The 109105-nt window shown below is 58.7% G+C and carries 91 protein-coding genes, 1 other RNA gene and 2 pseudogenes (1 of these 94 cut by a window edge); 30 read left to right on the top strand and 64 right to left on the bottom strand.

Features of this window, described 5'->3' with window-relative positions; genetic code table 11:
- The 4 genes and pseudogenes from V7756_RS02805 to rluD form a co-directional block, all read right to left on the bottom strand.
- Nucleotides 1-200, bottom strand: a pseudogene (locus V7756_RS02805) (IS5/IS1182 family transposase); the annotation flags it as partial.
- Nucleotides 201-388: 188 nt separating this feature from the next.
- On the bottom strand, nucleotides 389-2956 hold the full coding sequence (clpB, locus tag V7756_RS02800) for an ATP-dependent chaperone ClpB (protein WP_335608629.1): 2568 nt from the start codon (nucleotides 2954-2956) through the stop codon (nucleotides 389-391).
- A 218-nt stretch (nucleotides 2957-3174) separates the two neighbouring features.
- Complete coding sequence (gene pgeF / locus V7756_RS02795; protein ID WP_335608628.1) at nucleotides 3175-3906, bottom strand: peptidoglycan editing factor PgeF; 732 nt, start codon at nucleotides 3904-3906, stop codon at nucleotides 3175-3177.
- Nucleotides 3903-4862, bottom strand: a complete 960-nt coding sequence (gene rluD, locus V7756_RS02790; protein ID WP_335608627.1) for a 23S rRNA pseudouridine(1911/1915/1917) synthase RluD — start codon at nucleotides 4860-4862, stop codon at nucleotides 3903-3905. Before rluD ends, pgeF begins: the two co-directional genes overlap by 4 nt.
- A 177-nt stretch (nucleotides 4863-5039) precedes the next feature.
- Here rluD and V7756_RS02785 point away from each other — a divergent pair, with 177 nt between their 5' ends.
- The 4 genes from V7756_RS02785 to V7756_RS02770 all read left to right on the top strand — a co-directional run bounded on the left by V7756_RS02785 (nucleotide 5040) and on the right by V7756_RS02770 (nucleotide 9380).
- On the top strand, nucleotides 5040-6029 hold the full coding sequence (locus V7756_RS02785; protein WP_335608626.1) for an outer membrane protein assembly factor BamD: 990 nt from the start codon (nucleotides 5040-5042) through the stop codon (nucleotides 6027-6029).
- A gap of 88 nt (nucleotides 6030-6117) precedes the next feature.
- Nucleotides 6118-6420 carry a PP0621 family protein gene (locus V7756_RS02780; protein ID WP_335608625.1) on the top strand — a complete coding sequence of 101 codons (303 nt, stop codon included), beginning with the start codon at nucleotides 6118-6120 and terminating at the stop codon, nucleotides 6418-6420.
- Nucleotides 6404-7993, top strand: a complete 1590-nt coding sequence (locus tag V7756_RS02775; RefSeq protein WP_335608624.1) for a sensor histidine kinase — start codon at nucleotides 6404-6406, stop codon at nucleotides 7991-7993. Before V7756_RS02780 ends, V7756_RS02775 begins: the two co-directional genes overlap by 17 nt.
- Nucleotides 7994-8033: 40 nt before the next feature.
- Nucleotides 8034-9380: a sigma-54-dependent transcriptional regulator gene (locus V7756_RS02770; protein WP_335608623.1), complete on the top strand. Its 1347-nt coding sequence runs from the start codon at nucleotides 8034-8036 to the stop codon at nucleotides 9378-9380.
- 103 nt (nucleotides 9381-9483) lie between these two features.
- Here V7756_RS02770 and thiO read toward each other — a convergent pair whose 3' ends face one another.
- On the bottom strand, nucleotides 9484-10587 hold the full coding sequence (thiO, locus tag V7756_RS02765; protein WP_335608622.1) for a glycine oxidase ThiO: 1104 nt from the start codon (nucleotides 10585-10587) through the stop codon (nucleotides 9484-9486).
- Between the two features lie 577 nt (nucleotides 10588-11164).
- On the opposite strand from thiO, the gene mqo reads away from it, so the two are divergent.
- A complete protein-coding gene (mqo, locus tag V7756_RS02760) occupies nucleotides 11165-12664 on the top strand; it encodes a malate dehydrogenase (quinone) (protein WP_335608621.1) in 1500 nt (499 codons plus the stop codon).
- Here mqo and V7756_RS02755 read toward each other — a convergent pair.
- From V7756_RS02755 to V7756_RS02735, 5 genes are all read right to left on the bottom strand, one after another.
- A complete protein-coding gene (locus V7756_RS02755; RefSeq protein ID WP_335608620.1) occupies nucleotides 12649-13758 on the bottom strand; it encodes a M48 family metallopeptidase in 1110 nt (369 codons plus the stop codon). The genes mqo and V7756_RS02755 overlap by 16 nt on opposite strands.
- Complete coding sequence (locus V7756_RS02750; protein ID WP_335608619.1) at nucleotides 13736-15064, bottom strand: YjgN family protein; 1329 nt, start codon at nucleotides 15062-15064, stop codon at nucleotides 13736-13738. Before V7756_RS02750 ends, V7756_RS02755 begins: the two co-directional genes overlap by 23 nt.
- A gap of 129 nt (nucleotides 15065-15193) precedes the next feature.
- Nucleotides 15194-15961 carry a substrate-binding periplasmic protein gene (locus V7756_RS02745; RefSeq protein ID WP_335608618.1) on the bottom strand — a complete coding sequence of 256 codons (768 nt, stop codon included), beginning with the start codon at nucleotides 15959-15961 and terminating at the stop codon, nucleotides 15194-15196.
- 281 nt (nucleotides 15962-16242) lie between these two features.
- Nucleotides 16243-17499, bottom strand: coding sequence for a serine hydroxymethyltransferase (gene glyA, locus V7756_RS02740; RefSeq protein ID WP_335608617.1), 1257 nt, complete (start codon nucleotides 17497-17499; stop codon nucleotides 16243-16245).
- A 115-nt stretch (nucleotides 17500-17614) separates the two neighbouring features.
- On the bottom strand, nucleotides 17615-21478 hold the full coding sequence (locus V7756_RS02735) for a sensor domain-containing protein (protein WP_335608616.1): 3864 nt from the start codon (nucleotides 21476-21478) through the stop codon (nucleotides 17615-17617).
- Between the two features lie 245 nt (nucleotides 21479-21723).
- Between V7756_RS02735 and ettA the strand changes: the two genes are divergently transcribed.
- Together ettA and V7756_RS02725 are read left to right on the top strand one after the other, a co-directional pair.
- The gene (gene ettA / locus V7756_RS02730; protein ID WP_335608615.1) at nucleotides 21724-23388 is read left to right on the top strand and encodes an energy-dependent translational throttle protein EttA; all 1665 of its coding nucleotides are present in this window, start codon (nucleotides 21724-21726) and stop codon (nucleotides 23386-23388) included.
- A 164-nt stretch (nucleotides 23389-23552) separates the two neighbouring features.
- Entirely contained in the window at nucleotides 23553-23909 is a 357-nt protein-coding gene (locus V7756_RS02725) for a PilZ domain-containing protein (protein WP_335608614.1), read from the top strand.
- 226 nt (nucleotides 23910-24135) lie between these two features.
- Here the strand turns inward: V7756_RS02725 and radA are convergent, their stop codons facing one another.
- The gene (gene radA, locus V7756_RS02720) at nucleotides 24136-25506 is read right to left on the bottom strand and encodes a DNA repair protein RadA (protein WP_335608613.1); all 1371 of its coding nucleotides are present in this window, start codon (nucleotides 25504-25506) and stop codon (nucleotides 24136-24138) included.
- Nucleotides 25507-25674: 168 nt separating this feature from the next.
- Here radA and pap point away from each other — a divergent pair, with 168 nt between their 5' ends.
- The 3 genes from pap to V7756_RS02705 all read left to right on the top strand — a co-directional run bounded on the left by pap (nucleotide 25675) and on the right by V7756_RS02705 (nucleotide 28829).
- Entirely contained in the window at nucleotides 25675-27129 is a 1455-nt protein-coding gene (gene pap, locus V7756_RS02715) for a polyphosphate:AMP phosphotransferase (RefSeq protein ID WP_335608612.1), read from the top strand.
- A 56-nt stretch (nucleotides 27130-27185) separates the two neighbouring features.
- Nucleotides 27186-27593, top strand: a complete 408-nt coding sequence (mscL, locus tag V7756_RS02710) for a large-conductance mechanosensitive channel protein MscL (RefSeq protein WP_335608611.1) — start codon at nucleotides 27186-27188, stop codon at nucleotides 27591-27593.
- Nucleotides 27594-27710: 117 nt separating this feature from the next.
- On the top strand, nucleotides 27711-28829 hold the full coding sequence (locus V7756_RS02705; RefSeq protein WP_335608610.1) for a methyltransferase: 1119 nt from the start codon (nucleotides 27711-27713) through the stop codon (nucleotides 28827-28829).
- Here V7756_RS02705 and V7756_RS02700 read toward each other — a convergent pair whose 3' ends face one another.
- The 7 genes from V7756_RS02700 to V7756_RS02670 form a co-directional block, all read right to left on the bottom strand.
- On the bottom strand, nucleotides 28830-29345 hold the full coding sequence (locus V7756_RS02700) for a TIGR00645 family protein (RefSeq protein ID WP_335608609.1): 516 nt from the start codon (nucleotides 29343-29345) through the stop codon (nucleotides 28830-28832).
- Between the two features lie 379 nt (nucleotides 29346-29724).
- A complete protein-coding gene (locus V7756_RS02695) occupies nucleotides 29725-32175 on the bottom strand; it encodes a Lon protease family protein (protein ID WP_335608608.1) in 2451 nt (816 codons plus the stop codon).
- Between the two features lie 288 nt (nucleotides 32176-32463).
- The gene (locus V7756_RS02690) at nucleotides 32464-33324 is read right to left on the bottom strand and encodes a uroporphyrinogen-III synthase (protein WP_335608607.1); all 861 of its coding nucleotides are present in this window, start codon (nucleotides 33322-33324) and stop codon (nucleotides 32464-32466) included.
- A gap of 205 nt (nucleotides 33325-33529) precedes the next feature.
- Nucleotides 33530-34984 carry a DUF3336 domain-containing protein gene (locus V7756_RS02685; RefSeq protein WP_335608606.1) on the bottom strand — a complete coding sequence of 485 codons (1455 nt, stop codon included), beginning with the start codon at nucleotides 34982-34984 and terminating at the stop codon, nucleotides 33530-33532.
- A 52-nt stretch (nucleotides 34985-35036) separates the two neighbouring features.
- Nucleotides 35037-36686 carry a wax ester/triacylglycerol synthase family O-acyltransferase gene (locus tag V7756_RS02680; protein WP_335608605.1) on the bottom strand — a complete coding sequence of 550 codons (1650 nt, stop codon included), beginning with the start codon at nucleotides 36684-36686 and terminating at the stop codon, nucleotides 35037-35039.
- A 652-nt stretch (nucleotides 36687-37338) separates the two neighbouring features.
- A complete protein-coding gene (locus V7756_RS02675; protein ID WP_335608604.1) occupies nucleotides 37339-38004 on the bottom strand; it encodes a DUF2931 family protein in 666 nt (221 codons plus the stop codon).
- Between the two features lie 16 nt (nucleotides 38005-38020).
- The gene (locus V7756_RS02670; protein ID WP_335608603.1) at nucleotides 38021-39910 is read right to left on the bottom strand and encodes a PAAR domain-containing protein; all 1890 of its coding nucleotides are present in this window, start codon (nucleotides 39908-39910) and stop codon (nucleotides 38021-38023) included.
- A gap of 443 nt (nucleotides 39911-40353) precedes the next feature.
- Here V7756_RS02670 and V7756_RS02665 point away from each other — a divergent pair, with 443 nt between their 5' ends.
- Nucleotides 40354-41355, top strand: coding sequence for a cytochrome-c peroxidase (locus tag V7756_RS02665; RefSeq protein WP_335608602.1), 1002 nt, complete (start codon nucleotides 40354-40356; stop codon nucleotides 41353-41355).
- 186 nt (nucleotides 41356-41541) lie between these two features.
- Nucleotides 41542-41897, top strand: a pseudogene (locus V7756_RS02660) (IS30 family transposase); the annotation flags it as partial.
- Between the two features lie 150 nt (nucleotides 41898-42047).
- Here the strand turns inward: V7756_RS02660 and V7756_RS02655 are convergent.
- Nucleotides 42048-42533, bottom strand: a complete 486-nt coding sequence (locus V7756_RS02655) for a pilin (protein WP_335608601.1) — start codon at nucleotides 42531-42533, stop codon at nucleotides 42048-42050.
- A 264-nt stretch (nucleotides 42534-42797) separates the two neighbouring features.
- Between V7756_RS02655 and pilB the strand changes: the two genes are divergently transcribed.
- The 6 genes from pilB (at nucleotide 42798) to V7756_RS02625 (ending at nucleotide 48608) form a co-directional block, all read left to right on the top strand.
- Entirely contained in the window at nucleotides 42798-44501 is a 1704-nt protein-coding gene (gene pilB / locus V7756_RS02650; RefSeq protein ID WP_335608645.1) for a type IV-A pilus assembly ATPase PilB, read from the top strand.
- A 3-nt stretch (nucleotides 44502-44504) separates the two neighbouring features.
- A complete protein-coding gene (locus V7756_RS02645) occupies nucleotides 44505-45767 on the top strand; it encodes a type II secretion system F family protein (RefSeq protein ID WP_335608600.1) in 1263 nt (420 codons plus the stop codon).
- Between the two features lie 4 nt (nucleotides 45768-45771).
- A complete protein-coding gene (locus V7756_RS02640) occupies nucleotides 45772-46644 on the top strand; it encodes a prepilin peptidase (RefSeq protein WP_335608599.1) in 873 nt (290 codons plus the stop codon).
- A 226-nt stretch (nucleotides 46645-46870) separates the two neighbouring features.
- On the top strand, nucleotides 46871-47482 hold the full coding sequence (coaE, locus tag V7756_RS02635; protein WP_335608598.1) for a dephospho-CoA kinase: 612 nt from the start codon (nucleotides 46871-46873) through the stop codon (nucleotides 47480-47482).
- Complete coding sequence (gene yacG / locus V7756_RS02630; RefSeq protein ID WP_335608597.1) at nucleotides 47479-47667, top strand: DNA gyrase inhibitor YacG; 189 nt, start codon at nucleotides 47479-47481, stop codon at nucleotides 47665-47667. Before coaE ends, yacG begins: the two co-directional genes overlap by 4 nt.
- On the top strand, nucleotides 47664-48608 hold the full coding sequence (locus V7756_RS02625; protein ID WP_335608596.1) for a Nudix family hydrolase: 945 nt from the start codon (nucleotides 47664-47666) through the stop codon (nucleotides 48606-48608). The genes yacG and V7756_RS02625 overlap by 4 nt, the downstream gene beginning before the upstream one ends.
- A 165-nt stretch (nucleotides 48609-48773) precedes the next feature.
- Here V7756_RS02625 and ispH read toward each other — a convergent pair whose 3' ends face one another.
- The 6 genes from ispH to murJ all read right to left on the bottom strand — a co-directional run bounded on the left by ispH (nucleotide 48774) and on the right by murJ (nucleotide 56419).
- Complete coding sequence (ispH, locus tag V7756_RS02620; protein ID WP_335608595.1) at nucleotides 48774-49721, bottom strand: 4-hydroxy-3-methylbut-2-enyl diphosphate reductase; 948 nt, start codon at nucleotides 49719-49721, stop codon at nucleotides 48774-48776.
- Between the two features lie 97 nt (nucleotides 49722-49818).
- Entirely contained in the window at nucleotides 49819-50256 is a 438-nt protein-coding gene (gene fkpB, locus V7756_RS02615; RefSeq protein ID WP_335608594.1) for an FKBP-type peptidyl-prolyl cis-trans isomerase, read from the bottom strand.
- A gap of 231 nt (nucleotides 50257-50487) precedes the next feature.
- A complete protein-coding gene (gene lspA, locus V7756_RS02610; protein ID WP_335608593.1) occupies nucleotides 50488-50985 on the bottom strand; it encodes a signal peptidase II in 498 nt (165 codons plus the stop codon).
- A complete protein-coding gene (ileS, locus tag V7756_RS02605; protein WP_335608592.1) occupies nucleotides 50978-53809 on the bottom strand; it encodes an isoleucine--tRNA ligase in 2832 nt (943 codons plus the stop codon). The genes lspA and ileS overlap by 8 nt, the downstream gene beginning before the upstream one ends.
- A gap of 22 nt (nucleotides 53810-53831) precedes the next feature.
- Nucleotides 53832-54758, bottom strand: a complete 927-nt coding sequence (ribF, locus tag V7756_RS02600) for a bifunctional riboflavin kinase/FAD synthetase (protein ID WP_335608591.1) — start codon at nucleotides 54756-54758, stop codon at nucleotides 53832-53834.
- A gap of 89 nt (nucleotides 54759-54847) precedes the next feature.
- Nucleotides 54848-56419, bottom strand: a complete 1572-nt coding sequence (gene murJ / locus V7756_RS02595; RefSeq protein ID WP_335608590.1) for a murein biosynthesis integral membrane protein MurJ — start codon at nucleotides 56417-56419, stop codon at nucleotides 54848-54850.
- Nucleotides 56420-56693: 274 nt separating this feature from the next.
- Here murJ and rpsT point away from each other — a divergent pair, with 274 nt between their 5' ends.
- Nucleotides 56694-56966: a 30S ribosomal protein S20 gene (gene rpsT / locus V7756_RS02590; RefSeq protein ID WP_092285492.1), complete on the top strand. Its 273-nt coding sequence runs from the start codon at nucleotides 56694-56696 to the stop codon at nucleotides 56964-56966.
- A gap of 393 nt (nucleotides 56967-57359) precedes the next feature.
- Here rpsT and proB read toward each other — a convergent pair whose 3' ends face one another.
- The 4 genes from proB to rplU form a co-directional block, all read right to left on the bottom strand.
- The gene (proB, locus tag V7756_RS02585; protein WP_335608589.1) at nucleotides 57360-58478 is read right to left on the bottom strand and encodes a glutamate 5-kinase; all 1119 of its coding nucleotides are present in this window, start codon (nucleotides 58476-58478) and stop codon (nucleotides 57360-57362) included.
- Nucleotides 58479-58576: 98 nt separating this feature from the next.
- Nucleotides 58577-59785, bottom strand: coding sequence for an Obg family GTPase CgtA (gene cgtA / locus V7756_RS02580; RefSeq protein WP_335608588.1), 1209 nt, complete (start codon nucleotides 59783-59785; stop codon nucleotides 58577-58579).
- Nucleotides 59786-59883: 98 nt separating this feature from the next.
- Nucleotides 59884-60141, bottom strand: coding sequence for a 50S ribosomal protein L27 (gene rpmA, locus V7756_RS02575; protein ID WP_092285498.1), 258 nt, complete (start codon nucleotides 60139-60141; stop codon nucleotides 59884-59886).
- Nucleotides 60142-60164: 23 nt separating this feature from the next.
- Complete coding sequence (gene rplU / locus V7756_RS02570; protein ID WP_088274864.1) at nucleotides 60165-60476, bottom strand: 50S ribosomal protein L21; 312 nt, start codon at nucleotides 60474-60476, stop codon at nucleotides 60165-60167.
- 257 nt (nucleotides 60477-60733) lie between these two features.
- Here rplU and ispB point away from each other — a divergent pair, with 257 nt between their 5' ends.
- Complete coding sequence (gene ispB / locus V7756_RS02565) at nucleotides 60734-61702, top strand: octaprenyl diphosphate synthase (protein ID WP_335608587.1); 969 nt, start codon at nucleotides 60734-60736, stop codon at nucleotides 61700-61702.
- A gap of 170 nt (nucleotides 61703-61872) precedes the next feature.
- On the opposite strand, the gene V7756_RS02560 is transcribed toward ispB, so the two are convergent.
- Complete coding sequence (locus V7756_RS02560; RefSeq protein WP_335608586.1) at nucleotides 61873-62490, bottom strand: FKBP-type peptidyl-prolyl cis-trans isomerase; 618 nt, start codon at nucleotides 62488-62490, stop codon at nucleotides 61873-61875.
- A gap of 120 nt (nucleotides 62491-62610) precedes the next feature.
- Here V7756_RS02560 and V7756_RS02555 point away from each other — a divergent pair, with 120 nt between their 5' ends.
- Together V7756_RS02555 and trmA are read left to right on the top strand one after the other, a co-directional pair.
- On the top strand, nucleotides 62611-63903 hold the full coding sequence (locus tag V7756_RS02555) for an NCS2 family permease (protein ID WP_335608585.1): 1293 nt from the start codon (nucleotides 62611-62613) through the stop codon (nucleotides 63901-63903).
- The gene (gene trmA / locus V7756_RS02550; protein ID WP_335608584.1) at nucleotides 63903-64988 is read left to right on the top strand and encodes a tRNA (uridine(54)-C5)-methyltransferase TrmA; all 1086 of its coding nucleotides are present in this window, start codon (nucleotides 63903-63905) and stop codon (nucleotides 64986-64988) included. The genes V7756_RS02555 and trmA overlap by 1 nt, the downstream gene beginning before the upstream one ends.
- 24 nt (nucleotides 64989-65012) lie before the next feature.
- Here trmA and V7756_RS02545 read toward each other — a convergent pair whose 3' ends face one another.
- The 6 genes from V7756_RS02545 to V7756_RS02520 are packed head-to-tail and all read right to left on the bottom strand — an operon-like array spanning nucleotide 65013 to nucleotide 72961.
- On the bottom strand, nucleotides 65013-65417 hold the full coding sequence (locus tag V7756_RS02545) for a type IV pilin protein (RefSeq protein ID WP_335608583.1): 405 nt from the start codon (nucleotides 65415-65417) through the stop codon (nucleotides 65013-65015).
- A 24-nt stretch (nucleotides 65418-65441) separates the two neighbouring features.
- A complete protein-coding gene (locus V7756_RS02540) occupies nucleotides 65442-70460 on the bottom strand; it encodes a PilC/PilY family type IV pilus protein (RefSeq protein WP_335608582.1) in 5019 nt (1672 codons plus the stop codon).
- A 24-nt stretch (nucleotides 70461-70484) separates the two neighbouring features.
- Nucleotides 70485-71030 (bottom strand): pilus assembly PilX family protein, encoded by a 546-nt coding sequence (locus tag V7756_RS02535; RefSeq protein ID WP_335608581.1) that lies wholly within the window; start codon nucleotides 71028-71030, stop codon nucleotides 70485-70487.
- Nucleotides 71027-71821, bottom strand: a complete 795-nt coding sequence (locus V7756_RS02530; RefSeq protein ID WP_335608580.1) for a PilW family protein — start codon at nucleotides 71819-71821, stop codon at nucleotides 71027-71029. The genes V7756_RS02535 and V7756_RS02530 overlap by 4 nt, the downstream gene beginning before the upstream one ends.
- Before the next feature lie 4 nt (nucleotides 71822-71825).
- Entirely contained in the window at nucleotides 71826-72395 is a 570-nt protein-coding gene (gene pilV, locus V7756_RS02525; protein WP_442908937.1) for a type IV pilus modification protein PilV, read from the bottom strand.
- Nucleotides 72395-72961, bottom strand: a complete 567-nt coding sequence (locus tag V7756_RS02520) for a GspH/FimT family pseudopilin (protein ID WP_335608578.1) — start codon at nucleotides 72959-72961, stop codon at nucleotides 72395-72397. The genes pilV and V7756_RS02520 overlap by 1 nt, the downstream gene beginning before the upstream one ends.
- Before the next feature lie 26 nt (nucleotides 72962-72987).
- Between V7756_RS02520 and V7756_RS02515 the strand changes: the two genes are divergently transcribed.
- Complete coding sequence (locus V7756_RS02515; protein WP_335608577.1) at nucleotides 72988-73515, top strand: GspH/FimT family pseudopilin; 528 nt, start codon at nucleotides 72988-72990, stop codon at nucleotides 73513-73515.
- 131 nt (nucleotides 73516-73646) lie between these two features.
- Here the strand turns inward: V7756_RS02515 and argJ are convergent, their stop codons facing one another.
- From argJ to V7756_RS02500, 3 genes are all read right to left on the bottom strand, one after another.
- Nucleotides 73647-74864 (bottom strand): bifunctional glutamate N-acetyltransferase/amino-acid acetyltransferase ArgJ, encoded by a 1218-nt coding sequence (argJ, locus tag V7756_RS02510; protein WP_335608576.1) that lies wholly within the window; start codon nucleotides 74862-74864, stop codon nucleotides 73647-73649.
- Nucleotides 74865-75102: 238 nt separating this feature from the next.
- On the bottom strand, nucleotides 75103-77841 hold the full coding sequence (gene secA / locus V7756_RS02505) for a preprotein translocase subunit SecA (protein WP_335608575.1): 2739 nt from the start codon (nucleotides 77839-77841) through the stop codon (nucleotides 75103-75105).
- A gap of 197 nt (nucleotides 77842-78038) precedes the next feature.
- Complete coding sequence (locus V7756_RS02500) at nucleotides 78039-78923, bottom strand: M23 family metallopeptidase (protein ID WP_335608574.1); 885 nt, start codon at nucleotides 78921-78923, stop codon at nucleotides 78039-78041.
- A 127-nt stretch (nucleotides 78924-79050) separates the two neighbouring features.
- Between V7756_RS02500 and V7756_RS02495 the strand changes: the two genes are divergently transcribed.
- The gene (locus V7756_RS02495; protein ID WP_335608573.1) at nucleotides 79051-79506 is read left to right on the top strand and encodes a DUF721 domain-containing protein; all 456 of its coding nucleotides are present in this window, start codon (nucleotides 79051-79053) and stop codon (nucleotides 79504-79506) included.
- Between the two features lie 187 nt (nucleotides 79507-79693).
- On the opposite strand, the gene lpxC is transcribed toward V7756_RS02495, so the two are convergent.
- From lpxC to rsmI, 18 genes are all read right to left on the bottom strand, one after another.
- Nucleotides 79694-80605 carry a UDP-3-O-acyl-N-acetylglucosamine deacetylase gene (gene lpxC, locus V7756_RS02490; RefSeq protein WP_335608572.1) on the bottom strand — a complete coding sequence of 304 codons (912 nt, stop codon included), beginning with the start codon at nucleotides 80603-80605 and terminating at the stop codon, nucleotides 79694-79696.
- Between the two features lie 110 nt (nucleotides 80606-80715).
- On the bottom strand, nucleotides 80716-81894 hold the full coding sequence (gene ftsZ / locus V7756_RS02485; protein WP_335608571.1) for a cell division protein FtsZ: 1179 nt from the start codon (nucleotides 81892-81894) through the stop codon (nucleotides 80716-80718).
- Between the two features lie 90 nt (nucleotides 81895-81984).
- Entirely contained in the window at nucleotides 81985-83220 is a 1236-nt protein-coding gene (ftsA, locus tag V7756_RS02480) for a cell division protein FtsA (protein WP_335608570.1), read from the bottom strand.
- A gap of 10 nt (nucleotides 83221-83230) precedes the next feature.
- On the bottom strand, nucleotides 83231-84094 hold the full coding sequence (locus V7756_RS02475) for a cell division protein FtsQ/DivIB (protein ID WP_442908936.1): 864 nt from the start codon (nucleotides 84092-84094) through the stop codon (nucleotides 83231-83233).
- A 12-nt stretch (nucleotides 84095-84106) separates the two neighbouring features.
- Nucleotides 84107-85024 (bottom strand): D-alanine--D-alanine ligase, encoded by a 918-nt coding sequence (locus V7756_RS02470; protein ID WP_335608568.1) that lies wholly within the window; start codon nucleotides 85022-85024, stop codon nucleotides 84107-84109.
- Nucleotides 85024-86430, bottom strand: coding sequence for a UDP-N-acetylmuramate--L-alanine ligase (gene murC / locus V7756_RS02465; RefSeq protein ID WP_335608644.1), 1407 nt, complete (start codon nucleotides 86428-86430; stop codon nucleotides 85024-85026). Before murC ends, V7756_RS02470 begins: the two co-directional genes overlap by 1 nt.
- Before the next feature lie 34 nt (nucleotides 86431-86464).
- Nucleotides 86465-87538: an undecaprenyldiphospho-muramoylpentapeptide beta-N-acetylglucosaminyltransferase gene (gene murG, locus V7756_RS02460; protein ID WP_335608567.1), complete on the bottom strand. Its 1074-nt coding sequence runs from the start codon at nucleotides 87536-87538 to the stop codon at nucleotides 86465-86467.
- The gene (gene ftsW, locus V7756_RS02455; RefSeq protein WP_335608566.1) at nucleotides 87531-88706 is read right to left on the bottom strand and encodes a putative lipid II flippase FtsW; all 1176 of its coding nucleotides are present in this window, start codon (nucleotides 88704-88706) and stop codon (nucleotides 87531-87533) included. The genes murG and ftsW overlap by 8 nt, the downstream gene beginning before the upstream one ends.
- A complete protein-coding gene (gene murD / locus V7756_RS02450) occupies nucleotides 88706-90052 on the bottom strand; it encodes a UDP-N-acetylmuramoyl-L-alanine--D-glutamate ligase (RefSeq protein ID WP_335608565.1) in 1347 nt (448 codons plus the stop codon). The genes ftsW and murD overlap by 1 nt, the downstream gene beginning before the upstream one ends.
- A 15-nt stretch (nucleotides 90053-90067) precedes the next feature.
- The gene (gene mraY, locus V7756_RS02445) at nucleotides 90068-91150 is read right to left on the bottom strand and encodes a phospho-N-acetylmuramoyl-pentapeptide-transferase (protein ID WP_335608564.1); all 1083 of its coding nucleotides are present in this window, start codon (nucleotides 91148-91150) and stop codon (nucleotides 90068-90070) included.
- Between the two features lies 1 nt (nucleotide 91151).
- A complete protein-coding gene (locus tag V7756_RS02440) occupies nucleotides 91152-92540 on the bottom strand; it encodes a UDP-N-acetylmuramoyl-tripeptide--D-alanyl-D-alanine ligase (protein WP_335608563.1) in 1389 nt (462 codons plus the stop codon).
- Entirely contained in the window at nucleotides 92533-93984 is a 1452-nt protein-coding gene (locus V7756_RS02435) for a UDP-N-acetylmuramoyl-L-alanyl-D-glutamate--2,6-diaminopimelate ligase (protein WP_335608562.1), read from the bottom strand. The genes V7756_RS02440 and V7756_RS02435 overlap by 8 nt, the downstream gene beginning before the upstream one ends.
- On the bottom strand, nucleotides 93981-95726 hold the full coding sequence (locus V7756_RS02430; protein ID WP_335608561.1) for a peptidoglycan D,D-transpeptidase FtsI family protein: 1746 nt from the start codon (nucleotides 95724-95726) through the stop codon (nucleotides 93981-93983). The genes V7756_RS02435 and V7756_RS02430 overlap by 4 nt, the downstream gene beginning before the upstream one ends.
- On the bottom strand, nucleotides 95723-96031 hold the full coding sequence (gene ftsL / locus V7756_RS02425; RefSeq protein ID WP_335608560.1) for a cell division protein FtsL: 309 nt from the start codon (nucleotides 96029-96031) through the stop codon (nucleotides 95723-95725). The genes V7756_RS02430 and ftsL overlap by 4 nt, the downstream gene beginning before the upstream one ends.
- Complete coding sequence (gene rsmH, locus V7756_RS02420; protein ID WP_335608559.1) at nucleotides 96031-96969, bottom strand: 16S rRNA (cytosine(1402)-N(4))-methyltransferase RsmH; 939 nt, start codon at nucleotides 96967-96969, stop codon at nucleotides 96031-96033. Before rsmH ends, ftsL begins: the two co-directional genes overlap by 1 nt.
- Nucleotides 96966-97421: a division/cell wall cluster transcriptional repressor MraZ gene (mraZ, locus tag V7756_RS02415; RefSeq protein ID WP_335608558.1), complete on the bottom strand. Its 456-nt coding sequence runs from the start codon at nucleotides 97419-97421 to the stop codon at nucleotides 96966-96968. Before mraZ ends, rsmH begins: the two co-directional genes overlap by 4 nt.
- 301 nt (nucleotides 97422-97722) lie before the next feature.
- An RNA gene (gene rnpB / locus V7756_RS02410) (RNase P RNA component class A) lies at nucleotides 97723-98081 on the bottom strand.
- 164 nt (nucleotides 98082-98245) lie between these two features.
- Nucleotides 98246-99100, bottom strand: coding sequence for a 16S rRNA (cytidine(1402)-2'-O)-methyltransferase (rsmI, locus tag V7756_RS02405; RefSeq protein ID WP_442908935.1), 855 nt, complete (start codon nucleotides 99098-99100; stop codon nucleotides 98246-98248).
- A 156-nt stretch (nucleotides 99101-99256) separates the two neighbouring features.
- Here rsmI and V7756_RS02400 point away from each other — a divergent pair, with 156 nt between their 5' ends.
- The 4 genes from V7756_RS02400 to V7756_RS02385 are packed head-to-tail and all read left to right on the top strand — an operon-like array spanning nucleotide 99257 to nucleotide 102616.
- Nucleotides 99257-101077, top strand: coding sequence for a penicillin-binding protein activator (locus V7756_RS02400; RefSeq protein WP_335608557.1), 1821 nt, complete (start codon nucleotides 99257-99259; stop codon nucleotides 101075-101077).
- A complete protein-coding gene (locus V7756_RS02395; RefSeq protein ID WP_335608556.1) occupies nucleotides 101077-101451 on the top strand; it encodes a YraN family protein in 375 nt (124 codons plus the stop codon). Before V7756_RS02400 ends, V7756_RS02395 begins: the two co-directional genes overlap by 1 nt.
- 11 nt (nucleotides 101452-101462) lie before the next feature.
- Entirely contained in the window at nucleotides 101463-102056 is a 594-nt protein-coding gene (locus V7756_RS02390; protein ID WP_335608555.1) for a phosphoheptose isomerase, read from the top strand.
- On the top strand, nucleotides 102053-102616 hold the full coding sequence (locus V7756_RS02385) for a BON domain-containing protein (RefSeq protein ID WP_335608554.1): 564 nt from the start codon (nucleotides 102053-102055) through the stop codon (nucleotides 102614-102616). Before V7756_RS02390 ends, V7756_RS02385 begins: the two co-directional genes overlap by 4 nt.
- A gap of 85 nt (nucleotides 102617-102701) precedes the next feature.
- Here the strand turns inward: V7756_RS02385 and V7756_RS02380 are convergent, their stop codons facing one another.
- The 7 genes from V7756_RS02380 to rplM all read right to left on the bottom strand — a co-directional run bounded on the left by V7756_RS02380 (nucleotide 102702) and on the right by rplM (nucleotide 107652).
- Nucleotides 102702-103121 carry a ClpXP protease specificity-enhancing factor gene (locus tag V7756_RS02380; protein ID WP_335608642.1) on the bottom strand — a complete coding sequence of 140 codons (420 nt, stop codon included), beginning with the start codon at nucleotides 103119-103121 and terminating at the stop codon, nucleotides 102702-102704.
- A 38-nt stretch (nucleotides 103122-103159) separates the two neighbouring features.
- Nucleotides 103160-103789 carry a glutathione S-transferase N-terminal domain-containing protein gene (locus V7756_RS02375; RefSeq protein WP_335608553.1) on the bottom strand — a complete coding sequence of 210 codons (630 nt, stop codon included), beginning with the start codon at nucleotides 103787-103789 and terminating at the stop codon, nucleotides 103160-103162.
- A gap of 161 nt (nucleotides 103790-103950) precedes the next feature.
- Nucleotides 103951-104739 (bottom strand): cytochrome c1, encoded by a 789-nt coding sequence (locus V7756_RS02370; protein ID WP_335608552.1) that lies wholly within the window; start codon nucleotides 104737-104739, stop codon nucleotides 103951-103953.
- Nucleotides 104739-105962 carry a cytochrome b gene (locus tag V7756_RS02365; protein WP_335608551.1) on the bottom strand — a complete coding sequence of 408 codons (1224 nt, stop codon included), beginning with the start codon at nucleotides 105960-105962 and terminating at the stop codon, nucleotides 104739-104741. Before V7756_RS02365 ends, V7756_RS02370 begins: the two co-directional genes overlap by 1 nt.
- On the bottom strand, nucleotides 105962-106555 hold the full coding sequence (gene petA / locus V7756_RS02360; RefSeq protein WP_088274914.1) for a ubiquinol-cytochrome c reductase iron-sulfur subunit: 594 nt from the start codon (nucleotides 106553-106555) through the stop codon (nucleotides 105962-105964). Before petA ends, V7756_RS02365 begins: the two co-directional genes overlap by 1 nt.
- A 265-nt stretch (nucleotides 106556-106820) precedes the next feature.
- Nucleotides 106821-107213: a 30S ribosomal protein S9 gene (gene rpsI, locus V7756_RS02355; protein ID WP_228245774.1), complete on the bottom strand. Its 393-nt coding sequence runs from the start codon at nucleotides 107211-107213 to the stop codon at nucleotides 106821-106823.
- Between the two features lie 10 nt (nucleotides 107214-107223).
- Nucleotides 107224-107652 carry a 50S ribosomal protein L13 gene (rplM, locus tag V7756_RS02350; protein ID WP_088274787.1) on the bottom strand — a complete coding sequence of 143 codons (429 nt, stop codon included), beginning with the start codon at nucleotides 107650-107652 and terminating at the stop codon, nucleotides 107224-107226.
- 264 nt (nucleotides 107653-107916) lie between these two features.
- Between rplM and V7756_RS02345 the strand changes: the two genes are divergently transcribed.
- Nucleotides 107917-108957: an NADP(H)-dependent aldo-keto reductase gene (locus V7756_RS02345; RefSeq protein WP_335608550.1), complete on the top strand. Its 1041-nt coding sequence runs from the start codon at nucleotides 107917-107919 to the stop codon at nucleotides 108955-108957.
- A 136-nt stretch (nucleotides 108958-109093) separates the two neighbouring features.
- Nucleotides 109094-109105: the 5' end (the start) of a GlxA family transcriptional regulator gene (locus V7756_RS02340; protein ID WP_335608549.1), read on the top strand. It continues 999 nt past the right edge of the window; the window shows 12 of its 1011 coding nt (coding positions 1-12); its start codon is at nucleotides 109094-109096; its stop codon lies off the right edge, out of view.

Here is a 109105-nt window from a genome sequence, read left to right as displayed (position 1 = left end):
AGCAGTAGCAGTTTGAACAGCAGAGTGGGATCCAGTGCCGGCCTGCCGTTATCAGCGCAGTACAGGTCCTTGACCAGGTCGTGGATAAAAGAAAAGTCGATGTGCTTATCAACTTTACGTAGCAGGTGATCCTGTGGCACCAGCTCGTCAATACAGACAAATTCGAGAGCGGACTGAACCGGGGGACGATCGCGCAGCATGAGCAATACCCTGACATTCTGGAGTGCCCATATAAAAACAAAGCCCCGGCTAAAGAGCCAGGGCTTTGTCAGCAGTCTGAGGCGGCGCAGAAGCGCCGCCTTTTTTCATTACAAGCTGCCCTGTTGCCAGCACCTGAGACCTGCTGATGGGCTGCCTGGCAGCCCATCAGCAGGTACGGCACCACATCTTAGTGAGCAAACACGAACTCGCCGTTTTCCACCCTGGCCTGGATGGTTTCGCCGTGGGCGAAGTCGCCTGCCAGGATGCGCTGCGCCAACGGGTTCTCGATCCAACGCTGAATCGCCCGCTTGAGCGGCCGCGCGCCATAGACCGGGTCGTAACCCACAGCCACCAGTTTCTCCAATGCTTCGTCGGTCAGCTGCAGATCCAGCTCGCGCTCGGCCAGACGCTGGCGCAAGCGACCCATCTGAATCTCGGCGATACCGGCAATCTGCTCCTTGCCCAGCGGCTCAAACACCACCACTTCATCCACGCGGTTGATGAACTCGGGGCGGAAATGCTGCCCCAGTGCGTCCATCACTGCTGCGTGCTGCGCCTCCGGATCACCGACCAGCTCCTGGATTTGCGTAGAGCCAAGGTTTGAGGTCATCACGATCACCGTATTGCGGAAGTCCACGGTGCGGCCCTGGCTGTCGGTCAAGCGCCCATCTTCCAGCACCTGCAGCAGCACGTTGAATACGTCCGGATGCGCCTTCTCGACCTCATCCATCAGGATCACCGAGTACGGTTTGCGGCGCACAGCTTCAGTCAGATAACCGCCCTCCTCATAGCCGACATAGCCAGGAGGTGCACCGATCAGACGCGCCACGGAATGCTTCTCCATGAACTCGGACATATCAATGCGCACCATGGCCTCTTCGGTGTCGAAGAGAAATTCGGCCAGAGCCTTGCACAGTTCGGTCTTGCCCACGCCGGTAGGCCCGAGGAACATGAAGGAGCCGCTTGGCCGGTTCGGGTCTGACAAACCAGCGCGTGAGCGCCGTACCGCGTTGGAAACCGCGACCACCGCCTCGTGCTGGCCGATTACGCGCTTATGCAGGGCATCTTCCATGCGCAGCAGCTTATCGCGCTCGCCTTCCAGCATCTTGGCCACCGGAATACCGGTCCACTTGGAGACCACTTCGGCAATTTCCTCGTCGGTCACCTTGTTACGCAGCAACTGATTAGCCGGCTTGGTGTGCTGCTCGGCCATTTGCTGGCTGCGCTCCAGGTCAGGGATCACGCCGTACTGCAGCTCGGCCATGCGGTTCAGGTCACCCTTGCGACGGGCCTGCTCCAGCTCGGCCTTGGCCTGCTCGATGCGCTCCTGAATCTGCGCCGAGCCTTGTACGTCGGCCTTCTCTGCCTTCCAGATTTCTTCCAGATCCGCGTATTCCCGCTCAAGTTTGGCGATGTCTTCCTTGAGCTTTTCCAGCCGCTTGAGCGCGGCGTCGTCGTCTTCCTTCTTCAGCGCTTCACGCTCCACCTTGAGCTGAATCAGGCGGCGCTCCAGGCGATCCAGTGCTTCGGGCTTGGAGTCGATCTCCATGCGGATACGGCTCGCGGCTTCGTCGATCAGGTCAATCGCCTTGTCAGGCAACTGGCGGTCGGTGATGTAGCGATGCGACAGTTTGGCGGCGGCAATGATGGCACCGTCGGTAATGGTGATCTTGTGATGCACCTCGTAGCGCTCTTTCAGGCCACGCAGGATAGCAATGGTGTCCTCTTCGCTCGGCTCATCGACCAGCACCTTCTGGAAGCGACGCTCCAGAGCGGCGTCCTTCTCGATGTACTTACGATACTCGTCCAGCGTGGTTGCACCCACGCAGTGCAGTTCACCACGCGCCAGCGCCGGCTTGAGCATATTGCCGGCATCCATGGAGCCCTCGGCTTTGCCGGCACCGACCATGGTATGCAGCTCATCAATGAACAGGATTACCCGCCCTTCCTGCTTGGATAGCTCGTTGAGCACGGCCTTGAGCCGCTCCTCAAACTCGCCACGGAACTTGGCGCCGGCAATCAGCGAACCCATATCGAGCGACAGCAGGCGCTTGTCTTTAAGGCCGTCTGGCACCTCGCCGTTGATGATGCGCTGCGCCAGCCCCTCGACGATGGCGGTCTTGCCCACGCCGGGTTCGCCAATCAGTACTGGATTGTTCTTGGTGCGGCGCTGCAATACCTGAATGGTGCGGCGAATCTCGTCATCGCGGCCGATTACCGGGTCCAGCTTGCCGTCTTCGGCCTTCTTGGTCAGATCCACGGTGTACTTGTCGAGCGCCTGGCGCGATTCCTCGGCATTGGCGTCATTCACCGCTTCGCCACCGCGCAGGTTACTGATGGCATTTTCCAGTGCTTTTTTCGAAACGCCCTGGCCCAGCAGAATCTTGCCGGCGGCCGTCTTGTCATCCATCGCGGCGAGCAGCACCAGCTCGCTGGAGATGAACTGATCCCCGCGCTGCTGCGCCAGCCGATCCGCCTGATTCAGCAGCCGCGCCAGATCGGTGGACATGCTGACGTCCCCGGTCGGGTTGCTGACGGTAGCAAGCTTGTCGAGAGCACCGCCCAGCTCGCTGCGCAGGCTGTTGATGTCAAAACCCACCTGCATCAGCAGCGGCTTGATGGAGCCCTGCTGTTGCTCCAGCAGCGCTACCAGCAGGTGAAGCGTGTCGATTTGAGTATGGTCGCGACCCACGGCGAGCGATTGCGCGTCGGACAAGGCGACCTGTAACTTGCTGGTCATACGATCAATACGCATGGCATTCATCCTGTATTAAAAGGCCCGATTCGACGCGGCGAGGCGGGCGGAGTCAGTGTTCATGACTGTTTAATGAGGACGATTATCGCGCTTTCAAGGCGTGAGACCCTGACAAGGGTCAATTTTTTGTCGCTTAGCGCGTACGGCTATTGACGGCGGCGCAAAGCTTGGCGGCCAGGCTGCCTGGCAACCGTCGAACAGCCTGGTGATTGACAGGCTCAGGAGACCAACCAGATCAGCGAGGCAAAACGCCCGGTCTGACCGTCGCGGCGATAGGAGAAATAGCGCGCCGGCTCACTGACAGTGCAGAGATCGCCACCGTACACTGCCGTCACGCCGGCCTTGGCCAGTCGCAGGCGTGCCAGTTGATAAATATCGGCCAGGTAATGGTCTGCGCAACCGGACGGTGCGAATGCCTTTGCCGCCTCGGCATCGCTGGCAATGAAGGCTTCACGTACCTCAGGCCCCACCTCGAATTCGTTTGGCCCTATAGCCGGGCCCAGCCAGGCCATCAGGGCATAGCCGGGGCTCCCCATGCTACTCACTGTCTGCTCGAGTATGCCCGCCAGCAGCCCGCGCCATCCGGCGTGGGCGGCGGCGACTCGCGTCCCGTCCTTGTTGCACAGTAGTACCGGAAGACAGTCGGCGGTCATCACGGTGCAGGCAACTTGTCTTTCGTTGGTCCAACTGGCATCCGCATCAGCCACCAGGGCGGGGTCGGCTTTGCAGACCCGAGTGCTATGAGTCTGATCCAGCCACGCGGGCGTGCAGCCCAGCACGCGCTGCAACTCGGCGCGATTGGCCGCGACATGGGATGGCTCATCGCCCACGTGACCACCCAGATTGAAGCCTTTCCAGGGACCCTGGCTGCAGCCGCCACGCCGGGTGGTTATGCAGGTACGCACGTTCGCGGGCGCCGGCCATTCGGCGCTCATCCACAATGGACTCATTCGGCGATCTCACCATCCTCTTTCAACAGTGCCAGCAAATGCTGCATATCTGCCGGCAAGGGCACCTGCCACTGCATGGTACGGCCGTCGAACGGGTGCAGCAGTTCCAGCCGGCGCGCATGCAACGCCTGGCGCGGGAACTCACGCAGCTCGCGAATCAGCTCGGGGCTGGCACCTGGCGGAATGCGCAGACGTCCGCCGTAGGTGGCATCACCGATCAGCGGGAAATAGATATGACTCATGTGCACGCGAATCTGGTGGGTACGCCCGGTTTCCAGCTTGACCTTCACATGGGTATGCGCGCGAAACCGCTGAATCACCCGGTAATGGCTGATCGCCTGCTTGCCGCCGGCAACCACTGCCATTTTCTGCCGCTGGGTCCCGTGGCGGGCGATAGGCTGGTCAACTTTGCCACCGGCTGTCATCACCCCGACTACCACGCATTCATATTCCCGGCTAACGCTGCGAGCCTGCAGCTGGGCGACCAGATCAGTCTGCGCCTCTATGGTCTTGGCTACCACCATGAGACCGGTAGTGTCCTTGTCCAAGCGGTGCACTATGCCGGCACGCGGCACCTTGGCCAGTTCCGGCGCATGGTGCAGCAGCGCGTTCAGCAGCGTGCCATCCTGATGTCCGGCAGCAGGGTGCACTACCAGGCCCGCCGGCTTGTTGATCACCAACAGGGCGTCGTCCTCGTAGAGGATATCCAGCGCAATCGCTTCGGGCTGCCAGTCGCCCTGCACCTCACGTTCGGCATCCAGGGTGAGTTGCTCGCCGCCGTACACAGGATCGCGCGTGCGTTTCTTTTCACCATCTACCAGCAGGCTGCCGTCCTTTATCCAACCTTGCAGACGCGAGCGCGAATGCTCGGGGAACAATTGCGCCGCCACCTGGTCTAGGCGTTGACCGCCCGACTCGTGACTAACCTGTGCAGACAAAAGAATACGATCGGACATGCGGAGCTCACTGGATGACGCGGGGATGGAGAGGCAGATGCAATCCCTTTTGGTTTCGCCTCTGCGCTGTGGTTAAATACGGCTTTTCCCGGCTTGCCGGGACTGTGCACAAGCCCCAACTATAACAGGACGGCTGCTGTGGAAACAGCGTGGTGCCGCCCATTCGGATGTCATGATATGTCGCTGAAACATCTCCTGCTGGTCGGCCTGCTCGCCTTTGTCGCCGCCTGTTCTTCCAACAAGCCGGTCATTGACGAGTCGCTCAGCGAGTCAGAGCTGTACCGCAAGGCGCAAACTGACCTGGATGCCAATAACTATGGTCCGGCCATCGAAACCCTGCGCGCACTGGAATCACGCTATCCCTTTGGTCGCTATGCCGACCAGGCACAGCTTGAGCTGATCTACGCCTACTACCAGAATCTGGAGCCCGAAGCCGCTACTGCTTCGGCCGACCGTTTCATCCGACTGCATCCGCAACATCCCAACGTGGATTATGCCTACTACGTGCGCGGCCTGGCCTCGTTCACCCGCGACCAGGGCATTTTTGAACGCTTTCTGCCGCTGGACATGACGCGCCGCGACCCTGGTGCAGCGCGTGATTCGTTCAACGATTTTGCCCAGTTGATCAACCGTTATCCCAACAGCCAGTATGCCCCCGATGCGCGCCTGCGCATGGTCTACCTGCGCAATCTGCTGGCTGACTACGATGCCCACGTAGGCCACTACTATCTCAAGCGGGGCGCCTATCTGGCTGCTGCCAACCGTGGCCGTTACATAGTCGAGAACTACCAGCAGACGCCAGCGGTAGGTAATGGTCTGGCACTCATGGTCGCCGGCTATGACCGTCTGGCCATGCACGACCTGGCCGACAGCGCACTGGAAACCCTGAAGCTCAACTACCCGGACCATCCGGCGCTGGTCAAGGGCGAATTCAAGCACCATGTCGAGCCTAGCCAGCCGGAAATGAACTGGATGGAATCCATGTCGGTCAGCGCACTGGACGCGGTCACCGCGCCGCCGCCACGTACTGCCCAGACCCAGATGGAACGGCAGATGGACCGCGAGTATCAGGACGCCGTGGCCGCACTCCCCCGTGAAGTTCGGGTACACGGTGAAGAAGGACGACGCTCCTTCTGGAACCGCATTACCTTCGGCCTGATCGACTGATACTGTCGCCGACCGAAAAGCCCGCCACGATGCAGATCGTCGCGGGCTTTTTTATCTTGCAAGGCCAAGCTTCCGGTGGCCCACCACTGTGCTTTGGCTGCTGCGGGTGATCGGCTACACTGGGACTCTTTCATTTCAAACAGCAGTGGTCATGGGCTTGATAAAGTTACTAATTCTCGTCGCGGTGGTTTGGCTGGTTCTCAAATTCTGGCGCCGGGCCCAAATTGGCAACCGCCGGGCCGGCGGCGCCTCTGCGCGTGACCAGGCCACCGCTGCTCCGGTAATGGTGCGCTGCGCGCGCTGCCAGGTGCATCTGCCGCAGAGCCGCGCGCTGCGCACCGACGATGCATGGTATTGCTGCGCGGAGCATCGCGATGCCAAATCAGACTGAGCAGATAGACTCGCAACGCCCGCGCATTCTGCGCCTGTACAATCTCTACCGCGTCATTCTCGGCTTTGGCCTGACCCTGCTGACCAATTCGGTGCTGCGCGACGGGTTGCTGGATCTCAGCAACCCGCCACTGTACGAGAAGGCCAGCTGGATCTATCTGTTCATCAACGTATTGATCGCCCTGCTGCTGCATCGGGGCCGCCGCGACCTGCATGTGTTCATCATCACACTGGCCGATATCGGTCTGCTGGGTGTAATTTTCTTCGCCGCCGGCGGCGTCGGCAGTGGCTTCGGCAATCTGCTGATCATTCCGGTGGCGATCGGCAACATTCTGCTGCATGGCCGCATTGGCCTGCTGCTGCCGGCGCTGGCCAGCATAGGCTTGATCTACCTGACTTTTTTTCTCAGCCTGACACATCCCTATGTGGGCCAGAGTTATTTGCAGGTAGGCGTGCTGGGCTGTATCTACTTCGCCGTGGCCCTCTTCGTGCAGCGCATCAGCCGCCGCCTGTACCTCTCGGAAACCCTCGCTCAGCAGCAGGCCGCCAGCCTGGCCAGCCTGGAGCAGCTGAACCAGTTGATTATTCAGCGCATGCGTACTGGCATCATAGTAGTGGGCCCGGCCAACCGGATCATTACCGGCAACGAAGCCAGCGCCCAGATGCTGGCACGCCCCATCCAGGCCGGCGCGGCGCTCGACAAGTTGGTGCCCGAACTGGACCAGCGCCTGCAGCAGTGGCGGCGCAACCCTTCCAGCCGCTCCACTTCCTTCCATAGCCACAGCGGCAGCGCCGAGATACTCGCCAATTTCAAGCCGCTCAGCGGTAGTGGCGACAACACCATCCTGGTCTTTCTTGATGACAACACTCAGGTAGCGCAACAGGCGCAGCAGCTCAAGCTGGCTTCACTCGGCCGTCTGACCGCCAGCATTGCCCACGAAATCCGCAACCCTCTGGGCGCCATCAGTCACGCCGCCCAGTTGCTCAACGAATCAGACCAGTTGTGCAAACAGGACCTGCGCCTGACCGAGATCATCCAGCAGCACTCGCAGCGCATGAACCGGGTGATAGAAACCGTACTCGAGCTGTCCCGCCGGCGACCGAGCGAGCCGCAGCTGGTGGACCTGGCGTTGTGGACCTCCAATTTTCTAAGCGATTTTCGCGCCGCCCATCCAGCCACCGATATCATCGACTGCGAGATCGAGAAGGAAGGCATACTCACCCGCATCGATCCTAACCAGATGACCCAGGTGCTCAACAACCTCTGCCACAATGCCCTGCGCTACAGCGGCGAAGCCGGCAGTGAGCGCACCATCTATCTGAAGCTGTATGAAGACGACGTCAGCCAACTGCCCACGCTGGAAGTCATCGATTATGGCCCCGGCGTAGCGGACGAACACGTAGGGCATATTTTCGAGCCCTTCTATACTACCGAAGCCAGCGGCACCGGCCTGGGCCTGTATATCTCCCGGGAGTTGTGCGAAAGCAATCAGGCGCGCCTGGAGTACGAGGCTGCCAGCCCGACCGGCAGTTGCATGCGGATCACCTTCGCCCACCCGCGGCGGCTGGTATGATGGGCAATCCGTACCCACGCAAGGAGCACCCAAAGTCGACATGAGCAAGCCAACCGTTCTGATCATCGACGACGAACCGGATATCCTCGAACTGCTGGACATGACGCTCGGCCGCATGAACGTGAGCACCCAGAGCGCCACCACCATGGAGCAGGCGCTATCGTTGCTGCGCAGCAACGATTACGCGCTTTGCCTGACCGATATGCGCCTGCCCGACGGCGACGGCATGAGCATAGTGCGACACATCCAGCAGTACTGCCCCTGTACGCCGGTGGCGATGATTACCGCCTACGGCAGTCTGGATACCGCGATCAACGCCCTCAAGGCCGGCGCCTTCGACTTCCTGACCAAGCCGGTGGATCTGCAACGCCTGAGAGAGCTGGTCAGTAGCGCGCTCAAGCTACACCAGACGCCTGCACCCACCAGCGGCGATGAGAGCCAGGATCCTCTGTTGGGCATTTCGCCGCCCATCGAGCGCTTGCGCAACCAGATCGGCAAACTGGCTCGCAGCCAGGCACCGCTATATATCAGTGGCGAATCGGGCAGTGGCAAGGAGCTCGTGGCGCGGCGCATTCATGCCTTGGGCCCGCGCGCTGAACAGGCGTTTGTGCCGGTCAACTGCGGCGCCATTCCGTCCGAACTGATGGAGAGCGAGTTCTTCGGTCATCGCAAGGGCAGCTTCACCGGCGCGGTGGCGGACAAACCGGGTCTGTTTCAGGCAGCCAACCACGGCACCCTGTTTCTCGATGAGGTGGCCGACCTGCCCATGGCCATGCAGGTGAAACTGCTGCGGGCCATCCAGGAAAAGGCCGTCAGACCGCTGGGCACCCAGCAAGAGGAGTCTGTTGATGTGCGATTGCTTTGCGCCACCCACAAGGATCTGGCCAATGAAGTCGCTGAAGGACGCTTTCGGCAGGACCTGTTCTATCGCATCAATGTGATCGAGCTCCGCGTGCCTCCGCTGCGCGAGCGCCGCGAAGATCTGCCACTGTTGACCCGGCACATTCTTGGCAAACTGGCCAAGCGCAACGGGCAACCCGCGCCCCAGATTACCGCCAACTGCATGGAGCTACTCTGCAATTATCGCTTTCCAGGCAACGTGCGCGAGCTGGAAAACGCACTTGAACGGGCCTTCACCCTGTGCGAAAACCAGCGTATCGAGACCACGGATCTGCATCTGTCCAATGCACCTGCGAGTAGCCAAGATGAAAGCCAGGACCTCAGTCAGATCAATCACCTGGAAGATTTTCTCGATAACATCGAGCGTCAGGCCATTACCCAGGCACTGGAAGAAACCCGCTGGAACAAGACCGCCGCGGCAAAACGGCTGGGTCTGACTTTTCGCTCTCTGCGTTACCGCTTGAAGAAGCTGGGGTTGGACGACTGAAGCTGGAAGCTGGAAGCTGGAAGCTGCTAGTGTGCGCCGCCTCGGAATAGGCGAGTCAAGCATTTTCCTGGTCTTGCCTCGCCCTACCTTTTCTGCCGCGCCCCTAAATCGGTTGCCTTAGCCGACCTGCTGGCAAGTAGGGCTCGGGATTGAGCGCTGGCTGGCGTTGCAACAGCAGATCCGCGAGCAACCGGCAGGACGCCGGTGCCAGCACCAGGCCGTTGCGGTAGTGGCCGGCGTTCAACCACAGCCCAGGCATATCCGCGACCGGCCCGATATAGGGCACCCCTTCTGGCGACCCCGGGCGCAATCCGGCCCACTGCGCTATCGGCTCCAGGTCTTGCAACGCTGGCAACAACGCCTGGGCCGAGGCGCGCAGAGAATCCAGCGCCTCGGTGCTGGTGGCCTTGTCATAACCGGCGTGCTCCAGCGTACTGCCGATCAGGATATGCCCGTCGCGACGCGGTATCGCATAGCGCCCTTCATAAAGGACAACAGACCTGAGCCAACCAGGCTCGTGGCGGTACAGCAGCATTTGGCCTTTTACCGGCACCACTGGCAAGGCAACTTCGGCCTGTGCCAGCCAGTCACCGGTCCAGGCGCCCGTGGCTACCACTACGGCGTCAGCGCGGTACTGGCCGCTGGGCGTAGTGACGCCAACCACTCGACGCCCCTCACGCAGCAGGGCAACCGCCGGACTATGCTCGTGCAGCTCAAAGCCAGGGCACTGCACCAAACGCGCCTGCAGCGCCTGCATCAACCGCGGGTTACGCACGTTTGCCAGATCCGCCTGCCAGAGAGCACTACCGTAGCCAGCGGCCAACTGGGGCACGCGCGCATAAATGAAGTCACTCGACACCTCGGTGAGCGACTGCTGATGCTGCCGCGCCCAGGCCAGCGCCTGGTCCCGCTCGGCGTGGTCCAGCCACAACAAGCCACAGGGCTCGACTTCGGCATCTATGCCGGTCTGCTGCAAAAGTTGCGCAGCCAGCGTTGGATAGAAGCCCTGCGACCAGTTTGCCAGCGCTCGCACCGGCTCCTGATACCGCCAGGGATAGAGCGGTGACACTATGCCGCCGCCGGCCCACGACGCTTCTCGCCCCAACTCGCCGCGCTCCAGCAATGTCACCCGACAACCCGCCTCAAGCAAATTGAGCGCACTGAGGCAGCCCATCACACCGCCGCCCACCACCACGATATCCTGCATCGACTCCCCTTTGATAAAAAACCGCAAGAAACGAAATCACGCGATTGCCGTCACCTTACTGCTGCGCCTGGGCTACAGGCTAACCACAATCACGCCTCAGATTGCTGCGCCAGATCAAAGGCATGCCCGATGCCGATCAACGACATCAGCTGTTGCCGAACAACACGACCAACCGCGGCGAACTTTAGCCCAGGACAAGAACATTCTCTGCACGCTAGTGTCTCAAACACATGATTTGGCCACATTGCCCCGGCTTTGATTCTGTCACCAGCAGAATTAAACCGGTATGATAACGCCTCTCTGAACTACTCCAATGGCCGATTACCGTCAGTCCATTGAGCCCTGGCAGCTTAATCCCCGCAGCGCTACCGTTGCCCAGTCAGCCTCGCGACTGTTCAACCTGCTGCTGCCACACCAGGGCTTTCGGAGCAGACAGCACACCGCTTGACGTGCTCTCGATCCAGCCAAAAGCCAGAATCGAGAACAAGCCCGTTTGCTAGCCGCCCCGACATTGGCCAGTATGATCACTGGAGAGCTCAAGAGGCTCCTTGATTTTTACCAAAGAGGCGACATGTAAATGACAGCAAGAAATGTAGATGTATTGCTGGTCGGTGGTGGTGTCATGAGCGCTACGCTAGGAATGTTGCTCAAACAGCTGGATCCGGCGATGACCATTACCCTGGTCGAGCGTCTGGACCACGTTGCTCACGAGAGCACCGACGGCTGGAACAACGCCGGTACCGGTCACGCCGGTTACTGTGAGCTGAACTACACTCCGCAGGACGCAGACGGCAACATTGCCATCGAGCGCGCCCTGGCCATCAATGCATCATTTGAAGTAACCCTGCAGTTCTGGACCTACCTGGTCGAACAGGGAATCCTGCCCAGGGCATCCGACTTCATCAATACCACACCGCACCAGAGCTTTGTCTGGGGCGCGGACGACGTCGAGTTTCTGCGCAAGCGCCACGAACTGCTCAGCAATCATCACCTGTTTGCTGAAATGCAATACAGCGACGCGCCTGAAAAGCTGCGCGAATGGATGCCGTTGATCATGTCGAGCCGCGATGCCGACCAGCCCATCGCGGCCACCCGCGTCGAGCACGGTTCCGACGTCGACTTTGGCTCGCTGACACGCAAGATGATCGATCACCTGACAAAGCAGGATGGCTTCGAGCTCTGCCTGAAGCATTCGGTGAAGAGCCTGCGCAAGAGCAAGAAAGGCCACTGGCGCGTCAGCATCGAAGATGAGAACAGCGGCGAGGACAAGACATTCAACGCCAAATTCGTATTTCTCGGTGCCGGCGGTGGCTCACTGCCGCTGTTGCAGAAATCCCATATCGATGAGAGCCAGGGCTACGGCGGTTTCCCGGTCAGCGGCCAATGGTTGGTCTGCAAGGCGCCGGAAGTGGTCAAGCGCCACAGCTCCAAGGTCTACGGCAAAGCGCCAGTCGGTGCGCCGCCGATGTCAGTACCGCATCTGGATACGCGCATCATCAACGGCCAGCCCGCGTTGCTCTTTGGTCCCTTCGCCGGGTTCACCACCAAATTCCTGAAAAAAGGCTCGGTGTTCGATCTGTTTTCCTCGGTCAAGCCGTACAACGTGGCCCCCATGATGGCTGTGGGTCGCGACAATATGGACCTGACCAAGTACCTGATTGCCGAATCCTTCCAGTCGCACAAGGATCGCGTGGCGTCGCTGCGCAACTTCTTCCCCGATGCGCAGGAGAAGAACTGGGAACTGCAGAACGCCGGCATGCGCGTTCAGATCATCAAGAAAGACGCCAAGGGGCACGGCAAGCTGGAGTTCGGCACCGAGATTGTGGCAGCCAAGGACGGCTCCCTGGCAGCATTGCTGGGCGCATCCCCCGGAGCCTCAACGGCGGTGCAGGCGATGATCGATGTGCTGGAGCGTTGCTTCAAGGATCGTATCGCCAGCCCCGAATGGCAGGCACGCATGAAGGAGCTGGTGCCTTCCTACGGCCAGTCGCTGATCACAGATGCTGAGCTGCTCAAGAGCGTGCGTTCACGCACCTTGAGCACCCTGGGTCTGGGCAGGGCTCAGTCCGCTGTCTGAAACCGTTTGATCCGCTCAGGTGTGGGCGGGTGGCTGGACAGGAAACTGCCCAGGCCGCTCGCCCCCTCCTCATCGGCCTGCCCGTCCTTCGCCAGCCCTTTTTCATCCCGCTCGCCATCGGCTAGCAGCGCGTCCTGCGGGTCGAGACGGAGCATGATGTCGGCAAAGTGCTGGAGCGCTATGCCCTGCTGCTGAAGAAAAGCCAAGGCAAAATCATCCGCCTCGGTTTCCATCTCCCGCTGGTAACTCAGGTTGGCCAACAGCGCTGGCAGTCCGGTGGTCAGATCGGAGGCGGCAGACACGTCACCGGTAACGGATATCATCACGAACACCAGCAGTGAGCTCTGCACCACATTGCGCAGACCGTGTCGATTGACCACGTGGCCCACCTCATGCGCCAGCACGGCCGCCAGCTCTTCGTCATTTCTGGCCAATGCGATCATGTCGTCGGTGAATATCAAGTTGCCGCCAGGCAGGGCAAAGGCGTTGGCACCCAGCGCTTCGGAGGCGCGAAAATGCAGTTGCAGACTGTGCTTGGGGTAAGCCTCCTGCATGGCCCGCAAGTAGGGTGACATGGCTGCCAGTACCTCCTGCTGCCGCGCCTCGGTCAGCTCGCTGGGATCCGTCCACAGTTGGTCCAGGGTCGCCAGCGACTGTTCGCCTATGTGCGTTTCCAGCTCGACAGGCAAGGCACGGGCAAGCTGATTCGACAGCCAGGGCACGCCGTACAATACGCCCAACACGGAAAACCCCAAAACGGCTACCAGGCTGCAGATGATCAGCCTGGGGTTGACCTCCAGCCGCTGCAGCCAGGTGCTGCCACCGGAGCCCTTGAGCGCACGCGACAGCCGCTGCAGGCCCGCCACGTCCAGCGACTCCAGCACAGCCCCGTCAGCTAAATGCAGATAACTGCTGGTGTTGCCTACCTGCACGCCCAGGCGCACCTGATCTGCGCTTAAGCGCCGGGTTTGCTGACCCAGCTCCAGCACCAGCTCACCCCCGTGCACCCGCGCACGCGCCGCGCTGCTGCCACTGGTACGGCCGTCGAAATAACGGCCGTCTACCCACTGCTCAGACGAGGGAGATACCGACATCAAAGACGTCCCCCAGCTCCAGTCCTACCGCACCGGCCCGCTGTGCTTCACCGGCAACGAAACCGTCGAGATCGCCGTGGATCAGCATTTGTGTGCAGCTGGCGCGATAACGCGCCATACGGACCTTGGCCCAGGGGGTAAAAAAGCCCAGCGTAAGCATTACCAGGATGCTGTTGCTGAAGAAAATCCACAGCATCCGCCGCTTGCCCAACTGTGAAACAAAGCCGTGTTCGCCCAGTGTGGTGGCGCTCATGACCAGATTGGTAAAGGCTGCCAGCAGATACCCGAACAGGGCGAGATAGCCGAGGATCAGAATCGGGATGGACAGCGCGCTGTGAATCAATTGCGCCAGCGCCGCCAGCACGGCAAAGCCGATCAGTACGCCAAACATGCGCAGAAAGAACAGGTAAACCGCACCAACCGACAGATTCAGACTGAACTCGCTGCGGCCAAAGCGCATATTATCGACCAGGTATGCATACCACCGCTGTGCCGGGAGAGGGATCAGCAGACCCAGGCTCAAAATCGCCAGAATGGGCCAGAGGTAAACCACCTGTACCGACTGCCAGTAACTGCCGACAAAATCGAAGCGGATATTGCGGTAGGCGCTATTAACCGCGTGAAATTTCAACGAGCGCATGATAATCCAGGGCAGCACCGGCAGAAAAATTACCAGCAAACCCATGGCTACCAGCGGGTAGAAGGACGAAGCCACCGACCAGATAATTACCGCCACCATTGCCACCAGACGACCGCGGAAGATCTGCCAGGGGTCGGCCAGATACTGGAAGCTCGTATCTTCCAGCAGCGTGTGCCCATAAAAGTACTGCAGATTGCGCACCTTGGCCCAGGGCGCATAGAAACCCAGGGTGACCATCAGCAACAGGATGTTGACGATCCAGATGCCGAAATACTCGCCACCATCGCCGGTAAACTTGATTCTCGACGGTCGACGTCCGGACGCGGACCCACGCGTATTTTCCGGCGGCGCTTCGCCGCTTGAGACGGTCGGCGGCACCACCGCCAGGGTCGGCTCATGGCGAGCAGAGGGTTCAACAACCGCTGCCTGCTCGCCGGCCTCTTCGGCGATAACCTCGGTAACCAGCCCGGCCGCCTGCAAACGTTGCCGGTAGCGCTCGGCCTGCTCTGCGCTCAGGTTGCTCTTTATCGTGACCTTGCGACCGTCCAGCAGGGCCTGAACCTGCCGCTCGTGAAAGCCGATTCGCAGTAACTCACCGCGCAGCGCCGGCTCTTCTATGCCCGCCACTCGCACACCATTGAACACAACCTTGAAACTGTCTGGCATCGAAATCCCTTCCGTTGGTAGTAACCGCCTCGCCTGCGTATTCCAGTAGCAAAAGGCCAATACGCAAAATTTGCGCTATTCAACCAATCGCCGCGTGGGCGCGCAAGTGTCGCCCTGCAACTTTGTGCGTTACTGCCGGGTAACATCCAGCTCCACGCCCCGTGCCAGCAACTGGTCATAAGCCAGATCCAGTGCCTGTACCAGGCGGGTGGCATCGGGAGTGCGGCGTGACACCACCAAGCGCATGGATTGTTCTGCCACCGTAATGTGAGGCAAGGCTTCAATGCCAAGGCTGTCCACTACGGTGTCGACCTGGGCTCGATAGTCCAACAGATAGTCGCCCCGCCCGCGCAACAGCATACGCACGGCGCCCAGATGCGAGCTGCCGCTGTGAAAGGTCAGGTTCAACGCGGGATCGCTCAGAGTGCGCATCAGCTGCGCGGTATAGGTGTAATTGGTGATCAGAATGAGACGCTTGCCCTTGACGCCCTGAGGCCAGGCTGGCGGTCGGGTGCCAGGAGGATAGTACAGATTGATGCCCACGGTCCCCAGGGTGCGCCGGGTCAGCAGCGTGTGCGCCTCAAGGCCGGGCTTGTTGACGATACCCGGCCATATCTGCACCGAGCCGTCCTCCAGTCCCTTCCAGATACGCGCCGCTGGCAAGATGCGTATCTCGTACGCGAGCCCCGCCTGTTGCAGGAGTTTTTCAACTAGGGTAACAGTACGCCCAACCGCATGGCCGTTTTCGTCCACCTCGGAATAGCCGGGGAAGTCCATGATGGCAACCTGCAGACGCGCATCGGTCGACAGGGGCTCCAGCGGCGTCTGCGCCTGGACGACTGCAGCGCAGGCCAGCAACAGTATCAGCGATGTCAGCAAACCGGCGAGCAGCCGCATAGGAACCATCCTGTTGTCTTGTTCTTTTGTAGTCATTCTAGCTTCGCCGACGCGTTAAGCCATGCAGCCGGTGCCTAACCTATGAGCCAGGCTGCTGCGCTTACAATTATGCCTAGCCGAGACGGGCGTCACAAATACAGCGTCAATTTTATACCTTTACCACTCCTTCTGACGATTGCCCGCAAGGTAGCGGATTGCGGGCCCCGACCGACTTTCACCACCCCATTAAAAAACCCTCCGCGACCTGCGCCGGGAGGGTTCGATTGCCACCGCTCTGGGTGTCAGTCGCCGTAAACCGGCAGCCGTGCACAGATCTGCTTGACCTGCTCGCGAACGCGATCCACCACAGACTCGTCACCCATGTTGTCCAGGATGTCGCAAATCCAGCCCGCCAGGGCCTGACAATCCGCCTCGACAAAGCCGCGGGTAGTCACCGCCGGCGTGCCGATACGCAGGCCCGAGGTCACGAAAGGTGAACGCGGGTCGTTGGGTACAGCATTCTTGTTGACGGTAATAAAGGCGCGACCCAGTGCGGCGTCTGCGTCCTTGCCGGTAATGTCCTGCTTGATCAGCGAGAGCAGGAACAGGTGGTTTTCGGTACCGCCGGAAACCACATCAAAGCCGCGCTCCACGAAGACCGCAGCCATCGCCTTGGCGTTCTTCACAACCTGCTGCTGATAGGTCTTGAACTCGGGGCTCATGGCTTCCTTGAAGCAGATCGCCTTGGCGGCGATCACATGCATCAATGGGCCGCCCTGACCACCTGGGAATACCGCAGAGTTCAGCTTCTTTTCCAGCGCTTCGTTGGCTCGCGCCAGAATCAGACCGCCGCGCGGACCGCGCAGCGTCTTGTGCGTCGTAGTGGTCACCACATCGGCAAAGGGCACCGGGTTGGGGTAAACGCCCGCAGCTACCAGACCAGCCACGTGGGCCATGTCGACAAACAGGTAGGCACCCACCTTGTCGGCGATTTCGCGGAAGCGCGGAAAATCCAGAACCTGCGAATAGGCCGAGAAACCGGCGATGATCATCTTCGGCTTGTGCTCAAGCGCCAATGCCTCGACTTCGTCGTAGTCGATCAGACCGGTATCGGTGTTGATACCGTACTGCACAGCATTGTAGTGCTTGCCGGAGAAGTTCACGGTGGCGCCGTGGGTCAGGTGACCACCGTGCGCCAGACTCATGCCCAGCACGGTGTCACCCGGGGTCAGCAACGCCTGGAATACGGCGCTGTTGGCCTGCGAGCCGGCATGCGGCTGCACGTTGGCGTAATCGGCACCAAACAGCGCCTTGGCGCGGTCGATTGCCAGCTGTTCCGCCACATCGACGTATTCACAACCGCCGTAGTAACGCTTGCCCGGATAACCTTCGGCGTACTTGTTGGTCAGTACCGAACCCTGCGCCTGCATCACGGCCGGGCTGGTGTAGTTTTCCGAGGCAATCAGTTCGATGTGCTCTTCCTGACGCACTTCTTCCTGCTGCATGGCAGCCCAGAGATCGGCGTCGAATGTGGCTATATCGTTGGAACGGCTAAACATGTAACGGCCCCCTGTCAGGTCGTTCAGAAACAAAAGAGGCGCGCATTTTAACGCAAGCCAGGTCGGCTGACACTTGAAAAGCATTCAGGCGTGCGTAAAAAAAGCTCATTTGGGCTCAGCCAGCAAGCCAGCAAGCCTCGAATGCCGTCGCTTCAATTGGCCGCCCCAGATGAAAGCCCTGCACTTCGTCGCAACCAAAGCCGGTGACCAGGCTGTACTGCTCGGCGGTTTCTATCCCTTCCGCTATCACCCTAAGCTGCAAGCTGCGTCCCATCGCCACTATGGCCTCAGCCAGACGCGCATCCCGGCTGTGTGGCCGCATGGCCTGGATGAAGCCGCGATCAATTTTCAGCGTGTCTATGGGAAAGTCTTTCAAATAATTGAGGGCCGAGTAACCGGTGCCAAAATCGTCGATGGCAATGTGCACACCCTTGTCCTTGAGCCGGTTCAGCGTGCTCATGGTCAATTCCAGGTTGCGCAGCAGAATGCTCTCGGTGAGTTCCAGCTCGAGGACCTGCGGCGGCAACTGGTAGCGCTCGAGGATGCCGGATATCTGCTCCACCAACTGGCCATCATCAAATTGCATGGCTGAAAGATTGACCGCCAGCCGCGGCATGCTGTAGCCCCGCAGACGCCATTGCGCCAGCTGCTGGCAAGCCTGATCCAGAACCCACTCGCCAAGGCCGCGAATCAGCCCCAGCTCTTCGGCAATGGGAATGAAGTCGGCCGGTGAGACGCTGCCGCGCACCGGATCGGTCCAGCGCAGCAGGACTTCCGCCCCCGTCAGACGACCGTTGGCGCAACTGAACTGCGGCTGGTAAACCAGATGAAAGGCGCGCTCCTGCACCGCGCGGCGCAGATCGTTCTCCAGCCCCAGACGCTCCAGCGCCCGGGCGTTCATTTCGCTCTGATAGAACTGATAGGTATCCTTGCCCATCGCCTTGGCGTGATACATGGCGGTATCGGCGTTCTTCAGCAGTATATTGTCTTCATCGCCATCCTGCGGCGCCAGCGCGATACCAATACTGGCGCTGACAAAAAACTCCCGCTCCTGCAGTACGAAGGCTGGCCCCAGCGCCAGCAAGACCTTTTCAGCCACATGCATGCAGGCCGAGAGCGCCGCATCGTGATCGGCCAGACCGGACAGCAGGATAGTAAATTCGTCTCCGCCCATGCGCGCCACGGTATCGCTCTCGCGCACGCAACGGCGCAGGCGCCGCGCCACATCCTTGAGCACGCTATCGCCCGCCGCATGGCCAAGACTGTCATTGATCGGCTTGAAGCGGTCCAGATCGAGGAAGAGGATGGCAACCCACTCGGAGCGCCGGGCTGCCAACGAGAGCGCAGCCTGCAAGCGATCCTGGAACAGGGTGCGATTGGGCAAGCCGGTCAGCACATCGTAGTAAGCCAGGCTTTGTATACGGGCTTCCGACGCCTTGCGCTCACTGATATCCACAAAGAAGCACACATAGCTGACCAGGTCGCCCTCGCTGTCATGCACCGCCGTGATTCCGGCCCAACTAGGGAAAGCCTCGCCGTCCTTGCGCTGCTGCCATATTTCCCCTTCCCAGCGACCCTGATCGTGCAGCGCGCGCATGATCTCGAGATAGAAGCTTTCCTCGTGCAGACGTGCGGTCAGCACCGAAGGCAACTGGTCGACAATCTGATCACTACGGTAGCCAGTGATGCGCGTGAAGTTTTCATTCACCTGCACTATGTAACCGGCCGGATCAGTCACCAGCACCGCCCCGGTGGTGTTTTCAAATACGGTGGCGGCCATACGCAGACGATTTTCCGTGCGCCGCTGCTCGGTGATATCGCGCGCCACACCCAGCAGGCCCAGGAAGCGGCCCTGCGCGTTCCACATCAGCGAAACCCGGGTCTCCAGCGGGCATTTACGCCCATCTGCCTTGATCGCATCGGCTACTATCTGGCGCTGGAAAGCCTGCTTGCGCAGCTCCTTGGCTTTCTCCTTGCTATAGACCTGCTGCCGCAATTCCTTGGTCAGCTCATGCATGAACTCCAGATAGCGCTCACCAACGATAATCTCGTCGCGGCCGTGCTGCTGCAGGTAGTCCGGGGTATAACCCAGTACATGTTGCACCGAGGGGCTGATGAAGTCGGTGCGAAACTCGCTGTCGGTCGACCAGACAATATCACTGACGTTTTCCGCCATCAGCCGGTAGCGCGCCTCGGAGCGTTGCACCGCCTGCCGAGCCAGCATCTGCACATGGGCGTCACGGACAAAGCCGATGACCTGCTCCACCCGGCCATCAAAGCTGCGCTTGAATACCTTGGAGCGAATACTGAACCAGCGCCATCCGGTTTCCTTGTGGCGCCAGCGCACCCGCCACTCAAGCACCTGGTTGTCTGGCAGGACCTGCTGCAGACGGCGGTTGACCTGCATGTACTCAAGATCATCCGGATGCAGCAATGCAGTACGGTACTGCGGCCCCATGGCAGCCTCTTCTTCTGCGCTGTAGCCCAGCATCAGCGCCAGCGAGCGGTTACTGAAGAAAAACTCATCCGCCCCCATCTTGTGAATATCGCGTATATAGACGAGATCTGGCAGCGAGCGCACTACGCTGGCCCAGAACTGCTCGCGCTCGCGCATCGCCAGCTCGATCCGTCGCCGCTCGGTCAGATCGGTAATACTCAGGGTCACCGCGTGCAACTCGTCCACTTCACGCGGCAGCCGCATCACCATCCAGAGATAGCGCAGCTTGCCATCGGCGTCACGCATGGGCGTTTCCAGCTCTAGCCGCGCATCACCATTGATCATTGCCAGTATCAGCCGGTACCGTGCGCCGCCGATGCGGATGCGCTCCTCGCCGCGCAACATCGCCAGCACTCTGTCCTGCGAGTCAACCTGCAACAGATCCAGCGCCACCTGATTGGCTTCCAGTAGATCAATGCTGGCCAGCAGCTCGCAATGCTGCTGTGGCTGTTGATTCAGCCAGAGGTCGAGCGCTTGTTGATCGTGCAATCCCTGGCGCATGATGAAGGACTTGAGCGCACTCAGATCAACCAGGCAAAGCGCCATATCAACGCCCTGAAAGACATCCAGATAGCGCCGCTCGGTATCCTGCATGTGTCGGAATGACAACTCGCGGCTGGCACGTAGGTGCCGATTGGATCGGAGCTGGCGTACCAGCAGCCAGAGCACCAGCAGCAACGTCAGCAAGGAGCCCAGCAGCAGCAACATGCGTTTGAGCAGCAGCGGCCCCAACTGGCGGTGATAGTAATCAGCGTCCACCAGGCCACGAACCTGCCAGAGAGTACCCGCCACCGGCGCGCTGACCACCACGCGATGACGCTCCTCCGCCGACATGGGCGCGTTACCCGAGTAGACCAGACGGTCATCCTGTTGCCGCGCCAGCACTCGACTGCGCCCCGCGTCTTCCAGCAACCAGACATACCCCTGGGCTCCACGCGCCGAGACCAGCGAGGCCAACGCACGGCCATCCAGCGTCAGCACCCAGAAGCGGCCGGCTTGAGCACTGGAGAGAGTCCAGAAAAGCTGATTGTGCTCCAGGTCGGAGTCCAGCCCGAAGGCTTCGCCGCTGATATTCAGCCGATGGGCAGTTTGTTGCCAGGAAGCTGGCGAACGCCAGCCGAGACGGTCAAGGTGTACTTCGCGCACATTGATCACACCGGGCAGGAAATCCTGGACCACCTGCAGCGAGCTGGCGCCTGGATCGGGGGCCTGATAGTCCAACACCCGGGCCAGCGCGGTCGAAGTCACTGCCAGGTTGAGCGCCATCTGATCGGCGGTCAACCAGACACTTTCTTCCACCTGAACCTGGTGCTGACGTTTGAGCGCAAGGTAATCGAACCAGGACTGCCAGCCCAGCAGGGCGAGCACCAGCACGCCGGTGGCGGCAATCAGAAAATAGCCGACCCGTACCGACTGGGATTGTGCGGAGCCTGAGTCGGCGCCTTGGGCGGGCCATTGGGTTTTACTGTTCTTATTATTCAATATGGTCACTTGTCAAAATCAGTCTATTAAAAGCGATTTAACCCTTCTCTCCCCTGCATCCTGCAACCGGCACTCCCCAACCCCGGAAAAACCTGTGCTGCAGCGGCCGGCGTTTGCCCTTGAAGCCCAGTTGGGCTAGCCTTGCCTGCACTTTCGTCATGCTAACGGCCTCACGCCCCCGGCGCCATGCCAGCCGGCCCGTATGACGAAGCAGTTCATACCCCCATTCAACAGGTTCTGCCCCCATGGCTCAATATGTTTATAGCATGCATCGGGTTGGGAAAGTCGTCCCACCGAAGCGTCAGATTCTGAAAGATATCTCCCTCTCCTTTTTTCCCGGCGCCAAGATTGGCGTGCTCGGCCTCAACGGCGCGGGCAAGTCCACCTTGCTGCGGATCATGGCCGGCGTCGATACCGAGATAGAGGGCGAAGCCCGTCCAATGCCCGGCATCAAGGTAGGTTATCTGCCGCAGGAGCCACAACTTGATGCGGACAAGAGCGTACGCGACATCGTTGAAGAGGCGGTCGGCGAAATCAAGGCCGCCCAGGCGCGCCTGGACGAGGTCTACGCTGCCTACGCCGAACCCGATGCCGACTTCGACGCCCTGGCTGCCGAGCAGGGCAAACTCGAAGCCATACTGCAGGCCGCCGATGGTCACAATCTGGAGCGACAGCTGGAAGTGGCCGCTGATGCACTGCGCCTGCCGCCGTGGGACGCCAAGATCGAACACCTTTCCGGTGGCGAGAAGCGGCGTGTAGCGCTGTGCCGCCTGCTGCTGTCGGCGCCTGACATGCTGCTGCTGGACGAACCAACCAACCATTTGGACGCCGATTCCGTCGCCTGGCTGGAGCAGTTCCTGCACAATTTCCCGGGTACCGTGGTGGCCATTACCCACGACCGTTACTTCCTCGACAACGTCGCTGGCTGGATTCTCGAACTCGACCGCGGCCAGGGCATTCCGTTTGAAGGCAACTACTCGCAGTGGCTGGAATCCAAGGCCGCGCGTCTGAGCACCGAAGCCAAGCAGGAAGCCTCCCACGCCAAGGCGATGAAAGCCGAGCTGGAGTGGGTACGCCAGGGCGCGAAGGGCCGCCAGGCCAAATCCAAGGCACGTCTGCAGCGCTTTGAAGAGCTGCAATCGCAGGAATTCCAGAAGCGCAGCGAAACCAACGAGATCTATATTCCAGCTGGTCCACGTCTGGGCGACAAGGTCATTGAATTCAACGGCGTCAGCAAGGGCTACGGCGACCGCGTGCTGATCGACAACCTGACATTCTCCGTGCCCAAGGGCGCGATTGTCGGCGTGATCGGTGGTAACGGTGCGGGTAAATCTACCCTGTTCCGCATGATCACCTGCAAGGAGCAGCCCGATAGCGGCGCCATCGATATCGGCGAAACCGTCGAGATCGCCAGCGTGGATCAGAGCCGTGACGACCTGGACGGCAGCAAGACCGTGTGGGAACAGGTCTCCGACGGCTTCGACATGATCAAGGTAGGCAACTACGAGGTGCCTTCGCGCGGTTACGTGGGACGCTTCAACTTCAAGGGTTCCGACCAGCAGAAATTCGTCAAGGACCTTTCCGGTGGTGAGCGCGGCCGTCTGCATCTGGCGCTGACTCTCAAGCGTGGCGCCAACGTGCTGCTGCTCGACGAACCCTCCAACGATCTGGACGTGGAAACCCTGCGCGCGCTGGAAGAGGCCCTGCTGGACTTCCCCGGTTCAGCCATCGTGATCTCGCACGATCGCTGGTTCCTTGACCGTATCGCTACGCACATTCTCGCCTATGAGGATGACTCGCAGGTGGTGTTCTTTGACGGCAACTACACCGAGTACGAAGCCGATCGCAAGAAACGCCTGGGCGAAGCAGCAGCGCAGCCACACCGCGTGCGTTACAAGAAGCTGGCCTGACGTACCGCCCGGACCGCCAAGCGGTCCGGGCTGTTCGACGTAAAGCCGCTATAGTTAAGGCAGCACAAAAAAGCATCAGAATAACCAGACAGCCGCCTGATTGCGCCGCGTTGCAGCGCATAGGCACCGAGCCACATCCCCTTGCATCGCCACGGGAGGCAATCATGAGTGATGAAAGACGCCGCTTTACCCGCGTACCCTTCGATGCCAACACCCAGCTGCACCAGGACAACTGGCAAAGCCCGGTACAACTGATCGACATCTCGCTGCACGGCCTGCTGGTATTGCAGCCCGACAGTTGGGATCTGGCTCAGCCAGAAACCCCCTTCAGCGCCATCATCGAACTGAACGACGGCCAACAGATCCGCATGGAAGCCAGCCTCAGCCACGCGGAAGAAGGCCTGCTGGGCTTTGTCTGCGAACACATAGATCTCGACTCCATCAGCCACCTGCGCCGCCTGATCGCGCTCAACACGGGTGACGCCGCATTGCTGGAAAGGGAACTCAAAGCGCTGCTGTGACGCTGCGCTTTACAGCAGCTACAAGTGACAAGCCTCAAGCTGGAAGCTGGAAGTTGGAAGTTGGAAGTTGGAAGTTGGAAGTTGGAAGTTGGAAGTTGGAAGTTGGAAGTTGGAAGCTGGAAACTGGCCCTGCACAATTGAGGTGTTGGACTGGGCTCCCGCCCCTTCGCTGTTGCTGGATCGCTTGCGGCTTGAAGCTTGAAGCTAACGCCGCCAAAGCGGCGTTTTACTCAAAAATCGCAGAAAGCGCCTGATCCAGCCGGGTGACGGCGATCACCTCCATGCCCTTGGGCGACTCCTTGGGGGCGTTGGCTTTGGGCACAATCGCACGCGTAAAACCGTGTTTGGCGGCTTCCTTGAGTCGTTCCTGGCCACTGGGGACCGGACGGATCTCCCCAGACAGGCCCAGCTCGCCGAACACCATCAGATCCATCGGCAGCGGGCGATTGCGCAGGCTCGACATGACTGCGGCCAACAGTGCAAGATCGGCGGCGGTTTCCAGCACCTTGACGCCGCCCACCACGTTGACGAACACATCCTGATCATAGGTAGCCACACCGCCGTGGCGATGCAATACCGCCAGCAGCATGGCCAGGCGGTTCTGATCCAGCCCCAGAGTGACGCGGCGCGGATTGCCCAGATGGCTGGTATCCACCAATGCCTGCACTTCTACCAGCATGGGTCTGGAGCCTTCCCAGGTCGCCATTACCACGCTGCCGGGGATCGGCGCGTCATACCGGGACAAAAAGATCGCCGAGGGGTTGGCGACCTCTTTCAATCCCTTGTCGGTCATGGCAAAGACGCCCAGCTCGTTGACCGCGCCAAAGCGATTCTTGACTGCGCGCAGCATACGATAGCGGCCGTCTGCTTCGCCTTCGAAATACAATACGGTATCGACCATGTGCTCCAGCACGCGCGGCCCGGCCAGAGAACCCTCCTTGGTCACATGTCCCACCAGGAAAATCGCAGTGCCGCTCTGCTTGGCGTAGCGCACCAGCAGCGCCGCACTCTCACGCACCTGTGCCACGCCGCCGGGCGCTGATTGCAACTGCTCGGTAAAGATGGTCTGAATCGAATCCACCACCATCACCTTCGGCTGCTCCTGGCGCGCGGTAGCCACGATGCTCTCGATGCAGGTCTCAGTCATCACCTTGAGCTTGTCTTCCGGCAGGCCCAGCCGCCGGGCGCGCATCGCCACCTGCTGTTGCGACTCTTCACCGGTAATGTAGAGCGCTGGCATCTGCTGGGCCAGACGGCACAGCGTCTGCAGCAGGATGGTCGACTTGCCGATACCTGGATCACCGCCAATCAGCACCACCGAACCGCCTACCAGCCCGCCGCCCAACACACGATCCAGCTCAGAGGACCCGGTGGGCTGGCGCGGCATTTCTTCGGTGGAGACCTCCGCCAGGGTTTTCACCTGCGCCTGCTGGCCTGTCCAATTGCTGCTGCGCGCGGGGCTGCCGCCGGTTGGCGTGGTATCCAGCACGGTTTCCACCAGCGTATTCCAGGCCTGGCATTCCGCACACTGCCCCGACCACTTGGAAAAGGTCGCGCCACATTCGGTGCAACCGTATACGCGTTTGGTTTTCGCCATGCATCCCCCGGAAAAGTGGGCCCTCATGGGCCTGTGCGGCGCAACCGCTCTATACTGCAGCAAGCCGAACCAGAAAGGCGTTATTGTTGTCGAGCTAGTAGGAAACAAACAACCCTTGCCTGCCGAGCGCAGTCGAATTCTGCGTGCGGCAGCAACTAAGGCATGTGCATGAGCAAAGACAAAAGCTTGAAGAAGGAACGAGAAGCACTCTGCGAAGATCTGCTCGAGGCGCAATTTGAACTACAGAAAGCCAATCAGGGACCGGTGCTGCTGCTGGTCAGTGGCAACGACCTGGCCGGCAAGGCCGAGCTGATCTACACCTTCTACGACTGGCTCGACAACCGCTACCTCAATACCAGAGCCTTCACCGTGCCACGCGGGGTGGAACGCAAAATGCCGCGTCTATGGCGCTATTGGCGCAGCCTGCCGCCGGCCGGCACGGTCGGGTTTTATCTAGGCTCCTGGTATCACCAGCCGATGATCCAGCGCAGCCGTGGTCGGATGTCGGAGGCGCGCTTCAGCACACAGATGGCGCAGATTACCCGCTTCGAAAATCAGCTGGTTGCCGAAGGCGTACTGGTGCTGAAAATCTGGCTGCATCTGGAGCGCCCGCAAACCCAGGATGTGCCGGCGAAAACCCAGCAGGCACAGCAAAAGAAAATCGAAAGCGTGGCGATGCGCGAATGGGGCGAGTTCAGCGCCACCGAGTACGCCAAGGTCCTCGCCTGCGCCGAGCACACCACCGAGTTGACCTCAAGCGCGCTCGCTCCCTGGGTCTGGATAGACGGCAGCGACCCGGACCACCGGGATCTGCAAGTCGGCAAACTCCTGCTGCAGGCCATGGAACACAAACTGCAGGGCAAAGGCCTGGTGCCTAATGACGCAGATTGGCAACCAGCAAAGATCGACCGCCTGGCCAAGCTCGATTACGAGAAGGCGCTGGCCAAGGATGTGTACAAGCGAAAACTGGCATCGTTGCAGCAGCACCTGCGCGATCTGGCGCGTCACCCCGATTTCAGCAAAGGCAGTTTGTTGCTGGTATTCGAAGGGGCGGACGCTGCTGGCAAGGGCGGTACCATTCGCCGCATTACCCACTGCCTGGACCCGCGCATCCTGCGCGTACACGGCACCCGCGCACCCACCCCGGAAGAGCGCAGCCAGCCCTATCTGTTGCGATTCTGGCGGCGCATCCCCGCCCCCGGCACCGTGGTGGTATTTGATCGCAGCCACTATGGCCGTGTGCTGGTCGAACGCGTCGAAGGCCTGTGTAGCGACCTGCGCTGGCAGCAGGCCTACGCCGAGATCAACGACTTCGAGGCGCAGCTGCACCAGGCCGGCACCCAGGTGATCAAGTTCTGGCTGGCAATTACCCCAGAGGAGCAGCTGGCACGCTTTGAGGCGCGCGAGCAGACACCGACCAAAAGATACAAACTGACCGATGAGGACTGGCGCAACCGCGACAAGTGGCCGGATTACGCACAGGCCATGAACGACATGGTGGAGAACACCGATACCGCGCACGCGCCCTGGCACATCATCCCTTCCACCAGCAAGCGCTACGCCCGCATCGAGGCGCTGCGCATTGTGTGCGAGAGGCTGGAAAAACGTTTGAAACAATCCTGAGGCATACGCATGATCAGGACTTCACCCGCTCCATTGGCAAGCAAGAGGATGTACGTATGAGCATGTTGCAAGAATTCAAAGCTTTCGCCGTACGCGGCAACGTCGTAGACATGGCGGTCGGCATTATCATCGGCGCCGCATTTGGCAAGGTGGTGTCGTCTTTCGTCAATAACGTGATCATGCCGCCGTTGGGCTTGCTGATCGGCGGTGTCGATTTTGCCGATCTTGAGGTTGTGCTGAAAGAAGCGGTTGGCGATCTGCCCGCCGTGACCCTGGGCTATGGCCTTTTTATCCAAAGCGTGGTCGACTTTCTGATCGTTGCCGCCGCCATTTTTGTCGCTGTAAAAGTAATGAACAACCTCAAGCGCAAGGAAGAGGCCGCGCCCAGTGCGCCACCTGCGCCCACCAAGGAAGAGTCGTTGCTGACCGAGATTCGCGATCTGCTCAAACAACAGAACAGTTGACCCCTGCCGGGGCGGGTCCCTGCCTACCCGCCCCTACTAGCTCCTACTAGCTCCTACTAGCCCATGCGAGCCGGGAGCTGCGATATACTGGCAGCCTCGATCGCAAACGGCCCGCGCATGCAGCTTCTAGAATCGCCTTACGGCACCCTGTCTCTTACCCGCTACCCGGCCACCCGCAACCCTACCTTGCAGGCCTTCGACGCGGCGGACCAATACCTGCTGAATCAGCTGCATGCGGCCCAGACCGGCGGCCCCTTGTTGATTATCAACGATCAGTTTGGTGCCCTGGCCTCTGCCCTGGCTGCGCAGCAGCCCTGCAGCTGGGGCGACTCCCACTTGAGCGAGTTGGCGCTGGCGGAGAATCTGCGCGCCAACCAGCAAGCGGCTGAACAGATAAGTTTTGTGCCCGGCAACCTGACACCGCCCGGTCCCTATCAGCGCGTGTTGCTGCGCATCCCGAAAAGTCTGAGCTTGCTGGAAGAGCAGTTGCGGCGTCTGCGTCCGTTGTTGGCACCCGGAGCAATAGTGATGGCCGGAGCCATGATCAAGCATCTGCCGACGCGTGCAGGCGATCTGCTGGCCAGCTATATCGGCCCTTACCAGGCTTCGCTCGGCTGGAAAAAAGCGCGCCTGCTCACAGCCGAATTCGAACCAGATCTGGTGCCGCCCAATCAGCCGCTCACTACCCGCTATGGGCTGGAGAATACCGACCTCAGCCTGTTGAATCTGCCCGGCGTATTCTCCCGTGAGCGACTCGACATCGGCACCCGCATACTCTTGCCGGTGGTTGCCCAGCAGGCGGTTACCGCGCAGCGCATCGCCGATTTGGGCTGCGGCAACGGCGCCTTGGGCCTGATGGCCGCGTTGCACAACCCGCAGGCGCAATTGTTGTTCTGTGACGAGTCATACGCCGCCGTCAGCAGCGCCCAGCAGAACTTTGCCGAGGCCTTTGCCGGACGCACCTCAGAGTTCCAGGTCAGCGACGGCTTGCGCGGCGTGGCCGAGCAGAGCCTTGACCTGGTGCTGTGCAACCCGCCCTTCCACCAGCAGCAGGTCATCGGCGACGAGAACGCCATGCGCCTGTTTCAGCAGAGCCGCAAGGCGTTGGCCCCCGGGGGCCGCCTGCTGGTCGTGGGCAACCGCCACCTGGGGTATCACGTCAAACTGAGACAGTACTTCAGCGACGTTAGCCAACTGGCGGCCAACAACAAGTTCGTGGTACTGCAGGCCACCTGATCAGTCTGGCAGCCCGGCAGCGCCCTTCTCGTTCTTGGCCAGTTTGTCGAGCACTCCCATGCCAAAGGCCGACACGACAAAGGTCATGTGAATGATCACGTACCACATGAGCTTGTCGTTGGGGATATTGATGGCGTTCATGAACACCTTGAGCAGGTGAATCGATGAGATGGCGACAATGGAGGCCGCCACTTTCATCTTCAGCGAACCCGAATCCATCTTGCCCAGCCAACTGAGCTTCTCGCGGCCATCCTCAATATCCAGCTGCGAAACAAAGTTCTCGTAGCCGGAAATCATCACCATCACCAGCAATCCGCCGACCAGCGCCATATCGACCAGCGACAGCACCACCAGAATCAGATCGGCCTCGGCAATCTCGAACAGATGCGGCGCCAGATGCCACAGCTCCTGAAAGAACTTGACCGCCAGCGCCATCAAGGCAAACGACAGGCCAAAATAGATTGGCGCCAGAATCCAGCGCGCCGAATACATCATGTTTTCCAGTAAACGCTCCATATACCGCTGCAACCTCAATCAGATGAACTTCAACAGGGCCTTATGATAGCAGCGCAGTTGTGCACAGTATCTGTGGATAACACTGTGCGCAAAACGCAGATAACTCTGTCCTGGCCTGTAAACGCTGGCGTTGCACCGCGCAGCTCAAAAAACACCCAATTCGCCGACCCGTAAACGGCGCCAGGCGAAATGGCTGCATCCCTAGTGCCGCGCAGCCTGCAGAAAGCTGACCAGCCGCCGAAATCCATACTTGCGCCGGCGGGTCAAGCCCCTCTTTGTGTGAACGGCCTGACATTGGCGAACAATGCTCAGGCAGCCCCTGTGGACAACTCTGTAGACAAGTCGGGTAAAACCCACCCAGACGCAGCAGCGTCAGGGGTCATTCCTTCTTGTCAGCGTCATCGTCCTTTTTATCCTCTTCGTCCTCTTCATCCTCTTCGCGGTCGCGTTCGGCAATTTCCGCCAGCCGCGCCACCACTCGAGCATTGATACTGCCCTCGGAAAAACCACCCTCGCCATCCATTTCGCCCGCCGCCTCACCCGCCAACAGCGACAGCGCTTCATCCACATTGGCCACCGCATACACCGCAAACTGACCGGCGCGTACGGCTTCCAGCACGGCGTCATCGAGCATCAGATTGGGCACATTGGAGCGCGGGATAATCGCGCCCTGCTCGCCGGTCAGGCCGCGTGCCTGACAAAGACGGAAGAACCCTTCGATCTTCTCGTTCACACCGCCGACTGCCTGCACCTCACCAAACTGGTTGATCGATCCGGTAATCGCGTAGCACTGCTGCAACGGCGTGCGCGACAGGGCCGAGATCAGGGTGCAGACTTCGCCCAGCGAAGCGCTGTCACCATCCACATAGCCGTAGGACTGCTCCAGCGCGATGCTGGCGGAAATCTCCAACGGATGGTTCTGCGCGTAGCGGCTGCCCATATAACCGGTGAGAATCATCACGCCCTTGGAATGAATGGGCTGCCCCAGATTCACCTCGCGCTCGATATCCACGATGCCACTGCCGCCAGGGTACACCGTGGCGCTAATGCGCGCCGGCACACCAAACACCGAATCGCCCACCTCAAGCACCGTCAGGCCATTGCATTTTCCCACCGCCGCGCCCTGGGTATCGATCAGGATGACGCCCGATACCATGTCTTCACGGATACGCGCGCTGACGCGGCCAGTACGGGTTTCCTTGGCGCGCAGGGCTCGCTCGATGTGCGCGGTGTCGGTGAGCTTGTCGCTGGCCAGCTGCCGCACAAAATCGGCCTCGGCCACCAATTGGAAGATATCGCTGATGCGCGCAGAGAGGCGCGTCTGGTGCTCGGCCAGGCGCGCACTGTAGGTCAACACCCGCGCCACTGCGGCAGCGGTAAGCGGTGCCAGGCCTTCCTCGGAAGTGCGCGTTTTAAGCAGCTGCGCCATGCCTTCGATGCTGTCGGTAGTACGCGGCAGGTCCTCGTCGAAATCGACCAGCACCCGGAACATCTCCTGAAAGTCCGGATCCAGCTCCTGCAGGGTGTAATACACCTGCCGCGAGCCAATGATGACCACCTTGAGATTCAGCGGAATAACCTGCGGCGATAGCGTGACTGTCGCCAGCCGGCCCATATCGGCCCATGGCGACTCCATCTTCAGGCGGCGCGAATGCAGGGCACGTTTCAGCGCTTCCCAGACGAACGGCTCGCCCAGCAGCTTCTCGGCCTCCAGCACCAGGTAACCCCCGTTGGCGTGATGCAACGCGCCAGAGCGGATATGTCGATAGCTGGTAACCAACCCGCCCTGCTCGGGGCTGTACTCCACGCGTCCGAACAGATTGTCGTAGGAGGGATGCGGTTCGTGCACCACCGGTGCGCCGCCGCTACCGTGATGACCAACGATGAGGCTGGGGCAATACTGCTCGGTCAGCATCTGCTTTTTGTAAGCGTCAGGCCTGGCTTCCAGCGCCCGCTCCTCGACCAGTTGGTCGATCACCGTCTTGAGCAGATTCTGGCGCATTGCCAACAGGTACTCGCACACCGCCTGGTTGCCGCAATAGGACTCCAGCAGCGGTTCAAGCAACGGTTGCAGGGCTTCGGTGATGGTCTCTTCGTTCAGCTCGCGCAGCAGGTTGCTGGATTCGCGCTTCCATTGCGGCAGACTGGACAGCGCTTCGTTGAGCACCTCCTCCAGTGAGGAAATGTCGGCATGGAAGCGGTCGCGCTCCTCCTCCGGCAACTGCGAGAACTCGGCCTCATCCAGCGCCTTGCCTTCCTTCATCGGGGTGAAGGCAATGTTCTGCGCATCGCGATAGATAGCGATACTCTTTTCCAGCGCGCGCCGCTCTACCGAGTCGATGGCGCGATCGTAGCGCTGGTTGAAGGCGCGGTCGATAGCGCTCTTTTTCTGTTGATAAGCCGGATGCTCGAAAACTGCCGGAAAGGTCGCCAGCAGATTATCGATCAACTGCTCTATGGTGGTGATCAGCTCACCTGCACTGCCGGGCGCCAGGGTGATCACCCAGGGCTCGCGCGGCTCGTCAAAGTTGTTGACGTAAACACAGTCCTGCGGCGTGATCTGCCGCTTGGCTTCGGCGCGCAAATAGCGCAACACGTAGGAGAAACGGCCAGTACCCGGCTCGCCCATGACGAAGACGTTATACCCCGGCCGGTGCATGGCCACCCCGAACTGCAGCGCCTCGACGGCGCGCTCCTGACCCAGAATGCCGCGAAAGGGCTCCAGATCATCGGTGGTGGTGAAGCCCATGTTGGCGAGATCAATGGGCACTGTAAGTTGTTCGGGCTTGAGGCGTAGCCTCTGGAGCAGCGCGGCGGAATCAGTGGTCATCCAGCATCCTTGGCAAACAGGGGGTGCAATAAAGTGCAGTCAAAGACAGCACTGAATAAAGTACGGCGAATCGTGCGACCGCAAGAGCAATAGGACAGCATCAGGGCATTGTTGCGCCGTGGGCCTTGCGCTGACAAGTCTCGAAGGCAGGCGGGACCTCTGGCGAAACACCCTGCGTTCAGCATACAGGCCCAGCTGCCCATGGCGTGACGGCCGAGCCAAGTACTGCTGTGCGATGAGCGCCAGTAGCTGTTGCGTATTGCCTTGGAGACGGCGAACGCGCGTGAGTCAATCCAGCTCGTCCAGCGCCACCGCAGGATCACCCAGCTCACGTACCAGCTCGCGCACCAATGGCTTCATGAAGAAGCTGCTCTGCGGCATCAGATCAACCCGTACGCCGTAGGCGGTCAGCTCGTCGGCGACTACCGGGCCGACTGCTGCCACCTTGAGCTTGCCAAGGGCCATCAGCAATTGCGCTTCACCCTGTTCACGTCGGCGCGCGATCTGGAACAGCCGCCGTACCTGGGTGGCACTGGTGAAGGCCACGGCGTCGACTTCTGCGGCCAGCAACGCATCGATCAGTTGATCGACGCGCGCATCTTCCACGTCGTCAGCATAAACGTATGGCGAAACGCTATGCACCTGGGCGCCAGCGGCGGTTAAAAAATCCACCAGCCGCAGATTGGGGTCAGTACCGTACAGCTGCACGCCAATACGCTGGCCAGCCAGATTTTCGTTTTTGAGGGTTTCAATCACGCCCTCTGTGGTTGGCGCGACGGCTACGCGATCGGCTTTCAGCCCAATTTTGCGCAGGGCCGCGCCGGGTTTGGGGCCGCGGGTCAGCTTGGGAATAGCACCCAGGGCCGCGACGAATTCGCCATGCAGGGTCCCGCCTTCGCGCTCGGCCAGCGAAACCATGCGCCGCAGACCTTCGCCGGTGAGCAGTATGAGTTGGTCAAAAGGTTGCGCGATCAACCCACGCATCCAGCTGAGGACCGGCGCTGGATCTGGCGCATCGTGAATGGACACCAGCGGACAACGCAAAACACGTGCGCCGCGCTTGGTCAGCATATCGGCGAACAGATCCAGCTCGCGGCTCTCCGGCAGTGCGATATGGCGGCCGTGCAAAGGCAGGTTTTCTGTGCTCATGGCGCTTTTCTCAATCAGGACGTATGGCCCATTGTGCGCAGCTACCTGGCAGTTGAAAAGCGTAACGCGCAATATCCATCTCGTTCCACGCCCACACCGCTGAGTTCCATCTTCACCAGCAGCGCCAGCCTCACCATCCAGGCCGGGATGGAACCCGCCAGTCCCAGGCAGCCCGGCCGCGTGTTATCAATCCCTGCGCAGGCAGCTAGTTCTCCCAACCACGACTATGCAGAATGGCGTCCAGCGTGCGGCTGACCGCGGTGCAGTTGCGCACCATCTCAACCTTCTCCCAGGTCGAGCGCTCGCCCTCGTGAATCAACCGGTGCATGGCCTCGCGGGTAGGTGGCGCCAGCAGACGCAGCGGGTGATCCCAGCGGTTGCGCAGAAAAATATTGATGTCGGCAATGTAGTCCTGCGCCAGCACCCCGTAGGTCAGGTGCTGCATCAGGCTGATAACCGGCGACTTGATACGGATATTGTCGCGACTGAAGCGCATGGCCTCCACCGCACCCAGCTTGAGAAAATGCGCCTGAAAATTCACCAGCGTGCGCAGCCGTGTGCGGGGCACATCGGGATCAGGGGTGATAGCCAACGCAGCGGGATTGGTCATACTGGAAATAAAGTGGTTTACCCCATACAGCCGCGCCAGGCGCTTGGCTGGCAGGTCATCGGCGAAGGAACCGTCGATCCATTTCATGCCCGGCAGATAAGGTACGGTTTCGCCAGCCGCGTTGCGACACATCAGAGTGACCGGCGGATAGATGCCATAGATCGCACAGGACGCCATTACCGCCGAGCGAATCAGCACATTGGGTGAGGTAATGGCGTTGAGCAAGCGCGGCGCCTGCTGCGTCGACAACCCCGTCACCGTGATGTTCAGCTTGCGGCCGGTCAGCTCAAAGGCCTCCTGAAAGGTCATGTCAGGGATGATCTTGGCCAGATAGTCTCGCAGGTTATCGGCGTCCATCGCTGGCCGACTGTTGCCCAACAAGGAGAGTGTGGGGCGAATGGCCGTGGTTTCTTCAACATCATGGTGCAGGTTGTCGATGGTCAGGCGCGCGGCGAGTTCATTGTCGTGATGGGTGCAAGCGGTGGCAGCGAGAATGGAGCCGGCGCTGCTGCCGGAAATGATTTCTGGCAACAGACCTTGCTCAAACAGCGCCTTGAGTACGCCGCTGTGAAAGAAGCCCAGTACTGCCCCGCCGCTGAGCATCAATGCCGAACGGCCATTGCAATGGCTGGCGCGAAGAAAGAAATCCTGCTTTTCCTCCAGCGAAATGACCTCATCAGAAACTTCGTTGAGGTCGTTCAGGGCGCCGCACAGCTCATCAATATAGCGCGTGATCAGATTCTTGGTCCCCAGTCGCGCCTTGTTGTACAACGAGGGCTTGCCCATGCCGCCAAGGTTGCCGTGAACCCCCTCGTTCAGAGCAAACAGCAACTGATGAAAGTCGCCGCGAAAGCGCAGATCGCGCAACACATCAAGCCGCTGGCGCAAGGAGCGGTAGTCATAACTTTCACAGGCATCGTCCTGCTTCCAGTCATCCAGCCCATGCTCGTGATCATACTCCGCCGCCAGCTCGGTCCACTCGTTGTAGGTCTCTGCCTTTTCCATCGCCTGCAACAAGGATTTGCTGCGCCCGCTTTGAAACAGTTTCAAGCCCATATCCATACCTCTGGCGCTTTACCAGCGCCTGTTGCCTTTCAATTGACTAGCGCGACGTGCCCGTCGAACGGGCCGGCTCCACATCCGATGTGGCTGCATCGGTTGGTGTTGTGGCAACTTTTCCGCCTTTGCGCTTGGAGGCGCTCGCCTTGTCGCGCGCTACCGCGTTGTCTGGATTATTGTCCGCCACGCGTGTTTCCCCCTCGCGGGTTTGCGCTGCCGATTGGCTGATCGCCGTCAGCGACTGTTGCTCGCTTTCCTGGGCATGGGCCGCTTCCAGCGCATGCAGAAGCTCCTGATACTCCTGAGTAGAAGCCTCCATGCAGGCAATATAGGTGTCCATGTCGCCCACTATCTTGCGGTCTGCCACCACGCCCAGATTCAGCTCGTCGTAGATACCGGTCATGCCATGACTGATGCCCATGCCATCGGAGACCGGTACCAGCGGAAATACATTGACGATCTTGGCGCCGGCGAAATAGCGCGGCTGCATACCCGGAATACCCGGCACATTGGTAATGACCGTGTTGAATAGCGGGAAGCGTCCGACCGAGCGGATACGGTTCTGTGTCCAGGCACCGAACGCGCGCAGGTAGGGCGGGATCATGTCGCCAAAGGCATTGCTCAAATCACAAAAAACCTCCTTGGCCAAAGGCACACCCTTGGCAGTGCGCCTTTGCACAGCCTGGAGCCGGTCAACCGGATTGGAAATATCGGTACCGATACCAATGAGCATGGCGGAAATCAGATTGCCACAATCGGTATTGGCTTCGCTCGGACGGACCGACACCGGGCACATGGAGACCAGCGATCCATTGGCCGGCAGCACGTTGTGGTGCGACAGATAACGGCGCATGCCGCCACCAATAATGGCAATGACCACATCGTTAAGGGTTGCACCTGGGCATAGCTGGCGCATGCGCTTGAGCTCCGAAATCCGCCAGGTAAAAGCCCCGTAGGAACGGTGCGGCGAGATTTGGGTATTGAAAATGCTCTTGGGTACCCGGGTCTGCTCCGGCTTGGCCTCATCGCGCAGGCGGCGAGCCAGTTCCAGGCCCTTACGGCCAACGGTCCAACCCGCCTTCATGCTACGCAGCGTCTGACTCATCATGCGCGGCGTGGTACGTGCCCACATTTCCAGACGAGTGGGAGCGCGCTCGGCGACCTCGACGCGGTCGCGACGGCCATATTCATGCTCGGCCGTTTCTTCCATCATGGCGGTGGTCAGCTCCAGGCTGGCCTTGCCGTCCACATAGGCGTGATGGAAACGAATCAGCACCGCAAAGCTGTTGGGGGGGATACCCTCGACGTTGTTCACCCCCTCGATGATGTAGATCTCCCAGGGCGCGCGCTCCATATCCACACTGCGCGACATGGTCCGCGCGGTGAAAATGCACAGCTGTCGCCAGTCCCCCGGCTGCGGCAAACCCACGTGGCGCACGTGGTACTCCAGATCAAAATTCTCATCGTCCAGCCAGTATGGGTCATCCAGCTGCAAGGGCGCCTGCTCCAACCGACGGCGGAAGAAGGACGTGGTGTTCAGGCGATCGGAGATGTACTGCAGCACTTCCTTGTGTCGCACCAGCCCACCAGGCGCACTGCTTTGGTCGCAAAGCCAGAGGCTGCCGATCATCATGGGCTGATTCGGCGCCTCGAAATAGTAAAAATGGGAATCCATGGGGGTGAGCTGTTTCATCGTAGAAATCCTCGAGCCGGGTAGGTGTATTTGATTCATCACCAAGCATCGCCGTCCCGCGAGCGGCAGACCTTGATTCAAGTCAAGCAGTTAAGCCAGAAATGTAAAACGCACCAAAAAACAGCCATCGCTTCAAAACGACGTAATTTGAGGCTGAACAGGATAATGCAATTTTGTGACCAATTGGTCACAGCAGGCGGAATAGTGGCCACAGCTCACAAAATTGGCGTTGCAAGCCGCAATTCAGAGCTTTTATCCCCGCGCAGATGAAGCGACATATTTCAAAATTAATCCGCATCCGGCCCGGCAAAGTCGCGCCATAATGGTGCGCAACAGCCGTACCCGGCGCGTATAAGTTGGCCGGTCAATGCTGCAGCGGGTGATGGATTTCGTCGGAGACAGGAATTTCACTAACGCCTGACACGGCAGCACGTCACCAGCTCTCACAGGGGGTTTTGTGCGTGTTGAGGTAATGCTGCGAACGGCAATAAGCGCCCCGGACGTGCCTTCGCAAGGTCCTGTGGATCGAGTGCGCCTTCGAAACGGCAGATTGGCTTTGCTCTTCAGCTACGCAGCCTTTGCTCTCCCTAGCGCCAGCGCCACTGAAATCGATATAGTTGCCTTGGCAAGTCGACACCTCAGCACGGCAGGACTACCAACTACCGAAGGGAATCTCGTGGGTTTCGAGATAGTGCTGGGCTGCAGGATCCAGAGGCAGCGCGTAGCGGCCATTGGTTTGTCCACGACTTGGACCTTCCGGATTTATTGAGCCTTCGAAACGGCCGATTTCGATGGGTTCAAGACAAGCGCCTGTAAGCCAGGCTTTGACAATTCCACCAGGCGCCAACCCCAAGGTGATGGCGTAGCGATACGCGGTTATATTTTTCTCATCGAAGCGACAGTAGGCTTCGTGGCCGGTAAGCATTTCGACACGAGCCCATTCAGGAATATCTATACGCGCATTATAGGTTTGCGGCTCTGCCAGTGATTGCCAGCGGACAGAGACAGTTTTTGGCAAGGCAAGCCCTGTCATAGGTCGCGTCTTGCCAACCCCTGGCCTCGCTGGCCAGCCTGTTGGATCTCCACGATTTTCGGGAGGGTTAGTAACCGACGATACCCCACCATGCACGCGCAGGTATTTACGCCCATATAGATCTGTCACGTCCACGCTTTCTACCCAAACCTCCATATAGTTCGGCGCTATAAGTCCAATCTCCCAAGCTCGGTATGGCAACTCCTCGATGTGCTCGCGCTTTTCTGTTGCTACACACCCCATGAGCACCAGAAGTAGTAGCAACGCCATTGGAACTTTATTCATTGCGCGCCCCCGAAAGTTACTGACTGGCATATGTGGCTCTCTCGTTTCCATCCCGTGGCTTGTTGGGGAACAGACCCCATTTTGCGTTCCAATTGGCAGAAGAATGTATGTAATGGCCGTGCAGGAAGCGCCCTTCAGTCTCCGACAACACTGCGCTTTTCCGGTCAGCGGCTGCCGCTAGAATCTTGGTAGCGATAGCCCCTAGCGCTTCAGGTATCGCAAACGCGAGCGTACTCGGGATTTTTTTGAAGGGTACGTTGTGCAAAACTGCTTTCGCATGCATCACCGTCGCCGACACTTTGGAAAGGTCTCCACGCACAAACCGGTCCATTGCCAAGATCAGCAATATATCTCCTGATCCGCCCAGCCCTGTCCGCCTCTCGTATTCCCTGGGCAGAATAATTTCCTGCTTTATAAACCGCCCGTTCCCAGGCAATCCCGTGGCACGAAATCTAGCCTCCTCTGCCTCACGTTGTCGCCACGCGTGAGACCGCTCCAGCTTGAATCTGTCAATACCACTTAACGAGTAGTAATCGCCGCGAACCAACTGTGGCCGTCCCAGTAACACCTTTTCTCGCGTTACCGCAGGGTATCCGCCCCCGAGATTAGAATGCACACCCGGTAAAACCAGCTCTTCATGAACTTCGCTCCCGGCTGCGTTTACACGGTTAAGGCTGAAGTTGTGCCTATGCTCGTCAGCGGCAGTGAGATGTACAACCTTGTTGGCGCAATCTGGTGCAAGGTGCAAGTTAACTCCTGGGTTGTAGGCATTACCGACGCTAAGCTCTCCGCCTGCTGGGTCGCCGATAGCGGCGACAGTATCGAACAGCCCAATGAAGTTGATACTTGTATGATTTGACCACTCGAATTCATCCACCATAACGGCCAATACGCTGCTGAAATGAGGCGCGAGCACTCCGCCTCCAGCCGCACATACCTCATTGGCAAAATGTCTTGCGGCCGCAGCTCCTCGACTGAAACCGAAAACGTCGAACTGAATTCTCTCTATCAGGAACTGAGGATTGTTATCTACCAGCTCACGGAACTTTTTAAGAATGAGCTGCGGACTTTGCTTTACTCGCTCAACGACCCCCGTCTCACCTTGCCCAAATGCGTAGCCCGTCAAAGAATCGGGCTGCCCCGCCGTGGAACCGATGCCATCAATGTAAACCGCAAGGCTAGCTTCAGTATCATGCGTGCCGAGCGTCAAATCAGCCTGATCAAGATACAAGTCATACAACAACGCCACATTGCTGGCTTCATTCCCGTAACTGTTATCCGGCGTCGCCTCAAAACGCCCTTCGGCGGAAAACTCGCCGTAGCCATTTTCTTCACAGAAAACGCGAATGCGCTCCAGCTCTTCGGGCTCAAACAGATTCAGATCCTGCCGTCGGCACTCCGCGGTAAAGGCTGCGTTGTTCATATTGTTCAGGGTGCCGTCGAAAAACATCCCTATCCGCAGGGTGATACGTTGCTGCAACGGCAGCTCTTGCTCGTCTTCCTCCTCTTCTTCCTCAACGGAAAACGGCAGGGCTTCGCCAACTGCGCCTTGGCGCAACTGCTGAGCGGGTACTGCTCCGCCCGGCGCGAGCAGTTGGCTGTTGCCGCCCTCCCCGCTGGCCGCAACAACAGCGCCACCAATCACCACCGTGCCCGAGCCGCCTATGACTACATCACCATGCGTGCCAGTACTGCCGAGCACTGCAGCAGGCCGGCCATTGATCAGCACATTGGGGACTACCTGGCTGGCCAGAGTACTGCCGCAAGCGATGGTGTCACCCATTCGCGCAGCGGGCTGGCCATCAATCAGTACATCTGGTGAGCCGGTAACAATGGTATTGCTGCCGTGGCCCTTTTTCGGACAATGGGTAGGGTCGCCCTGGCGGGCTGCGGGTTTGCCTGTCATGCCGGTTTCCTTTTAGCTGGTCTCACTCCTGTGAAAAACGAGGCTAGAAAGCTAGTGCGGCGGGGGCAATTGCTTTGCGGGCAGTTTGTGACGCAGTGCGCGTCAGCCCGATGAAATAGGCGTGCGCACAAACCAATCGCCCTGCTTCAACACTATCCGCGTTCAGGAACAGAAGCCAAGCCAGCGGCGCTGCACGTGCACCAACCCGGCACTCATTGGTGCGCCCCGACATCCATGGGGATAGCGGGTGGCACTTGCCGGCACCCACCTTTCGAGCACCTCTACCTCTGCGCTCCGCTTTTGACTGCAAATACGCCAGCATCGTCCCAGACAGAGAGACCATTGACCTGCATCAACAAAAGGATGCCGGCATAGCAGCACACTGCCCTTGAGATGGCAGGCTCCCGCACCTGCTTTGCCACTTTGATGACAAGGACTTGATCATGAATAGACACCTCATCTGCATGTTACTGACTGGCAGCCTGTGCGCACCGCTACAGGCCGAGCGCCTGAAGAATGAACCTATTCAGCCGATCGAGCCTACGCACATTGACGAGCCGGCGAAGGTAGAGCTGGGCAAGAAGCTGTTCTTTGACCCACGGCTATCGCGCTCGGGCTTTATCTCCTGCAATTCATGCCACAACCTGAGCATGGGCGGCAGCGATAACCTGCCCTCATCCATCGGTCATAAATGGCAGGAGGGCCCCATCAACTCGCCAACCGTGCTCAACTCCAGCATGAATGTCGCGCAGTTCTGGGACGGCCGCGCCGCCACACTACAGGAGCAAGCTGGCGGCCCGATCAGCAACCCGATGGAAATGGCTTCTACCCACGTGCTGGCCTTGGATGTACTGCGCTCCATACCCCAATACCGCCAGGAGTTTGCCAGTATCTATGGCAGCGATCAGATCGACATCAAGCAAGTGACCGACGCCATCGCCGCCTTTGAAGAAACCCTGGTCACGCCCAACTCACGCTTCGATCAATGGCTCAAGGGTGATGACAATGTACTGACCCAGGCCGAGCTGGATGGCTATCAAACTTTCAAGGACATCGGCTGCACTGCCTGCCACAACGGCCCTGCCGCTGGCGGTACCTCATTCCAGCGCATGGGCATCGTCGAGCCCTACGTGACCAAGAACCCGGCCGAAGGCCGCGTGGCGGTCACCGGGAAAGACGCAGACCGCTTTTCGTTCAAAGTCCCCACCCTGCGCAACGTAGAGCTGACCTACCCCTACTTTCATGATGGTGCGCACTGGAAACTGGAAGAGGCGGTAGACCTCATGGCCCGCCTGCAGCTAGGCCGCAAGCTGCCGAAGGAAGACATCGATAACATGACCGCCTTTCTCAAAACCCTGACCGGCGACCAACCCGACTTCCGTATTCCGCAACTGCCACCATCGAACAATGCAACGCCGATACCGGTGCCGTTTGCGACTGAGTGAGGCGTGACGGGGTAGAGAAATATGCTCGCGACGCAGCCTGCGTAAGAGCATTTGCTGGGAAGGGTCGAGCACCAGCTCGATCCAAAGTCATCAGCGAACGCAGTAGTGAAGCCGAACCCCGCCCGAGGCGAGAGCTGTTGCAGGATAGCGAAGGTTTAGCACTAGGGATCCACAGGCGGTGTAAACCTCGGTACTCTGGTCGAGCGTACCAGTGGCTACCTGATGCTGATGAAAATGAATGATGCGACGGCAACCTCGCGATCAACGGTTTCAACGCTGCCCTCAATGGCATGCCGCTGGCGATGCGCAAGAGCATGGCATACGGCCGGGGCTAGGAATTCGCACGGCATGCTGAAATCGCCCGCCAAACGGGCGTGACGATTTATTTCTGGGACCCGAATGGCCCCTGACAGCCCGGCAGCAACAAAAAAACATCAATTGCTTGATCCGTTGATACCTGCCGAAGAGGAGCGACTTGTCGGTACATTTGTCAGGAAGAGCTGAACGCGATTGCACTGGAACTGAAGATGCGTCCACGTAAGCTACTTTTGAACCGACGGCCGGGTACCCAAAAGCAGAAACAACAACCCCCGGCTAGCCGGGGATTGTTGTTAGAGCTTGGAATCGAGATCAGAGTTAAGCCAAGAAGGGGCTCATCAAGCTCTAATTAGTACGTTGCTCACAGAAAGCTTTTATTCGGCTTCACAAGTACCTGGAAGCCAGCTTGCCTTAGCATTGCCAGTAGCGGTACCGGTGCATACCCACTCGCTGACAGTAAAACCGCCCGAAGTTGAGCCATCTGCAGCGCCAGTGAAGTCAGTGGCAGCAGCATTAGCCGCCGCTTCGCCATCTGCGCCCGCTTTTTTCGGGGTAAGCTTAATAGTCAAACCAGTCATGTCGGAAGTGCCCGTTGCAGTAATCACACCAGCAGCGCTAACAGCCAAATCACTCACATATTTGGTTTCGGTAAAACCAGTATCGCAATCATCGGGATCTTTAGCGACTTGTGCTTTTTCGCTGACACAGGTCCGAGCCGTGCTTGCCGCCAGCATAATTTCAGATGCTTTTGCACGATTGGTGTAATCCTGATACGCAGGCAGAGCAATAGCAGCCAGAATACCAATGATCGCAACTACGATCATAAGCTCGATCAATGTAAAACCTTTTTGAGCCTTCATAATTAACTCCTTTGATGTGGTTTAGCCTCGTGGCTGAAAAACCCTATGCACGAATCACGCCAGGAACTGCCGCCTCGGTTTCCAAGCATAAAGGCCGGGGCATTTCCAGACATAAGCGTAAGTCGCTGCCCAGCCATGTCACCACCTGACGTTTTTTGTCACTCTGGAGGGGGAATGGCGCCGAATATTTTTTTGCGGTGCACTCTAACGTCCGCCTGTACTATAGTCGCGATAACCAACGTGATTAATCAGAGACGCCAAAGGATTATGGAAACCGCCGCTTTAACAGGGCTGGCACGCCGCATCGTTCAGGATGGGCTATTGGATGCCGACACTGCCGCCAAGGCAAGCCAGCAAGCCAGCCAGGACAAGATCCCGCTTATAACTCATCTGGTTCAACGCAAGCTTGCGAGTTCCCGTGATTTGGCGATGGTATGCGCGGAAGAGTTTGGTTACCCCTATCTCGACCTCGCTTCACTGGATAAAGAGGCCCAACCGGGCGACCTAGTCAGTGAGAAGCTAATTCGTCAGCATTGCGTCATGCCGCTGTTTAAGCGCGGCTCTCGCCTTTATCTGGCTATTTCTGACCCTACCAACCAGCAAGCCTTGAGCGATATTCAGTTCAATACCGGCCTGATGACAGATGCGGTCATTGTTGAAGACGACAAGCTGCATGCCGCTATCGACAAGTACCTAGATAGCCCTACCGGTGGTTTGGGTGATATGGCCGACGCTGATCTGGACGATTTGGACGTCCAGGCGGTAACTGACGACGACAAGAAAGATGCGGGTACTGATGCGGACGACGCACCCATCGTTCGCTTTGTAAACAAGATGCTGCTAGACGCTGTGCGCATGGGGTCGTCTGATTTGCATTTTGAACCCTATGAAAAAACCTACCGCGTGCGCTTCCGCACCGACGGCATTTTGCATGAAGTCGCCAAACCACCGCAGCAACTGGGTGTTCGTATCGCAGCGCGCTTGAAGGTTATGTCCTCCATGGATATGGCCGAGCGGCGCAAGCCGCAGGACGGCCGTATCAAGATGAAGATATCCAAGAACAAGGCTATCGATTTTCGCGTAAACACTCTTCCCACGCTTTGGGGTGAAAAGGTGGTACTACGTATTCTGGATTCTGAAAGCGCCAAAATGGGTATTGATGCCCTTGGCTATGAAGAGGATCAGAAGAAGATGTTTATGGCCGCACTTGAGCGGCCACAAGGCATGATTTTGGTAACCGGGCCTACCGGCTCAGGCAAAACGGTTTCGCTATATACCGGCCTGAATATTCTAAATACCATGGAGCGCAATATCTCCACGGCGGAAGACCCCGTTGAAATCAACCTGGAAGGCATCAACCAGGTAAACGTAAACCCCAAGCAGGGGCTGGACTTTGCCAAAGCGTTGCGCGCCTTTTTGCGTCAAGACCCGGACATCATCATGGTCGGTGAGATCCGCGACCTTGAAACCGCCGAGATTGCCATCAAGGCGGCGCAGACTGGTCACATGGTGATGTCTACCCTGCACACCAACAGCGCTGCTGAGACGCTCACCCGGCTACGCAACATGGGCGTCCCCTCCTTCAACATTGCCACCTCAGTGAACTTGATCATTGCGCAACGGCTGGCCCGGAGGCTTTGTAAAAGTTGCAAGAAGCCCATGGAGGTACCGCAAGAAACGCTGCGCGAGGAAGGCTTCAGCGAAGAGAAAATCGCCGCCGGCATTACAATTTTTGGGCCAGTGGGTTGCGAAAACTGTAAAGATGGTTATAAAGGACGTGTTGGGATTTATGAAGTCGTCAAAATCACCCCTGCGATGCAGCGCATTATCATGGAAGACGGCAATTCTATACAAATTTCTGATGTAGCCCAGAGCGAAGGCTTCAGAAGCTTGCGTCAATCTGCCCTTATGAAGGCAGAGGAAGGCGTCACCAGCCTGGCGGAAGTTAACCGAGTGACCAAGGATTAAGTCATGGCGCAACAAGCAGCACTAAAAAAGAAACCTGCAGCTGCCAAAAAGAAGGCCAAGGAAGAGAAAATCTTTCCCTTCAAATGGGAGGGGAAGGATCGCAACGGCACTAAAATTTCCGGTGAAATACAGGGCACCAATGCCGCACTGGTGAAGAACCAGCTGCGTAAGCAAGGCATATGGGTGGTCAAGATCAACAAAAAATCCACGCTGTTCGCTAAGCGCTCGAAGAAAATCAAGCCGCTGGACATAGCATTTTTTACCCGTCAGCTGGCTACCATGATGGAATCGGGCGTCCCTATCATTCAAGCGTTTGAAATTATCGCTGAGGGCGCTGAAAACCCTAATATGGCCAAGCTCGTTAATGAGATTAAAACGGACGTGGCTGCGGGCAATACGTTGGCCGACTCATTGCGCCAACATCCCAAATATTTTGACGATCTGTTCTGCAATTTGGTGGAGTCAGGCGAACAATCAGGCCGATTAGAATCTCTTCTAGACCGTATCGCGACTTACAAAGAGAAGACTGAGGCCCTGAAGGCCAAGATCAAAAAAGCCATGACTTACCCGATTTCGGTTGTTGTGGTTGCGATCATTGTTACAGCAATTATGTTGCTGAAAGTGGTGCCTAGCTTTCAGGAAGTGTTTTCCAGTTTTGGAGCTGATTTGCCGGGCTTTACGCTCTTTGTTATCGGGCTGTCCGAATGGCTGCAAGATTGGTGGTTTATTTTCCTCGTGATTATCATCGTGGGCGGCTATGCCTATGGGAAAGCCCACGTGAAGTCGAAAAAGCTTCGAGATGCAGAAGACCGGGCGCTACTAAAAGCCCCGATAGTGGGCGACATAATTTATCAGGCGGCCGTAGCACGATACGCCCGGACGCTTTCTACAACTTTTGCAGCGGGGGTACCCCTAGTAGACGCACTTGATTCCGTGGCAGGTGCGGCCGGAAATGTCGTTTTTTATAACGCGGTAATGAAGATTAAGGAAGACGTTTCTGCCGGTTCACAGCTGAACTTCTCTATGCGCACTACCAACGTCTTTCCTTCGCTGGCTGTGCAAATGGCAGGCATCGGCGAAGAATCCGGTAATCTCGACGGCATGCTGGAAAAGGTAGCTGATTACTACGAGGCAGAAGTCGACAACAAAGTAGATAACCTCACCACCCTGCTTGAACCCATGATCATGTGCGTGCTGGGTGTGCTGGTTGGCGGCCTGATCGTGGCTATGTACCTCCCCATCTTCCAGCTCGGTAACGTCGTCTAACCCCATGCAGCTTCTCGATTACCTGGCCAGCCACGCGCTGGCCTTTATTTTGCTCGCAGGGCTACTAGGCCTGATAATCGGCAGCTTCCTGAACGTGGTGATCCATCGCCTACCCAGGATGATGGAAGCCCAGTGGCTGCAACAGAGCAGAGAGATGCTGGAGCCGGACGCGTTACATCAGGAACAACCCACCTACAACCTGATTCTGCCGCACTCACACTGCCCCCATTGCGATACCGAGATAAAAGCCTGGCAAAACTTGCCAGTTATCAGCTATCTGCTGTTGAAGGGCCGTTGTGGCAGTTGCAAAGCGCCTATAAGCACGCGCTACCCACTGGTAGAACTGCTCACCGCAGCGCTTTCAATGGTGATCGCCTGGCAATACGGTTTTGGCTGGCCAGCAGGCGGCATGCTGGTACTGACCTGGGGATTGATCAGCCTCAGCATGATCGATGCCGACACCCAACTGTTACCGGATTCGCTGGTGCTGCCCCTGCTTTGGCTGGGTTTGATTGCCAATAGCTTTGGTATGTATACATCGCTGAACGAGGCACTCTGGGGCGCGGTGGCGGGCTATCTGAGCCTGTGGTCAGTTTATTGGCTGTTCAAGCTGGTCACCGGCAAGGAAGGCATGGGTTATGGCGACTTCAAACTGCTGGCCATGCTGGGCGCCTGGGGTGGCTGGCAGATATTGCCATTAACCATTCTGCTGTCCTCGCTGGTGGGCGCCATACTCGGCATCATCATTCTGAAAACCCGCGGGCAGGACAACACCACTCCCCTGCCCTTTGGCCCCTACCTCGCCATTGCGGGCTGGATTGCTCTGATATGGGGTGAGACAATCACCGGCAGCTACCTGCAGTTCGCCGGCTTTTAGAGGCTGTCCGGGAATAGCGACCGTAGCGAGGGGAAGTCGGTTTGAGGCAGTTTTTGTGCTCTCTTGAGGTGAATAGTCGCTCTATTTAACGAAAAAAAGCGCGCAAAATGACCAATCCGGATTTTCCGCAGTAGGTCCGTCTGTTCTCGGGCAGCCTCCCAGGCCCGCCTGCCCTATCCAGTACGGCGCTCTGCGCCAAGCGTTCACAACATCGGTGTTACCCGCTATGACCATGATCATCGGCCTTACCGGCGGAATAGGCAGCGGCAAATCCGCCGCCGCCAATTATTTTGCTACGGCCCACCAGATCCACGTGGTGGATGCCGACCTCAAATCGCGCGTGGTGGTGGAGCCTGGTAAACCGGCGCTGTCGCATATCGTAGACCGCTTTGGGGATGAAATTCTGTTGCCCAACGGCCATCTGGACCGTGCAGCGCTGCGCCAGCGCGTGTTCAGCAATCCGCAGGAGCGCGTCTGGCTTGAGGAGCTGTTGCATCCTTTGATCCGCGAAGAGACTATTCGCGATCTTGAGAGCGCCACCTCGCCCTACGCGCTACTGGTTTCGCCATTGCTGATAGAATCCGGCCAGCACCGCATGACCAGCCGCGTGATTGTGGTGGATGTGCCAGAGGCGTTGCAGCTAAGCAGAACTGCGCTGCGCGACCAGGTACCGGAGGAGCAGGTCGCTGCAATCATGCAGGTGCAGGCGCAGCGCGAGGCACGCCTGAGTCAGGCGCACGACGTGATAATCAATGACCGTGACCTGGCGCACCTGCACCAACAGATAGACACTCTGCATCAGCAGTATCTTGCGATGCTGCAGGAGAAAAGCCAATGACCCTGACCGTTGAATGCCCTACCTGCAATGCCCCCGTCACCTGGGATGCCAGTTTTCCAGATCGCCCTTTTTGCTCGCACCGCTGCCGCCTGATTGATCTGGGCGCTTGGGCGTCGGAAGAGCATGTGATTCCCGGCAACGATCAGGAACAGGACGTGTTTTCCGAAGACCTCCCTCGGCAATGAACTTAGCGCATGTGATGGCGGGCGTCGTGGTGGATGGCCAAGGGCGCATCCTCATAGCCAAACGGCCCACCAACGCCCACCAGGGCGGACTCTGGGAGTTCCCGGGTGGCAAGCTGGAAACCGGTGAAGAGAGGCTGCAGGGTCTCTGTAGAGAGCTGAAGGAAGAGCTGGGCATCAAAGTGCAAGCAGCCCATCCACTGATCGATATACGTCACGACTACGTCGACAAGTCGGTGCGCTTGGATGTGTGGAAGGTGACTACCTTTTCCGGTGAAGCCCACGGCGCAGAAGGCCAGCCCGTGCGTTGGGTGCTACCGACCGAATTGCCAAATTATGACTTTCCCGCAGCCAACCAGCCCATAGTACACGCGGCGCAGCTGCCCGAGCGCTACCTGATCACTCCCGAGCTTGATGAAGCTGCACTCTTGCATGGCTTGAAACAGGCCAAGGCGCAGGGCATTCGGCTGGTCCAGGTGCGTCAGAACCAGCTCGACGGTGCCGTTTACCAAGCGCTCGCCAGCAAGATACTGGAAAGCTATGGCCAAGACTTTCACTTTTTATTCAAGGGCGACACCCCTCCGCCCTTACCAAACGCAGGCTGGCATCTCACTAGCGCCCAGTTGCGGCGCCTTTGGCAAGCCAACAGCCACCCCCTGCCCAGAACGCTTAAAGGATTTATCGCGGCTTCCTGCCATAACGCGCGGGAAATACAGATGGCTATGGATCTGGGGTTGGACTTTGTAACCCTGTCGCCCGTTGCCAGTACCGCCAGCCATCCAGACGCCGATCCGCTAGGCTGGGATGCAGCCGAACAGCTCATGCGCACGGCGACCCTGCCGGTGTACCTGTTGGGTGGTATGGGAGCGGAGCATCTGGAGCGAGCACGTAACAGTGGTGCTCAGGGTATCGGGGGCATTAGCGCTCTCTGGCCGACGCTGTAGAACGGACGGCCCGATTGCAGACCACCCTCATCTAGCCTTGATGCCTTAACCTTGGGCGGAACGAGTCTCATCTCGACCAAAGGCGTACGCGCTACGTCCGCTGGCCGGGATGGAACCCGGCCGTCCTAGGCAAAGCAGCATGAGGCTTTTGTATGGGCCGTTGCCTTATTCCACCTCTACCACGCGCAGTTCCTTGGGCATGCTGAAGACGATATTTTCTTCCTGCCCTGCCAGTTCTTCCGCGCCCGTTGCACCCTGCGCATGCAGATGCTGGATCACCTGCCTTACCAGCACATCCGGGGCTGAGGCGCCAGCCGTTACGCCAATATTGCTTACCGACGCCAGCCACTCGGGCTTGATCTCGTCTGCGCCATCAATCAGGTAGGCAGGCGTGCCCATGCGTTCGGAGAGTTCGCGCAGGCGGTTGGAATTGGAGCTATTGGGACTACCGACCACCAGCACCAGATCGCATTCACTGGCCAGTTGCTTGACGGCGTCCTGACGATTCTGGGTGGCATAGCAGATGTCATCCTTGCGCGGGCCGTCGATAGCCGGGAACCGGGCGCGCAGGGCATCAATAACGCGCGCGGTATCGTCCATCGATAGGGTCGTCTGGGTCACAAATGCCAGTCGTTCCGGATCTTGCACCTGCAACTTGGCGACATCGTCCTCGTCTTCCACCAGATAGATGGCGCCGCCCTGGCTGACATCGTATTGTCCCATGGTGCCTTCCACTTCCGGATGGCCGGCGTGGCCGATAAGCACACATTCACGGCCATCGCGGCTATAACGGGTGACTTCCATATGTACCTTGGTCACCAGCGGGCAGGTGGCATCGAATACTTTCAGGCCCCGGTCTGCAGCCTGCTGGCGCACGGCCTGGGACACGCCATGGGCGCTGAAAATGACGATTACGTCATCCGGCACCTGATCAATCTCTTCAACGAAGATAGCGCCACGGCTGCGCAGATCCTCCACCACAAACTTGTTGTGCACCACTTCATGCCGCACATAGATGGGCGGGCCGAACACTTCGAGGGCGCGATTGACGATCTCGATGGCGCGATCAACGCCTGCGCAAAAGCCGCGGGGGTTAGCCAGTTTGATCTGCATGGGGGCCTCGGAGGATTAAAGCGGATAGGGAAGGATTATCCATCATCGGCGTGACGATTGCGATTGGCTGCCAGTCTGACAGTGGAAAGCGGCCTGTTCAGGCCGCCTTTACCTCGAGTATTTCTACATCGAAGGTAATTACCTTGCCTGCCAAGGGATGGTTGAAGTCGACCTCTACTACCTGCTCGTGAATGCTCTTGACCACGCCGGGCAGTTCACCACCGGCGGCATCCTGAAAAATCACCAGCAGGCCGATCTCCAGCTCCATTTCATTGAACTGGTCGCGGGCAATAGTCTGTACGTTCTGCGGATTGCCGGGGCCAAAGCCGCGCTCGGGTTCAATTTCGAAGCTGCGCTGATCACCGGCTTTCAGACCGAACAGGGCCTGTTCGAAGCCCGGCAGCAGGCTGCCGTCACCTACCTTGAAGGTAGCCGGCTGCTTGTCCAGCGTAGTGTCGACTACGTCACCGTTGGGCAGCTTCAGGGTGAAGTGCAAGGTCACCTTGGTGTCGTGGTTGATGCGCAGGTCAGTCATTTTTGTGTCTCGAAATTGAGTTAGATATTACTTCCATAGGGGAAGCGCTGTGAGACAGCGCCGCGTCACGGGACGGCCGGGTTCCATCCCGGCCTGCGGTGGTACAGCTTGGGCCACTGGTCGAGATGGAACTCGACCTTCCCAGGGAAGAACCGAACCCGGCCGCAGTTGAGCCGTCCAGGGATAGCGCATTCCCATCCGCTTCGACTTCCAGCTTCTAGCTTCTAGCTTCTAGCTATCAGCCTGCTTTTTGCCCCTGAACATATCCAGAATCAGCAAAGCCGCGCCCACGCTGATGGCGCTGTCGGCGATGTTGAAGGCCGGGAAGCGCCAGCGGTCTTGCCAGTGCACCAGAATAAAATCGACGACGTGGCCCAGCACTACCCGATCGTAAAGATTGCCCAGCGCACCACCGAGGATCAGCGCCAGCGCTATGGCTTCCAGGCGCTTGCTACGCTCAAGGCGCGACAGCCAGACACACAACACTACGCTGACAATCACGGCGATGGCCGCAAACAACCAGCGTTGCCAACCGGCGGCGTCGGCCAGAAAGCTGAAGGCTGCGCCGGTGTTGTAGGCAAGCATAAAGCTGAACAGGTCCGGTATGACGGGCACCGGCTGATATAGGGCCAAGCTGCTGACGGCTATCCACTTGGTCAGTTGATCCAGCGCAATAACCAGGACCGACAGCCATAGCCAGGCCAGGCTATCTTTGGTGGCCTCAGGCATGGTGGCGAACCTCGCCAGCGCCTTCGATGTTATCCACGCAGCGGCCGCAGATTTCGGGGTGCTCAGCATGGCTGCCCACATCAGCGCGCAAGTGCCAGCAACGCGCGCACTTTGCTGCATCCGACTTGACGATGCGCAACTTGAGACCGGGCAGCTCGGTAGCCACCGATTCAACGCTCGCTTCTGAAAATGGCGCCAAGGTTGCCTGGGACGTTATCAGCACAAAGCGCAGTTCATCACCCAGCTGCGCCAGTTGCTCCTTCAACGCTGGCTCAACATAAAGCGTCACCTCTGCTTCCAGGCTGCCGCGAATGCTCTTGGCACCGCGCATGTTCTCCAGCTCTTTGTTGACCGCTTCCTTGACACCCATCACGGTTTCCCAGAAGGCGCGGCCAAGGGCCTGCTCAGCCGGCAGTTCCGTCAGCCCCTCGTACCAGGTGTTGAGCATCACCGATTCGCTACGCTCGCCCGGCAGGTATTGCCACAGCTCTTCTGCGGTAAACGACAGCACCGGCGCGATCCAGCGCACCAGGGCTTCGGCAATATGGTAGAGCGCAGTCTGGCACGAGCGGCGCGCAACGCTGTTGGCTTGAGTGGTGTACTGGCGATCCTTGATGATATCCAGATAGAAGCCGCCCAGCTCCTGCACGCAGAAGTTGTGTACTTTCTGGTAGACGTTCCAGAACTTGTAGGTGTCGTAGGCTTCGACGATCTCGGCCTGCAACAGCCGCGTGCGATCAACCGCCCAGCGATCCAGATCCAGCATCTGCTCAGCCGGCAGCACGTCTACCTTGGGATCGAAGCCGTTCAGGTTGGAAAGCAGAAAACGTGCGGTATTGCGAATACGCCGATAGGCATCCGCGCTACGCTGCAGAATCTGATCGGAAACCGCCATCTCACCAGAGTAATCGGTGGACGAAACCCACAGGCGCAGAATATCCGCGCCCAGAGTATCGTTGACCTTCTGCGGCGCTATGGTGTTACCCAACGACTTGGACATCTTGCGGCCGTTCTCGTCGACCGTGAAGCCGTGCGTCAGCAGCCCTTTATAGGGCGCATGGCCGTCTATGGCGCAGCCGGTCAGCAAGGACGAGTGGAACCAGCCACGGTGCTGGTCAGAACCTTCCAGATACAGATCCGCCAGCGGCCCCTGCGCGTGACCCATGGGGTTTGAGCCACGCATGACGTGCCAATGCGTGGTGCCGGAGTCGAACCACACGTCCAGGGTATCGCTGATCTTGTCGTATTGTGCAGCTTCGTCGCCCAGCAGGTCGCTGGCATCCATATCGAACCAGGCATCCACGCCGCCCTGCTCGACTCGCTGCGCCACCTGCTCGATCAGTTCGAGCGTACGCGGGTGCAGCTCACCGCTTTCCTTGTGCAGGAAGAACGGAATCGGCACGCCCCAGTTGCGCTGTCGCGAGATACACCAGTCGGGACGACCGGCAATCATGTTGTGCAGGCGCTGTTTGCCCCAGGCAGGGACAAACTCGGTCTGCTCGATCGCCTGCAGTGCGCGCTCACGCAGGGTTTCGCCATTGCCGCCCTTCACCGGAATATCCATCCCGACGAACCACTGCGCAGTGGCGCGGTAGATCAAGGGCGTCTTGTGGCGCCAGCAGTGCATGTAGCTGTGCTGAATGCTCTGATGCTTGAGCAGCGCCCCTACTTCGTCCAGCTTGGTCACGATGGCCGGATTGGCCTTCCAGATAAACTGGCCGCCAAAAAACGGCAGGTCGCTGACGTAAACGCCGTTGCTCTGTACCGGGCTGAAGATGTCGTCGTTGGTCATGCCGTAGGCTTTGCAGGTGCGGAAGTCATCCTCACCGTATGCCGGTGCCGAGTGCACCACACCGGTACCTGCATCCAGCTCAACGTAATCCGCCAGATAGATTGGCGACAACCGATCGTACAGCGGATGACGGAAGTTGATCAGCTCCAGCGCCGCGCCAGACGCGGTGGCGATAGTCTCACCCTCAAGCCCGTAGCGCGTCAGACAGTCGGCCACCAGATCTTCGGCCAGCAGCAACAGACGCTCGCCAGTATCGACCAGGGCGTAGTTGAACTCGGGATGCACGTTCAGCGCCTGGTTGGCCGGAATGGTCCAGGGAGTGGTGGTCCAGATCACGATGGCGGCGGGCTTGGGCAATGCACCCAGGCCAAAGGCCTTAGCCAGCTTGTCAGCGTCTTCGACCGCAAAGGCCACATCGATGGCATCGGACTTCTTGTCCTGATATTCCACCTCGGCCTCGGCCAGCGCCGAGCCGCAATCAAAACACCAGTTGACCGGCTTGAGGCCCTTGAAGACCACACCCTGCTCGACCATCTTGCCCAGCGCGCGAATCTCGCCCGCCTCGTTGGCAAAATTCATGGTCAGATAGGGATTGTCCCACTCGCCCAGAATACCCAGGCGAATAAAGTCTGCCTTCTGCAGGGCAACCTGCTCTGTTGCGTAGGCGCGGCTCAACTCACGCACCTTGTCAGCCGGCAGATGCTTGCCGTGGGTGGTTTCAACCTTGTGTTCGATCGGCAGACCATGACAGTCCCAACCCGGCACGTAGGGCGCATCGAAGCCCGACAGTGTCTTGGAACGGATGATCATGTCCTTGATGATCTTGTTCAGCGCATGACCGATATGAATCACGCCGTTGGCGTAGGGCGGGCCATCATGCAGGATGAACTGCGGGCGGCCCTGGCTGACCTCGCGAATGCGCTGGTACAACCCGTCAAGACGTTTGAGAGTTTCCGGCTCGCGGTTCGGCAGCCCGGCCTTCATCGGAAAATCCGTGGCAGGCAGGTTCAGTGTCGCTTTGTAATCGGTCATTTCGGTTCAGGCTCTTTTAAGTTCACAGGCCCCATTGGGCCCTGGCCGCGGCAAAATCAGCCTTGATTGCCGCCTGCAATGCATCCAGCGAGTCGAAGCGTTGCTCGTCCCGCAGCTTTTCATGAAACACCACGTTCAGCCGTCGACCGTACAGATCGCCAGCAAAATCGAAGAGGTGGACCTCCAGGTGCGCTTTGCCATCACCGCTTACGGTAGGCCGCTTGCCGATATTGGCCACGCCTTTGTGTTGTACACCGTCCAGCATCACGCTAACCCGGTACACACCGTGCAGCGGCGGGTTGACACGTTTAAGCTGCACATTGGCGGTGGGCGCCCCGATAGTGCGACCGAGTTGCTGGCCATAGAGTACGCGACCGCTGATGCTGAACGGGCGGCCCAACAAGCGCTCAGCCAGAGCGAAATCGCCCTCGGCCAGCACCTGGCGCAGGCGTGTACTGCTGATGCGCTCGCCGCTCTCCGCTACGGTATTGGCCGCCTCTACGGTGAAGCCATGGCTCGCACCGCTATTTTGCAGAAAGGCAAAGTCACCCGAGCGGTCACAACCGAAGCGGAAATCGTCTCCCACTTCCAGATGCTTTACTCCCAGGCCGTCAATCAGCACCTGCTGCACAAACTGCTCGGCACTGAGCTCACGCAAGCGGCGGTTGAAAGCCAGGCACAGCACCCGGTCAACGCCCTGGGCCTGCAGCAGCGCCAGCTTTTCGCGCAGGCGGGTCAGCCTGGGCGGGGCCGCCTCGGGAGCAAAGTACTCCCGCGGCTGCGGTTCGAAAATCACCACGCAACCGGGCAACCCAAGACGCTCGGAATGCGCACTCAGCCGGGCCAGAATCGCCTGGTGGCCGGCATGCACGCCGTCGAAGTTGCCGATTGTTGCGACGCAGCCCCGGTGCCGGGGCCGCAGGTTATGTAGACCGCGGACCAGTTCCATAATGCTCGTTAGTGGTGGATCAGTCGAAACGCTGGAGTATACAGGTTTGCTGCTGCCAGCGTCATGCCCGCCGTCGCCCGCACGCTCGCTCAGGAATGACGCAGATCACGCAGGCGCAGACCACCCAGCAGCAGCACCAGCAGATAGGCGCCCATGCCCGCCGCGACCAGCAGCGTCATCTCCAGCACCTTGCGCTGCCAGCCCCAGACCAGCCAGTCTGCCGTGGGTGGCGCCAGCCACAGCAGCGCCGCAGCCATCGCGGCGCAGGCGGCCAGTAGCCGCAAGGTGAAGACTGGCCAGCCTGGCTGGGCCTGGAACACCCCCGCCTTGCGCAGCCCCCACCACAGCAAGCCGGCGTTGAGCAGCGCAGAAATTGAGGTTGCCAGCGCCAACCCTACATGTGCCAGCGGCCAGATGAAAATCAGATTCAGCCCCATGTTCACGACCATACAGATCATCGCGATCTTGACCGGAGTCTTGGTGTCCTGGCGGGCAAAATAGCCCGGCGCCAGGACCTTGATCAGCATGAAGGTCATCACCCCGACCGAATAGGCGCGCAGCGCGGCAGCGGCTTGCACCACGTCTTCGTCATTCATGGCGCCATAGTGAAACAGCGCAGCAATCATGGGCTCGGCCAACAGCAACAGTGCTATGGCCGCCGGCACGCCGACCAGCAGCACCATACGCACCGCCCAATCCAGTGTACGTGCGAAGGCGCGGGGGTCTTCTGCCGAGTGCTGACGCGACAGCGCCGGCAGAATCACCGTCCCTATGGCTATGCCGAAGGCGCCGAGCGGCAATTCGGACAGCCGGTCCGCGTAATACAACCAGGAAATGCTGCCCGTCTGCAGAAAGGACGCCAGCACGGTGTCGAGCAGCAGGTTGATCTGGCTCACCGATACGCCGAACAAGGCAGGAATCATCAGCGTCATGATGCGCTTGACGCCAGGATCCTTGCGATCCGGCCTGGGCATCGGCAACAGTTTGATTTGCGCCAGAAATGGCAGCTGGAACAACAACTGCGCCACGCCGGCGATAAACACGCCCCAGGCCAGCGCCATGATGGGCTGAGCAAAATAAGGCGTCAGACAGACGGTCGCCCCAATCATGCAGACGTTCAATAACACTGGAGTAAAGGCCGGCACGGCAAAGCGGCCGTAACTGTTGAGGATCGAACCGCATAGCGCGGTGAGCGAGATCAGGAACAGGTAGGGGAAGGTAATACGCAGCATGTCGGTGGCAAGGTCGAGCTTGGCTTCATCATCGTGAAAGCCGGGCGCGAACAACATGATCAACACCGGCGCGCCAGCCACGCCTAGCGCGGTGATGCCCACCAGCGTGAGCCCCAGAGTACCGGTGACCCGATCAACCAGCTGCTTTACATCGGCCAGCGCGCGCTTTGCGCGGTATTCCGACAACACCGGCACAAAGGCCTGCGCGAAGGCGCCTTCGGCGAACAGGCGGCGCAGAAAATTGGGGATCTTGAAGGCAATAAAGAAGGCGTCCGCTTCGGATTGCGAGCCAAAATAGGCTGCCACCACCACATCGCGCACCATGCCCAGCACCCGGGACAGCAAGGTCATGATGCTCACTACCATGCCTGAACGCAGCAGGCTCGGCGCCTTGGGCGGCGGGGTTTCAGAGGGGAGTGCTTGAGACATGAATGTGGGCGCCGGGAAAAGCGGCCATCATAGCGCCCCACGGCGTATCTTGTCAGGTACCGCAATGAGGATCCGCGAGCAACTAAATAGGGGTGCGCACGCTGGATTCTCTGTATACTCTCGCCACCGCGTCAGACCGACGACAACCCCGCGCCACTTGCAGCAGCACCGGCCGTCGGTTTTCTTCAGCCCTCTTGACATTAACCTGTCTCGACGGCATAGTACGCGGCCTTATTCGTACCTAATTCATCCAGATTTTCTGAGGAGCACGACGGTGGCCAACTCACCTCAAGCCAAGAAACGCGCCAAGCAGGCCGAGAAGCGCCGCAATCACAATGCAAGCCTGCGCTCCATGGTCCGTACCTACATCAAGAACGTGGTCAAGGCCATCGACGCCAAAGACCTCGAGCAGGCCAAGACCGCCTACACTGCAGCCGTTCCGGTCATTGACCGCATGGCCGACAAGGGCATCATTGCCAAGAACAAGGCCGCTCGCCACAAGAGCCGCCTGAACGCACACATCAAGGCAATGGCTGAAGCCGCCTGATCTGCGATTCTTGCTGCAAATAAAAAACCGGCCTTGAGCCGGTTTTTTGTTGCCCTGGATTTGGCTTCGCTTGACCGCATCCGCACCACTTCAGGCTATCTTTGACATTCGGGAGTATACGCGCGGGAATGTCGCGGAGCGTCAGTGGATGCGCTCCCACGCGGAGCGTGGGAGCGATCTATCCGGCGCAGGATGCATGAGCGGAATGACGCGAAGCGTGGGAGCGATTCCAGTGCAATATATGCTCCCAATGGTGGATGGCTTCGTCCATCCACCCTACGATGTACCCTACCTGGGATGGCCGGGCTCCATCCCGGCCGCGGTAGTGAGGGTCACGCTCATGGTCGAGATGGAACTCGACCCTCCCAGGAAAAAGCCGCTGAGCGCACCCGATCAGATCAGCACCAGGTTGTCCTTGTGCACCAACTCAGGATCGTCGATATAGCCCAGAATCTGCGCGATGGACTCGGTCGACTTGCCAACAATGCGCGCAGCATCCTGTGCGCCGTAGTTGACCAGACCGCGAGCCACTTCCCGACCATCCGGCGCCACACAGACCACCATCTCGCCACGCCGAAAGCCGCCTTCAACAGCGGTCACCCCTACCGGCAACAAACTGCGCCGGCCGGTAGTGAGCGCCTTGACCGCACCCTCATCCAGCAACAGACGGCCCCGCGTTTGCAGGTGACCGGCAAGCCACTGCTTGCGCGCTGCCAGCATGCCGCGCTCAGGCAACAGCAAGGTACCCAGCGCTTCGCCCGCGTGCAGGCGCGACACCACCTGCTCGATACGCCCACCCACAATGACGGTAGCCGCGCCCGAGCGCGCAGCAAGACGCGCCGCACGCAGCTTGGTCTGCATGCCGCCACGCCCCAGCGCACCGGCGCTACCACCGGCCATGACATCCAGAGCCGGATCATCCGCCATGGCCTCTGTTACCAGCTCGGCTGTCGGGTTGCTGCGGGGGTCGGCCGTATACAGACCATCGCGGTCGGTGAGAATCACCAACAGGTCCGCCTCCACCAGGTTGGTTACCAGCGCGCCCAGGGTATCGTTATCCCCGAAGCGAATCTCATCGGTAACCACGGTGTCGTTTTCGTTGATAACGGGAATGACATTCAGATCGAGCAACGCGCGCAAGGTGCTACGCGCATTCAGATAACGCTTACGGTCTGAAAGATCATCATGGGTCAGCAAGACCTGCGCGGTAGACAACCCATGTTGCTGGAAGCTCGACTCCCAGGCCTGCACCAAGCCCATCTGACCGATGGCGGCAGCCGCCTGCATGTCGTGGGTGGTTTTCGGGCGCTCGGTCCAGCCCAGACGACTCATGCCCGCGGCAACGGCGCCCGAAGACACCAGCACCAGCTCGGCGCCACTGGCGCGCAGCGCAGCCAGTTGCTCCACCCATACAGCCATGGCCGCGCGATCCAGCCCGCGACCATCGCCCGTCAACAGAGCACTACCAATCTTGACCACCCAGCGGCGGGCGCCGGTTACCTTTTCGCGCATGCTGATCCCACAACAGATTGCCCAAGTTCATGCCATTTCTGGCTGCAAGCCGCCGAGTTTAACGCAAATATGGGAAAGCATCTTTATGCAAAGATGCTTTAATGCACGTAGAAAATCTCCGGACCATCTTCATCGTCTTCGTCATCATCGTCGTCTTCTTCGCCATCAACGTTGATACCCTGCTTGCGCAGCGCACGACGATCATCCAACGCCTGAATATGCGCCCGCGCTTCATCTTCGATCTGCTGATCCAGTGCAGCCACCTCGGCGGCATACTCCTCGTCATCTTCGATCAGACGCTCACGCTCATCCAGCCAGTTCATCACGGCTTTGGCCAGTTCAGCCGTGCCTTCGCGCTCGGAGGCGGAAATCACGAACACCGGCCCCTCCCATTCGAGACGTTCGACCACATCATCCAGCACAGCCTGCTGCTCATCTTCCAGCAACTGATCACATTTGTTCAGCACCAGCCAACGCTCGCGCATCGTCAGCGCCGGGCTGAATTTACCCAGCTCGTGAATAATGGTCTCAACTGCTTCTGCCGGGTCCGCCCCATCCAGCGGCGCCATATCCACCAGGTGCAACAACAGCCGGGTACGTGACAAGTGCTTGAGAAAGCGCGTGCCCAGGCCTGCGCCATCCGCCGCACCGGCGATAACACCGGGAATATCGGCAATCACAAAGCTACGCAGCTGGCCCACATCCACCACCCCCAGGTTGGGCACCATGGTAGTGAAGGGATAATCAGCCACTTTCGGCTTGGCGGCAGAGACCGAGCGAATAAAGGTACTCTTGCCAGCGTTCGGCAGACCTAGCAGACCCACGTCAGCCAAAACCTTCAACTCCATTTTCAGATCTCGCAGCTCACCCATCGAACCGTTGGAGGTCTGACGTGGGGCGCGATTGACGCTGGACTTGAAACGCGTGTTCCCCAGACCATGGAAACCGCCCTGAGCGACCAGCAAGCGCTGACCAGGCTCGGTCAGGTCACCAATGATTTCCTGGGTACCGGCATCGATTACCGTGGTGCCCACAGGCACCAGCAGCACCATGTCTTCACCCTTGGCACCCGTGCAGTCACTGCCGCGGCCGTTTTCACCGCGCTGCGCATTGAAGCGGCGGGTGTAACGATAGTCGACCAGGGTATTGAGGTTGACGTCTGCCTCCAGATATATGGAGCCACCATCACCACCGTCACCACCGTCCGGCCCACCCTTGGGGATGAACTTTTCGCGGCGGAAACTCATGCAGCCATTACCACCATCACCGGCCTTGACCGTGATGGACACTTCATCAACGAATTTCATCTATCTCCCCTTCCCTATCGGGACGGGCTAGTGGAAAGAGTACGCTACAAACAAAAAAGCCCCGTCGCAAGACGGGGCTTTTCAGCAGCTGGGAGCTATCAGGCGGTTACGACATTAACGTAACGACGACCGAACTTGCCCTTCACTTCGAATTTCACCACGCCTTCAGCTTTGGCGAACAGGGTGTGATCCTTGCCCATGCCAACGTTCTTGCCAGGGTGGAACTCAGTGCCACGCTGACGAACAATGATGTTACCCGGGATGATGGCCTGACCACCGTACATTTTTACACCAAGGCGTTTGGATTCTGAATCGCGACCGTTGCGCGTGGAACCGCCTGCTTTTTTGTGTGCCATGAGTCTATATCTCCTGAATCAGCTTAGGCAGAGATGCCAGTAATCTTGATTTCGGTGTACCACTGACGGTGGCCCTGACGCTTCATGTGGTGCTTGCGACGACGGAACTTGATGATGCGAACTTTATCGCCACGACCGTGCGCGCTGACTTCTGCAGTCACCTTGGCACCTTCAACAACCGGAGCACCGATCTTGACGTCGTCGCCGTTTGCAACCAACAGAACCTTGTCAAACTCGATGGTGGCGCCGGTTTCCGCGTCCAGTTTCTCTACTTTCAGGAACTCGCCTTCAGCGACCTTGTATTGCTTGCCGCCGGTAACAATGACTGCGTACATGTTGCTTTCTCCGTAATCCTGCTCACCCAGCGCTTGGTTAGAATCATTAGTGGCTGGCATGGCTGCAAGTGGCTCCGCCTATCGGACCCGACCTTGCCATTGTCAAAACAGGGATGCTGTATCTTAGGGGCGAGGATTGTACTCAAGCGTGCGCCTTTGCGCAAGCGCCATACAAGCCTGATAGACTGCGCTTTTCTTGACACTAAATGGCCTGCAACCTAGCATGCCGCGGAACCTTTTCAGGAAGTCTGCAACCGATGACCACCCTGCCATTCTATGCACCGGTATCCGATGATTTTGATGCGGTGAACCAGCTCATTCTGGAGCAACTGCATTCCCGGGTCCCGCTGGTAGAAAAGATCGGCCATTATATTATCAGCGCTGGCGGAAAACGCCTGCGGCCACTGGTCGTTTTGCTCGGCGCGCGCGCCTGCGGCCTGTCCGATCCGCGCCAGCACAGCCTGGCGGCCATCATCGAGTTTCTGCATACCGCTACCCTGCTGCATGATGACGTAGTGGACACCTCCGATCTGCGGCGCGGGCGCTCGACCGCTAATGCGCTCTGGGGCAACGCACCCAGCGTGCTGGTGGGCGACTTTCTGTATTCGCGCGCCTTCGAAATGATGGTGGCACTGGGCGACGTGCAGATCATGCGGGTATTGGCCAATGCCACCAACGTAATTGCCGAGGGCGAAGTCCTGCAGCTATCCAAGGTGCGCGACGCCAATACCGATGAAGCTACCTATATGGAAGTCATCCGCAGCAAGACTGCCATGCTGTTTGAAGCGGCCTGCCACACTGCCGGCGTGCTGGCCGGCGCCACCGCCGAGCAGACCGAAGCCCTGCGCCAGTATGGCAACGCGCTAGGGATTGCCTTCCAGCTTATGGACGACCTGCTGGACTACAGTGGCGACGCCGAGGAAATGGGCAAGAACGTAGGAGACGACCTGGCCGAGGGCAAACCGACCCTGCCGCTGATCTACACCATGCGCCATGGCACGCCTGAACAGGCACAACTGGTCCGCAAGGCAATACAGCAGGGCGGCAGCGATCAGATCGGTCCGATCCGCGAGGCAGTCAGTGCATCAGGTGCACTGGACTATACCGCCCGCCTGGCGCGTGAACAGGCCGACGAAGCGGTACGCCTACTGCAGACACTGCCCGCCTCCGACCATCGCGATGCACTGGAGCAATTAGCGCGCTTTGCGGTGGATCGCAACCACTAACCGGAAGGTGCGCCGACCCGACACGTCCAGGCCGGCATAACACTCCCGAAGCGGCGAGGTTTTGGTCTGCCCCTGGGACGGTCTGACTCCATCTCGACCAGCGCACTCTGCGCCACCAACGCGGGCCGGGATGGAACCCAGCCGTCCCAGGAAAAACCAAGCGCTGGCGCTTACAGAACTTTCAGCAGCTCAATATCAAAAATCAGCGCACTGTGCGGCGGGATGCTGTTACCCGCGCCGCGTTCGCCATAGGCCAGCTCAGACGGAATAAACAAGCGCCACTTGGCCCCTTCCTGCATCAGTTGCAGCGCTTCTGTCCAACCGGCAATCACACCGCCGACCGGAAACTCGGCCGGCTGACCGCGCTTGTAGGAACTATCGAAGACTTCGCCGGAAATCAGTGTGCCTTCGTAGTGCGTCTGTACCGTGGAGCTGGCTGCCGGCGTGGCGCCGCTGCCCGCTGTAATAACTTCATACTGCAGCCCGGAAGCCAGCGTCTGCACACCATCACGCTTGGCGTTTTCAGCAAGAAAGTCGACACCTGCCTGAGCTGCCGCCTTGGCGGATTCCTGCGCGACGGCACGCATCTTGTCCTGTAGCTGCTGGAAGGCAGCCTGCAGCTCAGCCTCGGCGACTTGGCTCGGCTGCTGGTTGTAGGCATCCTTCAGACCCGCGGCGACCAGATCCAGGGTCAAATCAGGAATGCTGCTGCTCAGCAGTTGCTCACCCATCTGACGGCCAATGCCGTAGCTGACGCGCTGCTCATCGTTCTCAAAAGTGTTGCTCATGGCGAGCCTCCAGTCGGAAAAAAGGGCGTCAAGCCTGACACAAGCGCAGCAGAAATTCACCCACGGCAGCGAATCCGCTACACTAGCCGGCTTTCTGCCCTGACCCCGGAAGCGCTCCTTATGCTCGAAAGACTCTTCAAACTCAGCGAACACGGCACCAACGTGCGCACCGAATTGCTGGCCGGGCTGACGACCTTCCTGACCATGGCCTACATCATCTTCGTCAACCCGATGATGATGGCCGACGCCGGCATCGATCCGGGCGCAGCCTTTGTGGCGACCTGCCTGGCTGCGGCTATTGGCTCGCTGATCATGGGTTTGTGGGCCAACTACCCTATCGCACTCGCCCCCGGCATGGGCTTGAATGCCTTCTTCTCTTATACCGTGGTTGGCTCCATGGGCTACAGCTGGCAGGTTGCCCTTGGCGCGGTATTCCTGTCGGGTCTTATGTTCTTCCTGCTCAGCATCTTTCGTATTCGCGAATGGATCATCAACAGCATCCCCATGGCGCTGCGTTCGGCTATTGCTGCGGGCATCGGCCTGTTTCTGGCACTTATCGCCCTGAAGAACGCCGGCATCGTGGTTGACCATCCAGCGACTCTGGTTGCCATGGGTGACCTCACGCAGCCCGGCGCACTGCTAGCCGCAGCTGGTTTCGCCATCATAGTCGCACTGGCTTACCGCAAAGTGACCGGCGCGGTAATGATCGGCATTCTGCTGATCACCGGCATCAGCTTGCTGACTGGCCTGAGCCAGGCCAACGGCGTGGTATCTGCGCCGCCGAGCCTGGCGCCTACCTTGCTGCAGCTGGATATCAAGGGCGCGCTGGAAGTGGGCATGCTGAGCATTATCTTCGCCTTCCTGTTCGTCGACCTGTTCGACACCTCGGGCACCCTGATTGGCGTTGCACAGCGCGCCAACCTGGTTGACGCCGACGGCAAAATGCCGCGCCTGGGCCGCGCCCTCATGGCTGACAGCACCGCAACCATGGCCGGCGCCGCGCTGGGTACCTCCACCACCACCAGTTACATCGAATCCGCTGCAGGCACCGCTGCCGGTGGACGGACAGGTCTGACTGCGTGCGTGGTGGCGCTGCTGTTCCTGCTCAGCCTGTTTTTCTCCCCACTGGCGGGAGCTGTGCCCGCCTTCGCCACCGCACCAGCGCTGCTGTTTGTCGCCGTCTTGATGACCGGCGGCCTGGTGCAGGTCGACTGGGACGACTTGACCGAAGCAGCCCCGGTGGTCATCACCGCCATCATGATGCCGCTCACCTTCTCCATTGCCAACGGCATTGCCGCCGGCTTTATCGTCTGGACAGCTATCAAGGTATTGTCTGGACGATGGAAGGATCTGAACCCCAGCCTCTATATCCTGGCGGGTCTCTTTGTGGTCAAGCTGGCGCTGTTCAACTGATGGGCCTCGCATTCGATCCAGCCAATTACGCCGCCCAACTGGCGGAAAAGCGCGAGCGGCTGTGCCAGCTGCTTGCCCCTTTCCATGCACCTGAGCCGAAGGTGTTCAGCTCCCAGCCTGAACACTTCCGGCTGCGCGCCGAATTTCGCTTGTGGTATGAACAGGGCCAGCCGCACTACGCGATGTTCGAGCAAGGTGATAAGCACAAGGCTGTATTGATAGACCAGCTACCCATCGCCAGCAAACGCATCAACGAGCTGATGACGCCGCTACTGGAAGCCTGCAAAGCCGATCCCATGCTGGGCCGCAAGCTGTTTCAGGTGGAGTTTCTCACCACGCTGTCTGGCGATGCCCTGGTAACCCTCTGCTACCACCGGCCGCTGGACGACAATTGGGACGCTCCTGCCCAAGCGCTGGCAACAACATTGGGCGTCCAACTGATCGGCCGCAGCCGAGGCCGCAAACGCGTTCTTGAGCGCGACCACGTACTGGAAGAGTTGACGGTTGCCGGCAGGCAATGGCGCTACCAGCAGATAGAAGGCGGCTTTACCCAGCCCAACGGCGGCGTGAATCAGCAGATGCTTGGCTGGGCACTGGAGGCGGCTGGAGACAACGAAGACGACCTGCTTGAGCTCTATTGCGGCAACGGCAACTTTACCCTGCCGCTGTCTACGCGCTTTCGCAAGGTGATGGCAACGGAGCTGGCCAAAAGCTCGGTGAAGTCCGCAGTCGAGAATCTTGCCATGAACGGCGTCGAGAACGTCACCCTGGTGAGGCTCGCGAGCGAAGAAGTGACCCAGGCACTGACCGGAGTGCGCGAATTCCGCCGCCTGCAGGGCGTCGACCTCAGCGACTTCAATTTCGGCACCGTGTTCGTCGATCCCCCGCGCGCCGGGCTCGACCCGGCAACGCTCGAGCTGGTCAAAGGCTACCCACGCATCCTTTATATATCCTGCAACCCGGAAACCCTGGCGCAGAATCTGGAAGAGTTGAATGAAACCCACCGAATAACGCGTTGCGCGCTATTCGATCAGTTTCCGTATAGCCATCATATGGAGAGTGGGGTGTTGTTGGAGCGGCGCTGAGCACTCCTCCAACATTAACTGGCTCTACTTCCAGCAGTCCGCAGCATCCGTTGCGGTACCGCTTTCCAATTTTACACCGCTCTCGTTCAAACCAAGATTTCCACACTTCGAGTCATCCACTTGCGAGTTGATGGCTGTCGCTAGGAGCGAATAACTCGTTGCGTTTGCTGCCACTACGCTAAGAGTGTAGTAATCATTTTCCGAATTGGCATCCATGCTCAATTTAGCCACTGTGTCTGCATACGTATTATTTTGCGCATAGTAACGCTCTTGGCGAGCAGCGCCCTCACTAAGCAAGGCAATACCCTCAGAACGATGGCCGCGAAGTACATACTCTCGATAACTGGGGAATGCAATAGCGGCCAGGATACCGATGATAACCACCACCATCATCACTTCTATAAGCGTAAACCCAGCCTGTTTTTTCATTGTCATCCTCTCGCCCCGTGTTAATTAATCTACATTCTTTGGGATCAAGCGCCAGTTCTGGCGCCCCTGAGAGAGCAGACCTGCCGCAACCCCTACAGAAGTCCCATCCGTGTAGAAGTTGTTCCCACCATTGATGGTTGAACCACCCGCCGGCGAAGAGTAACCAGAAACAGCCGCGTTACTGCCAGCCGGAGCATCTCTCATGTCAAACAACCCGTCACCGTTAAAATCAAATACGTGGTATGTAGTACGGCCACCCGTGCGCGGATTGATGCCATAAGTGAACCCACTCAAGCCAGCAGCACAAGGGTCTGTATTTGGCGTAACCGTGGAGAAGATGAGGCCATCACCGTAAACCCTCATATCATTGATAACACGCTCTCCGTCTGCGGTAGCCCCTGATACGTTAAGGTCCAAATACCAGCCCCATTTCGCCACATTTGAGTCAGTTGTACCTCCTGAAGAAGAGCTATACCACGTGATATCGTTCTGACTGACAGTCCTGACTGGCCAACTGACGCCTCCGGCAGAAAAACTCTGTTGACTCAACATGGTTTGAGCGACCAGCGAAGCACGAGATATAGACGGAGCAGTTGATGCCTGAGTAACCTCCCCCGCAGTCTTTCTATCCCAAATACCGTAAACTGACTGCACGGCAGTAGAGGCTTTATCTGCACTGTTCAGGTATGAACCGGTTCCCAAGGTAACTAAATACCCCACTGACGAGGGATGTTTAACCAAAGAAGGAGCAGCAGTGATTGGCTGCCGTGTACCGCTCGAATTTTTTGCGACAAACAAGGGTTTTCCCCCATACGCAATTTGGAAGGTGCTAGCAGCAACGACCGTCTTGGCAAAGGGTGTAGCTGAGGCAGTGTTCAGCAAATCAAAGCGCCAAAGGTTACCCTGAATATCGCCTGCGTATGCATAATCCACGACACCGTCGCCATTTATATCGGCGGGTTGCACGTTCGATAGCCCGTTATTACCCGAGTTGATTGCGCCATCCGACTCTGTAGTGGCTTCTAGTTTACGCAACACCTCCCCGGTCTTTATATCTACAACAAAGAGCACCGCCTTACCTTCAGCGCTTCGGTCTCCGTTATATCCATTCGGAATAAGAGCTGCCCATTGCCCGCTGTGCAGCCTGACAATTTTCGGAGTAGGAATGGTATAGCCCAAATCCGGTTGGTCGTTGTTTGTCAATTCCCAAAGTAGCATAGGGGATTGTGGATCAGTTACATCCATTGCAAAGACCTCACGCCCACCTGCACCTAAACTCCCTACCAGCACCGTATGCCACTCAGAGTCAAAATAAACATCAGCAACCACTGGAGCGCCGTCGACGTAATATTGGTGTATTCCGCTGCCCCCCCCGTAATTTGGGGTGGTCAACTTGTTTAAGTTTTCCATGACGGCTGAGGGTATGAAACCAAAGTTTTCCACACCGCTTTCAGCATCAAACGAATGAAGCATGCCATCGTTAGCGCCAACATAAATAGTCTCAGGCCTCGCTGCCACCTGCTGCTGAAACTCGGAATAGTCGGAAGAGGTGCCATCTACCGTACCGGCCCGATATGCCAAGTATTGAGCATCTTTCACCAATACCGGCGAGGAACCAACAATATCCCCCAGCTCAGATGTTCTCTCCGGAAAGGAGCTGCATCCATCTACTCCGCCGCAAGACTCACCGCGTATATATTTTACTCTTGCCTCGCCATAACCATCAGAGGTACCCGATGAGTCTGGGCGACGGTTAAGCATGTCACGGATATTGGTTCCAGCATAACTAACTCCATCCAACCCGGCCCAGCTAAACTCAGCAAGCCGGTCAGTGCCGGCAGAACCAGAGCCGTAGTCCGCCATTAGTATATTACGCGCTAGTGGCAGTTTGCCTTCGGCCGTCCATACTTCTGTAACTGTCGTTACGGGAGACCCGGTAGATATAGAAGTTACTTGGCGCTCCTTGATAAGATCGCCGCTCCAGCCATTGATGTCGAATACGGTACGATAAACAAAAGCAGTCTGATCATCCGAAACCGACGTGTTGCGCGCCACGTCTACCGACGGGGTGCTCACAGACGCATTCATTTGGGTGATCGCGTTAAATGCTTTATCCAACTGTTCCTTAAGAGTAAGTGCGTTCGTCACCAAAAAATAGTTATCTGGAGTTCCGTCCCCGTCTTCGTCAAAGTTAGCGGCATTTGTACCATATTTGGCGGCATACCAGAGTGGATCCTTGAGCAGGTTAGCTGACGAGCCGCCGGAGGCCGTAAAAGTTCGGGAAGACGTGAGCCCGAGGTTAGCGCAAGATGCACCATTGATAGCGCAGTCACCTGCCCACTTCTCGTTACTTCCAGAGGGGGTATCCAACTTGTATTTTATATCAGCACCGCCCCGGTCTTTTACTTCAAGGTATATTCCATCTTTAGTGGTACCCGAAATAACATACCCCATGTGCTGATCAATACCGCCAGCCGCATACTCAGAAGTGATATTGATATCCAGCTTCCCTTGAGCGTTAATTAGTATTTCGTAAACTGCAATAGCATCCATGTCATGATCAGCACCCTGCTCAACATCCTCAAAATTAATACGAAACTTAGCATAAGGACGCCCAGAATTTATGGAGCTATCGCAATCCTTTGCGCTACTTGGGCTAGACGTACGACAGCTCGCATCAGTATTCGCTATTGTTTCAACGTAATAGTCCACGATCTGATCTGTCGGCTGAAACTCTGCGGTAGCATTAATGCTGTCCCCACCAACAGACTTCGCAAAAGGTACGATAGTCACAATGCTAGTACCAACAGGAAAATCAATAGTAGGCAAAGGAGAAGCAAGAGCCACTGAATACGTTATAAGCTTTTCCTCTCCACCAATAGCGTTATTTGCACCAAAGTGTGAGACTGCGGCCGAATAATATGTGCCCTGCTTGCTGGGCTCTTCAGGAGAGAGGCCACGGATGGTAGAAAAATTTGAGACCGTTTTAGGTGTTGGCGCACTGTCAGACACACCATTCGATTCCCCTATAAAAACGCTCCGACTACCACCACCTTCTTTCGTCCATACCAGATCCGCTTCTGTGGAAACATTCAGGGAACGAATCGAAGCAGGGTTACCTGAACCGTTGATTGCCCCCCAATTACTTCCTGGCAAATTGAAATCATAAGAGGGGTTGATGTCGCTAATCACTGTCATCACCGGCACCGCGCATTGCTCAAATCCACTCGGGTTTGTTGGTGACTTATAGGGAGGCGTCCAGGAGTCCACCTTAGGCAATTGCAACGGTGGTTCAGCGTCTTTCCCGCCAGAGTAGTTAAAATCCGCCGTCGGCGTAGTAGCTCCGGAAAAATACCGCATGGTCTCGTACATCATTTCCGCTACAGGATTACCCCACATGTAACAAGTGTCGTCTGCAGTAATAGGCCTAGTGGTGATCCAGCCACAGCCGTAAGTTTGACTATCGTAGCTAAAATCGATAACCCTAAGCTTATTAATGGTAGATACGATCCCATTCGATACTGCATTAGCTGCAGAACAAACCCCTGTACCTGAGGAGCAAAACTGACCCGTTGCCGCGTTTAACTCCCGTGAGAAACTCTGCAATTGACTGCGCAGAACCCCCCCGCTTAAAGGCTTAGCGTAAGAACCCGAAAGCAACCCGAAATACATGCGATCAGTAGTGCCGTAGTCATGCAAAATCCCCGTAGGCTTATATTGCCCGTTACTATACACAACGCAATTTTCTTCCCTCAAAGACTCGCTGCTAGCGGGACATACCGAAACCTTTACGTTCCTATCCACCATCTCAGATGTACCAGCCCCAGGAGTCTTCCAATATATATTGAACTGCGACCCACCTCCATTTTCTTCATGACGTACACGAACAGAATAGCTTTGACCCGCAGTCAAATATTTTGACCCAGTAGTACCGGAACCACCGACATTACTAGGACCATGGTTCCCATACCAACTCGCAACGATATCATTACCTACTGAAAACTCTACCGCATCGTCCCCATCCACCGAGAACTCGTAGTTACCGGTAGCTGGTGCAATAAAACTCCCTTCCAAAAGGGTATTATAGTTATCTCCTGTGCAGCTATTGCCATTGAAGGGATTGCCTGAACCGAAATTTTGCTGAACGGAGCTAACATTCCCTGTGCCACAACGACGCCCGTTGTCATTACTTACAAAAAGAGCATCCATCTCAGACTTATTATTTGACGTCGCAGTAGAGTCACGCCATGTTTTCAGCACTAGACCTGAAAAATGTTGATCGGGAATTAAAACCCAGCCCGAACTCGGCCCTGCTGAAGTACACGCCACATTGTTAAGCGCACTGTTTACACACTGATCCCCAGCGACAGGTCGCTCTTTTGACACCCAATTCCAGATACGGAAAGTAGTATTTGTCAAAGTACGAAGCTGAGGTATGCCGCCGTCAGTAAGAGAGGCCACTGCAAACAAATGTCGATATCCGGCCACTGGCTGATTAAGTGGCGTATAGTTGGATATCCGAAACCCGTCTACAGCTAAACTGGTGTACTCTTTACCCCAAGTATGAGCATCCTGGGGAATAAAGGAGCCCTGCAGAATCGTCTGAGTTGTTGAATCTGTAACTCTGTACCCACCGTACAAAACTTTTCGGAGCGCATCGATACGTGCGGTAGCCAAATAGTTTAAGTAGTCCCCACTCCATTTATTAGTACAAGTTTTGTCTGCCGTCTCGACACTAGGTATAAATGTGCCACCAGTGTAATCGTAACAAACATAAGAATTAAAATAGCCGAAATAATCTATCCCCCCCTGCTCCTCTGGCAGGTAGCCTTTATAGCCAACATCTATAACACCATCGCCGTTTAGGTCGGATGCGTCATTGTAGGCCTCGTAATACAGCTTATGATCACGCCCCATAACCAGCATATTCAAAGGCGGAACTGCATCACTTACAAACAATGGAACTTGGGAAATATCAATTGCGGCCTGAGCTGAGGTACCTAGGACTAGCAGACCTGTTACCAACGATAGTTTGCGTAACATTTTTTTCTCTCCTAATTTCATCTGCTAATCAAAAATCGCGGCGACGACCGAGCGTATGCAGAACGCGTCGGGACCACAATCATCGGGGGCGCCTTTACGCGCCTGACTATTAACTTCGTAATAGTTAGTGCAGCCTTTACCCGTTAAGAAGCACTCTGGATCTGGCGAACTGATGATACCCGTGTCTCGGAGATACCAGTTTGCATTGCGGTCAAGCGTCGTATTGCCGTCAAGCCCTTGGTAAGCATTTGATGTAGAAAAGTCGCTTTCATAATCTTCCGCGATTTCGACGATACATAGAGAGGTGTCATCAACAGGTCTAACGGCACAATCATCCGGCGGCACTGCGTTATTCAACACGCGCCTTTCACCCTCACGCAAAGCTGACTCAGCGGCACTTGACAACCGCTTGTTCTCAATCAAGTTGCCAGTCACCCGCGCTTCCAGCGTAACCTCTCTCATACTTGCGACAGAGATAACAGTAATAATAAGTAACATCACCAGCGCTACTACCAGAACCGCGCCTTTCTCTGAAGATCGGACGCCCTGCGCCCGAGAGTGACCCGTCATGGCATCAGGTTCCTTATGGTTATGCCGCTACTGACAACCTGATAAAGCGTGTTATCAGGAGCAGGAGTGCAGGGGGCGATGTTATTCCAGTCGCAATAAGCCTTGCTTGTCATCCCATCACTCAGATTAGAGTTTTCACTCGACATCAAGAGGTCGTACCGCACACTCCGAATGGGCGTGGTAGGCGCTGCCGTATACTCGGCAACCAACCGCTCACTACTTGGGCCTACCCCATAACCAAAGACAACATCTGCAACGCCGTCGACCAACACCTCACCATTGCAAGTTAGCTGTCCGTTCGCGACTTCCATTCTCTCGACTATCGCGCCCGCAGCGGCCGTGGATGACTGCGGGACGGTGTAAGGTTTTTCGATGGATGCCAATTCGGTGCTACTCCAGGATGCCGCTAGACTCGTTCCGCGACAATCCTCTTCATTTTCATCTCTTGGCTGATAGCGGAGGCAAAACGCAGTTGCACTCACCCGTGTTACCGCTTCGCCAGCTGTAAAGGTGCACGTTTGCGCACCCGCATTAAAAGTACCCGCAGGGAATGCCTGCTCCATGTCCTGATCAGGCCTACGACGATAGCCCGCTTTAGCCAGATGATCTTCGAAGGTCATCAGAGCAAAGCGGCCATTCTCCAAGTTACCTATCTGACCTTGCTGAAACAGGTAATTTTTTTTGTTATCAACGTAAATTTGCGTAACACCAAGAACGAGAAAACTGCTCAATGCCAGCGCGACGAGCAGCTCGATCATTGATAAGCCGCCTTGATTTAGAGGTTTGATCATAACTTTACAACTCCGCTCTTAGGCGATAGCGACAAATGGTACCGTCGTAGTCGTCGGCGGCAGTATCCACGGCAGCATCCAGACAATCGCCATCCTTCACTCGCCATGCTAACTGCACTTCAATCGCAGATCCCGTTGCACTGCAAACATTGGGAGTGGCAGACCGGCACACGTGAAAGTCTGCTTCAGACAAACCAGCAGCATCCGGTAATGCTTCTTGAGCTCGGGCTGCCCAGCAACCCAGCCTTGCTTCGGCGGCATCCGGAAGTGGAGAGCAAGATACAGGCTCAGCGGGAAACTCCTCGCCAGCTGCCTTGTAATAATCAGATTGATCGCGCGGGAGCCCAGTGACATCCAGAACGCGAATACTGTCGGCACGCATCATTTCCATCAAATCCTCGGCCAGCATTGCGGCCGTATTACGCTGAACAGAGTCCTGAGCGAAGGAAATACTCTGCGCCTGCATCGCAACCATACCCAATATACTGATACTTATAAGCAGTAGGGTAATGAGCACTTCCATCATGCTGAAGCCGGTCTGGTCATCACACCGAGTCGTCATCTGGCACCTCATCACAATTCGCTCGTTGTTAACGTAGTAGGCCCTGTCATGCGGGCTGAGCCCGAACGCTGGATGCCGATGGCATACTCGGTAGCTGTCTTGTCGCTACTCACCTTCAGGGTCGCCGCCGCCGAGACCGTACCATCGGGCCTGAATATGAGTGAATTCTGCGTTTGCGAGCTACCGAGCGAAGCCGGGACAACGAACTGCCGTACGGTAGCGCCGCCCTGGCTCAGCTGCCAAGTTCTGGCTGCCGCGGTATAGCTTAAAGTGGCCGCAGAGCGCTTGTTGACAGCATCCGACCGCGCAGCCAGTACTAACCGATATAATTCTGAGGAAGCGGCCTCCACACGGTTCTTTTCAATCATGCGATTAAAGCTCGGCACAGCAAGGGAGGCGAAGATACCAAGCAGCACCACCACCACCATCAACTCGATCAGAGTGAACCCCTTCACACTTCGCATCAAAACAACCCTCCTAGTAGTCGATGCAATATATGAAGATTGGCTGTCAAGTTCTCGCCTGTCCCGATGATCGGTCAGATTCACTGCATGACAGGCGTTCAAAAGGAGTTTCATATGAAGCAAGACTCAAGGAGAGAGCCATGCAGGCAAAAGGTTTCACCCTGGTAGAGCTACTCACCGCCTTGGGCCTGGTGACGATACTACTGAGCATCGGCCTGCCCTCGTTCGGCAGGCTCGTTGACAATCATCGATTGGATGTTGGCAAGGAACAGCTTGCCCGCAGCATCCAACAAACCCGTGAAGAGGCGGTGCGACGTAATCAGGCCGTAACCATGGCGCCTATCGAGGGCGACTGGAATCGGGGCTGGCAGGTATTTCTCGACAGCAACGGCAATGCACAATACGACGCTGCAGATGAGCTGCTCAGCCAGGACATTGCAGCGCGTATCAGCCACATCCATGGCAGTGGTGCGCTAGCTAGCTATGTGCGCTATAACGCCCTGGGCGAGTCGGAGCTGTTGCATGGGGGTTTTCTGGCCGGGACCTTGCGGCTGTGCCCCGCTGAGGCTTCAAGAGATGGACGAATGCTGGTTATCAATCGCGTGGGGCGGCTGCGGATGGACAAAGGCCCCATCGCTGAAAGGTATTGTCCGGGCACCCCACAATAGCGGGACAATCCGCAAGAGTTCATACCCGAGCTTGCCAGATAAACCGCACGCAGGGCTTGCTGACCTGCCGAGCCGGGCCGCCTGGAACAAGCAAACGAGCGACCACGACGGGGCGTGACCAGCCCACTATCTCAGGTGCGATATTCCGCGTTGATGCGCACATACTCGTGGGAGAGATCGGTGGTCCACAGGGTTTCGCTGTGTTCGCCGCGGCCCAGCTCGATGCGAATGGTGATTTCCGCCTGGGCCATTACCTTGGCGCCCTGTTCTTCGCGGTATTCTTCGGCACGGCCGCCGTTGCGCGTAATGCAGACGTCGTCCAGATAGACGTCTATCTTCTCGACATCCAGGTTCGGCACCCCGGCGTAACCCACGGCCGCAAGGATGCGACCCCAGTTGGGATCGGAGGCAAAGAGCGCAGTCTTGATCAGCGGCGAGTGCGCTACCGCGTAACCGACATCCAGACATTCATCGCGATTGCCACCGCCGTTGACCTGAATGGTCACGAACTTGGTGGCGCCTTCTCCATCGCGCACTATCGCCTGCGCCAGTTCCAACATGACGGCATTGATGGCCTTGGCGAGTTGCTGATACTCGGCGCTCTGCGCTGAGTCGATTTCTGCCATATCGGCCTGGCCGGTGGCGATCAACATGCAGGAGTCGTTGGTGCTGGTATCGCCGTCGATGGTGATGCGATTGAAGGACAGGTCGGCTGCCGCCTTGACCATCTGCTGCAGCATTGGCTGCGCCACCTTGGCATCAGTCGCTACGTAACCCAGCATAGTGGCCATGTTCGGGCGGATCATGCCGGCACCCTTGGAGATGCCGGTGATGGTGATAGTCTGTCCAGCCAGTTGAATCTGCCGGCTGGCACCCTTGGGCTGTGTGTCGGTGGTCATGATGCCTTCGGCTGCCACGGCCCAATTTGACTCGGATAAATCAGCCAGCGCTGCTGGCATGGCACCAATAACCTTGGCGGCGGGCAGCAATTCCCCGATCACGCCGGTGCTGAACGGCAGCACCTGTTGGAGCGTTACGCCCGTGAGTTCTGCCAAGGCTTCGCAGGTGCTGATAGCCGCCTGCATGCCCGGCTTGCCGGTACCGGCATTGGCGTTACCGGTATTGACCAGCAAATAGCGGGGCGCGCTGCTCAGATGCTGTCGGGTGAGGGTCACTGGTGCGGCGCAAAAGGCATTGGTAGTAAACACCCCCGCTATGCTCGCGCCTTCTGCCGCCTCCATGATCACCACATCCTTGCGTCCTGCGCGCTTTATGCCAGCAGAGGCGATGCCAAGACGGAAACCGGGAACAGGATGCAGAACAGGCAGCGGGCCGAGACCGACGGGCATGGCAAAAACTCCAAAAAAGAAAGGGAAGCTGCAAGGCGGATGGCCGCCCCCTGCAAGCTGCAAGCTGCAAGCTGCAAGCTGCAAGCTGCAAGCTGCAAGCTGCAAGCTGCAAGCTGCAAGCTGCAAGCTTGCCTAGTTTGTAGTGCGCGTTTTCGCTGTCAAGCAATTTGTCGCGCTACTCATCCTGCAAACGGAGCAGCGCTTGCCGCTTGCCGCTTGAGGCTGCTGAGCCCAAGGCTCAGCTTATCTGCCCGTGACAATGCTTGTACTTCTTGCCGGAACCGCAAGGGCAAGGATCGTTGCGGCCGACTTTGGCGCCGTCGCGGGTCACCGGGCCGGCGGGTGCTGACGGTTGCTCTGAGTCATCCGCACTTGGCTCGTCGGTCACGCTGCGCACTTCCTCGTGCTTGAACTGCATGCGGCGCTGCAATTCTTCTGCCTGCTGGCGCAGACGCGCTTCTTCTTCAGCGGGATCTTCGCGCTTGATCTGCACATGACTCAAGACGCGCACCGTATCGCGCTTGAGATTGCCCAGCATTTCTTCAAACAGGTTGAAGGCCTCGCGCTTGTATTCCTGCTTGGGATTCTTCTGCGCATAGCCACGCAAATGAATGCCCTGGCGCAGATGATCCATGGTTGCCAGGTGCTCCTTCCACAAGTCATCCAGCACGCGCAGCAGCATCTGCTTCTCGAACGAACGCATGGCCTCGGCACCGGCCAGCAGTTCTTTCTCTTCATAGGACAACACCAGGGCTTCCAGCACGCGCTTGGTAACGCCCTCTTCGGCCAGGGTTTCGTCTTCGTCCAGCCATTGCTGTACCGGCAGGTGCAGGCCCAGCTCGCTGGCGAGCTGTTGCTCCAGAGCCGGGATATCCCACTGCTCCGGCAAACTGCCGAATGGCATGTGCTGACCCACCAGATCGTGCACCACGTCTTCACGGATGGCCTGAATGGTTTCTGCTACCGATTCGCTGGCCAGAATGGAGTTACGCTGGCCATAGATCACCTTACGCTGCTCGTTGGCAACGTCATCGTACTCGAGCAGCTGTTTGCGGATATCGAAGTTGCGACCTTCGACCTTGCGCTGGGCCTTTTCGATGGCGTTAGTGACCATTCGATGCTCGATGGCCTCACCTTTCTCCATGCCCAGCGCTTTCATGAAGTTTTTCACCCGGTCGGAGGCAAAAATGCGCATCAGGCTATCTTCCAGCGACAGGTAGAAGCGGCTTGAGCCCGGGTCACCCTGGCGGCCGGCGCGGCCACGCAGCTGATTATCGATACGACGGGACTCATGGCGCTCGCAAGCGATGATGTGCAAACCACCGGCTTCCAACACTTGCTGATGACGCTGTTGCCACTCATCCTTGATCTGCGCGATCTGCTGGTCGCTCGGATTCTCCAGGCTGGCCACCTCGGCCTCCCAACTACCGCCCAGGATGATATCGGTGCCTCGACCCGCCATGTTGGTGGCAATGGTCACGGCCCCGGGGCGACCGGCCTGCGCAATAATCTCGGCCTCTTTCTCGTGGTACTTGGCGTTCAGCACCTTGTGCGGAATCATCTCGCGGGTCAGCAACTGTGCGACCACTTCGGAGGACTCAATCGACGCCGTACCGACCAACGCCGGGCGGCCCTGCTCCATGCACTGCTTGATGTCCGCGACAATGGCGGCAAACTTCTCGTCGATGCTGAGGTAGACCAGGTCGTTGTGGTCCTTGCGGATCATCGGCTTGTTGGTGGGGATTACCAGCACATCCAGACCGTAGATCTGGCGGAACTCGAACGCTTCGGTGTCGGCCGTACCGGTCATGCCGGACAGCTTGGGATACAGACGGAAGTAGTTCTGGAAGGTGGTAGAAGCCAGAGTCTGGCTCTCGGCCTGAATCTTCAAGCCTTCCTTGGCCTCGATGGCTTGATGCAGACCTTCGGACAAGCGGCGACCGGGCATGGTACGACCGGTGTGCTCATCCACCAGCAGCACCTGGTTGTTCTGCACTATGTATTCCACGTTGCGATGGAACAGCGTATGCGCGCGCAACGCCGAATGGACATGGTGCAGCAGATTGAGGTTTTGCGCAGCGTAAAGGCTGTCGCCTTCCTGCAGCAGCCCCTCCTTGGTGAGCAGCTCTTCAACGAACTGGTGGCCGGCCTCGTTCAGCTCAACCTGGCGGGTCTTTTCATCAATGCTGTAATGGCCATCCACCTCACCCTCGCCTTCCTCTGCGGGATAACCGCGTTTGAGCAGCGGAATAAGCGTATTGATGGCGGTATAGAGGCGCGAGCTGTCTTCTGCCGGACCGGAGATGATCAACGGGGTGCGCGCCTCGTCAATCAGAATGGAGTCGACCTCGTCGACCACGGCAAAGTTGGGCTCGCGCTGGAACTTGTCTTCCATGCGAAAGGCCATGTTGTCGCGCAGGTAGTCAAAGCCCAGCTCGTTGTTGGTGCCGTAGGTGATATCGCAGCGGTAAGCGGTGCGTTTTTCCTGAGGATCCTGGAAGGGCACGACCACGCCCACGGACATGCCAAGAAACTCGTACAGTGGCCGCATGGTATTGGCGTCACGCGCCGCCAGATAGTCGTTTACGGTGACCACGTGCACGCCCTTGCCCGAGAGCGCGTTGAGGTAAACCGGCAGTGTGGCAACCAGTGTCTTGCCCTCACCGGTCTTCATCTCGGCAATCTTGCCCTCGTGCAGCGCCATACCGCCAATCATCTGCACATCGAAGTGGCGCATGCCCATTACCCGCTTGCTGGCTTCGCGCACCAGGGCAAAGGCTTCCGGCAATATGGCGTCTAGTGATTCGCCGCCGGCCACACGCTGCTGGAGCTCCTCGGTTTTCGCCTTCAGCTGCTCGTCGCTCAGTGCGTTCAAGCCTTCTTCCAGAGCGTTGATCGTGGTAACGACCTTGCTCATCCGCTTCAACTCACGATCGTTCTTGCTTCCCAACAGCTTTCTCATTAAAGGCGCAAACATAGTCGACTTCGATATCCATTTGGTGGTCGGCGCACCCGATTACTGCGGCGGGAGGTCGCCTGGAAAAAGGCATTCTACTCTGATTACGGCCTGACAATAAACCGCGCACCCGGCACCAGGCCCGGACACAGCTGCAGCCGTGTCCAGGCAATCTATATTGGGCCAAACAAAGGTTGTTTCAATGCGACAAAACGGGGTTATTTCAATGCGACAAAACGGGCGGGATTGACAGCCATGCCGTTACGGTAGACCTCAAGGTGCAGGTGCGAACCGGTAGACCGACCGGTGCTACCGACGGCCGCGATTTCCTGGCCCTTGTGGACCAGATCACCCTTCTCGACCTTGAGTGCGGACGCGTGAGCGTAGCGAGTCTTGTAGCCACCACCGTGGTTGATCTCAACCATGTTGCCATAGGCACCGTTGCGACCGGCAAAGGTAACCACGCCGCTGCCGACTGCGTAAATCGGTGTGCCGCGTGGTGCGGCGAAGTCCAGTCCGGTATGCATGGAGATACGACCGGTAATAGGATCGGTACGGCGACCGAAGCCGGACGAGAGGTGCCCCATTCGTACGGGGGTAAAGTCCAGTGCCGAGTCGACGTCGGATTGACGGCTCACCATCAGATCTTCGAGCAACTGCAACTGCTGAGTACGGTCATCGATACGCTCGGACAACTGCTCGATGACGTTCTGCAGATCGGGCGAGTGGTAGCTCAGATCGTCGCCACGCAACTCCGGCCCACCCATACCCGGGTCGATATCTTCACCAAAATTGAACTCGCCATCGGAGAAGTCGGCCAATTCGGTCAAACGCTCGCCCAGCGCATCAAGCCGCGTCAAGCGCATCTGCAGCCGGGCCAGCTGCTGGCTCATGCGCTCAATCTGCGCTTGTGAACCGTCGTCCACCGGGACATCGCTGATGTCGTAATCCTGCAGCACCTGTTGCCATTGCGGGGCAGCATCAGCCTGCGCCACCTCGGTGATCTGCGTGCCGCCACTGAGCAATTGCCAGGTCAGCAGCGCAGCGGCCACCGGCAGCGCTGTCAGCACCGCTATGCCGGCAGCCACCCAGGGCGTACTCAAGGTAAGTGTTCGCGACGCACCATGGCGTCCGGTAAGAATGATAATGTTCAAATAGCAACCTCAAACAAAGGTGGCAGCGGTTCTGATAGGATGACCGCTACATCATTTACAACTGGTGCAGACCTGCATGGCCTTTTACCCGCTTGATGCACGCCGACCCACCGACCTGGTGCGCACCAATATTACCCTCAGAAACCTCTATGCCCAGGCACGTAGCATCGAGCGGCTGCAGTCTCTGGTGGAGACGCAACTGGAGCCGGCTGCCCGGGAGCACTGCAAGGTAGCCTCGTTTGCCGACGGCGTGCTGCGCTTTGTGGTCAGCAGCAGCCATTGGGCCACCCGCCTCCGGTACCAGCAAAAACGCCTGGTGCGCCAGCTGCAGGCTTACAAGGAATTCGCAACCTTAACGAAAATACATTGCAAGGTACACCCGCCACTGGTCAAAAAAGCACCACCAGTTCGCACAATGCGCCGCTCAGCGGTGGCCGCTGAACACTTGCAGGAGACTGCAGAGCAGGTGACAGACGCTACCCTGCGCGCTGCACTGGAAAAACTGGCGCGCCATCACAGCGGCGTCCAATGACACCAATAAGGCACGCTTGGCCACATCAGAACCTGAACTTTTTCTGCGCTGCAGTGGTCTGCACTCTCCTTTAACGGCTGACATTCGAGGCGCTGTGTTTTTTTAGCTAAAGAAAACGGCCACCGAAGTGGCCGCTAAAAAGAACGAAACGAGAAGGTGTCGGAAGACTGGTATCAGCAGGCTGACATCAGACCGCAGCAGCAGGGCGCATAAACGAAATAGGCGCCGTACCCGCGTCGTCGAATGTAACCACTTCCCAGGCATCCTTAGTGACCAGCAAGGTGCGTATCAGCTTGTTGTTCAGCGCATGACCGGACTTGTAACCCTTGAACTCACCCACGAGGCTTTTGCCCAGCAGGTACAGGTCACCGATGGCGTCCAGAATCTTGTGCTTCACAAACTCATCTTCGTAACGCAGTCCGTCTTCGTTGAGCACGCGGTACTCATCGACGACGATGGCGTTGTCCACACTGCCACCCAGCGCCAGGTTCTGTGAACGCAGGTACTCGATGTCGCGCATGAAACCGAAGGTGCGCGCGCGGCTCACTTCCTTGACAAAGGAGGTGCTGGAGAAATCCACGCAAGCGGTCTGACTACGCCCGCGGAACACGGGATGGTCAAAATCAATACCAAATGAAACCTTGAAGCCTTCAAAGGGCACAAAAGTGGCCGTTTTGCCGTCCTCTTCCACAGTCACTTCGCGCTTGATGCGAATGAACTGCTTGGCTGCGTCCTGCTCCTCGATACCAGCGGACTGGATCAGGAAGACAAAGGGACCGGCACTACCGTCCATGATCGGCACCTCGGAGGCGCTCAGTTCAACATAGGCGTTATCAATACCCAGGCCGGCCATGGCCGACAGCAGATGCTCTACCGTATCAACCTTGGCGCCATCCTTGATCAGGGTGGTGGACATAGTGGTCTCACCCACGAACTCGGCACGCGCAGGGATCTCGACCACCGGGTCGAGATCCGTACGGCAGAACACGATACCCGTATCTACCGGTGCCGGTTTCAGTGTGAGGTATACCTTCTCACCCGAATGCAGACCAACACCAGTGGCCCGGATGATGTTCTTCAGTGTGCGTTGTCTGATCATGCTTGACTGGGTCCGCTCTAGTTGCGAATAATTTTCAACAAGTGGCGTGCATAATAGCAAAGTACGCCTTTGATGAATACCAATAAGCCCTATGCCGCCGATTGATCAGATCAATCGGCCTGACGCCGCAGGAAGGCCGGGATGTCCAGATAATCCAGGTCTTCAGCCGGCTGGCTCAAACGCGCCGCTGCACTGCCCTGCGGATGCTGGTTGCGCATCACGGTAGGACGATCCAGGTCACGGTAGTTAGGCGCTGCGCCTTCGTGCTGACGCGCGGCTGGAGCCTGAGCCTGAGCGGCGGTGTTGTCGATTACCTTGACCGGCTTGTCCGATTTGGCGCCCAGACCGGTGGCTACCACGGTAACCCGCAGTTCGTCACGCAGCTCGGGGTCAATCACGGTGCCCACAACCACAGTGGCGCTCTCGGAGGCAAACTCTTCAACGGTGCTACCCACCTCGGAGAACTCACCCAGCGAGAGATCCGGACCGGCAGTGATGTTAACCAGAATACCGCGGGCGCCCATCAGGTTCACATCTTCCAGCAAGGGGCTGCGGATGGCGGCTTCAGCTGCTTCACGCGCACGGTTCGGGCCGCTGGCGTGGCCGGTACCCATCATAGCCATACCCATTTCGCTCATGACGGTTTTCACGTCGGCAAAGTCGACGTTGATCATGCCGGGACGCATGATCAGGTCGGCAATACCCTGCACCGCGCCAAGCAGTACATCGTTGGCCTTGCTGAACGCAGCCAGCAGGCTGGCATCTTTGCCCAGTACGGTCAGCAGTTTTTCGTTCGGAATGGTGATCAGCGAGTCCACGTGCTGGCTCAGCTCACGAATACCTTCTTCGGCGATCTGCAGACGCTTGCGCCCCTCAAACGGGAACGGCTTGGTGACCACGGCAACGGTCAGAATGCCCATCTCGCGTGCCACTTCGGCAACGATAGGCGCGGCACCGGTACCGGTACCGCCACCCATGCCGGCAGTGATGAACACCATGTCGGCGCCCTGCAGCACTTCAGCGATGCGCTCGCGATCTTCGATTGCCGCTTCACGGCCAATCAGCGGGTTGGCCCCGGCGCCCAGACCTTTGGTCACAGCGGAGCCCAATTGCAGGACGGTACGGGCGCTGACGTTCTTCAACGCCTGGGCGTCGGTGTTGGCGCAGATGAAGTCCACACCTTCGACATTGTTGACGACCATGTGCTGCAGCGCATTACCGCCGCCGCCGCCCACACCAATAACCTTGATTACAGCGTTCTGGGGTACGTTATCGATCAGTTCGAACATGACCTTCTCCTAGAGTACAGACTCGTTTCGTTTTCGTTTCGTTTACTGCGTTTAGCCCGCTTTGGCGGGTCTGCTACTGGAACTGCAAAATCAGAAATTACCTTGGAACCACTTCTTTACCCGCTCGACCATCGGCACCTTGCTGCCGCTGTCGCTTGGGCTGTTGCTCTGTTCACCGTGGTGCTTGATGCCGTAATGCAACAGGCCCACGCTGGTGGCGTAAATCGGATTGCGCACCACATCGGTAAGCCCTTTGAACTCCTGCGGAAATCCCAGGCGCACCGGCATGTGGAATATCTCTTCGGCCAGTTCAATGGCGCCTTCCATTTTCGCAGTGCCGCCCGTCATGACGATGCCCGCTGGAATCATGTCTTCGAACCCCGAGCGGCGCAGCTCAGCCTGGATCAGGGTGAACAGCTCGTCGTAGCGCGGCTCTACCACTTCCGCCAGAGCCTGGCGCGACAGGTCACGCGGTGGACGATCGCCCACGCTTGGCACCTTGATGGTTTCCTCCGGACCGGCCAGTTTGGCCAGTGCGCAGGCGTAGCGAATCTTGATTTCCTCGGCGTACTGGGTAGGGGTGCGCAGCGCCATGGCGATGTCATTGGTCACCTGATCGCCCGCAATCGGAATCACCGCCGTGTGGCGAATAGCCCCTTCGGTAAAGATGGCGATGTCAGTGGTACCACCGCCGATGTCTACCAGGCAGACACCCAACTCCTTCTCGTCTTCGGTGAGCACCGCGTAGCTGGACGCCAGTTGCTCCAGAATCACGTCTTCCACTTCCAGGCCGCAGCGGCGTATGCATTTTTCGATGTTCTGCACGGCGTTCAGCGCGCAGGTCACCAGGTGCACCTTGGCCTCAAGGCGCACGCCCGACATGCCCAGCGGCTCGCGCACCCCTTCCTGGTTATCGATCACGTATTCCTGCGGCAGAATGTGCAATACCTTCTGGTCCGCTGGAATGGCTACAGCCTGCCCGGCGTCCAATACGCGCTCGATGTCTGCCTGCACCACCTCACGGTCACGAATCGCGACTATGCCGTTGGAGTTCAGGCTGCGTATGTGATTGCCAGCGATACCGGCAAACACCGAGTGAATCTGACAGCCTGCCATCAGTTCGGCCTCTTCGATGGCACGCTGAATCGACTGCACGGTGGACTCGATATTCACCACCACGCCCTTCTTCAGCCCGCGTGAGGGGTGCGAGCCGATACCGACGATCTCCAGTTGACCATCCGCGCCGATCTCGCCGACCAGTGCCACGACCTTGGAGGTGCCGATATCCAGCCCCACTATCATCCTGCTACCCTGCTTGCTTGCCATAGTCTTTCCGTTACTCCCCCGATTCGACCGGTGCCACTGGCTCACGCCAGGCCACGGCCATGCCATTGCTGTAGCGCAGGTCAACCCGCGCGATCAGCTCACGCCGGTCCTGCAGCATCATCTGCTCGACCGTCATGAACCGCTGCATCTTCTCCACCAGGTTGTCGCGTCCCAGCAGCACTTCAATACCGTCTTCTGTTGTCAGGAACCAGCTACCGCGATCGCGCAACTCCAGCTTGCTGACTACCATGCCCTGCGGGCGCAGCAGCCTGCTGAACTGCTGGTAATGGCGCATCACCCGACGCTTGGCGCGTTCAGGGCCATCAAGCTGCGGCAAGCGCGAAAAACGGCTGATATCTTCCGGGGCGAATGCCTTGCCCTCGTTGTTCAATAGCGCCGCATCGCCCCAGCGGGCAATCGGCAGCTGTTCGTCCAGATCAATCACCAGCTTGTCGGGCCATACCCGACGCACCGAGGCATCCGCCACCCAGGGCATGGCCAGCAGATCGCTGTGCAGGCCCTGCAGATCGATGCCGAGGAAACTCTCGTGCAAATAGGGCTGAATCACCTGCTGCACTGCCTCGCGATCAATGTATTGCAGCTCGCCCTCAACGGTAATCAGCGCTACCGGCCGATCAGCCAGGGGCATCAATCGGCTACCCAACTCGTACAGCCCCATGCCCAATGCCACCAGCAGCAGCGGCCACAGCAAGCTTTGCAGACGGCCGCCCAAGCCTTCGAAGGAAGGCCTGCTGAAACCTGTGCGTGTGCCAGCACGCGGGGCAGGTGGCGCGACCCGCACAGCGCCACGCACCGGAGCCTTGCGGCGTACGGATGGTGCACTGCCTGAATCGCGAATCATCTGCCCCAGCATGGTGGTGTTGCCTCAGCAGCGGGCGCTGGCGAGAATCGCCAGCACCAGCTCGGTGAATGACATGCCGGTAGCTTTCGCCGCCATCGGCACCAGACTGTGATCGGTCATACCGGGCACAGTGTTTACCTCCAACAGGTAGAAGCGACCGGCTTCATCCTGCATGACATCAACTCGTCCCCAGCCGCGACAGCCGACCGCGTTAAAAGCGCGCAAGCAGAGATCGGCGAGCTCCGCTTCTTTCTCGGCCGACAGTCCACAGGGGCACAGATACTGGGTATCGTTGGCCAGATATTTGGCGTCGTAATCGTAGAAATTGTGCGGTGTGCGCAGGCGGATGGCTGGCAGCGCCTTGCCATCGAGAATTGCCACCGTGAATTCCGCGCCTTGCACCCACTGTTCCACCAACGCCTGATCGTCATACGCCTGCGCACCTTTCCAGGCCTCTTGCAGGCCGGCCAGGCTGTCGGCCTTGGCCATGCCGATAGAGGAGCCCTCGTGTACTGGCTTGATAATCAGCGGCACGCCCAACTGCTCGACAATGGCGGCACACTCTTCAATATCGCCAAGCATCGCGTAGGCTGGCGTGGATAGGCCCAGGCTCTGCCATATCTGCTTGGTGATGAGCTTGTCCATGCCTACCGCGGAGGCCATCACGCCACTACCGGTGTAGGGGATACGCAACGATTCGAGCAAACCCTGCAGGCTGCCGTCTTCGCCGCCGCGCCCGTGCAATGCGATGAACACGCGGTCGGGCCGCTCGGCAACCAGTTGCTCGGCCAAATGCTCATCGGCGTCAATACCGTAGGCGTTCACACCGGCACCCAGCAGCGCTTCCAGCACCGCTGCGCCGGATTTCAGCGAGACAGCACGCTCGGCGGATGTACCACCGAAGAGCACGGCAACACGACCAAAGGTAGCTACGTCAACCATCAGGCTTTACCTCCAGCGTTGCGGGTAGCCAAGGCGTCGGCCAATTGCTGCGCCAGGCCGCCAATGTCGCCTGCGCCCTGCGTCAACAGGATGTCGCCAGGTTGCAATACAGCTTCAAGCAGCGGCATGACATCGGCGTCGCGCTCGACATAAATAGGATCGATCTGACCGCGCTGACGAATACTGCGGCACAGGTGCTTGCTGTCTGCACCCGCTACCACCTCTTCACCCGCCGGATAGACTTCCATCAGTAGCAGGGCATTGGTTTCACCCAGCACCTGTACAAAATCTTCATACAGATCGCGGGTACGGCTGTAACGGTGCGGCTGATACAGCATCACCAGCCGGCGCTCGGGCCAGCCGGCGCGCACTGCCTTGATCACGGCGGCGACTTCACGCGGGTGATGGCCGTAGTCATCGACCAGCATGATCTGGCCAGCGCCCCAGTTGTAATCGCCATATACCTGGAAACGCCGTCCCACACCCTGGAAGCCGGTAAGGCCCTGAATGATGGCCTGATCCGAAACACCCTCATCGGTCGCGACGGCTATGGTCGCCAGCGAGTTGAGCACGTTGTGCACTCCGGGCATGTTGACCGAGACCTTGAGCGGCTCGCGGCCCTCGCGCAGCACGGTAAAGTGGGTCTGCATGCCGGTCTGGTGGATGTCTACTGCACGAATATCCGCATCCTCGGACTGGCCGTAGGTGATCACCTGCCGGTTTACCTGGGGGAGTATCTCGCGCACCACCGGATCATCGATACAAAGCACGGCCACGCCATAGAACGGCAGGTTGTGCAGAAACTCGACAAAGGTGCGCTTGAGGCGGTTGAAGTCGCCTTCGTAGGTAGCCATGTGGTCGGCGTCGATATTGGTGACGATGGCGACCATCGGCTGCAGGTGCAGGAAGGACGCATCGCTCTCATCGGCTTCGGCCACCAGATAACGGCTTTCGCCCAGTTGCGCGTTGGTGCCGGCAGCAGTCAAACGACCACCGATAACAAAAGTCGGACTCAGGCCATCCGCTGCCAGCACCGAAGCTATCAGGCTGGTGGTGGTGGTCTTGCCGTGGGTACCAGCCACTGCGATACCGTGGCGATAGCGCATCAGCTCGGCGAGCATCTCGGCGCGCGGAACCACGGGGATGCGTTGATCAATGGCAGCGGCAACTTCCGGGTTCTGCGGGTTGATCGCGCTGGACACCACCAATACGTCGGCGGACTGCAGATTCTCAGCGCGATGGCCGATATCGATGCGCGCACCAAAGTCTTCCAGGCGCTGGGTTACCGCAGAACGCTTGAGGTCGGACCCGGAGACTTCGTAGCCGAGGTTAAGCAGTACTTCGGCAATACCGCACATGCCCACACCGCCAATACCGACAAAATGAATGCGACGGATACGGCGCATTTCCGGCAGGGTGAAGGTTGCCTGAGCACGTTTGTTAATGGTCACGGGCGACCTCCAGACAGGCTTGCACCACGTCTATCGTGGCATTGGGGCTTGCTTGTTCGCGGGCGCGTTGGGCCATCTGTCGCAGTAACTCCGGTTGATTCATGTAGGTCGTCAATTTTTCTGCCAGCAGCGCGCCGGTCAGCTCTGCCTGGGGCAACAGCTCGGCAGCGCCCCGCTCGGCCAGATAACGCGCGTTGGCGCTCTGATGGTCGTCAATCGCATGGGGCAGAGGCACCAGAAACGAAGGCCGGCCCGCAGCAGCCAGCTCGCAGACGGTCAGCGCCCCGGCGCGGCAGATCACCAGATCGGCCCACTCGTAGGCGCCTGCCATATCGGCAATAAAGGCTTCCACGTCAGCCCGCACACCGGCGGCCTCATAGGCTTCACGCGCCAGTAACAGATGTTGCTTGCCACATTGGTGCACCACCTGCGGGCGCTGTTCCGGCGCGATCCGAGCCAGGGCATCCGGCAGTAACTGATTCAGCGCCATGGCGCCCAGACTGCCGCCCAGTACCAGCAGACGCAGCGGCCGCTCGCCATTCCAGCTCAGTTCGGGCACCTGAAAAATCTCTTCGCGCACCGGGTTGCCGGTACTGCGACGGCGCTCATCAGCGGCAAAGCTGCCGGCAAAACCTTCGCAGCAACGGCGGGCAAATCGCGACAACAGACGGTTGGCCGTCCCTACCACAGCGTTCTGCTCATGGATGATCAGCGGGATGCGGCGCAACCAGGCAGCCAGCCCACCGGGACCGGTCACATAGCCGCCAGCGCCCAGCACAAATACCGGCTGCAGGTCGGACAGAAGCTTCAGCGATTGGCGCAGCGCGCGCAGAATGCGGAACGGCGCCTTCAGCAGGTCCAGAGCGCCCTTGCCGCGCAGCCCCTGGATATCCACGTAATGGATGGGGAAGCCGGCGTTGGGCACCAGATCAACCTCTATGCCGCGACGCGTACCCAGCCAATGCACCTCATAGCCTTGTTCGCGCAGCAGACGCGCGCAGGCCAGTGCCGGGAATACGTGCCCGCCAGTGCCGCCGGCCATGACCAGTACGGTCTTAGTCATTGCCAGCCTCCCGTAGCGCCTGCCGGCGCTCCCAGTCGATGCGCAGCAGCAAGCCAAGCGAGACGCAGCAAACGACCAGCGAGCTGCCGCCGTAACTGAGAAACGGCAGCGTCAGCCCTTTGGTCGGCAGCAGACCGATGTTCACGCCCACGTTGATCAGCACCTGGCCGCACCACATGATGGCCAGGCCGTAAGCCAGATAGGCAGAGAACATCATGCCGGCGCGCTCGGCCCATAGGCCGACGTACAGTGCGCGCACGGCAACAAAGATCAGCAGGGCAAAGGCCGCCAGCGCGCCAATCATGCCCAGCTCTTCGGCCAGTACGGAAAACACGAAATCGGTGTGTGCTTCGGGCAGATAGAACTGCTTCTGGATGCTGTTGCCCAGACCCACACCCAGCCATTCACCACGGCCGAAGGCAATCAGCGCCTGGGTCAACTGGTAGCCGGTGCCGTAGGGGTCTTCCCAGGGGTTGAGGAAACCGGTGAGGCGCTGCAGGCGATAGGGCTCGAACGCCACCAGCAGACCTGCCAGACCGCCGAGCGAGCCAAACAGCAGAAGGAAGCGGAACAGACCCACACCGCCCAGAAACAGCATGCCGGTCGCCGCACCCATCAACACCACGGTAGCGCCAAAATCCGGCTCGATAATCAGCAACCAGGCCATGGGGCCGAGCACCATGAAGGGTTTGATGAAACCGAACCACTGCTCCTTCACTTCGTCCTGCCGGTGCACCAGATAACCTGACAGGAAGACCACGGCAAACAGCTTGGCCAGCTCCGAAGGCTGTACGTTGATAGGTCCGACGGCAATCCAGCGCCAGCTACCGTTCACCTCACGGCCGATGCCGGGAATCAGCACCGCGAGCAGCAAGGCAAAACCGAGAAACAGCAGCGGGAAGCGGAACTGCTCCCAGAGGCGTACCGGCACTGCCAGGGTGGCGGCCATGGCCAGCAAACCGATCAAGAGGTAAATGACCTGGCGATTCATGTAATACAGCGGGTCGCCAAGGCGGCCGGCGGCCACTTCCATCGATGCCGAGGTAACCATCACCAGACCCAGCGCCAGCAGACAGAGCGAGCCGACCAGCAACGGCATATCCATATCGAAACGACGCTCACCCAGCAGCGGTGCGCCGGCATCACGGGCAGTAGCCAGCCAGTTCATCAGCTCAGCCTCCCGACCGCTTCGGCAAACAGCCGGCCGCGCTCTTCAAAGTTCCTGAACATGTCCAGGCTGGCGCAAGCTGGCGAGAGCAGCACCAAGTCACCCTGCTGGGCGGCGTCTGCTGCAGCTTGTACTGCCGCTTCCAGACTATCCACCCGAATCGTTTCGAGCTCAGTTGGCAAGGCAGCCGCCAGCTTGTCGGCGTCGCGCCCGAGGAGCACCACAGCACGGCAATACTGCGCCGCGGGACCGCTCAACGGCGAAAAGTCAGCGCCCTTGCCATCGCCTCCGGCTACCAGCACCAGCTTGCCGGCGGTGTCGGACCCCAGCCCGTTGATGGCCGCAAGTGCAGCGCCCACATTAGTAGCCTTGGAATCATCAAAATAGGTTACTCCGGCATGCTCGCCTACCCACTGACAGCGGTGGGGCAAGCCCGCGAAACTGCGCAGAGTATCGAGCATCGGCTGCATCGGCAGACCGGCAGCCTGGCCGAGCGCCAGCGCAGCCAGTGCGTTGGACTGATTGTGCGCGCCGCGCATCTTCAATTCGCGTGCGGGCATCAGCGGCTCGAACTGGAAAGCCAGCCAGGTCTCGCCACCCTGTTCAAGCAGTCCAAAGCCTTTGAAATCCGGACGCGAGAGACCGAAGGTCAGGCAGGGTAGCTGGTCTGCCACCAGCGGGCGCGACAGGGCATCGTCACGATTGACGACTATCTGCTGCGCGCCACGGAAAATACGATGCTTGGCCAGGTGGTAGGCTGCCAGCCCGCTATAGCGATCCATATGGTCTTCGCTGACGTTCAGTACGGTCGCGACCTGCGCATTCAAGCGGTCAGTGGTTTCCAACTGGAAGCTGGACAGTTCCAGCACATAGAGTTCTGCCTGCTGATCCAGCAGATCCAGCGCTGGCGTGCCCAGGTTACCGCCTACTGCCACCTGGACGCCCGCTGCCGCAGCCATCTCGCCAACCAGCGTGGTCACAGTGCTCTTGGCATTGGAACCGGTGATCGCAACTATCGGTGCCTTGGCTTCGCGCGCAAACAGTTCAATGTCGCCGACAATGGCAACACCGGCCTTGGCTGCCGTCTGCAACGCTGGCGTGCTAAGGGCTACGCCGGGGCTGACAATGAGCTCGCTCGCGCGGCACAACAGCTCGGCGTCCAGCTCGCCAAGATACAGATCAGTCATGGGCGCAAAGCGCTTGAGCTTGTCCAGACCCGGCGGGTTCTCGCGGGTGTCGGCTACGGCAAACGACAGGCCCCGGCCCGCCAGATAACGGGCGACCGAGAGCCCGCTGCTGCCGAGCCCGACGATGATCCGCTGTTTGTCCGTAGTAATCAGTGACACCCGATATTTCCTTTGTTAACGCAGTTTCAGAGTGGCCAGACCGATCAGCACCAGTACCACGGTGATGATCCAGAACCGCACTATCACGCGCGGCTCAGGCCAGCCTTTCAGTTCAAAATGGTGGTGGATCGGCGCCATGCGAAACACCCGGCGCCCAGTCAACTTGAAGGACGCCACCTGCACTATCACCGACAGGGTTTCCACCACGAAAATGCCGCCCATGATGAAGAGCACAATTTCCTGCCGCACTATCACGGCAATCACCCCCAGCGCCGCACCCAATGCCAGGGCACCTACGTCACCCATGAAGACCTGAGCGGGATAGGTGTTGAACCAGAGAAAACCCAGCCCGGCCCCCAGCAGCGCACCGCAGAAGATGATCAGCTCACCGGCGCCCGGCACATAGGGAATCAGCAGGTACTCGGCAAACCGGGCGTTGCCCGACAGATAAGCGAAGATGCCCAGCGCACCGCCCACCATGACCGTGGGCATAATGGCCAGACCATCGAGCCCATCGGTCAGGTTGACCGCGTTGCTGGAGCCGACGATGACGAAATAGGTCAGCACAATGAAGAAGATGCCCAACTGGAACTCGACCTGCTTGAAGAAGGGCACGATCAGCGTGGTTTCGGCGGGCGACTGCGCATACAGATACAGAATGATCGCTGCCACCAGACCGAACACCGACTGCCAGAAATATTTCCAGCGCGAGGGCAGACCACGCGAGTTCTTTTCCACCACCTTGCGGTAGTCATCTACCCAACCGACCGCGCCAAAACTGAAGGTCACGCCCAGTACAACCCACACGTAGAGGTTGCTGAGGTCGGCCCACAACAGGGTGCTGATGCCAATCGCCACCAGAATAAGCGCGCCACCCATGGTCGGCGTGCCGGCCTTGGACAAATGCGACTGCGGCCCATCGTTACGCACCGACTGACCAATCTGCCGAAAACTCAGGGTACGGATCATCCAGGGCCCCAGGCACAAGGCCAGGCCCAGAGCGGTAAGCACACCGAGAATGCCGCGCAGCGTGAGGTACTGGAATACCGAGAAGCCGGAGTAATACTGCTGTAGAAATTCGGCGAGTATGAGCAACATGTCAGCTGACCCTGTTTTCGTTATTTTGCGTGTCAGCCGTGGCCCTGAGGCCGGCTACTACTTCTTCCATGCCCGCACTGCGCGAGCCCTTCACCAGCACCTGGGTGCTGATATCCAGCCGCTCCCGGAGCGCCTCGATCAAATCCTGTTTGCTGGCAAACAGCTGGCCGCGCTCCCCAAAAGCCTGCACAGCCAGGGCAGATAACTTGCCCACAGCGTAAAGCCCGTCAAGGTTACGCGCGCGGGCGTACTCGCCTACCTCGGTGTGGCTGGACTGCGCCCAGTCACCCAACTCGCCCATGTCACCCAGCACCAGAATGCGCGTACCGCGCAGGCCGGCCAGCATATCGATGGCGGCTTTGACCGAAGCCGGGTTGGCGTTGTAGCTATCATCAATAATCTGCGCGCCGGCAACGCCGGCGACACTGTTGCCGCGTCCCGCGACCGGCGCCAGTGCGCCCAGACCACGGCCAATGCAGTCAAGCGACACACCCGCTGCCAGAGCAGCACCCGCTGCGGCCAGCGCGTTGGCAATATTGTGCTCGCCGCGCAATTGCAGCTGCACCTGCACGCTGCCCTTGGGCGTCACCAGTTCGAAGGTCGGACAGCCAGTGGCGCTGGCCAGGATATTCTCAGCACGCAACTGGGCAGTCGGGTTCTTCAGACTAAAGGAGCAGGCACTGCGCTTGGCACCCAGCAGTTGGTACCACTGTTCGAACCAGGGGCTGTCGAGATTGAGTACCGCCTGTCCGCCAGCCGGCAGCTCGCTGACAATCTCACCCTTGGCCTTGGCAATGTTCTCGGGGCTGCCGAAGCGCCCGACGTGGGCCATCTCGGCATTGGTCAACACGCTGATCTGCGGTTTGGCCAGGCCCATGGTGTAAGCGATATCGCCCACGGCGGCAGCGCCCATTTCTATGACTGCGTAATCATGGCTGGGCAGCAGGCGCAACAGTGTCAGCGGCACGCCCAGCTCGTTGTTCAGATTACCCTCGGTGGCTAACACCGAATCGGCCTGGCGCAGAATTGATGCGAGCATTTCCTTGACGGTGGTCTTGCCGCTGGAGCCGGTAATGGCGATCACCTGTCCCTTGAACGCGTCGCGCACCAGCGCCGCCAGTTGACCAAGCGCCATCTGGCAGTCGTGCACCAACAGCTGCGGCAGGTCGTCGTCGACGATGTATTCGACCATGGCCGCAGCCGCACCGTTTTCCCGCGCCTGGGCCACGTAGTCGTGACCGTTGACTCGGGTACCGGGCAAAGCCACAAAGAGGCCACCGGAGCGCACCGCGCGGGCATCAATGCTGACGCTGTCGAAATGGGTGTCCACACCATTGAGGGTGGCGGCCAGGGGCTTCAACAGTTCCGACAGGCGGATAGCTTCAAGCATGCGCTGCCTCCCACTGCTGCAGCGCCTGACGCGCGTGCTGTATATCGCTGAAGGGATGACGCACGCCTTCAATCTCCTGATAGGTTTCATGCCCTTTGCCGGCGAGCAGAATCACGTCGCCAACACCTGCTGCACTGATCGTCCTGGCGATCGCCGCAGCACGGTTGGGTATGACGGTGGCAGCGCCGCTGCGTTCCATCCCCTGGCAAATTTGCTGAATAATCTGTTGTGGCGGTTCACTGCGCGGGTTATCGCTGGTAACCACCACAGCGTCGGCGCCCTGCTCGGCCACGCGCGCCATCAGCGGACGCTTGCCCTTATCGCGATCGCCACCGCAGCCGAACACACAGACCACCCTGCCGCTGGCGTGCTCGCGCAATGCAGCAAGCGCCTTTTCCAGGGCATCCGGGGTATGTGCGTAGTCGATCACCACCAGCGGTTGGGCGCCGCCGCCCAGCCGCTGCATGCGGCCCGCCGGGGGTTGCAGGTCGGCCGCCAGGGCCAGCGCTTGCGGCAAGGGCACACTCAAGGCGCCCAGACTGGCAATCACCGCCAGCAGGTTGCTCAGATTGAAGCTGCCCAACAAGGGGCTGCGCAGCGGCAAGGTTTGCCCTTGGGCATGCACCAGGGCGCACAACCCTTCGGAGTCAAATCGGATATCGCTGCAATAATAAGTAGCGCTGGTATCGCTCAGACTGTAACTGACGACCGGCGCCGCGCAGTCAGTGGCAAGCTTGCGGCCAAAGGCGTCGTCCAGATTGATCACAGCAGCCGATAGCGGCTGCTGGAACAGCAATGCCTTGGCCGCCCCGTAGCTTTGCATGTCGCCGTGGTAGTCCAGATGGTCGCGACTCAGATTGGTGAAGACCCCCAGCGCAAAGCGCACTGCGGCCACGCGCCCCTGGTCGAGCGCATGGGAGGACACCTCCATGGCCACATGGCTGGCACCCTGCGCCTGCAAGCGGGCAAGCTGTGCCTGCGCCAGCAGCGCGTCCGGCGTGGTCATGCCATGCTCGGTCAACTGCCCCGGCATGCCGCTACCCAGGGTCCCGATCACACCACAGGGTTCGCCAACGGCGGACAACGCTTGCGCCAGCATCTGGCTGACACTGGTCTTGCCGTTGGTACCGGTGATGCCGATTACCCGCAATTGCTGGCTTGGTTGCCCATAGAAACGGTCGGCCAACGCAGAGAGCTGCTGCTGCAGGCCGGGCACAGTCACAGCCGGCACGGCCAGGGTGGTCAGTTCATAACCTGCCGGTTCGTACGCGACCGCAGCGGCGCCAGCCGCGACGGCCTGCGCTATATGGGCGCGGCCATCGTGCTGCAGTCCGGGTACCGCCAGAAACAGATCTCCCGGGCGCACGCGGCGGCTATCCAGCGTCAATCCGCCAATCTCAAGGTCAGCCAAAGCCAGGTCAGGGAAGAGTTCGGTCAGTTTCATCCGCGCTCCCCCGTTTCCGGCGGCAGAGGCAGTTCAACCTGTTGAATGTCGCCCAGATTGTCGGGGGCTATGTTCATCAAACGCAGGGCGTTGGACATCAGACCGCTGAACACCGGGGCGGCCACCAGGCCACCGTAATAGCCACCATCGCTTGGCTCGTCTATTACCACGGCAATAGCAATGCGCGGATCGGTGCTGGGACCGAAACCGGCAAACAGCGAACGATAGGAGTCTTCCTGATAGCCCTTGCTGGAGGTGCTGGCCTTGCGGGCCGTGCCGCTCTTGCCAGAGACGTGATAACCGGGCACCCGTGCGCGGTAGGTTCCGCTTTCCGCTTCGATCACATTCTGCAGCATGCCCTGAACGGTTTTGGCCGCAGCCTCAGGCAGCACTTGCTGCGGTACCGGATTTTCCTCTACTCGCAGCAATGACATCGGTACCTTGCGGCCATCGTTGGCCAGGATCGAATAAGCTTGAGCCAACTGCACAGCAGTGACCGACAGACCGTATCCATAAGACAGTGCAGCGGTTTCGGCCGAGCGCCATTCGCGGTAGCTGGGCAGCTTGCCCACCCGCTCGCCAGGAAATCCAAGGCCGGTGTACTCACCCAGACCTACGCTTTGCATGGCATCGTGAACCGCCTGACCGCCAATATCGAGGGCCACCTTGCTCATGCCGACGTTACTCGACTTGAGCAGAATGCCACTCAGATCCAGCACCCCGCCGGGCGCCCGCGATACATCACGAATGGTATATCTGCCGATACGCAAGGTGCCGGGATACACGTTGACCTGATCGGTAGGCTTCCACCGACCACTGGCCAATGCCGCCGTCATGGAGATGGGTTTCATGGTCGAGCCGGGCTCGAAGACGTCGATGATCGCGCGATTGCGCATCATCCCCGGCTGCAGATTAGCGCGGTTATTCGGGTTGTAGCTGGGATGATTGACCATCGCCAGCACCTCCCCGGTGCGCACATCCAGCATCACGATCGAACCTGCCTTGGCGCCGAATTCCTTCATGCCTTCGCGCAGTTCGCGGTGCGCCAGGTATTGCAACCGCAGGTCGATGGACAGCTTCAGATCATTGCCCGGACGCGCATTGCTGATCACCTGCACATCCTTGATCAGTCGGCCACGACGGTCCTGCAGCACCTGGCGCTTGCCGGGCACGCCCTCCAGCCACTGATCATAAGCCAGTTCAAGTCCTTCCTGGCCCTTCTCGTCAACGTTGGTAAAACCCACCAGGTGGGCTGCCACTTCGCCAGCGGGGTAAAAACGGCGGTACTCTTCAATGCTGTAGACCCCATGCACCTTGAGCGCCATTACTGCCTCGCCATTGACCGGGGTCATACGGCGACGCAGATAGATGAACTCCTTGTCGGCATTGGCCTGCAGGCGCTCGCCGAAGGTGGACAGATCGGTACCCAGTGCGCGCGCCAACTCTGGCCAATGCGCCTTCTGGCCGATGAGCTGCGACGGGTTGGCCCAAATGGTCAGCACCGGGGTGCTCACCGCCAGCGGCTCGCCGTTACGGTCGGTGATCTGCCCTCGGTGAGCCGGAATGGGCACGTGGCGCACGCTGCGCTTGTCGCCCTGACTTTTAAGAAAGCCTTCATCCAGCACATGGAGCTCGACAATGCGCCAGCTTACCGCCACGCAGCACAAGCCAAGCAGCGCAATCACCAGGCGAAAACGCCAGGGGTAAAGGCTACCGTTGGGCTTGAAGCCAAACTTCTTCATGGCCGCACCAGAATCACGTCGGCGGGCTCGGGAACATGCATGCCCAACTGGTCAGTCGCGATGCGCTCGATGCGGCTATAGGCGGTCCAGGTGCTTTGCTCCAACACCAACCGGCCCCACTCTGCCTGCGCTTTTTCGCGCACTTCCATTTCGCTCGCCAGCTCGTTAAGCAATTGGCGACTCCAGTGCGCGCTGTAAGAAACGGCCAGAGCAGTTACCACCACCAGCACGCCGGCCAGCAGCAGCCAGCCGCTGCTGGCGGGCAGATTGCGCTTCGGGCTCACTGGCTGCTCGGCCGCGGTCATCAGCGCTTCTCCGCGATGCGCAGCACGGCGCTACGCGCACGTGGATTGGCCGCCACTTCAGCGGCGGAGGGCTTGATCGCCTTGCCTACCAGGTTGACCGACACGGCAATATCGATATCGCGAATGGGCAGATCGCGCGGTAATGGCGCACCTTTGGCCTCACGCCGCATGAACTGCTTGACCAGTCGATCTTCCAGCGAGTGAAAGCTGATCACGACCAGGCGTCCGCCAGGTGCCAGGGATTCCAGCGCAGCACTAAGCCCGTCAGCCAGATCGTCCAGCTCGCGGTTGATAAAAATGCGGATACCTTGAAACGCGCGAGTAGCAGGATGCTTGCCTTTCTCCCAGGCGGGATTGGCTTCTTTCAGTACCGCTGCCAGATCCCCGGTACGAGTAAATGGCTGCTGCGCACGACGGGTTACCACAGCGCGGGCCATGCGCTTGGAAAAGCGCTCTTCGCCATACTCTTTCAGCACGGTGGCGATGTCGGCTTCGGCTGCACTGTTGATCCAGTCGGCCGCACTTTGACCCTGTTCGGGGTTCATGCGCATATCCAGCGGGCCGTCATTGAGAAAACTGAAGCCGCGTTCGGGGTCGTCCAGCTGCGGTGACGATACGCCCAGATCCAGCAGCACGCCGTCCACCTGCCCCTGCAGACCCTTGGCCTTGAGCTCTTGCGCCATATCGGCAAACGAGCGCTGCACAACGACAAAGCGGCCGTCTATGGCCGCCAGTTCGTTACCTGCCCGGATGGCTTCCGGATCCTTATCGAAGGCGATCAGGCGCCCTCCTCGGGCCAGGCCCGAGAGCAGCGCACGGCTGTGGCCGCCACGCCCGAAGGTGCCATCGACATACAGCCCATCCGGCTTGATAGCCAGGCCTTCCAGCGCTTCATTCAGCAATACGCTGACATGTTGGTAATTGGCTTGCGTGGTCATAGGCTCAAGGAATGCAGTTCGACCGGCAACTCGCCAGCCTCCTGCGATTCTTCCAGATAGGCGCTGGTGGTGGCCGTCCAGGCCTCTTCACTCCAGAGCTCGAATTTATTTATTTGCCCAACCAACATGACTTTCTTGTCCAGCCCGGCGTGATCACGCAGCAACGGTGGAATGACGAAGCGGCCATTGCTGTCCAGCTCAAGATCATTGGCATTACCAATCAACAGGCGCTGCAGACGCTTGACCGCAGGATTCATGTTCGGCGCCTTGCGCAATTGCGCTTCAACCGCCTCCCATTCCTGCAACGGGTAGATCCAGAGACAGCGCTCTTCTAGCGCAATTGTCGCCACCAACTGACCGCCACAGGAGTCCAGCAAGCGGTCGCGATAGCGCGCAGGCATCGCGAGTCGCCCTTTGGCGTCCAGATTGATGGCGTTGGATCCACGAAACACGCTTTTGACCTTCCTCTTTGGTGGCCTGGCGCTACTCGCCAATATTTCCCACTTTTATCCACTTCGTACCACTTTGGCACACTATAGAAATGCGCAGATACAGCGTCAAGCGGGCAATACATGAAAAAAGCCTTGCAGAGCAGGGGTTTAGCGGCAAAAGGAGGGGAATCACTTACAAATAAGGAGGATGCGGCAGGGTAAAGCGGAAACAAAGCAAACAGATCCACTCACAACTTAAAGTGAATTATGAGGAGTAAGATTTTTTTGATCTAAAAGCGAAGGGAGTCACAACAAGAATAAAAATAAGAGTTGGCCTGTAAGCCGGGTTCTGTCGAGAACAGTCATTCCTCTGGGATCGCCATCACTGACGACCTCAAGCAACCTACCCGAATCCAGTGCGGGCCACACCGATGGATTCCTATTTGGTCTTGCTCCGAGTGGGGTTTACCACGCCACAGACTGTTACCAGCTGCGCGGTGCGCTCTTACCGCACCTTTTCACCCTTACCGGCGCTTGCGCGCTTAGGCGGTTTGCTTTCTGCTGCACTTTCCGTAGGCTCGCGCCCCCCAGGCGTTACCTGGCACTCTGCCCTATGGAGCCCGGACTTTCCTCCCTGCCAGTGCCTTGCGACACCAACACAGCGACTGTCCAGCCAACTCTTGGCGGCAAGGTTAGCTGCCTTATCAAGGCAGGGCAAGCAGAAAACACCTTGCCCGAGCAAAGCTTGTCTGGGACATATGCCCAAAAATAGCCACTATCCGGCCCCTTTCACCGTGGCATCCAAAATAGGCGCGACAAGGGAACAGCTCTGTCATACAAGCGCCTTACTCAGCGCTCTTGCCGCGCTGCAAAGCCAGCTGGTACAGCTGATTCTTGCGCTCACCGGTGATCTGCGCTGCCAGTTGGGCGGCCTGTTTTACCGGCAGCTCCTGCAGCAGTACCTCCAGCACCCGCAACGATTCCGCTGACACCGCCTCCGCGGCCGGCGCAGGCGCGCCTTCCACCACCAGTACGCACTCACCACGCTGCTGATCGCTGTCAGCGCGCACCCAACCTGCCAACTCGGCAATGGGCGCACAGCGCAAGGTCTCGAAGGTCTTGGTCAGTTCACGCGCCAGCGTCACCTGCCGCTGTGGACCCAGAATGTCGTGCATGTCATCCAGACATTCCAGCAGGCGGTGCGGCGCCTCATAGACCATCCAGGTGCGCGGCTCACTGGCAAGACTTTCCAGCCGCTGGCGTCGGCCGTGCGACTTGGCGGGCAAAAAGCCCTCGAAGGCAAAGCGGTCCGAGGGCAAGCCTGCAGCACTCAGTGCCGCGATCAGCGCGCAGGCGCCCGGCAGCGGCGAAATGCGTATGCCAGCTTCACGCGCCTGGCGCACCAGGTGATAACCAGGGTCGGAGATCAGCGGAGTACCTGCATCCGAGATCAGCGCCAGGTCATCGCCCGCCAGCAACCGGGCAACCAACCGCTCGCCCTTGTCACGCTCGTTGTGGTCGTGGCAGGCGGTCATGGGCGTAGCAATACCGAAGTGCTGCATCAGCCTTGCACTGTGACGGGTATCCTCGGCGGCAATCAGAGCCACCGACCGCAGCACCTCCAGAGCGCGCGGCGTCATGTCCTGCAGGTTGCCTATCGGCGTGGCAACTACGTAAAGCGTGCCTGTGCTGGTCGTCATATAAACCCCCGAGGTAATCTGTGACGCATTGTACAGGAGCGACAAGCACCGCTGCGATTGCCTGGAGATTGGCAAGGGCCTTGGTTACAATGCAGGCACTGATTTCTCTCAAGGGGAGCGCTGTCGCTGCGACCCGCCGCGTAAGGACACTTCTGCATGCCCCGCAATCTACGCCTGCCCGCTCTCGCCATCGCCTTTTCCTGGCTGGTGGTGGGCTGCTCCTCCCAACCCACGCAACTGGATGACTTGCCAAGAACCCCACAGGCTTCAGTCGACCAACTGCTGAAGGATGCCGAAGGCGAAGCCGGCCCAGAGGCAGACCTGCTGCGCCTTTATGCCGCCCAGGCGGCCATGCAGACCGGCGACGCCGAACGCACACAACAGATTCTGCAACGCATCCCGCAAAGCAAGCTGCCCGGCGACCAACAGATTCGCTTCAGCGAACTGCAGGCCCAGAGCGCCCTTGCCCTCGGCGACAACGCTGGCGCTCAGCGCGCCATCCAGCATCCCTCCCTGCAACAGCTCGACAGCCGGCCGCTGGACGAACAGTTGCGCCTCCAGCAACTCCGCGCCGACATTTACGACGCCAACGAGCAGCCACTCGAAGCCGCACGCGAACGCATGTATATCAACAGCTTGTTGCCGGCCAGCGCGCAAACCAACAATCAGCAAGCCATCTGGGACAGCCTCGCCAACGCCAGCACCGCCGACCTGCAAAGCGCGGCCAATAGCGCCACCGGTGAATTTGCCGGCTGGGTGCAACTGGCGCTGATCAATCGCCAGAATGCCAATCTGGATCTGCAGGTGCAGGCATTGCAGGCCTGGCGCGAAACCTATCCGAACCACCCTGCCAACACGAAGCTGCCGCAAGCCATGGAGCAGTTGCAGGAATTGCAAGCCAGCCGGCCTACCCATATCGGCCTGCTGCTACCCTTCAGCGGCCCACTCGCCAATGTGGCCCAAGCCCTGCGCGATGGCTTTCTCGCCGCCCAGTACCAGGCGCAAAGCCAGGGCATAGAGCAGCCCGAAGTCACTCTGTACGACAGCACTCAGTATGTGGATGCCCTGCAAGCCCTGAATCAGGCCAAGGCCGAAGGTGTGCAGTGGATCATAGGGCCGTTGGAGAAGGACAAGGTCGCCTATCTGGCCGGACTGCCCGAACTGCCCCTGCCGGTGCTATCGCTGAATTACAGCGAACAGCCCAGCAACAACGCGCTTACTTTCTATCAGTTTGGCCTGGCACCGGAAGACGAAGCCCGCTCCGCCGCCAACCGCGCCTGGGAAGACGGTCGCCGCCGCATGGCAACGCTCTCGACCAACGATGACTGGAGCCAGCGCGCAACCCAGGCCTTCAAACAGCAATGGGAGTCGCTGGGCGGGCAACTGCTCGGACAGGAAATTGTTGACCAGCCCGCTACCGTCGCCAACCAGATGGGCGAACTGCTGAAGATCCGCCAGAGCGAACGTCGCGCCAGCACCATCCAGAGCATTCTCGGCGACGTCAAGGCGCAACCGACGCCGCGCCAGGACCTGGATGCCCTCTTCCTTGCCGCTACCCCGTTACAGGCCAGACAGATCAAGCCGACGCTGGCATTCCAGTACGCCGCAGAGCTTCCCGTCTATGCCACTTCACACTCTTATCAGGTTGACCCAAGCGGCACCCAGAACGCCGACCTGGACGGCCTGTTGGTGGCCGAGACGCCCTGGCTGCTCGAGCAGGACGATCCGCTCTATCAGAGCGTTACCGCCAACTGGCCGCAGGCTTCCGGCGCACTGGGCCGTCTCTATGCCATGGGCATAGACGCACAGCGCATCTTCAGCCGCTTGCCGCAGATGCGCCAGTATCCAGATACCCGCATCGACGGTGCCACCGGGCTACTGTCATTGGGCCAGGGCGGACGCATCCAACGAGATCTCGCCTGGGGCGAGATCGAGGATGGTCGGCTTGCGCCTGCAACGAGCGACAACGCCTTCTGATGCTGCGCTTTACCGCCCGCCAGCGCACCGGCAATCAGGCCGAGGCACTGGCGGAACAAATCATGTTGGACGCAGGTCTCAGCTGCCTTGCCCGCAACTACAAATGCAAGCTCGGCGAGCTTGATCTGGTCATGCGGGACGGGGATACAGTAGTATTTGTCGAAGTGCGTTACCGGCGGCAAAACCGCTGGGGTGGCGCAGCAGAAAGTGTCAATCAGCCAAAGCAGCAACGCGTCATCCTGGCTGCCCAACATTTTCTTCTGACCCACCCGAAACTGGCTAACCGCCCCTGTCGCTTCGATGTTATTGCCGCCGAAGGCAATCCCGCGGATCCCGCTGCCTACAACTGGATCCGAGAGGCTTTCACTTGCTAGCGAGTTCCCCTATGGACATGCAACACAGAATCAGACAGCTGTTCACCGACAGCATTGAAACCAAGACCCGCGCCATGGAGGTACTGGGGCCCAGTATCGAACAGGGCAGCCAATCGATGGTCAATGCCCTGCTCAACGAAGGCAAGATACTCACCTGCGGCAACGGCGGCTCGGCCGGCGATGCGCAGCATTTCTCTTCCGAGCTACTCAACCGATTCGAGCGCGAACGCCCCAGCCTGCCCGCGATCGCATTGACTACCGACGCATCGACCATCACCTCGATCGCCAACGACTACAGCTACGAAGAGGTGTTCTCCAAGCAGATCCGCGCCCTGGGGCAGCCCGGCGACATTTTGCTGGCGATCTCCACCAGCGGCAACTCCGCCAACGTCATGCAGGCCATCCAGGCCGCGCATGACCGCGAAATGCTGGTAGTCGCCCTCACCGGTCGCGACGGCGGCGCCATGGCCTCTCTGCTGCTGCCAGAAGACGTGGAAATACGCGTCCCGGCCCGCTCTACCGCGCGCATTCAGGAAGTCCACCTGCTGGCCATCCACTGCCTGTGCGACCTAATAGACCGTCAACTTTTTGGGAGTGAAGAATGACCCGTATTCTCGCGGTAGCCCTGGCCGTCATGCTGTCAGGCTGCACCAGCGTACTCACCGCCGCCCGTGACACCCCTATCGAAGATGATCGTGGCACCCGCACCCTGGGCAGCAGCATTGACGATCAGTTCATCGAAACCAAGGTCTCGGTTAACGTCAACAAGGCCCACCCCGACATCGAGAGCCAGGGCCGCATCTCGGTAACCAGCTACAACGGCGTGGTATTGCTGGCTGGCCAACTCCCCCGTCAGGAGCTGATCCCGCTTGCTGGCGAAGCCGCGAAGAACACGCAAAAGGTAAAAGTGGTGCATAACGAGCTGACTGCCAGCAGCCCGCTGTCGTTGCTCGCACGCAATCAGGATGCGCTGATCACCACCAACTTGAAAACCCGTCTGCTGACCGCCAGCAATATTCCCGGCAGCCGCATCAAGGTGGTGACCGTAGCCGGCGTCGTCTACCTGATGGGCCTGGTAAGCCAGAACGAAGCCGCATTGGCGGTCGCCGAGGCGCAGCAGGTTGGTGGGGTGCAGCGCATCGTCAAGCTTTTCGAGTATATCTGACCGATAGCAGCAACATAAAAAACGCCACACCCCACTCGGGATGTGGCGTTTTTTATAGCTCATGCAAGGCCCCGTTACAGCGCCGTTACTTGACCACCTTGAGCGCAGGCCTGCCGCTGTCTGGTTTACTGGCTGGCCTGGCAGCAGCACCTTTGCCGGCTGTATCGCCCTCACCATCACTGGGTGGCGGTGTTACCGGCTCGATCTCGAAGACCATACCCTGACCGTTCTCTCTGGCGTAAATCGCCATCACTGCTCCGGCAGGAATCCAGACCTGTTGCGGGACCCCACCAAAGCGACCATCAAAGCAGATACGATCATTGTCCATATCCAGCTGACGCACCGCACTCGGCGATAGGTTGAGCACAATCTGCCCATCCTCGACAAAGCCCTCGGGTACCGCAGTCTGGGGAAAGCCGGCATTGACCAGCAAATACGGCGTGCACTGATTATCCAGAATCCAATCATACAGCGCTCGAATCAGGTAGGGGCGACTGGAAGTCATCTCCGGCATGCCTTGCTCCTCTGGTTGCGTCGAATGAGTTACTGCATTTCCTTCTCGGCAGCAGACAGACTGGCAATGAAACCTTCGCGCTGGAATACGCGGTCCATATAGTCCTGCAGCGGTTTCGCCTGCTTGGGCAGCTCGACACCCAGCTCAGGCAAACGCCAGAGAATCGGTGCGATACAGCAATCCACCAGACTGAACTCTTCACTCATGAAGAACGGCATCTCGGTGAACACCGGAGCCACTCCAGTCAGGCTTTCACGCAACTCCTTGCGCGCCTTGGTCACCGCGGCCGGTGCGCTCTTGGCATCGACAATGACATCCACCAGACGGCACCAGTCGCGCTGCACCCGATACATCAACAAGCGGCTGTTGGCGCGTGCGACCGGATAAACCGGCAACAACGGCGGATGCGGAAAACGTTCATCCAGATATTCCATCATGATATTCGGCTCATAGAGCACCAGATCACGATCCAGCAGCGTGGGAACACTGTTGTAAGGGTTTGTTTCTGCCAGTTCCTGGGGGTGATTATCTGGCTCTACATCGACCACATCGACGGTCACACCCTTCTCCGCCAGTACGATACGTACACGGTGGCAATAGTGATCACGCGGGTCTGAGAAAAAAGCCATTGAGGAACGCTTGTTGGCGGTGACGCCCATAAATCAACCCTCATCCTTTAGCGGACTGCGGCAAGCACGCTGAATGCAGCATGTAACTCAAAAAACGCGGGACTCAGCCCGCGCACACGAAACGGCATTATACCCTAGAAACAAGTGCGCGCCCCAAAGGGCGCGCACCAATCATCAGCAAATACCGGCTATCAGTGAATGTCGCGCCAGTATTCACGCTTCAGCAGATAGGCAAAGACGAACAGGAAGGCCAGGTACAGCAGCACATAGACACCAATGCGCTGGCGCTCAAGCTTGACCGGGTCCGCCGAGTAGGCGAGGAAGGTAACCAGGTTGCGAACCGTAGTATCAAACTCCTCTTCGGTCTGGGTCCCGGTATCCGGCACGATAGTCAGCACATCACACTGCTCTTCCTTGACGATATCGCCAGTCAGAGTGTCGCGCATGACCTTGCCATCGTGATTCTTCACCGGCATGGCCTTGCAACCTACCACCTGACGACCCTGCAGTTCGGCCAGCACATTAGGCATGCCCACATTGGGGAACACCTTGTTGTTGACCCCCAGCGGGCGCTGCGGATCTTCATAGAAGGTACGCAGATAGGTATACAACCAGTCGGCACCACGCACGCGCGCAACCAAAGTCAGATCTGGCGGCGCAGCGCCGAACCAGGTCTTGGCGTCATCGTGACGCATGCCGTTTTTCATGTGCTCGCCGATCAGTGTGCCTTCGGTGAAGACCAGGTTGTCCAGCATCAACTGCTCTGGTATCCCCAGGTCGTTGGCTACGCGCTCATAGCGCTGATACTGAGTAGCGTGGCAACCCATGCAGTAGTTGACGAAGGTCCGCGCACCATCCTGCATGGCGGCCTTGTCGGTCAGATCGATATTCGCCTCATCCAACTCAACGCCGTGGCCACCAGCGGCCATGGAAACCACCGGCACCAGCGCTAGAAACAGGGCAATCAATTGTTTTTTCATCAGCCAGTAACCCTCTCCGGAACCGGTTTGGTCTTCTCCATGCTTGTGTAGAACGGCATCAGGATGAAGAACGCGAAATACAGTACGGTACAAACTTGCGACAACAGCGTCAGCGCCGGAGTGGACGGCACCGCGCCCAGAATCCCGAGGATCACGAAGACCACGCAGAAAAGGAACAGCGCAAGCTTGCTCATCCAACCCTTGTAACGGATTGAACGAACCGGGCTACGGTCCAGCCAGGGCAAAACGAAGAGAACCGCAATAGCGCCACCCATGGCAACCACGCCAGGGAACGCGGAGCCGGCAATCGAAGGCACCGCACGCAGAATTGCGTAGAAGGGCGTGAAGTACCAGACCGGCGCAATGTGGTCAGGCGTCTTCAACTGGTTGGCAATTTCAAAGTTCGGCTTCTCGAGGAAATAGCCACCCATCTCCGGGAAGAAGAACACAATGGCACAGAACACGAACAGGAAGACCACAACACCGACAATGTCTTTAACGGTGTAGTACGGGTGGAAGGCGATGCCATCAAGCGGCTTGCCATTCTCGTCCTTGAACTTCTTGATATCGATACCGTCAGGGTTGTTGGAGCCCACTTCGTGCAGCGCGATGATGTGCAGCACAACCAGGCCCAGCAGAACGATCGGCAGCGCGATAACGTGCAGCGCGAAGAAGCGGTTCAGAGTGATACCGGAGATCAGGAAGTCGCCACGTACCCATTGCGCCAGATCCGGACCGATGAACGGAATCGCACCGAACAGGGAGATGATCACCTGAGCACCCCAGTAGGACATCTGACCCCAAGGCAGCAGGTAACCCATGAAGGCTTCACCCATCAGCACCAGATAGATCAGCATACCGAACAGCCAGATCAGCTCACGCGGCTTCTGATAAGAGCCGTACATCAGGCCACGCAGCATGTGCAGATACACCACCACGAAGAACGCAGATGCGCCGGTCGAGTGCAGGTAACGCAGCAGCCAGCCGTATTCCACATCACGCATGATGTACTCAACGGAGGCAAAGGCACCGTCGGCGGAGGGCTCGTAGCTCATGGTCAGCCAGATACCGGTAACCAGCTGATTAACCAGCACCAGCATGGCCAGCGAGCCGAAAAAGTAGAAGAAGTTGAAGTTCTTGGGTGCGTAGTACTTGGTCAGGTGATCTTCCATCACCTGATTGACGGACATCCGCTCGTTCACCCATTGCATCAATTTATTCATCAGGCGCTCTCCTGATCCACGCCGATCACGATTACGTCATCAGACTCATATGAATAGGGCGGTACCGGAAGATTCAGGGGCGCAGGCTGGCCCTTGAAGACGCGACCGGACATGTCATAGTGAGAGCCGTGGCAAGGGCAGAAGTACCCACCTTTCCAGTCGGCACCCATGTCGGCAGCGGCCACTTCCGGCTTGAACAGCGGGGAGCAACCCAGGTGGGTACATACGCCCATCACTACCAGCAGCTCAGGCTTGATCGCGCGCGTCTTGCCATCCACATAGGCCGGCTGAACGGAAGCCTGGGAGTTGGGATCGGCAACAACCGAGTCCATCTCGTCCAGGACCGCAATGGCCTCAGGGGTCCGATGCGAAACAAACACGGGCTGACCGCGCCATTCGACAACGATCTGCTGACCCAGCTCGATCTTGCTGATATTCACCTTTACCGGCGCACCAGCCGCCTTGGCTCGGGCGCTGGGGAACCAAGCCCCCACGAAGGGGACTGCGGCCCCTACTGCTCCGGCGGCACCAACCACACTCGTGGCGGCCACCAGGAAGCGACGCCGGCCATTATTCACGCCGTCATTACTCATCCAGTCGTCTCCCATCAGCTAATTTCTGGACCTTTTCAGAAGGCCTTTTGAAGTGTTGAACAGCCTGCACAAAATGAACCCGATGGTAATGAAAAACCCCTTTTTTGACAAGGTGATATCCACTCCCAGCACGGCCGACACTATACCGAATTCGCGCCCAATCAGGGACTTGCATCTAACCATAGCAGGCGCGACACCTTGCCGCAGATACGAAAACGCCCGGCACTCCTTCCGGAGCCCGGGCGTTTTGCAGCGCAATACGAGATTAACGCTTGGAGTACTGCGGACGCTTACGCGCCTTGCGCAGACCGACTTTCTTACGCTCAACTTCACGAGCGTCACGGGTAACATAACCCGCCTTGCGCAGCGCACCGCGCAGGGTTTCGTCATACTCCATCAGAGCACGAGTGATGCCGTGACGGATGGCACCGGCCTGACCGGAGATACCGCCGCCACTGACAGTCACATAGATGTCAAACTTCTCGGTGCTCTCGGTCAGCTCGAGCGGCTGACGAACAACCATGCGAGCGGTTTCGCGACCGAAGAAATTCTCCAGACTGCGATTGTTGATAGAGATATTGCCAGAACCCGGACGCAGGAATACGCGAGCGGTGGCAGTTTTACGACGGCCAGTGCCGTAGTTTTGTGTCGCCGACATGGTGAACTCCTTAGATCTTCAGTTCTTGGGGCTGTTGTGCAGCATGCGGATGAGAAGCGCCTTTGTAGACCTTCATCTTCCGGTACATTGCACGACCCAGGGGGTTCTTGGGCAGCATGCCTTTGACAGCAGACTCGATAACACGCTCAGGGGCGCGCTGGATCAGCTTCTCAAAGTTGATGGACTTGATACCACCCGGGAAACCGGAGTGGCTGTAGTACATCTTGTCCTGAACCTTGTTACCGGTTACGTGAACTTTCTCGGCATTGATGATGACGATGTAGTCACCGGTATCAACGTGAGGGGTGTATTCGGGCTTGTGCTTGCCGCGCAGACGTGAAGCAACTTCGGTTGCCAGACGACCCAGAGTCAGACCACTGGCGTCGACGACGTACCAATCACGTTTTACGGTTTCAGGTTTTGCGCTGAAGGTTTTCATTAATCCTAGCCTCAGAGGCCGCTTTCAAAAGAAGACGGCAAATCTTACAGAGTGAAATGTGTTTTTACAAGACAACAAAGCCTAGAACAGACACTCAGTGGGGGCTGCGTGGGTCTGGGTGGCATCTGTGCTGTAAACAACAACGACAGGCTAGGCATCCTGTCGAAAGTGGCGGGCATTATGCCAAGGCTTTGAAAAAATACAACCTTTATTTGGAATCATGGTCAATAATGAGCCCAGATTTCGGCAACCAAGGAGCACACCATGCAATACCGCCCGCTCGGCCGCAGCAACCTGAAAGTCAGCGCCCTGTGCCTCGGCACCATGACCTGGGGCGAGCAGAACTCGCAAGCGGACGCCTTCGCGCAGATCGACCGTGCCCGCGATGCCGGCGTCAACTTCATCGACACTGCCGAAATGTACCCGGTACCGCCCAAGGCCGAGACCTATAGCGCCACTGAAAGCATTATCGGCAACTTCTTCAAGGAGCGCGGCCAGCGCGACAAATGGATACTGGCCAGCAAGATCGCCGGCCCAGGCAATGGCTTGAGCTATCTGCGCGACGGTCGCACCCGTTTCACTCGCGAGCACATAGACAGTGCCATTGATGGCAGCCTGCAGCGTCTGCAGACTGATTATATAGACCTGTACCAGCTGCACTGGCCTGACCGACGCACCAACTTCTTTGGCCAACTGGGCTATCAGCACCATATAGATGATGAACTAACACCCTTTGAAGACACTCTGGAAGCCCTGGATCGCCAGGTGCAGGCCGGCAAGATCCGCCACATCGGGCTGTCCAATGAAACACCCTGGGGCGTCAGCCGTTTTCTGCAACTGGCCGAGGCGCGCGGCTGGCCGCGGGTGGTGTCCATCCAGAACCCCTACAACCTGCTGAACCGCACCTACGAAATCGGCCTGGCAGAAATGTCGCTGCGCGAACAATGCGGGTTACTCGCTTACTCTCCACTGGCCTTTGGCGCCCTGACCGGCAAGTATCTGAATGGCCTCAAGCCCGAGAAGGGCCGGCTGACACTCTTCAGTCGCTTTACTCGCTACAGCAATCCGCAAGCCCAGAAAGCCTGCGCCCGTTATGTGCAACTGGCACGCGATCACGGTCTGGACCCAGCGCAGATGGCGCTGGCCTTCGTCACCCGGCAACCCTTTGTGACCAGCAATATCATTGGCGCCACCAACATGGATCAGCTCAACCGAAACCTGAGCAGCGTCAACATGGGGCTTACCGACAGCGTACTGCAAGCCATTGCCGAGATTCATCAGAGCCAGCCCAACCCGGCACCATGAGCAGTTAGTGGACAGTCTGTGTGCGTGCCAGCGGGCGAACACACAGACTTGACCCCACCCCGAAGACAGGTGAGACTCCGCGCAGAACAAGCCATTTCAGCCATTACTGGCGCATTTATCACACAAGAATACCTGCATGATCGTACCC

It is taken from the genome of Halopseudomonas sp. (genome assembly GCF_036961105.1).
Taxonomy (GTDB): domain Bacteria; phylum Pseudomonadota; class Gammaproteobacteria; order Pseudomonadales; family Pseudomonadaceae; genus Halopseudomonas.
This window is presented reverse-complemented; position numbering and strand designations above follow the sequence as displayed.

What these genes read in the sequence shown, in the direction of transcription:
- V7756_RS02370 (WP_335608552.1), bottom strand. Translation starts at nt 104,739, where the DNA reads ATGAAAAAACAATTGATTGCCCTGTTTCTAGCGCTGGTGCCGGTGGTT.
- V7756_RS02380 (WP_335608642.1), bottom strand. Translation starts at nt 103,121, where the DNA reads ATGACTTCCAGTCGCCCCTACCTGATTCGAGCGCTGTATGATTGGATT.
- V7756_RS02655 (WP_335608601.1), bottom strand. Translation starts at nt 42,533, where the DNA reads ATGAAGGCTCAAAAAGGTTTTACATTGATCGAGCTTATGATCGTAGTT.
- ispB (WP_335608587.1), top strand. Translation starts at nt 60,734, where the DNA reads ATGACCACCCTGCCATTCTATGCACCGGTATCCGATGATTTTGATGCG.
- mqo (WP_335608621.1), top strand. Translation starts at nt 11,165, where the DNA reads ATGACAGCAAGAAATGTAGATGTATTGCTGGTCGGTGGTGGTGTCATG.
- V7756_RS02785 (WP_335608626.1), top strand. Translation starts at nt 5,040, where the DNA reads ATGTCGCTGAAACATCTCCTGCTGGTCGGCCTGCTCGCCTTTGTCGCC.
- V7756_RS02755 (WP_335608620.1), bottom strand. Translation starts at nt 13,758, where the DNA reads ATGTCGGTATCTCCCTCGTCTGAGCAGTGGGTAGACGGCCGTTATTTC.
- V7756_RS02375 (WP_335608553.1), bottom strand. Translation starts at nt 103,789, where the DNA reads ATGGGCGTCACCGCCAACAAGCGTTCCTCAATGGCTTTTTTCTCAGAC.
- V7756_RS02640 (WP_335608599.1), top strand. Translation starts at nt 45,772, where the DNA reads ATGCAGCTTCTCGATTACCTGGCCAGCCACGCGCTGGCCTTTATTTTG.
- clpB (WP_335608629.1), bottom strand. Translation starts at nt 2,956, where the DNA reads ATGCGTATTGATCGTATGACCAGCAAGTTACAGGTCGCCTTGTCCGAC.
- coaE (WP_335608598.1), top strand. Translation starts at nt 46,871, where the DNA reads ATGACCATGATCATCGGCCTTACCGGCGGAATAGGCAGCGGCAAATCC.
- lspA (WP_335608593.1), bottom strand. Translation starts at nt 50,985, where the DNA reads ATGCCTGAGGCCACCAAAGATAGCCTGGCCTGGCTATGGCTGTCGGTC.
- V7756_RS02670 (WP_335608603.1), bottom strand. Translation starts at nt 39,910, where the DNA reads ATGACAGGCAAACCCGCAGCCCGCCAGGGCGACCCTACCCATTGTCCG.
- lpxC (WP_335608572.1), bottom strand. Translation starts at nt 80,605, where the DNA reads ATGATCAGACAACGCACACTGAAGAACATCATCCGGGCCACTGGTGTT.
- V7756_RS02690 (WP_335608607.1), bottom strand. Translation starts at nt 33,324, where the DNA reads ATGAGCACAGAAAACCTGCCTTTGCACGGCCGCCATATCGCACTGCCG.
- proB (WP_335608589.1), bottom strand. Translation starts at nt 58,478, where the DNA reads ATGCGCGAAAAGGTAACCGGCGCCCGCCGCTGGGTGGTCAAGATTGGT.
- ftsZ (WP_335608571.1), bottom strand. Translation starts at nt 81,894, where the DNA reads ATGTTCGAACTGATCGATAACGTACCCCAGAACGCTGTAATCAAGGTT.
- fkpB (WP_335608594.1), bottom strand. Translation starts at nt 50,256, where the DNA reads ATGACTGACCTGCGCATCAACCACGACACCAAGGTGACCTTGCACTTC.
- thiO (WP_335608622.1), bottom strand. Translation starts at nt 10,587, where the DNA reads ATGCAGGATATCGTGGTGGTGGGCGGCGGTGTGATGGGCTGCCTCAGT.
- V7756_RS02390 (WP_335608555.1), top strand. Translation starts at nt 101,463, where the DNA reads ATGGACATGCAACACAGAATCAGACAGCTGTTCACCGACAGCATTGAA.
- petA (WP_088274914.1), bottom strand. Translation starts at nt 106,555, where the DNA reads ATGAGTAATGACGGCGTGAATAATGGCCGGCGTCGCTTCCTGGTGGCC.
- rluD (WP_335608627.1), bottom strand. Translation starts at nt 4,862, where the DNA reads ATGTCCGATCGTATTCTTTTGTCTGCACAGGTTAGTCACGAGTCGGGC.
- ileS (WP_335608592.1), bottom strand. Translation starts at nt 53,809, where the DNA reads ATGACCGATTACAAAGCGACACTGAACCTGCCTGCCACGGATTTTCCG.
- V7756_RS02545 (WP_335608583.1), bottom strand. Translation starts at nt 65,417, where the DNA reads ATGAAAAAACAGGCTGGGTTTACGCTTATAGAAGTGATGATGGTGGTG.
- V7756_RS02705 (WP_335608610.1), top strand. Translation starts at nt 27,711, where the DNA reads ATGCAGCTTCTAGAATCGCCTTACGGCACCCTGTCTCTTACCCGCTAC.
- V7756_RS02645 (WP_335608600.1), top strand. Translation starts at nt 44,505, where the DNA reads ATGGCGCAACAAGCAGCACTAAAAAAGAAACCTGCAGCTGCCAAAAAG.
- mraY (WP_335608564.1), bottom strand. Translation starts at nt 91,150, where the DNA reads ATGTTGCTCATACTCGCCGAATTTCTACAGCAGTATTACTCCGGCTTC.
- V7756_RS02555 (WP_335608585.1), top strand. Translation starts at nt 62,611, where the DNA reads ATGCTCGAAAGACTCTTCAAACTCAGCGAACACGGCACCAACGTGCGC.
- pgeF (WP_335608628.1), bottom strand. Translation starts at nt 3,906, where the DNA reads ATGAGTCCATTGTGGATGAGCGCCGAATGGCCGGCGCCCGCGAACGTG.
- V7756_RS02560 (WP_335608586.1), bottom strand. Translation starts at nt 62,490, where the DNA reads ATGAGCAACACTTTTGAGAACGATGAGCAGCGCGTCAGCTACGGCATT.
- ftsA (WP_335608570.1), bottom strand. Translation starts at nt 83,220, where the DNA reads ATGGCAAGCAAGCAGGGTAGCAGGATGATAGTGGGGCTGGATATCGGC.
- pap (WP_335608612.1), top strand. Translation starts at nt 25,675, where the DNA reads ATGAGCAAAGACAAAAGCTTGAAGAAGGAACGAGAAGCACTCTGCGAA.
- rplM (WP_088274787.1), bottom strand. Translation starts at nt 107,652, where the DNA reads ATGAAAACCTTCAGCGCAAAACCTGAAACCGTAAAACGTGATTGGTAC.
- V7756_RS02385 (WP_335608554.1), top strand. Translation starts at nt 102,053, where the DNA reads ATGACCCGTATTCTCGCGGTAGCCCTGGCCGTCATGCTGTCAGGCTGC.
- mscL (WP_335608611.1), top strand. Translation starts at nt 27,186, where the DNA reads ATGAGCATGTTGCAAGAATTCAAAGCTTTCGCCGTACGCGGCAACGTC.
- rpmA (WP_092285498.1), bottom strand. Translation starts at nt 60,141, where the DNA reads ATGGCACACAAAAAAGCAGGCGGTTCCACGCGCAACGGTCGCGATTCA.
- ribF (WP_335608591.1), bottom strand. Translation starts at nt 54,758, where the DNA reads ATGGAACTGGTCCGCGGTCTACATAACCTGCGGCCCCGGCACCGGGGC.
- V7756_RS02345 (WP_335608550.1), top strand. Translation starts at nt 107,917, where the DNA reads ATGCAATACCGCCCGCTCGGCCGCAGCAACCTGAAAGTCAGCGCCCTG.
- V7756_RS02680 (WP_335608605.1), bottom strand. Translation starts at nt 36,686, where the DNA reads ATGAAACAGCTCACCCCCATGGATTCCCATTTTTACTATTTCGAGGCG.
- V7756_RS02675 (WP_335608604.1), bottom strand. Translation starts at nt 38,004, where the DNA reads ATGAATAAAGTTCCAATGGCGTTGCTACTACTTCTGGTGCTCATGGGG.
- V7756_RS02535 (WP_335608581.1), bottom strand. Translation starts at nt 71,030, where the DNA reads ATGACGGGTCACTCTCGGGCGCAGGGCGTCCGATCTTCAGAGAAAGGC.
- V7756_RS02700 (WP_335608609.1), bottom strand. Translation starts at nt 29,345, where the DNA reads ATGGAGCGTTTACTGGAAAACATGATGTATTCGGCGCGCTGGATTCTG.
- ispH (WP_335608595.1), bottom strand. Translation starts at nt 49,721, where the DNA reads ATGCAGATCAAACTGGCTAACCCCCGCGGCTTTTGCGCAGGCGTTGAT.
- V7756_RS02695 (WP_335608608.1), bottom strand. Translation starts at nt 32,175, where the DNA reads ATGACCACTGATTCCGCCGCGCTGCTCCAGAGGCTACGCCTCAAGCCC.
- V7756_RS02470 (WP_335608568.1), bottom strand. Translation starts at nt 85,024, where the DNA reads ATGGTTGACGTAGCTACCTTTGGTCGTGTTGCCGTGCTCTTCGGTGGT.
- pilV (WP_442908937.1), bottom strand. Translation starts at nt 72,395, where the DNA reads ATGAGGTGCCAGATGACGACTCGGTGTGATGACCAGACCGGCTTCAGC.
- cgtA (WP_335608588.1), bottom strand. Translation starts at nt 59,785, where the DNA reads ATGAAATTCGTTGATGAAGTGTCCATCACGGTCAAGGCCGGTGATGGT.
- murG (WP_335608567.1), bottom strand. Translation starts at nt 87,538, where the DNA reads ATGACTAAGACCGTACTGGTCATGGCCGGCGGCACTGGCGGGCACGTA.
- rsmH (WP_335608559.1), bottom strand. Translation starts at nt 96,969, where the DNA reads ATGACCACGCAAGCCAATTACCAACATGTCAGCGTATTGCTGAATGAA.
- rpsI (WP_228245774.1), bottom strand. Translation starts at nt 107,213, where the DNA reads ATGTCGGCGACACAAAACTACGGCACTGGCCGTCGTAAAACTGCCACC.
- V7756_RS02435 (WP_335608562.1), bottom strand. Translation starts at nt 93,984, where the DNA reads ATGAAACTGACCGAACTCTTCCCTGACCTGGCTTTGGCTGACCTTGAG.
- V7756_RS02530 (WP_335608580.1), bottom strand. Translation starts at nt 71,821, where the DNA reads ATGATCAAACCTCTAAATCAAGGCGGCTTATCAATGATCGAGCTGCTC.
- glyA (WP_335608617.1), bottom strand. Translation starts at nt 17,499, where the DNA reads ATGTTTAGCCGTTCCAACGATATAGCCACATTCGACGCCGATCTCTGG.
- V7756_RS02520 (WP_335608578.1), bottom strand. Translation starts at nt 72,961, where the DNA reads ATGAAACTCCTTTTGAACGCCTGTCATGCAGTGAATCTGACCGATCAT.
- V7756_RS02540 (WP_335608582.1), bottom strand. Translation starts at nt 70,460, where the DNA reads ATGTTACGCAAACTATCGTTGGTAACAGGTCTGCTAGTCCTAGGTACC.
- V7756_RS02725 (WP_335608614.1), top strand. Translation starts at nt 23,553, where the DNA reads ATGAGTGATGAAAGACGCCGCTTTACCCGCGTACCCTTCGATGCCAAC.
- ftsW (WP_335608566.1), bottom strand. Translation starts at nt 88,706, where the DNA reads ATGAACTGGCTGGCTACTGCCCGTGATGCCGGCGCACCGCTGCTGGGT.
- murJ (WP_335608590.1), bottom strand. Translation starts at nt 56,419, where the DNA reads ATGTCTCAAGCACTCCCCTCTGAAACCCCGCCGCCCAAGGCGCCGAGC.
- yacG (WP_335608597.1), top strand. Translation starts at nt 47,479, where the DNA reads ATGACCCTGACCGTTGAATGCCCTACCTGCAATGCCCCCGTCACCTGG.
- rsmI (WP_442908935.1), bottom strand. Translation starts at nt 99,100, where the DNA reads ATGACGACCAGCACAGGCACGCTTTACGTAGTTGCCACGCCGATAGGC.
- argJ (WP_335608576.1), bottom strand. Translation starts at nt 74,864, where the DNA reads ATGCCCGTCGGTCTCGGCCCGCTGCCTGTTCTGCATCCTGTTCCCGGT.
- V7756_RS02770 (WP_335608623.1), top strand. Translation starts at nt 8,034, where the DNA reads ATGAGCAAGCCAACCGTTCTGATCATCGACGACGAACCGGATATCCTC.
- radA (WP_335608613.1), bottom strand. Translation starts at nt 25,506, where the DNA reads ATGGCGAAAACCAAACGCGTATACGGTTGCACCGAATGTGGCGCGACC.
- ettA (WP_335608615.1), top strand. Translation starts at nt 21,724, where the DNA reads ATGGCTCAATATGTTTATAGCATGCATCGGGTTGGGAAAGTCGTCCCA.
- V7756_RS02395 (WP_335608556.1), top strand. Translation starts at nt 101,077, where the DNA reads ATGCTGCGCTTTACCGCCCGCCAGCGCACCGGCAATCAGGCCGAGGCA.
- V7756_RS02400 (WP_335608557.1), top strand. Translation starts at nt 99,257, where the DNA reads ATGCCCCGCAATCTACGCCTGCCCGCTCTCGCCATCGCCTTTTCCTGG.
- rplU (WP_088274864.1), bottom strand. Translation starts at nt 60,476, where the DNA reads ATGTACGCAGTCATTGTTACCGGCGGCAAGCAATACAAGGTCGCTGAA.
- V7756_RS02745 (WP_335608618.1), bottom strand. Translation starts at nt 15,961, where the DNA reads ATGCGGCTGCTCGCCGGTTTGCTGACATCGCTGATACTGTTGCTGGCC.
- V7756_RS02475 (WP_442908936.1), bottom strand. Translation starts at nt 84,094, where the DNA reads ATGCTGGGGCAGATGATTCGCGATTCAGGCAGTGCACCATCCGTACGC.
- V7756_RS02440 (WP_335608563.1), bottom strand. Translation starts at nt 92,540, where the DNA reads ATGCTTGAAGCTATCCGCCTGTCGGAACTGTTGAAGCCCCTGGCCGCC.
- V7756_RS02665 (WP_335608602.1), top strand. Translation starts at nt 40,354, where the DNA reads ATGAATAGACACCTCATCTGCATGTTACTGACTGGCAGCCTGTGCGCA.
- V7756_RS02775 (WP_335608624.1), top strand. Translation starts at nt 6,404, where the DNA reads ATGCCAAATCAGACTGAGCAGATAGACTCGCAACGCCCGCGCATTCTG.
- V7756_RS02515 (WP_335608577.1), top strand. Translation starts at nt 72,988, where the DNA reads ATGCAGGCAAAAGGTTTCACCCTGGTAGAGCTACTCACCGCCTTGGGC.
- V7756_RS02365 (WP_335608551.1), bottom strand. Translation starts at nt 105,962, where the DNA reads ATGAATAAATTGATGCAATGGGTGAACGAGCGGATGTCCGTCAATCAG.
- murC (WP_335608644.1), bottom strand. Translation starts at nt 86,430, where the DNA reads ATGCGCCGTATCCGTCGCATTCATTTTGTCGGTATTGGCGGTGTGGGC.
- V7756_RS02625 (WP_335608596.1), top strand. Translation starts at nt 47,664, where the DNA reads ATGAACTTAGCGCATGTGATGGCGGGCGTCGTGGTGGATGGCCAAGGG.
- secA (WP_335608575.1), bottom strand. Translation starts at nt 77,841, where the DNA reads ATGTTTGCGCCTTTAATGAGAAAGCTGTTGGGAAGCAAGAACGATCGT.
- trmA (WP_335608584.1), top strand. Translation starts at nt 63,903, where the DNA reads ATGGGCCTCGCATTCGATCCAGCCAATTACGCCGCCCAACTGGCGGAA.
- V7756_RS02430 (WP_335608561.1), bottom strand. Translation starts at nt 95,726, where the DNA reads ATGAAGAAGTTTGGCTTCAAGCCCAACGGTAGCCTTTACCCCTGGCGT.
- V7756_RS02495 (WP_335608573.1), top strand. Translation starts at nt 79,051, where the DNA reads ATGGCCTTTTACCCGCTTGATGCACGCCGACCCACCGACCTGGTGCGC.
- ftsL (WP_335608560.1), bottom strand. Translation starts at nt 96,031, where the DNA reads ATGACCGCGGCCGAGCAGCCAGTGAGCCCGAAGCGCAATCTGCCCGCC.
- V7756_RS02750 (WP_335608619.1), bottom strand. Translation starts at nt 15,064, where the DNA reads ATGCCAGACAGTTTCAAGGTTGTGTTCAATGGTGTGCGAGTGGCGGGC.